General features: G+C 38.2%; 94 protein-coding genes and 1 pseudogene (2 of these 95 only partly in view). 63 read left to right on the top strand and 32 right to left on the bottom strand.

Annotated features, from left to right (window positions below):
- The 6 genes from FY049_RS04495 to FY049_RS04470 form a co-directional block, all read left to right on the top strand.
- Positions 1–1,464: the 3' portion of an ABC transporter substrate-binding protein gene (locus FY049_RS04495; RefSeq protein WP_412676244.1), read on the top strand. The gene continues 327 nt to the left of window position 1, outside the view; only the last 1,464 of its 1,791 coding nucleotides appear in the window; the start codon falls outside the window, past its left edge; its stop codon occupies positions 1,462–1,464.
- A 19-nt stretch (positions 1,465–1,483) separates the two neighbouring features.
- Positions 1,484–3,292 carry an ABC transporter substrate-binding protein gene (locus FY049_RS04490; protein WP_392389704.1) on the top strand — a complete coding sequence of 603 codons (1,809 nt, stop codon included), beginning with the start codon at positions 1,484–1,486 and terminating at the stop codon, positions 3,290–3,292.
- Between the two features lie 67 nt (positions 3,293–3,359).
- Complete coding sequence (locus tag FY049_RS04485) at positions 3,360–5,369, top strand: M3 family metallopeptidase (protein WP_446083253.1); 2,010 nt, start codon at positions 3,360–3,362, stop codon at positions 5,367–5,369.
- 14 nt (positions 5,370–5,383) lie between these two features.
- Positions 5,384–6,322, top strand: a complete 939-nt coding sequence (locus FY049_RS04480; protein ID WP_004722891.1) for an ABC transporter permease — start codon at positions 5,384–5,386, stop codon at positions 6,320–6,322.
- Positions 6,323–6,330: 8 nt separating this feature from the next.
- The gene (locus FY049_RS04475; protein WP_327858171.1) at positions 6,331–7,470 is read left to right on the top strand and encodes an ABC transporter permease; all 1,140 of its coding nucleotides are present in this window, start codon (positions 6,331–6,333) and stop codon (positions 7,468–7,470) included.
- An 11-nt stretch (positions 7,471–7,481) separates the two neighbouring features.
- Positions 7,482–9,218: an ABC transporter ATP-binding protein gene (locus FY049_RS04470; RefSeq protein ID WP_327858172.1), complete on the top strand. Its 1,737-nt coding sequence runs from the start codon at positions 7,482–7,484 to the stop codon at positions 9,216–9,218.
- Positions 9,219–10,376: 1,158 nt separating this feature from the next.
- On the opposite strand, the pseudogene rluB reads toward FY049_RS04470, so the two are convergent.
- The 3 genes and pseudogenes from rluB to FY049_RS04455 form a co-directional block, all read right to left on the bottom strand.
- Positions 10,377–11,264 (bottom strand): annotated as a pseudogene (rluB, locus tag FY049_RS04465) (23S rRNA pseudouridine(2605) synthase RluB); the annotation flags it as partial.
- 41 nt (positions 11,265–11,305) lie between these two features.
- The gene (scpB, locus tag FY049_RS04460) at positions 11,306–11,896 is read right to left on the bottom strand and encodes an SMC-Scp complex subunit ScpB (RefSeq protein ID WP_004722881.1); all 591 of its coding nucleotides are present in this window, start codon (positions 11,894–11,896) and stop codon (positions 11,306–11,308) included.
- Positions 11,893–12,684 (bottom strand): segregation and condensation protein A, encoded by a 792-nt coding sequence (locus tag FY049_RS04455; RefSeq protein ID WP_154130848.1) that lies wholly within the window; start codon positions 12,682–12,684, stop codon positions 11,893–11,895. Before FY049_RS04455 ends, scpB begins: the two co-directional genes overlap by 4 nt.
- Positions 12,685–13,760: 1,076 nt before the next feature.
- Here FY049_RS04455 and FY049_RS04450 point away from each other — a divergent pair.
- The 10 genes from FY049_RS04450 to relB (FY049_RS04405) all read left to right on the top strand — a co-directional run bounded on the left by FY049_RS04450 (position 13,761) and on the right by relB (FY049_RS04405) (position 22,425).
- Complete coding sequence (locus FY049_RS04450) at positions 13,761–14,738, top strand: DUF1852 domain-containing protein (protein ID WP_034610135.1); 978 nt, start codon at positions 13,761–13,763, stop codon at positions 14,736–14,738.
- A 28-nt stretch (positions 14,739–14,766) separates the two neighbouring features.
- A complete protein-coding gene (locus FY049_RS04445) occupies positions 14,767–15,795 on the top strand; it encodes a methionine synthase (protein WP_004819267.1) in 1,029 nt (342 codons plus the stop codon).
- Positions 15,796–15,990: 195 nt separating this feature from the next.
- The gene (locus tag FY049_RS04440) at positions 15,991–16,482 is read left to right on the top strand and encodes a flavin reductase (RefSeq protein WP_004722874.1); all 492 of its coding nucleotides are present in this window, start codon (positions 15,991–15,993) and stop codon (positions 16,480–16,482) included.
- A gap of 635 nt (positions 16,483–17,117) precedes the next feature.
- Positions 17,118–17,672 (top strand): TetR/AcrR family transcriptional regulator, encoded by a 555-nt coding sequence (locus FY049_RS04435; protein WP_034610096.1) that lies wholly within the window; start codon positions 17,118–17,120, stop codon positions 17,670–17,672.
- A 189-nt stretch (positions 17,673–17,861) separates the two neighbouring features.
- Complete coding sequence (locus tag FY049_RS04430) at positions 17,862–17,978, top strand: XRE family transcriptional regulator (protein ID WP_412676233.1); 117 nt, start codon at positions 17,862–17,864, stop codon at positions 17,976–17,978.
- Between the two features lie 302 nt (positions 17,979–18,280).
- Positions 18,281–18,553, top strand: coding sequence for a hypothetical protein (locus FY049_RS04425; RefSeq protein ID WP_327858173.1), 273 nt, complete (start codon positions 18,281–18,283; stop codon positions 18,551–18,553).
- A 1-nt stretch (position 18,554) separates the two neighbouring features.
- Positions 18,555–19,976 (top strand): His-Xaa-Ser system radical SAM maturase HxsB, encoded by a 1,422-nt coding sequence (gene hxsB / locus FY049_RS04420; RefSeq protein WP_327858174.1) that lies wholly within the window; start codon positions 18,555–18,557, stop codon positions 19,974–19,976.
- A 5-nt stretch (positions 19,977–19,981) separates the two neighbouring features.
- Complete coding sequence (gene hxsC / locus FY049_RS04415) at positions 19,982–21,166, top strand: His-Xaa-Ser system radical SAM maturase HxsC (RefSeq protein ID WP_446083252.1); 1,185 nt, start codon at positions 19,982–19,984, stop codon at positions 21,164–21,166.
- Between the two features lie 55 nt (positions 21,167–21,221).
- Entirely contained in the window at positions 21,222–21,857 is a 636-nt protein-coding gene (hxsA, locus tag FY049_RS04410) for a His-Xaa-Ser repeat protein HxsA (protein WP_327858176.1), read from the top strand.
- A 433-nt stretch (positions 21,858–22,290) separates the two neighbouring features.
- Positions 22,291–22,425 (top strand): type II toxin-antitoxin system RelB family antitoxin, encoded by a 135-nt coding sequence (gene relB / locus FY049_RS04405; protein WP_446083323.1) that lies wholly within the window; start codon positions 22,291–22,293, stop codon positions 22,423–22,425.
- A 264-nt stretch (positions 22,426–22,689) separates the two neighbouring features.
- Here relB (FY049_RS04405) and FY049_RS04400 read toward each other — a convergent pair whose 3' ends face one another.
- Positions 22,690–22,839, bottom strand: a complete 150-nt coding sequence (locus FY049_RS04400) for a hypothetical protein (RefSeq protein WP_446083251.1) — start codon at positions 22,837–22,839, stop codon at positions 22,690–22,692.
- A gap of 67 nt (positions 22,840–22,906) precedes the next feature.
- On the opposite strand from FY049_RS04400, the gene FY049_RS04395 reads away from it, so the two are divergent.
- From FY049_RS04395 to relB (FY049_RS04375), 5 genes are all read left to right on the top strand, one after another.
- The gene (locus FY049_RS04395; protein WP_446083250.1) at positions 22,907–24,016 is read left to right on the top strand and encodes an AcrVA2 family anti-CRISPR protein; all 1,110 of its coding nucleotides are present in this window, start codon (positions 22,907–22,909) and stop codon (positions 24,014–24,016) included.
- A gap of 206 nt (positions 24,017–24,222) precedes the next feature.
- The gene (locus FY049_RS04390) at positions 24,223–25,044 is read left to right on the top strand and encodes a hypothetical protein (protein WP_446083249.1); all 822 of its coding nucleotides are present in this window, start codon (positions 24,223–24,225) and stop codon (positions 25,042–25,044) included.
- Between the two features lie 1,284 nt (positions 25,045–26,328).
- On the top strand, positions 26,329–26,835 hold the full coding sequence (locus FY049_RS04385; RefSeq protein ID WP_446083248.1) for a hypothetical protein: 507 nt from the start codon (positions 26,329–26,331) through the stop codon (positions 26,833–26,835).
- A 32-nt stretch (positions 26,836–26,867) separates the two neighbouring features.
- On the top strand, positions 26,868–27,287 hold the full coding sequence (locus FY049_RS04380; protein WP_446083247.1) for a hypothetical protein: 420 nt from the start codon (positions 26,868–26,870) through the stop codon (positions 27,285–27,287).
- 162 nt (positions 27,288–27,449) lie between these two features.
- A complete protein-coding gene (relB, locus tag FY049_RS04375) occupies positions 27,450–27,629 on the top strand; it encodes a type II toxin-antitoxin system RelB family antitoxin (RefSeq protein ID WP_446083246.1) in 180 nt (59 codons plus the stop codon).
- Between the two features lie 78 nt (positions 27,630–27,707).
- Here the strand turns inward: relB (FY049_RS04375) and FY049_RS04370 are convergent, their stop codons facing one another.
- From FY049_RS04370 to FY049_RS04350, 5 genes are all read right to left on the bottom strand, one after another.
- Entirely contained in the window at positions 27,708–29,714 is a 2,007-nt protein-coding gene (locus tag FY049_RS04370) for a TniQ family protein (protein ID WP_446083245.1), read from the bottom strand.
- The gene (locus tag FY049_RS04365; RefSeq protein WP_446083244.1) at positions 29,714–30,664 is read right to left on the bottom strand and encodes a TniB family NTP-binding protein; all 951 of its coding nucleotides are present in this window, start codon (positions 30,662–30,664) and stop codon (positions 29,714–29,716) included. The genes FY049_RS04370 and FY049_RS04365 overlap by 1 nt, the downstream gene beginning before the upstream one ends.
- Positions 30,657–32,543 carry a Mu transposase C-terminal domain-containing protein gene (locus FY049_RS04360; protein WP_446083243.1) on the bottom strand — a complete coding sequence of 629 codons (1,887 nt, stop codon included), beginning with the start codon at positions 32,541–32,543 and terminating at the stop codon, positions 30,657–30,659. Before FY049_RS04360 ends, FY049_RS04365 begins: the two co-directional genes overlap by 8 nt.
- 1 nt (position 32,544) lies before the next feature.
- Positions 32,545–33,246, bottom strand: coding sequence for a TnsA endonuclease N-terminal domain-containing protein (locus tag FY049_RS04355; protein WP_446083242.1), 702 nt, complete (start codon positions 33,244–33,246; stop codon positions 32,545–32,547).
- A 208-nt stretch (positions 33,247–33,454) separates the two neighbouring features.
- Entirely contained in the window at positions 33,455–33,679 is a 225-nt protein-coding gene (locus FY049_RS04350) for a DNA-binding protein (RefSeq protein WP_446083241.1), read from the bottom strand.
- Between the two features lie 203 nt (positions 33,680–33,882).
- Here FY049_RS04350 and FY049_RS04345 point away from each other — a divergent pair, with 203 nt between their 5' ends.
- Both FY049_RS04345 and FY049_RS04340 read left to right on the top strand, forming a co-directional pair.
- Positions 33,883–36,117 (top strand): ATP-dependent nuclease, encoded by a 2,235-nt coding sequence (locus FY049_RS04345; protein ID WP_446083240.1) that lies wholly within the window; start codon positions 33,883–33,885, stop codon positions 36,115–36,117.
- Entirely contained in the window at positions 36,104–37,945 is a 1,842-nt protein-coding gene (locus tag FY049_RS04340; protein ID WP_446083239.1) for a UvrD-helicase domain-containing protein, read from the top strand. Before FY049_RS04345 ends, FY049_RS04340 begins: the two co-directional genes overlap by 14 nt.
- A gap of 123 nt (positions 37,946–38,068) precedes the next feature.
- Here FY049_RS04340 and FY049_RS04335 read toward each other — a convergent pair whose 3' ends face one another.
- From FY049_RS04335 to FY049_RS04325, 3 genes are all read right to left on the bottom strand, one after another.
- On the bottom strand, positions 38,069–39,352 hold the full coding sequence (locus FY049_RS04335) for a ribonucleotide-diphosphate reductase subunit beta (protein WP_004722861.1): 1,284 nt from the start codon (positions 39,350–39,352) through the stop codon (positions 38,069–38,071).
- 141 nt (positions 39,353–39,493) lie between these two features.
- Entirely contained in the window at positions 39,494–39,625 is a 132-nt protein-coding gene (locus tag FY049_RS04330; protein WP_004722859.1) for a preprotein translocase subunit YajC, read from the bottom strand.
- A gap of 98 nt (positions 39,626–39,723) precedes the next feature.
- Positions 39,724–42,594, bottom strand: a complete 2,871-nt coding sequence (locus FY049_RS04325; RefSeq protein WP_327858706.1) for a ribonucleoside-diphosphate reductase subunit alpha — start codon at positions 42,592–42,594, stop codon at positions 39,724–39,726.
- A gap of 555 nt (positions 42,595–43,149) precedes the next feature.
- Between FY049_RS04325 and bfmR the strand changes: the two genes are divergently transcribed.
- The 5 genes from bfmR (at position 43,150) to FY049_RS04300 (ending at position 46,841) form a co-directional block, all read left to right on the top strand.
- Positions 43,150–43,863, top strand: coding sequence for a response regulator transcription factor BfmR (gene bfmR, locus FY049_RS04320; protein WP_004722855.1), 714 nt, complete (start codon positions 43,150–43,152; stop codon positions 43,861–43,863).
- Between the two features lie 64 nt (positions 43,864–43,927).
- Positions 43,928–45,556, top strand: coding sequence for a sensor histidine kinase BfmS (gene bfmS / locus FY049_RS04315; protein ID WP_004722852.1), 1,629 nt, complete (start codon positions 43,928–43,930; stop codon positions 45,554–45,556).
- Positions 45,557–45,789: 233 nt separating this feature from the next.
- Positions 45,790–46,164: a DUF7668 domain-containing protein gene (locus tag FY049_RS04310; RefSeq protein ID WP_056514698.1), complete on the top strand. Its 375-nt coding sequence runs from the start codon at positions 45,790–45,792 to the stop codon at positions 46,162–46,164.
- Positions 46,165–46,287: 123 nt separating this feature from the next.
- Entirely contained in the window at positions 46,288–46,617 is a 330-nt protein-coding gene (locus FY049_RS04305) for a hypothetical protein (RefSeq protein WP_327858191.1), read from the top strand.
- A gap of 53 nt (positions 46,618–46,670) precedes the next feature.
- Positions 46,671–46,841 (top strand): hypothetical protein, encoded by a 171-nt coding sequence (locus tag FY049_RS04300; RefSeq protein WP_446083238.1) that lies wholly within the window; start codon positions 46,671–46,673, stop codon positions 46,839–46,841.
- Between the two features lie 101 nt (positions 46,842–46,942).
- Here the strand turns inward: FY049_RS04300 and FY049_RS04295 are convergent, their stop codons facing one another.
- The gene (locus tag FY049_RS04295; protein WP_004722847.1) at positions 46,943–47,293 is read right to left on the bottom strand and encodes a hypothetical protein; all 351 of its coding nucleotides are present in this window, start codon (positions 47,291–47,293) and stop codon (positions 46,943–46,945) included.
- 111 nt (positions 47,294–47,404) lie between these two features.
- On the opposite strand from FY049_RS04295, the gene FY049_RS04290 reads away from it, so the two are divergent.
- From FY049_RS04290 to FY049_RS04210, 17 genes are all read left to right on the top strand, one after another.
- Positions 47,405–47,617 (top strand): hypothetical protein, encoded by a 213-nt coding sequence (locus FY049_RS04290; protein ID WP_446083237.1) that lies wholly within the window; start codon positions 47,405–47,407, stop codon positions 47,615–47,617.
- A 574-nt stretch (positions 47,618–48,191) separates the two neighbouring features.
- Entirely contained in the window at positions 48,192–48,740 is a 549-nt protein-coding gene (locus FY049_RS04285; protein WP_004722844.1) for an NADH-quinone oxidoreductase subunit A, read from the top strand.
- Between the two features lie 7 nt (positions 48,741–48,747).
- The gene (locus FY049_RS04280) at positions 48,748–49,425 is read left to right on the top strand and encodes a NuoB/complex I 20 kDa subunit family protein (RefSeq protein ID WP_004722842.1); all 678 of its coding nucleotides are present in this window, start codon (positions 48,748–48,750) and stop codon (positions 49,423–49,425) included.
- A gap of 86 nt (positions 49,426–49,511) precedes the next feature.
- Positions 49,512–51,299, top strand: coding sequence for an NADH-quinone oxidoreductase subunit C/D (gene nuoC, locus FY049_RS04275; RefSeq protein WP_004722840.1), 1,788 nt, complete (start codon positions 49,512–49,514; stop codon positions 51,297–51,299).
- A 14-nt stretch (positions 51,300–51,313) separates the two neighbouring features.
- The gene (gene nuoE / locus FY049_RS04270; protein ID WP_004722839.1) at positions 51,314–51,823 is read left to right on the top strand and encodes an NADH-quinone oxidoreductase subunit NuoE; all 510 of its coding nucleotides are present in this window, start codon (positions 51,314–51,316) and stop codon (positions 51,821–51,823) included.
- Positions 51,820–53,151 (top strand): NADH-quinone oxidoreductase subunit NuoF, encoded by a 1,332-nt coding sequence (nuoF, locus tag FY049_RS04265; protein ID WP_004722838.1) that lies wholly within the window; start codon positions 51,820–51,822, stop codon positions 53,149–53,151. The genes nuoE and nuoF overlap by 4 nt, the downstream gene beginning before the upstream one ends.
- An 11-nt stretch (positions 53,152–53,162) precedes the next feature.
- Positions 53,163–55,847 (top strand): NADH-quinone oxidoreductase subunit NuoG, encoded by a 2,685-nt coding sequence (gene nuoG, locus FY049_RS04260; RefSeq protein WP_004819329.1) that lies wholly within the window; start codon positions 53,163–53,165, stop codon positions 55,845–55,847.
- 2 nt (positions 55,848–55,849) lie between these two features.
- Positions 55,850–56,863: an NADH-quinone oxidoreductase subunit NuoH gene (gene nuoH / locus FY049_RS04255; RefSeq protein WP_004819331.1), complete on the top strand. Its 1,014-nt coding sequence runs from the start codon at positions 55,850–55,852 to the stop codon at positions 56,861–56,863.
- Positions 56,864–56,881: 18 nt separating this feature from the next.
- Positions 56,882–57,424, top strand: a complete 543-nt coding sequence (gene nuoI, locus FY049_RS04250; protein ID WP_004722835.1) for an NADH-quinone oxidoreductase subunit NuoI — start codon at positions 56,882–56,884, stop codon at positions 57,422–57,424.
- Positions 57,424–57,942: an NADH-quinone oxidoreductase subunit J gene (gene nuoJ / locus FY049_RS04245; RefSeq protein ID WP_446083322.1), complete on the top strand. Its 519-nt coding sequence runs from the start codon at positions 57,424–57,426 to the stop codon at positions 57,940–57,942. Before nuoI ends, nuoJ begins: the two co-directional genes overlap by 1 nt.
- Positions 57,942–58,250 carry an NADH-quinone oxidoreductase subunit NuoK gene (gene nuoK, locus FY049_RS04240; RefSeq protein WP_004722831.1) on the top strand — a complete coding sequence of 103 codons (309 nt, stop codon included), beginning with the start codon at positions 57,942–57,944 and terminating at the stop codon, positions 58,248–58,250. Before nuoJ ends, nuoK begins: the two co-directional genes overlap by 1 nt.
- A complete protein-coding gene (gene nuoL, locus FY049_RS04235; RefSeq protein ID WP_004722828.1) occupies positions 58,247–60,136 on the top strand; it encodes an NADH-quinone oxidoreductase subunit L in 1,890 nt (629 codons plus the stop codon). Before nuoK ends, nuoL begins: the two co-directional genes overlap by 4 nt.
- Positions 60,137–60,143: 7 nt before the next feature.
- Entirely contained in the window at positions 60,144–61,748 is a 1,605-nt protein-coding gene (gene nuoM, locus FY049_RS04230) for an NADH-quinone oxidoreductase subunit M (protein WP_171066950.1), read from the top strand.
- Positions 61,749–61,750: 2 nt separating this feature from the next.
- Positions 61,751–63,307: an NADH-quinone oxidoreductase subunit NuoN gene (gene nuoN / locus FY049_RS04225; RefSeq protein ID WP_105713242.1), complete on the top strand. Its 1,557-nt coding sequence runs from the start codon at positions 61,751–61,753 to the stop codon at positions 63,305–63,307.
- A 121-nt stretch (positions 63,308–63,428) separates the two neighbouring features.
- Positions 63,429–64,064: a uracil phosphoribosyltransferase gene (upp, locus tag FY049_RS04220; RefSeq protein WP_004722821.1), complete on the top strand. Its 636-nt coding sequence runs from the start codon at positions 63,429–63,431 to the stop codon at positions 64,062–64,064.
- A gap of 59 nt (positions 64,065–64,123) precedes the next feature.
- Positions 64,124–65,197 carry a hypothetical protein gene (locus FY049_RS04215; RefSeq protein ID WP_446083236.1) on the top strand — a complete coding sequence of 358 codons (1,074 nt, stop codon included), beginning with the start codon at positions 64,124–64,126 and terminating at the stop codon, positions 65,195–65,197.
- 59 nt (positions 65,198–65,256) lie between these two features.
- Positions 65,257–65,997 (top strand): excalibur calcium-binding domain-containing protein, encoded by a 741-nt coding sequence (locus FY049_RS04210; RefSeq protein ID WP_446083235.1) that lies wholly within the window; start codon positions 65,257–65,259, stop codon positions 65,995–65,997.
- 50 nt (positions 65,998–66,047) lie between these two features.
- Here FY049_RS04210 and gigC read toward each other — a convergent pair whose 3' ends face one another.
- Positions 66,048–66,929, bottom strand: a complete 882-nt coding sequence (gene gigC, locus FY049_RS04205; protein ID WP_262780589.1) for a LysR family transcriptional regulator GigC — start codon at positions 66,927–66,929, stop codon at positions 66,048–66,050.
- An 82-nt stretch (positions 66,930–67,011) separates the two neighbouring features.
- Between gigC and FY049_RS04200 the strand changes: the two genes are divergently transcribed.
- Complete coding sequence (locus tag FY049_RS04200; protein ID WP_056514680.1) at positions 67,012–67,773, top strand: ferredoxin--NADP reductase; 762 nt, start codon at positions 67,012–67,014, stop codon at positions 67,771–67,773.
- Between the two features lie 99 nt (positions 67,774–67,872).
- Here FY049_RS04200 and thiO read toward each other — a convergent pair whose 3' ends face one another.
- Complete coding sequence (gene thiO, locus FY049_RS04195; protein WP_154129644.1) at positions 67,873–69,009, bottom strand: glycine oxidase ThiO; 1,137 nt, start codon at positions 69,007–69,009, stop codon at positions 67,873–67,875.
- Positions 69,010–69,167: 158 nt separating this feature from the next.
- Positions 69,168–70,181 carry a porphobilinogen synthase gene (hemB, locus tag FY049_RS04190; protein ID WP_016539219.1) on the bottom strand — a complete coding sequence of 338 codons (1,014 nt, stop codon included), beginning with the start codon at positions 70,179–70,181 and terminating at the stop codon, positions 69,168–69,170.
- Positions 70,182–70,280: 99 nt separating this feature from the next.
- On the opposite strand from hemB, the gene FY049_RS04185 reads away from it, so the two are divergent.
- The 4 genes from FY049_RS04185 (at position 70,281) to FY049_RS04170 (ending at position 74,269) form a co-directional block, all read left to right on the top strand.
- Entirely contained in the window at positions 70,281–70,814 is a 534-nt protein-coding gene (locus FY049_RS04185) for a thioesterase family protein (RefSeq protein ID WP_004722808.1), read from the top strand.
- Between the two features lie 326 nt (positions 70,815–71,140).
- Positions 71,141–72,298 carry an HlyD family secretion protein gene (locus FY049_RS04180; protein ID WP_004819348.1) on the top strand — a complete coding sequence of 386 codons (1,158 nt, stop codon included), beginning with the start codon at positions 71,141–71,143 and terminating at the stop codon, positions 72,296–72,298.
- Positions 72,299–72,304: 6 nt separating this feature from the next.
- Complete coding sequence (locus FY049_RS04175) at positions 72,305–73,831, top strand: DHA2 family efflux MFS transporter permease subunit (protein WP_056514674.1); 1,527 nt, start codon at positions 72,305–72,307, stop codon at positions 73,829–73,831.
- 144 nt (positions 73,832–73,975) lie between these two features.
- A complete protein-coding gene (locus tag FY049_RS04170) occupies positions 73,976–74,269 on the top strand; it encodes a cold-shock protein (protein WP_034611059.1) in 294 nt (97 codons plus the stop codon).
- 137 nt (positions 74,270–74,406) lie between these two features.
- On the opposite strand, the gene FY049_RS04165 is transcribed toward FY049_RS04170, so the two are convergent.
- The 4 genes from FY049_RS04165 to metH are packed head-to-tail and all read right to left on the bottom strand — an operon-like array spanning position 74,407 to position 80,514.
- Positions 74,407–75,342, bottom strand: coding sequence for a DUF4435 domain-containing protein (locus tag FY049_RS04165; RefSeq protein WP_446083234.1), 936 nt, complete (start codon positions 75,340–75,342; stop codon positions 74,407–74,409).
- A gap of 1 nt (position 75,343) precedes the next feature.
- Entirely contained in the window at positions 75,344–75,904 is a 561-nt protein-coding gene (locus FY049_RS04160) for an AAA family ATPase (RefSeq protein WP_446083321.1), read from the bottom strand.
- A 29-nt stretch (positions 75,905–75,933) separates the two neighbouring features.
- A complete protein-coding gene (locus FY049_RS04155; protein ID WP_446083233.1) occupies positions 75,934–76,770 on the bottom strand; it encodes an AAA family ATPase in 837 nt (278 codons plus the stop codon).
- A 54-nt stretch (positions 76,771–76,824) separates the two neighbouring features.
- Positions 76,825–80,514: a methionine synthase gene (gene metH, locus FY049_RS04150; protein ID WP_446083232.1), complete on the bottom strand. Its 3,690-nt coding sequence runs from the start codon at positions 80,512–80,514 to the stop codon at positions 76,825–76,827.
- Between the two features lie 259 nt (positions 80,515–80,773).
- On the opposite strand from metH, the gene FY049_RS04145 reads away from it, so the two are divergent.
- From FY049_RS04145 to FY049_RS04135, 3 genes are all read left to right on the top strand, one after another.
- A complete protein-coding gene (locus tag FY049_RS04145) occupies positions 80,774–85,612 on the top strand; it encodes a YadA-like family protein (protein ID WP_446083231.1) in 4,839 nt (1,612 codons plus the stop codon).
- Between the two features lie 653 nt (positions 85,613–86,265).
- Positions 86,266–87,888, top strand: a complete 1,623-nt coding sequence (locus FY049_RS04140) for an inorganic phosphate transporter (RefSeq protein WP_446083230.1) — start codon at positions 86,266–86,268, stop codon at positions 87,886–87,888.
- A 199-nt stretch (positions 87,889–88,087) separates the two neighbouring features.
- A complete protein-coding gene (locus FY049_RS04135; RefSeq protein WP_446083320.1) occupies positions 88,088–89,560 on the top strand; it encodes a capsule assembly Wzi family protein in 1,473 nt (490 codons plus the stop codon).
- 465 nt (positions 89,561–90,025) lie between these two features.
- Here the strand turns inward: FY049_RS04135 and FY049_RS04130 are convergent, their stop codons facing one another.
- A complete protein-coding gene (locus tag FY049_RS04130) occupies positions 90,026–90,472 on the bottom strand; it encodes an N-acetyltransferase family protein (RefSeq protein ID WP_446083229.1) in 447 nt (148 codons plus the stop codon).
- Between the two features lie 147 nt (positions 90,473–90,619).
- Between FY049_RS04130 and cysD the strand changes: the two genes are divergently transcribed.
- The 3 genes from cysD to FY049_RS04115 all read left to right on the top strand — a co-directional run bounded on the left by cysD (position 90,620) and on the right by FY049_RS04115 (position 93,824).
- Positions 90,620–91,528 carry a sulfate adenylyltransferase subunit CysD gene (cysD, locus tag FY049_RS04125; protein ID WP_171066897.1) on the top strand — a complete coding sequence of 303 codons (909 nt, stop codon included), beginning with the start codon at positions 90,620–90,622 and terminating at the stop codon, positions 91,526–91,528.
- Between the two features lie 129 nt (positions 91,529–91,657).
- Positions 91,658–93,271, top strand: a complete 1,614-nt coding sequence (gene cysN / locus FY049_RS04120; protein WP_446083228.1) for a sulfate adenylyltransferase subunit CysN — start codon at positions 91,658–91,660, stop codon at positions 93,269–93,271.
- Between the two features lie 370 nt (positions 93,272–93,641).
- Positions 93,642–93,824 (top strand): hypothetical protein, encoded by a 183-nt coding sequence (locus FY049_RS04115; protein WP_446083227.1) that lies wholly within the window; start codon positions 93,642–93,644, stop codon positions 93,822–93,824.
- Positions 93,825–93,916: 92 nt separating this feature from the next.
- Here the strand turns inward: FY049_RS04115 and FY049_RS04110 are convergent, their stop codons facing one another.
- Positions 93,917–94,465 carry a DUF2239 family protein gene (locus FY049_RS04110; RefSeq protein ID WP_105713230.1) on the bottom strand — a complete coding sequence of 183 codons (549 nt, stop codon included), beginning with the start codon at positions 94,463–94,465 and terminating at the stop codon, positions 93,917–93,919.
- A 432-nt stretch (positions 94,466–94,897) separates the two neighbouring features.
- Between FY049_RS04110 and FY049_RS04105 the strand changes: the two genes are divergently transcribed.
- Complete coding sequence (locus tag FY049_RS04105) at positions 94,898–95,890, top strand: NAD(P)H-quinone oxidoreductase (RefSeq protein ID WP_446083226.1); 993 nt, start codon at positions 94,898–94,900, stop codon at positions 95,888–95,890.
- A gap of 361 nt (positions 95,891–96,251) precedes the next feature.
- On the opposite strand, the gene FY049_RS04100 is transcribed toward FY049_RS04105, so the two are convergent.
- Positions 96,252–97,262: a zinc-binding alcohol dehydrogenase family protein gene (locus tag FY049_RS04100; RefSeq protein ID WP_446083225.1), complete on the bottom strand. Its 1,011-nt coding sequence runs from the start codon at positions 97,260–97,262 to the stop codon at positions 96,252–96,254.
- A 510-nt stretch (positions 97,263–97,772) separates the two neighbouring features.
- Between FY049_RS04100 and FY049_RS04095 the strand changes: the two genes are divergently transcribed.
- Complete coding sequence (locus tag FY049_RS04095; RefSeq protein ID WP_004819381.1) at positions 97,773–98,273, top strand: hypothetical protein; 501 nt, start codon at positions 97,773–97,775, stop codon at positions 98,271–98,273.
- 98 nt (positions 98,274–98,371) lie between these two features.
- Here FY049_RS04095 and FY049_RS04090 read toward each other — a convergent pair whose 3' ends face one another.
- The 3 genes from FY049_RS04090 to FY049_RS04080 form a co-directional block, all read right to left on the bottom strand.
- Entirely contained in the window at positions 98,372–99,712 is a 1,341-nt protein-coding gene (locus FY049_RS04090; protein ID WP_004722773.1) for a CitMHS family transporter, read from the bottom strand.
- Positions 99,713–100,107: 395 nt separating this feature from the next.
- Positions 100,108–101,436, bottom strand: coding sequence for a hemolysin family protein (locus FY049_RS04085; RefSeq protein ID WP_446083224.1), 1,329 nt, complete (start codon positions 101,434–101,436; stop codon positions 100,108–100,110).
- A gap of 128 nt (positions 101,437–101,564) precedes the next feature.
- The gene (locus FY049_RS04080) at positions 101,565–102,554 is read right to left on the bottom strand and encodes a LysR family transcriptional regulator (protein WP_004722769.1); all 990 of its coding nucleotides are present in this window, start codon (positions 102,552–102,554) and stop codon (positions 101,565–101,567) included.
- A 625-nt stretch (positions 102,555–103,179) separates the two neighbouring features.
- Between FY049_RS04080 and FY049_RS04075 the strand changes: the two genes are divergently transcribed.
- The gene (locus FY049_RS04075) at positions 103,180–104,784 is read left to right on the top strand and encodes an isocitrate lyase (protein ID WP_056514634.1); all 1,605 of its coding nucleotides are present in this window, start codon (positions 103,180–103,182) and stop codon (positions 104,782–104,784) included.
- A 440-nt stretch (positions 104,785–105,224) separates the two neighbouring features.
- Here FY049_RS04075 and FY049_RS04070 read toward each other — a convergent pair whose 3' ends face one another.
- The 6 genes from FY049_RS04070 to FY049_RS04045 all read right to left on the bottom strand — a co-directional run bounded on the left by FY049_RS04070 (position 105,225) and on the right by FY049_RS04045 (position 109,756).
- On the bottom strand, positions 105,225–105,512 hold the full coding sequence (locus FY049_RS04070; protein ID WP_004722766.1) for a PA4642 family protein: 288 nt from the start codon (positions 105,510–105,512) through the stop codon (positions 105,225–105,227).
- A gap of 222 nt (positions 105,513–105,734) precedes the next feature.
- Positions 105,735–106,007, bottom strand: coding sequence for a cell division topological specificity factor MinE (gene minE / locus FY049_RS04065; protein ID WP_004722763.1), 273 nt, complete (start codon positions 106,005–106,007; stop codon positions 105,735–105,737).
- Positions 106,008–106,009: 2 nt separating this feature from the next.
- Positions 106,010–106,822, bottom strand: coding sequence for a septum site-determining protein MinD (gene minD / locus FY049_RS04060; RefSeq protein ID WP_004722761.1), 813 nt, complete (start codon positions 106,820–106,822; stop codon positions 106,010–106,012).
- Between the two features lie 66 nt (positions 106,823–106,888).
- Entirely contained in the window at positions 106,889–107,608 is a 720-nt protein-coding gene (gene minC / locus FY049_RS04055) for a septum site-determining protein MinC (protein ID WP_004722759.1), read from the bottom strand.
- Between the two features lie 143 nt (positions 107,609–107,751).
- Positions 107,752–108,801 (bottom strand): hypothetical protein, encoded by a 1,050-nt coding sequence (locus tag FY049_RS04050; RefSeq protein WP_004722756.1) that lies wholly within the window; start codon positions 108,799–108,801, stop codon positions 107,752–107,754.
- Positions 108,802–108,838: 37 nt separating this feature from the next.
- Positions 108,839–109,756 carry an acyltransferase gene (locus FY049_RS04045; protein ID WP_105713225.1) on the bottom strand — a complete coding sequence of 306 codons (918 nt, stop codon included), beginning with the start codon at positions 109,754–109,756 and terminating at the stop codon, positions 108,839–108,841.
- Between the two features lie 378 nt (positions 109,757–110,134).
- Between FY049_RS04045 and FY049_RS04040 the strand changes: the two genes are divergently transcribed.
- The 4 genes from FY049_RS04040 to FY049_RS04025 all read left to right on the top strand — a co-directional run.
- The gene (locus FY049_RS04040) at positions 110,135–110,785 is read left to right on the top strand and encodes an OmpA family protein (protein WP_056514630.1); all 651 of its coding nucleotides are present in this window, start codon (positions 110,135–110,137) and stop codon (positions 110,783–110,785) included.
- A 451-nt stretch (positions 110,786–111,236) separates the two neighbouring features.
- The gene (locus tag FY049_RS04035; protein ID WP_004722749.1) at positions 111,237–113,276 is read left to right on the top strand and encodes a UvrD-helicase domain-containing protein; all 2,040 of its coding nucleotides are present in this window, start codon (positions 111,237–111,239) and stop codon (positions 113,274–113,276) included.
- A 101-nt stretch (positions 113,277–113,377) separates the two neighbouring features.
- Entirely contained in the window at positions 113,378–113,830 is a 453-nt protein-coding gene (gene dut / locus FY049_RS04030) for a dUTP diphosphatase (RefSeq protein ID WP_004722748.1), read from the top strand.
- Between the two features lie 229 nt (positions 113,831–114,059).
- A protein-coding gene (locus FY049_RS04025; protein WP_224964864.1) for a phosphomannomutase/phosphoglucomutase crosses the window boundary here: on the top strand, positions 114,060–115,343 show its 5' portion. Its footprint extends 156 nt past the window's final position; only the first 1,284 of its 1,440 coding nucleotides appear in the window; its start codon is at positions 114,060–114,062; its stop codon lies beyond the right edge, outside the window.

Here is a 115,343-nt window from a genome sequence, read left to right as displayed (position 1 = left end):
ACCGATGATCCTGCGTTCAAAGGCAAACGACGTGAGTTGACTGCCCAAGATTATATTTATTCAATTCAACGTGTGAGTGATCCGAAAAACCATTCGCCTACCTATTCTTTTATTGATGGCAAAATCCAAGGCTTAGAGCAAGTGGTTGCCAATGCGAAAAAGACAGGCAAGTTTAATTACGATGCGCCCATTGCAGGGCTTAAAGCTTTAGACAAATACACCCTACAATTCACCTTAACCCGTGCAGATTATAATTTTCCTTATATTTTGGCCTATGTCACTTTTAGCGGAACAACGCGTGAAGTTGTTGAGTTTTATGGTGATCGTATCGGGCAGCATCCTGTAGGTACAGGCGCTTATCAACTGAGTAAATACGTACCACGCAGTAAAATTGAGCTGGTGGCAAACCCTGATTATCGTGGCTTTATTTGGAATTATAAATCGACAGGTACGGTATGGGATAACCAACTTGTCAAAGAGATGTCGGGTAAAAAAATGCCCCAAGTCGGTAAGGTTGTCGTGAGTATTATTGAGGAAGAACAGTCAAGGTGGTTGGCATTTAAGTCAGGTCAATTGGATTTTGACAAATTAACTTCAAATGCGGTTCCACAGGCTTTAAACGGCACACAATTAAAACCAGAACTTAAACAGCAGAGCATTCAGCATTTTCCCAATAAAGACCCTGAAATCACCTATACCATGTTCAATATGAAAGATCCGATTGTGGGGGGGTATAGTCTAGACAAAATAGCACTACGCCGTGCCATTACATTGGCATATAACCAACAGGAAGCGATTAAGCAACTTTATAAAGGTCAAGCGGTTAGAGCTGAAATGCTGGTACCAGATGGGGTGCAAGGGCACAATGCTCAATATAGAAGTAGTGTTGCCTATAACCCGTTATTGGCCAATAAATTACTGGATCGATTTGGTTATAAGAAAGGTAAAGATGGTTATCGAACTTTACCCAACGGGCAGCCATTTACCCTGAAATATAATACTGAAAATAGCTCAAGCTCAGTCATTCATTCTGAGTTATGGAAGAAAAACTTAGATGCTATTGGGGTACGTGTTGAGTTTAAGGTCAGTAATTTTGCCGATAATTTAAAAGAAGCCATGCAATGTAAACATATGATTTGGGGTGGGGCATGGATTGCTGATTTTCCTGAAGGAGAAAATTTTGCCCAATTGCTTTATGGTCCAAACTCAGGCAAAGGAAATTTAAGTTGCTATCAATCCAAAGCTTATGATGCACTGTATCAGCAAGCGTTAACTTTACCGCCACAACAACGAACGCCTTTTTATGAAAAAATCAGTCGGCAGATAGAGGCAGATAACCCTTGGATTATTCATAGTACCCGTATTCGCAATTGGCTGTTGCAACCACAAGTTCAAGGCTATAAAGCACATCCAATGATCAATACCGTTTGGCAATACCTTGATGTTCAGCCAGTTAAAAAATAACCAGATGAAGTTGAATAAAATGATGAAGGATGATTTAAAGCAAAAGTTAAAGCAGATTGGGGGCAGTGCATTCTTGGGCGGTATGCTCCTGACAGGCACGATGAGTGTAATTGCCAAAAGCCCGGCAGATCCAAATAAAGTTTTACGTTATGTTTTCCCCGTTGCAGAAACGGGTTTTGATCCAGCAGGCACCCAAGATCTTTATTCTGCGCATGTGCATAATTCAATATTTGAAGGTTTATATACCTACGATTATTTAGCAACACCTGCCAAATTAGTACCCCGTACCGCGGTGAGCTTGCCTGAAGTCAGTGCTGATGGTTTAACCTATACTTTTAAAATTCAAAAAGGAATTTATTTTGCCAAAGATCCTGTATTTAAAGGCAAAGCCCGTGAATTAACCGCGCAAGACTATGTTTATTCTTATAAACGGTTGTTAGACCCAAGTTTGCATTCGCCCAATAGTTGGTTGTTTGATGACAAAATTCTAGGCATGGACAAAGTGCTTGAGCAAGCTAAAAAAACAGGCAAGTTTAATTATGATCTACCTGTTGCAGGGCTTCAGGCCACAGATCGTTATACCTTGGTGATTAAACTAAAACAAGTTGATCAAAACTTCCCAATGCTGTTGGCACATCAACCAGCTGGCGCAGTGGCACGAGAAGTGATTGAACACTATCGAGATCGGTCTGGTTTTGCCATGGCCCATCCTGTCGGAACAGGTCCCTATGTCTTGGCAAAATGGACACCTGGCTCACGGATTATCCTGAAAGCCAATCCAGATTATCGTGGTTATGTTTGGGATTTCAAAGCATCCACGCCAGAAGATCAAAAAATTGTCGATGCGATGAAAGGCAAAAAAATGCCGCAAATCGGTGTGGTCGATATTCAAGTGATGGAAGAATCACAATCACGCTGGTTATCATTTAGTAAAGATGAAACTGACTTATTTGTGTTGGATGGTGATCTCAGTGTTCAAGCCATCCAAGATGGTCAGCTTAAACCCGAACTTGCTAAAAAAGGTATTCAACTTTCCCGTATTGCCGATCCTTCAATTGATTATTATTACTGGAATATGCAAAACCCTGTTGTTGGTGGTTTGAGTAAAGAAAAAATTGCTTTACGCCGTGCCATGGCAATGGCCTTTTCACCTGATAATCAAATTAAGATTTTGATGAAGGGTGATGCACAACGCTTACAATACCCCATTCCTTATGGGGTGATTGGGCATGATCCAAACTATAAAACCAGTATTCCTTATTCCGTTAAAGCGGCCAATCTACTGTTAGATCGTTATCACTATAAGGTTGCTGCCGATGGCTGGCGTACCTTGCCGAATGGCAAACCCTTGCTGATTGAATTAACTGTTTATGGTAATAGTACACGTAGTCAGCAAAGTGCTGAATTTTGGAAAAAGACCTTAGACAATATCAAGGTCAAAATGACCACCAAATCCTTGCCTTTTGCGGAAGGTTTAAAAGCTGAAAAACAATGTAAAACCATGTTTAAGGGATCAGCTTGGATTGCAGATTATCCCGATGCAGATAACTTTATGCAGCTGTTTTATGGAAAGAATATCCATGCAACCAATAGTGCATGCATGAAAATTCCTGAATATGATCGCTTATATGAACAAACCCAAAAATTGAAACCGGGTCCTGAGCGTGATGCTTTATATCATAAGATGGCGCGTATATTAGAAGTGTATATGCCGGTACAAATGGCATCAACGCGTTATCGCAATGCTTTGGCGCAACCGCGTGTCATCGGCTTTAAAAAGCATCCGATTATTCCATCGGAATGGATGTATTTTGATATGAAAAAATAACCTCTATCAAAAGCTTAAAAATAAACAGATTGAAATTTGAAAATGAATAAATGAAAGATTGGAGAAAATGAAAATGAAGCGATTTAAATTAACCACCCTCTGTATGTTGTCAATGGGTATGGGGCAATGGACCTTTGCAGAAACTGAACGCAGTACTTTACCCAAGTTTCAGGCCAAAGATATCCCTGCCCAATGTGATGCAAAAATTGCAGATGTTAAAACCAAGTTGGCTGAATTTGCCAAAGTTAAACTCAAAAATAATGCGCCTGCTGGAGCAGTATTGGCAAAGTGGGATCAAATTTTTGCAGAGTTTGAAGATTTTTATGGGCCAATTAATTTAGCCAGTAATGTTGACCCAAGCGCAGATTTACGTAAAGCCGCAGAAGATTGCGAAGTTAAAATCAGTCAGTTCCAAACTGAAGTGTACCAAGACGGGAAACTTTATCAACAAATTAAAAAAACCAAAGCCAGTGATGAGATTGACCGTAAATATCGCCAAGATATTTTAGATGGTTTTGAAGATACAGGGGTACAACTTCCCGCAGAAAAACAAGCACGTTTAAAAGTGATTTTAGATGAATTGACCAAGATTCAACAAGAATATGCCCGCAACATTCGAGATAATCCTGAAAAATTAGAATTTACCCCAGCCGAGCTAAAAGGCTTACCAGAAAGTTATATTGCCAATCTAAAGAAAAATGAAAAAGGCAATTATCTATTGGGCTTTGACTACCCAGAATACCGTCCTTTTATGGAATTGGCAGACAGTGATGATGCACGTAAACGTTATCAAATTGCTTATACCCGCCGTGGTACTGAAAAGAATTTAGTGTTGCTTAAACAGGCGATTGATCTACGGCATGAACTTGCACAATTATTTGGTAAAGCCAGTTATGCCGATTGGGCATTGAAAAATCGTATGGCTAAGAATCCTGAAACGGTCAATAAATTCCTCAATGAGGTACATAGTACGGTTGCGCCATTAGAGAAAAAAGAAGTGCAAACACTGCGTGAATTTAAAGCCAAGACCTTAAATATCCCAGTGGAAAAAGCGGAAATTAACCGTTGGAGTGAGGGCTATTGGAGCGAAAAATTGCGTCAAGAAAAATACAAAATTGACCAAGAAAAAATGCGTGAATATTTCCCGACCCAAGCATCACAAGATTGGTTATTTGCAATTTCATCAAATCTATACGGGATTGAATTTAAGCCTGCCAAGGTTGATGTCTGGCAAGATGAAGTTGAATATTACGATGTCACAGATCGGAAAACAGGTCAGCTTTTAGGTGGTTTATATATCGATAAATTTCCACGTGAAGGAAAGTATGGTCATGCAGCGGTGTGGGGCGTTAAGGGTGGCAGTACCCTGACCCAGCGTAAACCGATTTCAGCCTTAGTCACCAACTTTAACCGCAAAGGTTTAAACAGTGATGAACTGGAAACTTTTGTGCATGAGTTTGGACATGCTTTACATGGAATTTTGTCAAACACCCGTTATGCCTCGCAATCTGGTACTTCAGTCGAGCGAGATTTTGTTGAAGCACCGTCACAGATGTATGAAGAATGGGCACGCCGTAAAGAAACGCTGTCGACCTTAGCCGATTATTGTAAACCAGCCTGTCCACGTGTCGATGATGAATTGATTGGCAAATTAAAAGCCGTTAAAAACTATGGTCGTGGCTTGTTCTATTCTCGTCAAACCTTATACGCACAATACGATATGGCACTGCATACCGCAGATGCTTTAAAAACTCAGCCTTTAGAGGTATGGAAAAAACTCGAAAACCAAACCGCCTTAGGGTATGTGCCGACCACAGAATTCCCGGGACAGTTTGGTCATATTATGGGCGGATATCAAGTCGGCTATTATGGCTATATGTGGTCTGAAGTGATGGCCTTAGACATGCTTTCTGCTTTTGGCGATAACTTAAATAATCCAGAGGTTGGAGCACGTTATCGTAAAGCGATTTTGTCACAAGGTGGACAAAAGAAAGCAGAGCAGCTGGTGGTTGATTTCTTGGGCAGAGAACCGGATAACAAGGCATTCTTTCAAGAAATTACCGGCCAACGTGATTAAAAGGAATTAGAACTATGCTGGCATATATCACGCGCCGTATATGGCAAATGATTCCGACCATGTTGGGAGTCGTGTTGCTGATTTTCTTTCTATTTAACTGGGTTGGCGGAGATCCTGCTTATATCCTTGCTGGAAAAATGGCAAACCCTGAACAGATTGAAAATATTCGTCAGCAACTTGGGGTAGATCAACCATATTATGTTCAATTGTGGATTTTTATTAAGCAAATCCTGACTTTTGATTATGGCAATAGCTGGAGTACCGGGGAATCAGTTTCAAACATTATCCTGACCCGTTTAGGTCCATCGCTGACCATCATCATTCCACTGACAATTTTACAAACCGTGATTTCAATCATTCTGGCTTTGGCTGTTGCTTCGGTACGTGGTTCGTTGACGGATCGTATGGTGATGTTGTTATGTACCATTGGGATGTCGATCAGTATTTTGGTCTATATCATCGTATTTCAGTACGGACTTGCCTATAAACTGGGATGGTTTCCTGTACAAGGTTGGAGCGATAGTCTCAGTGAAAATCTATTGCAATACGCACTATTGCCAATCTTAATCATGTTGGTGGTGAGTATTGCACCGACTTTACGTCTATACCGTAGCTTTGTCTTGGATGAAGTCAATCAGGACTATGTCCGTACTGCACGGGCAAAAGGAGTGGGTGAGGGGCGTATCTTAGGTGTACATGTACTGCGTAATGCATCTATTCCGATTATTACTGACGTGATGTCGAGCCTGCCAGCGTTGTTGATTGGGGCATTTTTAATTGAGCGATTTTTTGGTATTCCGGGGATTGGGCGAGAAGTCATTATTGCAGTAGAACGAAGCGACTTTCCAGTGATTAAGGCAATCACGGTCTATGTTGCAGCTGCGACCATGATTTTTAACCTGATCGCTGATTTGATTTATAAAGTGGTTGATCCACGCGTACAGTTGAAGTAGGTGGGATGATGCTCGGAATTTTATCGAAAAAAGTAGACGCCCAAGAACAACAGACTTCTCCCGGTTTATGGCGATTGGCGATGCGACGTTTAAAAGCAGATCGTATTGCTATGCTGTCGTTATTGGTGTTGCTGTGTTATTTCATCATATTGGTACTCTCCATGACAGGTGTGATTGCATCAAATTGGAATAAAGAAGTAGCCGTGAGTTATGCGCCACCTACATTTATCGGGGCAGATCAAAATACACAAGATTCTGCAAAGAAAGCCGCAACTGTAGAGGCCTTACCTGAAAATCCTGTTGATCCTTTAAAAGATGTGATCAAAGAGTTAAATACTGAAATTGCAACAGAACAAGCTTCAGGTGGCGCGATTGACTACTACGGTATTCAAGATCCGCTTGTAGAAGATATGAAAGCTATTGATCAGCAATTGGGTGGGCATTTACTTGATCAGCAAAGTGAACTCAAACAAACCTTGCCTTTCGGTGCAGATAAATGGGGACAGGATGTTGTACTCAAAACCATTAAAGGCGCAGAAACCTCAATTATTGTGGGCTTGGTCTCGGCGTTATTGGCCGTGGTAATCGGCACATTCTTAGGGGCAATTGCGGGTTACTTTGGTGGTTGGGTGGATGATGTTCTAAACTGGTTTTATAACATTTTTACCTCGATACCTTATCTATTGTTGGTATTGGCGATTGCCGCTGTATTGCAACAAAAAGGCATTCTTTCCATTGTTTTAATTCTTGGATTAACGGGTTGGACTGGGGTATTTCGTTTAATTCGTGCTGAATATATGAAACATAATTCACGTGAGTATGTGCTGGCAGCCAAAGCGATTGGTGTCAGTAATACCCGACGGATGTTTGTGCATATTTTCCCCAATGTAAGCCATATTGCTTTGGTTCAGATGTCGATCTTGGTGGTTGCATTTATTAAGTCTGAAGTGATTTTAAGCTTCTTGGGCTTTGGTGTACCTGTGGGTGTGGTGTCATGGGGCAGTATGTTGAATGAAGCGCAAAGTGAGCTGATTTTAGGTAAATGGTGGCAATTGGTGGCAGCCTCAGTAGCGATGGCCGTGCTTGTGACCGCATTTTCAATGTTTACAGATGCATTACGTGATGCATTAGACCCTAAACTAAAATAAGGAGCTTAAAGATGTCAGAACAACAAGCGACACCTCCTGTGCTACTCAGTGTTGAAAATCTGAGTGTGAGTTTTAAGGGTGAAAATAAGCAATTTATTGAAACCGTAAAAGGTATTTCATTTCAGATTCCTGCCAATACTACTGTGGCCTTGGTCGGCGAATCTGGCAGTGGTAAGTCTGTGACTTCATTGGCAACCATGGGTTTATTACCCAAAGGCCAATCCCGTATTGCTGAAAACAGTAAAATTATTTTTGAAGGTAAAGACTTACTCAGTTTAAGCAGCAAACAAATGCGTGCAATGTGTGGTAAAGACATTGCTATGATTTTTCAGGAGCCGATGTCTTCACTTAATCCTGTGTTTACGGTGGGTGATCAAATCGCTGAAATTATGCGTATTCATTTAAATATGGGGCGTAAACAAGCACGACAACGTACTTTAGAATTACTCACTGAAGTGGGGATTCCATCCCCTGAAAGCAAGATTGATGCTTACCCCAGTCAACTGTCTGGTGGTCAACAGCAACGGGTCATGATTGCCATGGCAATCGCCTGTGAACCGAAATTACTGATTGCCGATGAACCGACTACTGCATTAGATGTCACCATCCAAAAACAAATATTAGATTTGTTGGAGACTTTACGTAAGCGCCGTCAAATGTCGATGTTGTTTATTACCCATGACTTGGCATTGGTGAGTGAAATTGCCGATGAAGTGATTGTGATGCGTCATGGTGAAATTCGTGAACAAGGTTTTGCAAAGGCTGTTTTAGAACAGCCACAAGATGCCTATACCAAAGCATTATTATTATGCCGTCCGCAACTTTCGTATCGTCCATATCGCTTACCGGTCATTAGTGATTTTATGCAAGCTCAAGATGCACCTGTGACTGAGGCAGTGAGTTTGCCTAAGGTGGATTTTGCGGAGCGTAAGCGCGGCCTTGTTGGCGGTGAAGAAATTATTTTAGAGGTGCGTGATTTAAAAAAATCATTTTTTAGCCGTAAAGGGCTATTTGGCAAAGATGAATTTCAGGCAGTCAAAGGGGCATCTTTCCAACTGGCGAAAGGTAAAACTTTGGGGCTCGTTGGGGAGTCCGGCTCAGGTAAAACCACTATTGGTTTATTGTTGATGCGTTTGCAACAAGCTTCTGGCGGCCAAGCTTTATTTCAAGGTAAAGATATTTTGGCAATGTCTGAAAAAGAGTTTGCCCAGTATCAACGTAAGATTCAGATTATCTTTCAGAATCCCTATGCCTCACTTAATCCGCGTTTTACCGTAGGGCAGATTTTGATGGAGCCGATGCAAGTTCATAAAATTGGTGCAAATGATACTGAACGTAAAAAGATGGCTTTGGAATTACTGGAAAGAGTGAGCTTACCTGCGCAAGCCTTTGATCGTTATCCGCATGAGTTTTCTGGGGGACAACGTCAACGTATTGCAATCGCACGCTGTTTAACTTTAAAACCTGAAATTTTAATCTGTGATGAATCCGTCTCAGCACTCGATGTATCGGTTCAAGCACAAGTCCTGAACTTACTTCAAGATCTGCAAGATGAATTTGGCTTAAGTTATATTTTTATCTCACATGATTTGTCTGTGGTGAAATATATTTCGGATCAAATTATGGTGATGAACCATGGTGATATCGTTGAAATCGCCAATTCGGATGAGTTGTACCAGTCACCACAGCATGACTATACCAAACGCTTATTGAGTTCAATTCCACAAGGAACCAGACAGGTGATTTAGATTTTTGTTATGTGAGAGCTGCTGGATTCAGTTGCTGCCAGTCAGTGAAGGATTTTAAATCTTCCTCTTTGCGAAGTTGATACTTCTCACCTTTGAAAAAGGAGGAGTTTTACTAAAGTTAATTAATTTAGTCTCAGCTAGCTCTCCCTTTTTTTTCTAAGTGGGAGAGCTACTGTTGTAGTAGCGTAAGGAGTATTTTTATTGATATATAACACGATTAAGCTGATGCGTTTTGTTTAGGATAAATATACTTGCGATAGATAGGCATAAGAATAGGCAATAATAAAAAATGAAATAGGCTGGTTGCACAACTGATTAGAATAAAAGTGATTATATCAGGTGGTGAGTAAATCAGTATTATTACGCCATAGACTGGAATAACAATCGGTAAGATTGAACAGACTGTATAGCTAAGAAATGGTCTGCGAATGGCTGTTTCTGAGCAAAGTAAATAGGCATAGCTCCACATCCATAGGCCATAAATTGAGCATAAAATGACAACCTGAAAAAGTGGGTAACCATAATCCTGTGGTTTCTTTCTAAGAAAATTGATCAGATACTCTGAATAAAACAGCCCTTGATATGCTATCGATATAGACGCAATAAACCAGATAAGAAATAAGGGAATGAGGATCAGGTATTTTTTATTCATCCTGTTATTACCATATTAAGATCATATTGCTTAAAGGGTTTTGCACTGTTTTGTTTACAGCACAAGCTGAGGCATAGCCTACAGTAATATATTTAAACCTTAATGCATGATGTAGCGCATAGTTTAAACGAAAAAAAGCCACTATTTAAAAATAGTGGCTTTTGCTCTTTAAATCTATTCAGAACTTAGAACTTTTTAAAACCTTTTGTCACAACAAACGGTTTTTTCTTTTCAGGTTGTTCACTACGTTCTTGGCGATCTGAACGATCTAGACGCTCGTTTGGATTATAACGGCCTTCTGAACGATTACGGTTTTGTTGATTGCCATAACGGTTTTCAGAACGGTTGCTATTAAAACTATTACCACGGTTGTCAGCACGCTCATTGTTGTAGCTGTTGCCACCAGAACGTGCTTTATTAAAGCGGTTTTCTGAGCGTTCATTGCGATTGTCAGTACGATTTTCAGTGCGATTTTGACCATATTGGTTTGCACTTGGCTGAGCATCACGACGATCATTTTGATGGTTGTGAGCTTCTTCACCTTCGCTATCACGACGTTGTTGACGCAGGAATCCACCGCGACGCGCAGCCATAGGTTTGTCTTGCATACGTTCAGTACGACGTTTTGCCATACCAAATAAACCTGTGCCTTGACGTGGTTTCAGTTCAACAGCTTTGGTTAAATTATCGATATCAGTTTTATCAAGTTCCATCCAACGACCTGTACGAAGTTCACGAGGCAAAATCACAGTACCGTAACGAGTACGGAGCAAGCGACTTACTTTTAGACCTTGTGATTCAAAAATACGGCGAACCTCACGGTTACGACCTTCTTTTACAACGACTTGGTACCAGCGATTGATCCCTTCACCACCAATTTCAGAGAAAGATTCAAATTTTGCTGGACCATCATCTAAAACAACGCCATTTGTCATGTTGTTTTTGAGTTGAGGCGTTACTTCACCCATGACTCGAACTGCATATTCACGTTCGATTTCATTTGAGGGATGCATTAAACGATTGGCAAGTTCACCATCATTTGTAAAAAGTAATAAACCTGTTGAGTTGATATCTAGACGACCCACCATCACCCAACGGTCATTGGAAATCGGGGGTAAGTGATCAAACACAGTCGGGCGAGATTCTGGATCATTACGAGAACAGATTTCACCTTCAGGTTTGTAGTAAATCAATACACGACGACGAATTTCGTCTTCAATTTGGAACTGAACTTTACGACCATCGATGCGAAGCTCATCACCTGGTTCAATACGTTCGCCCACTTGAGCAACCTGCCCATTGACACTTACACGACCAGCGGCAATGACCTCTTCCATATAACGGCGAGAGCCCAAACCCACTCGTGCGAGTACCTTTTGCAATTTTTCACTCATGACAGCATAACCTTAGAAATAATCATCAACAGTGCACCTATTTAAGACTTGGCAGCTTGCGCATCCAAAATCATAAAAGCTTCCTTGGCATCCTGTAGGGGAGGCAATTGATCTAAAGACACTAGACCAAAAGCATTTAAAAATTGTGGCGTTGTCACTAACAACGCGGGTCTACCTGGGAGTTCTCGGTAACCAGATTCTTTAATCCAGTTCCAATCAAACAAAGTCCTGAGTATTTGACTATTATTTGTAACCCCTCGTATTTGCTCAATATCAGCACGGGTTACTGGCTGATGATAAGCGATCACTGCAACTGTTTCTAACAGTGACGGCGATAATCGAGTTGGTCGATCTGGCCAAACTTGCGCAATCACGTTGCGGTATTTTGCCCGCACTTGAAAACGATAACCTTGAGCTGTTTCGACAAGTTCGATTGAACGACCATGTTGTAACACAGACAATTGCTGTAAATACTGTTGCAACTGTTGTTTAGAATACTGATTTTGAAATGCTTCTTTTAAGCGAGCAAGCGATACAGGGGCATCACTTGCAAAGATAATCGCTTCAAGTTGCATCAGAACTTCGTGATGTAATTCATCAACATTAAAGGCATTATTTTGATCAATGGTCATGCCGTTGCTCCTTGAATTGCAAGCGGGGCCTCAACACCAGAAGAAATAATTTGGACTTTTTGCTGACGGGTCAGCTCCAAGATTGCCATAAATGTAACCACCATGCCCATTCGACCTTGGTTTGGCTTGAGTAATTCTTGGAAACTGAGAACTTCTCCAGATTCAATCATATATTCGATATAAGCAATGCGTTCTTCAAGTAATACAGGTTCTTGTTCAATCTTATGGGTTATGGGTTCAGGGCGGTTAAAAATGCAATACAAGGCATCTTTTAACATCTCAACCTCATAACCTTCATACACTTTTGGAATATGACCAATCGCAACATGGGTCGCAAAAGTATCTCGGTCTAAAACAGGCATCTGACCTAAACGTTCAGCTGCTTTTTTAATCCGTAAATAGGTTTCTAAGCGATCGATTAATTCCTGTTTTGGATCTTTTTCAATATGAATAGTTTTTGGTTTTGGCAATAACAAGCGAGATTTTAAATCTGCCAATAATGCTGCCATCACCATATAGTCAGCGGTTAACTCGATATTTAACGATTTCATACCGTCCATATAAGACAAGTATTGTGTTGCAATCGGGGCAATATCTAACTGTAAAAGATCGAAACCATTTTTTTGAATCAGATAAATTAAAAAGTCGAGTGGTCCTTCGAAATGTTCAAGCAGAATTTCGAATGCAGCAGGAGGAATATATAAATCCTCTGGAATTTCTTCTTGCCATTCATCCAATACACGGATGTTGGAAATGGATTCCATAGGATGCTGAGTTGCTTGAGTCATTACAGTTTATTAGCCACGCGAATTTTCAAAGGCATGTTTTATTCGTGTTACCACTCAATAGGTACAATAGGAGAGGGTGGTGACGAATTACAAAAAGATATTTGGCTTATTTTAATGGAAAAGTTAAGAGGAATACATTGTTTAATTATAAAAACCATAAAAAAACCTGAAAATAAATAGGGAATATTTCGTTCTGTGATGATTAAACTCAACTAAGCTACTCATTTTTATTGTAAATTTTTATATATTTTTAAGAAAAAATTTATCCAAATTTTAATCGCATAATGTGAAGTGGATCAACTTTATATACTGGGTGGGTTTGAATTGTTAGATTTTTTTACCCTCAATCTATTCTTTGCAAAATGATACTGGCTCTATTATTGCATGCTTAAAATTATAATTTTGCCCAAAATATTACAATGTTATTTAGTTGATTTTGGATATAACTGGATGGTGTATAAACATCTCAGCGAAATCGTTTAAGACTATAAATATGAAAAAAATTAGTGGTGAATGAGTAAATAATTTTGTTTTCAAATATATACGGATTTTAAGTTATTAAAATCTTTGAATAGGTGACTTTTACCCAACAGCCCCACAATAGAAAAGTTAAATGATCAATCAAAATAATACTTTCGATCTTCATTTCTTCTTAATTCACTAAGCCAAGAAAAAAGTCAAATAGCAACCAACACAATACGGCGCAACACATTAGCAATCACATCAGTTTGTTTATATACGCTTTTAACAGCATTTTTGGTTACTCATCTATTGAGTTTTGATTAAACACCAAGCCTCACAATCCATTTATTCATGTTACTCATCCCTAAACATGAATTTGGTTCACTTTTTTGTGAAATTATATCATTTTTATTCATGTGCGGATTGCGGTATAAATTACACCAAGCGCTTCACGATAGACAAGATTATCGTTGATTCTGAATTGAGCGACCAAGTACAAGTCAGAAAATACGGGAAATACTATTGGCTGGATAGATCCAAAGATAAATTGGATGGTTCAGAAAGAGCATGAAAAAAATTCAGGTTTATTTCAGAAATTAGGGTATCAGATCATCATGAGTAAAGATTTTACATTTACGATTAAGAGCATTAGTTTCGACGAAAACTATCATCCCTCTAATAATACGCGTATCACAACCAACTTTGCCAATTTAGCAAGAGGTGAGAGTCGCCATGACAATTTGCGCAATACCCTAACGATGATTGACAATCGTTTTAATGCCTTAGCGCATTGGGATAATCCTGAAGCAGATCGTTATTCTGTTGAGCTAGAAATCATTTCAGTTGATATTGATATCGAAGGCAACGGTGAGACTTTCCCTACGATTGAAATATTGAAAACCAATATTGTTGATCACAAAAATAATCAACGTATTGAAGGTATTGTGGGCAACAATTTTTCTTCTTATGTGCGTGATTATGATTTTAGTGTATTGCTGTTAGAACATAATAAAAATAAAGATCAATTTAGCCTGCCAGAAAACTATGGTGAGCTTCATGGGAAGATTTTCAACGCATTTGTAAATTCAAATGCGTATAAAGAAAACTTTAAAAAATCACCAGTGATTTGTCTTAGTGTTTCAAGTAGCAAGGTGTATCACCGTACTGCAAATGTGCATCCAGTATTGGGTGTGGAATATCTACAAGATGAATACTCATTAACAGATGAATACTTCGGAAAAATGGGTTTGCAGGTTCGCTATTTTATGCCGCCAAATAGTGTTGCGCCTTTGGCATTTTACTTCCGTGGTGATTTGCTGAGTGATTACACTAACCTTGAGTTGATCGGTACTATCAGCACCATGGAAACTTTCCAAAAGATTTACCGCCCTGAGATTTACAACGCGAATTCTGTGGCAGGTAAATCTTACCAACCAAGTTTAAAGCATCAGGATTATTCACTAACTCGTATTGTGTATGATCGAGAAGAGCGTGGTCAGTTGGCGATTAAGCAAGGGAAATTTACTGAAGAGCAGTTCATCAAGCCATACAAACATATCCTTGAGCAGTGGTCTGCAAATTACGTTGCTTAATTTACCTAAATAGACAAGATTATTGATTATGAAAATATTATTACCGACTTCAACTGCTGGCAGCCTACCAAAACCTTCTTGGCTTGCTGAGCCTGAAAAACTTTGGTCACCTTGGAAATTACAAGATGAGCAATTAATTGAAGGCAAACAAGATGCTTTACGCTTGTCATTGCAAGAGCAACAACACGCTGGGATCGATATTGTCAGTGATGGCGAACAAACTCGTCAGCATTTTGTCACCACGTTTATTGAACATCTGAATGGTGTTGATTTTGAGAAACGTGAGACTGTACGCATTCGTAATCGCTATGATGCAAGCGTACCAACTGTTGTCGGTGCGGTGTCTCGTCAAAAGCCTGTTTTTGTTGATGATGCCAAGTTTTTACGTCAACAAACCAATCAGCCAATTAAATGGGCGTTGCCTGGTCCAATGACCATGATTGATACGCTGTATGATGCGCATTATAAGAGTCGTGAAAAACTTGCTTGGGAATTTGCCAAAATCCTCAATGAAGAAGCCAAAGAGTTAGAAGCTGCGGGTGTGGATATTATCCAATTTGATGAGCCTGCATTTAATGTGTTTTTTGATGAAGTCAACGACTGGGGTGTTGCGACTTTAGAAAGAGCGCTTGAAGGGCTTAAATGTGAAACTGCGGTGCATATTTGTTATGGCTATGGTATCAAAGCCAATACAGATTGGAAAAAGACTTTAGGTTCAGAATGGCGTCAATATGAAGAAGCGTTCCCTAAACTTCAACAATCTAAAATTGATATCGTGTCTTTAGAATGCCAAAACTCTCGTGTGCCAATGGATCTGATCGAATTGATCCGTGGTAAGAAAGTAATGGTTGGTGCTATTGATGTGGCAACCAATACCATTGAGACAGCAGAAGAGGTTGCCAACACATTACGAAAAGCACTTCAGTTTGTAGATGCGGATAAGCTTTATCCATCGACCAACTGTGGTATGGCTCCTTTATCTCGTGAAGTTGCAAGAGGCAAACTTAATGCTTTAAGTGCTGGCGCAGAAATCGTTCGTAAAGAACTTAGCCGCTAGTATTCAACGATATTGTGGTGTAAAAAGGGTGACCTGTTTGGGTGAATGGATATCCAAGACCCAACGGGAAACCCTGATCACAATTTAGAGAACATCAGTTCTACTGAGAAACTCATCCAGATGCAGTGCCTACATGACGGAATAGCAGGGTAATGCTAAATCTAAAAAAGTACGGTTCAATTTAGGAATAATGAAATGATTGAAGCAACAGACTTTAGAAATGCAATGTCTTTGTTGACCAGTGCAGTCAGTGTCATTACCACGACAGGTTTGTCTGGTCGTTACGGATTTACTGCGTCTGCCGTATGTAGTGTGACGGATTCGCCTCCGACTTTATTGGTCTGTATGAATAAAGCGGCGAGTTCTCATGTGCATTTTGTTGAAAATAAAATTTTAACTGTAAATGTTTTAAGTGCACATCATCAGCATATTTCTAAAGCGTTTTCGTCTAAATTAAGCCCAGAAGAACGATTTAAACATGGTGTTTGGACAGAATTAGAAACTGGCGCACCGGTTTTAGATGATGCTTTGGTGAATTTCGATTGTGAGATTGAGCAAATTCAAGAAGTTGGAACACATACGATTTTTATTTGTCGTATTGTGGCGATTCAACAAAGCGAACATGATCAAAGCTTGGTTTATTTTAATCGTTCTTATCATCATGTTGGGCAGACTGAAGTTGCTTAAAGCCAGTTTGCTTTTGGCTTTGCGTCTTATGCCAGAGCTAAAAATAATAAGGCGTGTTGATCGATTGAATTGATCAAATACGCGGGTTTAATATAGTCATAATCAATTGTTTAATTGATTGAAAAATAATAATAATTTTAATGTTTTACAGAAAATCCAACATTGACACTCGAAAAATCTCCGATTATTCTTTGCTGGCTGGCCTACATTGCCAGTCGGTTTTAGCAGACCGTTGCCTAAGTGCATTGAAAAAACTTGTTTTTTTGATGTAGACTCGTTCGTCCCCCTTTTGTTGCGGTAGGACGGGAGGGGGACGCCTCAGGGCGTGCTGATTCTTAGGTTCAGTCTGCTAACCCTCTTTCGTTCTGCCACCATAATTTTTATACATTGGCAGAATTTTGAATTGTTCAGGAGTTGGCCATGTATTTTATTCGTACACCTTCAGATTAGCGTTTAGCGCGGTTTAACAGCCTTTGGGCTTTTAGGCATTGGCTGGTTATACCTAAAAAATATCAACAATAAAACTTGAGATCCACTCTGCTTACCTTTTGAAGCCGTTGCATGCTTCTTTGCTTATAACAAGATAGAGTGTGGTTTTATCTCATTAAAACAAAAAAATATTTATAGGGAAGATTATGTCAAATTTAGATATTTCATTTCGAGCTTTAAGGGTACTCGACACCTCTCGAAGACTCTTTAACCTATACGGTTTTCATCATGTTGGGGTAAACCGTATTATTGAGTCTGCCAGAATTCCAAAAGCCACGTTTTATAAATACTTTTATTCTAAAGAGTGTTTGATTGAAATGAGTTTAACCTTTCAAAAAGATGCACTGAAAGAAGAAGTATTTACGATGATTTATAAAAAGAAAGATTTTACTGTTTATGAAAAGCTTAAGCATATTTTCTTTTTACATGCCAATTTGGAAGGGTTTTATCATCTACCGTTTAAGGCTATTTTTGAAATTGAAAAGCGCTATCCCAATGCTTATCAAATCGTAGTTGAGTATCGACATTGGCTGATTGATGAAATTTATAAATTGCTTTTAACCAGCAATGTGAATGCTTCAAAACAAGATGCACATATGTTCTTGTTTGTGATTGATGGGGCAATGGTTCAGCTTCAGGGTGAAAACAGTGTGGATGATCGAGAACGGTTAGTGGGGTGTTTTTTGGATGGGTTGGGGTAGTGTTGTTTGGGGGGAGATATATCGTTGTTTATGGTTGATAGGGGGTATTTTGGAAGCTCAATTGAGCTTTTATCATTATTTTATTTGAGGCTATACCAAGAAAATTAAATGATTTAAATTCTAGTATTGCTCGGCTTTATTTTTAATAAAATTGTGGTATCAAGACTTTGAACTCCGCGAGTCAAAAATGTGACTCAGGTTGAGTTTGCAAGACGTTTGAATAAGTCACAATCTTATGTGTCTAAAGTGGGAGTTTTAGAAAGCCGTATAGATGTGATTGAAGTAATGGATTGGCTGGCAGGGTAATACCCCCATTTTAAATTGATTTAATAGGTAGGAAGCCAAAGTCCTTATAATTGTTTAAATTTAGGTGGATTACCAGAGAAAGCATTTGAGTATGATCATGATATGTATAGATTGTTTGTGAGTATTTTTTGGAGTAGCCATTTAAAAGAGCTTCTAAATGAGGGTAATTATCAGAGAACTTGTTCATGAGCACTTCTAATTAAATTAAGTTGTATAACTATCTAAATTTTTATTATATAAACTAGTATATTGATATTTAATGTATTATATCTAATGTACATTAAATTTTTATTGAGGATAATGTGGGTCAAAAATTAATTCAGTTTGGTTTTGATATTCATAGTGAAATGTCAATAGATGAAATCATACAGGCATTGAGATTCTGCCCAATTTCTTATGACGTGGAGCAATTAGATTCCCAACGTTTCTTTTTTAAAGTTGTAGATTTCCAACAAAAAAGCCTCATTCTTAATTTCTTAAATGATTTTAAATTACGTCAAGAGTTGGATAAGCAAATTAGTCCACAACAAAAGTCTTTTGTTGATGCAATTATTTTAGCAAGTATAAGTAAGTAAAATGATTTTTAAAAATGTGGAACTAATGCCATTTAATTTTAAACGAATGGCAGATGATAACTATCTCATAACAAGTGTTACAGGCGATTTTGAGTTTATTTCTCATGATAATTTAAAAAAAGTCATTGCTAAAGATGAATCATTAGATATGGATCTCTATCTCAAACTGAAATCCAAATTTTTTCTGATGAGTCAAAATGCTATTGGTTCAAAGAGAGCTCTAGCCTCAAGGTTACATGCAAAGAAATCAACAATTTTAGAAGGAACTTCATTACACATTATTGTTGTGACGATTCAATGTATGCACTCATGTTCCTACTGCCAGGTCAGTCGCCAACAGGCGGGAGATGAGTTCACAATTTCTAGAAAAGATTTACTCTTGGCTTGCGATACTATCTTTGAAAGTACATCAAAGACTTTAACCGTGGAGTTCCAAGGAGGAGATCCTTTAATCAAATATGATTTAGTGAAACTTGCAATTGAGTACATTACTGAAAAAAATAAAGAGCTTAATAGATCTATTCGTTTTGTAGTAACAACAACATTGCACCAGTTAACCTCTGAAATGTGTTTATTTTTCAAAGAACATCAAGTGGTATTGTCTACAAGTATCGACGGTCTTGCAGACTTACATAATAAAAATAGACCAATTGCTAATCGAGATGCTTATGAAAGAACTATTACAGGCTTAGAGCTAGCACGTCAAGAATTAGGTCAAGGCTCAGTTTCTGCTTTAATGACGACTACACGTAAAAGCTTGGATTATCCTAATGAGATTGTAGATGCATACGTTAAATTAGGTTTTAAGGATATTTTTATCCGAGGTTTAAGTGATTATGGATTTGCTAAGAGAAACTCAAAGCGACTTGCACCAACTCACGCTGAGTTCTTAGATTTTTATGAGAAGGCATTGGAGCGTGTTATTTATTGGAATGAAAGAGGATATGAATTAATAGAAGTTCATTCCGCAGTCTTATTAAACAAAATCCTTTCTCCATTTGATCAAGGTTATATTGATCTCCAAAGTCCATCAGGTGCTGGGCTGGGGTGCATTGTTTATAACTATGATGGATATGTATATCCAAGTGATGAATCACGCATGTTGAAAGAAACAGGTGATAGTTCTTTACGCTTAGGTAAAATTGGTGAACCTTTATCTCAATTGTTAAGCTCTAATCTACAAAGAATTATCATTACTTCAAGTTTAAATTTTAATGATCCGAGTTGCAGTCAATGTGCTTATCTACCGTATTGTGGGCCTGATCCTATCAGTGCTTATAACGAATTTAAAACGATGACTCCACCAACACATTTAACCAGTCATTGTAAGCGTTACATGGGGTTATTCGATTTAATCTTTAACAAATACCAAAATTCTGACAAGTTCAGAAAGTTAGCAAACCGATGGGCTTTTAGTAAGTAGATACGATGAGAAAAATAAAACTAGAGTCAATCACAGAGTATACACCACAAATCTTTAGGGTACTTTGTTTAGATAATTTAGATGCGGAATGGTTGCCTCATCAATCTATTCTAGTACCGATCAATTTTGTTCAAGAGGTTGAAATCTTAAACCGATATATTCAGATTGGGTTAGATAATCTTTATCCAATTTATAGTTCAGGCTTGATTAACCAAGTTGGTGAAAATAATCTCTTTATTCCAGAACAGGAATTATTAGAATCAAACGATGTAGTTGCTATTGATCCACAAAAAAAGAGTTTAAGTGTGCTTTTAAGAGCAAGTGATACTCACCATACTTTGTTCTTGACTAATAGATGCAATAACTACTGCATTATGTGCTCACAGCCACCTACAAAGCATGATGATTCGTGGTTAGTAACTCAAGCATTAGAAATTATTGATCATCTAAACTATGAGCCAATGAATATTGGCTTAACAGGTGGTGAACCATTATTTTTAGATAAAAATTTAAGGCTAATTATTGATACCATTCATAATAAATTTCCTTCAACCAAAATTGATGTATTAACGAATGGACGTTTGTTTAGTAATCCTAATATAGCTGAATTAGTGTTATCTAATCTTGGCATGAAAGTAAACTGGCTTGTTCCCTTATATGGTCATGCAGATCTATTGCATGATTTTGTAGTACAGCAACATTCAGCTTTTGAGGAAACATTAGAAGGTCTTTATATTCTTCAACATTACGAACAACCAATACAGTTAAGAATTGTCTTAGTTAAGCCAGTATTAGAGAGTTTGATTGATTTATGTGCTTATATACGTACAAATCTTCCATTTGTGAATGAAGTGGCTTTGATTGGTTGTGAACCTATCGGTTTTGCACTTGCTAATAAAGAACTTAGTCGAGTTGATATTAAAGATTGGTGGGAAGAACTTAATATCGCAGTTGATATATTGATAAACTCAAAAATTCGTTTAATTCTAATGAATGTTCCTTTATGTTGTTTACCAGAATCTTTATGGGAGTTTTCTGCAAAAAGCATCTCAGATTGGAAAAATACCTATGATAAGGTATGTGAAAGTTGTGACTTGAAGAAAAAATGCTGCGGTTTATTCACGTGGTATCAAAATGGCTGGACGCCATCTGTTCTGAATCCTATAAAACTAGTTGATAATCATTGTTAATCGCTTGCATAATGTGAATGTTCAATAATAAATAGATTTATTAGGGGGGGGATTTTTGAGTAAATTTATAAAATCACTGGCTGTTTTTGCTGCATCAGCGCCTGTTATTAATAACAAAGTAGCTGCAGCAATTAATACAAGTATAAACTCATATGAAAACTTAGAACCTGTATCTATACGACCACTAAATTATGAGTATGAGAATATGTTTGCTGGCCATAGAAGTCATTCTAGTCATAGAAGTCATTCTAGTCATTACTCAGGGTCAGGATACTCGGGTTACTCAAGCTCAAGGACTCCTGTATACTCTGTGCCAAATTACTCAAACTCTAGTTCAAGCAGATCTTCAACATCAACAAGAAATAATTCAAATATAACTGTTAAAACATACCCGAATGTTCCAACTAGAGTCGATACTCACGTTAATACTTATTATGGTAATAATTCTAATATAAGTAATATTGCAACAGAAGAAGATCCAGTTTTAATGCAAGTAATGCAGATAAAGAGAGTGCAAATGGCTCTTTTTCAATTAGGGTATTACTCTGGAAAAATTGATGGTGATTTAGGTAAGAATACACGTAAGGCTATTGCTAATTATCAAGTTGATAAGAATTTATCAATAAATGGCCGAATGACGACTGAACTTTTGAATAGTTTAGGAATTTCTGCCGTTAATTATTATGAATAGATTATTAGTTAAGGATACTTTTTCCCAACTAGCCTAAAAATTCCTGCTTTTATTCATCTACTTGAAATTTTAGACTATTAGAAAGTTATTTTAAAAACTTAAAATTTTCTTTTTCCCTCGATTTATAACAAGCTTAATATTTTGAAAAATAGAGCCAAAAGGCTCTATTTTTTATTCTGATAAATGACAATTTATATGTCCGTCACGCGACACATAAGTTGACATTCGTGTCTTATATAAAACAGATAGTTAGAAAGCTTAACGACAGCCAGTTTCATGAAAATACGACAGATAAGATAACATTTTTTGAGAAAAACGACACATAAGATGACATTTTGATGGGCGACATATTTTGACGCTTAGTTTTAAGTTGGATATTGAAATTCAGTATAGTCATACTAAAATGAAAACAATGATTAGATATTGAGAGAGCATCTCAAAAGAATTTAATTTTGACTTAACAGTATCCGAATTTGATAGCTCCTACCACCAAGAAAGATATAAAGCATGGTTTAAAGCGAAAGTTGAAAAGGCTTTGACCGATCCCCATCCTGCCATTCCACAGTAGCAAGTTGTAGCATGATGAAAAAAACGTCATGAGGAAAGAGTAGCAAAGCCAGTCGTTAATGTATGAGAGTAATAAGTTTCTTACTGAATTACTTAAATTTTATACACTTTGGGGCTTGCCTATACTTTCTAAAATTTCTTTTAGCTGTTCAGGATTGGTCTCTTTCAATTCTGAAAAAACTTGTTCCAATGCCACTTCATGTAAACTATTTAGTAACTTATTTCTTGTTGGATTTCCAATATGTCGCTTTAATGCTTCTAATCGCTAATAGTTCCATTGAAATATACGAAATGGTACTTGATGATCTACACCAAAAGTATCAGTGATTTTATGGTCTTTAGCCTTAATTTGAGCAATCAAAATATCTAGTTTAGTTGGATCACTAGAGTCTTTTTTATACATAGTTTTTTGCATAACATCACCATTGTTTTTGATATGTGAAATTGATATGTTTTTTTATACCATTTACAAGGCATTCGCTATGGGGCAAACAGAACTAAGAGGTACACCAAAGCAGCTTATGAAGGTTATTAAATCACAAGAAATATCACCAATTAAGGTTTTAAATGCCTTGTCTGCAAACTACCTAGAACTTTGGAAATATGTAAATACAGGTGTGTTAGAAAATGGTGAGTTTGGTCACAAAGGCAATAGCGATGGACAAGTATTATTGGCGTATATTGCATGGTGGTTCATCATATTGAGAATCAAACATCCTCGTTTGGCTGATAAAATGTTTCTCGCTCACAAAAAAATTCAGATCGAACAAAAGCCAGTCACACCTCTTGATATACCATTCAGCTTTATACCTGAAACAATGGCAATTGCCGATATAGGTACATGGAGATATACAAAAGGGATATATAAGATTAATGATGACATCGCGCCTTTCTTATTAAATTTGGATTTTAAAGGAAATATTCCACTTGATAGAATAAGTAGGCTTCCTGAATGGTCAATTTATGTGGATTGTAGCAATCTTGCTTTATCAACATTCGGAAGAAAAATTGTAGGTTTTTGGGCAAGTATTAATTATTTTCCGTCCTCACTATATAAAGGAAAAAAAATATTACATTTTACAATGCTTTTTGAGGATACATTCGGAACAGATTTTAGCACCTGTATAAGTCTTGATGCTAATAACAAGTCTTTAGAAGAAGATACAATAAAAATTAGTCAATGGTTTAAACAAGGGCTTACTAGTGTAAGTCTTAATGAACTTGTCATTTTTAAAAAGAAAGCCCTACAGATTATTTTATATATCTGTCAGGATGAGCCAGATATTAGTGAAAACGGTAATGAAATTCTTGAGCTGAATTTCAATCCAACTCCACAACGTATTAAGGGTAAAAATAAACTTTTTGAAGCCAAAAAGATTCGCTACTTTGATGTTGGAGAAAAAGATGGACGTTCGATTAAAGAAGCACTTAATGTCTATCATAATTCAGGAAAAACCCAAGCCCCTCACATAAGACGTGCTCATTGGCATGGCTTTTGGAAAGGCTCAAGAAAGAACAATGCACAAGAGTTTTTCTACAAGTGGGTTGCGCCTGTAATTGTAAATGGTGATTTGGCTCAAGATAAAAATTAGTATTAAAATTTATTAATTTCAAATGGTTAAAGCCGCTAATGTATTTTAACTATCAAAAATTACTAAATATAGGTCATGGCTTTGTGATTTCATATAACTTAGGCTTTCACAATCGACTTTTTAATTCTTAGTATTCTCACCTAGTTTTGGTAATATTTAATTGATTTTTTATAATTTCTCCTAATTTTCATTCGAGCTTAAGTAATATGGCAGAGCCTTTAACCTATGCAACAAGTTTTTTTATAAAAATAATATCTTTTATTTTTGGTATTTTGTTTAAAAAACCATTTGAGTTGATTGGTAAATTTTTGTACTTAGAAGCATATAATGTTTCAACAACATATAATTTGTATTTAGAAATAAATAGAATATTTCGTCTTAGTCTGGGTGAAATTGTAGATTATGATATAAATTGGAGTGAAATTTATCTTAATAAGAAGCAACCTAACTGTACACTTCGTGTAAAAGCAAGAAATAATCAATATTTTCATAAAATAACTTTTTGTATTACTGCCTCTTTGGATAATTTAAAGTATCAATCTGTTGTAGATATTTATGACGTATCTAACATGCCTTGTATAGTAGCTTTACCAAGTATTCCTCTTAGAAATATAGAAGTTAAAAATGACAGACTCTATGAACCCTTCAGTCGTGTTAAAATTGAAATAAAGGAAATATTTGATAAGGAAGGGAATGCTATTGATTTTAATTGGGATTTGAAGAATACGGTTTATCCTGTTGATAATTTAGATAAATTTTTTACAAAAAAAGAAAGTGATGTCTATAAATGGGGGCAGTGGTGGAATTTAGATTTCTTAGAATCGGAAAAAGATGAGATATCAAGATATTTCCATGCTCATGCTTTTAACGCAAGATTTAAAAAATCAAAAAAATTTTATTTTTGGAAGGCTCTAGCTTGGTTGGTAGATATACGATTTATTCTAAATATATGCTTCTGGAGTAGAAACATAATTTGGGCCAAACAAATAAAGAAAGCTTTTGAGAGATTTTTAAAAGAGTATCAATGAAGCGAATTATTTGGGCTCTAATTAATTGCTCTATATCCTAAACCCTTCAGATTTAATATATCTTCTCGTTTAAATAACTTAATTATTTTTGGCGTTCCTAAATATATAAGCTCAATTAAGCCTTGGTACTCTAATTTCTCACGTGAGATTTGTGCATGCCAAGAAGAGTGCTGGCTTCGGCGCCAGTAAGATACCTTTCTTTAATTTTAATACCTCATTGTGCTCATGTTTTACAATAAAATGCCAGCATTGAAAATCATGAAAATGAATAAAACCTGTACCAACCCAATATTGGTTAAACCAATCTTCTGGACAATTTAGCTGTTACTCTTATTTGGATAAATACATGGGATCAATAAAGATGTATCAAGTGAAATGAATTAATCTAAAACTGTAATTTTGCTAATTTTGATTATAAATAGATTACCCTAATGATTGAATAGTAGTTTTTAGAAACTAGTAGTACTGAAGCAGTCATAGTTATACTTAATTATATATAGCTTAAATAAAAGCTAATAAACAGCAGATTGATGATGCTGCGCGACAACATTTAACGCAGTTGTTAGGGAAAGAGGTAGCCATTTAGACATAACTCTTATAAAGTAAAACATAGAATCGAATAGGAATAATTTTCCTATACAACGTTGACCACCTACTTTACATAACAGATAGATTCAACATTTGATATGACTAAAAAAGTGCGATGAACGATATCTTTTCGAAGGTTGCTACTCCACTCGTCCTCGACCAAAAATTCGAGTGGAGTAGCTGAATATCAACAATGGCATTACTGACATTATTGCTTTTTGATTCACCTTAAAGGTTACTCTATCGTTAATGCGATAGCAATAAAATGTACATTTATACATATAGCTGAACGGCAAACTGTGACGCAAGAATGTATTATTGATTTAGACGTTACTTCAGTGATGCCCTCTAATTAAGAGGTTAATGACGGTGAACTATTTTCACTTGTTTGTTCAACTTGTCAGTTTTGTTGCTGATATGTTGCAGATAGTCAATGTATTTATAAGCTAAGATAATTGAACCGCTTGCTAGTGCAGGCGGTTTTTTTGTGTGTGATGATAGATACTTGTTTACGGATTGAAAATTGGTTTTCCTTTTATAATCAAGAACTCGTCTAGCCGCTGGTGGAAAAGCAAATACAACTTAAACATAATAAGACAAAAGATTTAAATGCCAAAGACTTACCTTAAGAAAAAAAATACAAAATTTGTTAATTGTGTTATAGCTATGATTTATATAATTTTAAAGGTGTAATAAATGGACATTTGTAGTTTTGATTTTAACCTAGCTTCTAAGTTTATACCACTGGTTACACCTATTGTTGCTATATGCATATTTAAAAAGTGGAAGAAACAGAAAGGAAGTGAAGTTATTGCTAATGAGTCTAAAGAAGCAATAAAAGACTTACTCGAGCTTTCTGTAATAAATTTGAATATAGTATATGAGGGTTCAAAAAGTAAGACAGAATTAGAGTTAAAGTTATCACGGTTTAAAGAAGTATCAGCAAAAGCTCATAGGGCTATGTTGTTTCTTAATACTGATCAGAATGTAGTTAAATTAGGTCAGTTATTACCTGAATATTTCATAAACAAAGAAAGTGTATATCATCCTATCAAAAATGTAGTTGGTTGTTCAGATGAGATGCAAATAGTGGAATTTATCCAATTAGAAGGAACAAAACAGAATACTTTACGGCTCAATAAATGTATAGATAAATTAATCAATATCTTATATCCATATTCAATCTATAAAAAAACCATTTAAAGTTTCATATTAGATTGCTTAAAGGAGGCTCTATGGCTTTAGCTAAGTACAATCTTGAATGGTGTCAAAATTATGCAAAGCAGCATGAAGGTGAATGTCTTTCAAAAGAATATCTAGGTAGGCGAGTTAAACATCTATATAGATGTGAAAAAGGTCATGAGTTTTATGCCACGCCTGCCGTTCACATATATAAAAAATCTTGGTGCAATGAATGTAGTAATAGGGATGTTGCACATACTCTTGAATTCATTAAGGAGTTTATAGAAAATAAAGGCGGATTATTATTTTCTACAGAGTATCTTAATGTACGTCAAAAGCTTGAGGTGCAATGTGAAAAGGGGCATAAATGGAATCCAACTTTTCAAAATTTGTTTCATAATAACTCATGGTGTCCAGTTTGTTCTGGTGCAGACAGACGTACCTATGGTAAACGTGTGAAAGTTAAAAGTTAATTTTAATCTTTGTTTTGTTGCTACTCCAAAAATCAAAGGTTTAAGAGTAAGCTTGTATAATAATTCTTCTATAATTGTACAATTTAAATAAATTATGCGTCCTCTTATTAAAATGGGCAAATTCTGCTAAAATTTTAATCATACATTGATCGGTAATCATACATGAACATTGATTTTGATCCTCTTGTTTCTGAGTTTGATAGCTCAGACCATGAAGCTAAATATAACGCATGGTTCAAAGCCAAAGTTAAGGCATCACAAGCAGATCAACGACCTGGAATTCCACATGATCAGGTGGTTGCACGTCTCAAAAAACGTCGTGAGGAACGTAATCAGCGCTAATTATTATGAAGAGAGCAACATTGTTTAATGAACTAACTGAGTAATGATATAAGAGATATAAAGCGAACTATTTGTAATTTAGTTGATTGCCCCATATCCAAACTTCTTCAATTTTAATACATGTTCTCGTTTAAATAACTTAATTGTTTTTGGCGTTCCGAAATAAACAGGTTCAATTAAACCTTGGGATTCTAAGTTTGTCACATGAGATTTGTGCATGCCGAGAAGAGTGCTTGCTTCGGTGCTAGTAAGATAACTTTTCTTTAACTTTAGTACTTTATTAAGCTCATGTCTTTCAACAAAATGCCAGTATAGAAAGTCATGAATATGAATAAAACCTGTTTCAACCCAATATTCATGAAACCAGTTTGCAGAACAATTTAATTTTATAAGTGCCAGTTTTACTGATATGAATTTAGGATTATGCAGGTTTGCGATTAGAATGTTTAAAGATTGAATACTGATTGAAATACTTAAATTATGTGATGTATTTTTTTCAAGGACGCCTTTTTCGACTAATCTAGCAGTTTTATTCGGACTGATATTGAGTTTAGTTGCAGCCTCATTCAAAGAAATATAAGTTGGCGGAGGTTTAGGAAGTTGCTCCTCAAAACTAGAATGGCGACCTGTAAGAGTCGGATAGTTAACTATTTTATCAACAATTTCTTGATTTAAATCTCTTACGGATTCTTGCAAAAAAATGTTGTTGAATTCTCCATCAATATGTGGCCCACTGATTGGATGAATATCAATACTAGCGAGCTTTTCAGTAAGATTTTGAGGGATAACTTTTAGCTTTTTTGCTAAGCTGCCAACCAAGATGTATTTTTCATTGAACTCCTCTAAGTCTTTAGAATTAATAAAATAAGCACATCTAAACCTGACCAACAGTTTTTCTGCTTTTAAATAGCGAGTCCTAATCAAGTAACGAATGTTTTCATAATTAACATTCAGTTTAGCAGCCACATTAGTAATAGTGAGCCTTTGCCCATCTTTTCTTGGTGGATGTTTCAGTTTTTTGGGAGAAGGGTGAAGTGCCTTCTGAACAAGGAAATACTCTATATCGCAGCTCGAAAGGAATTTACGGTTTTTAGGAATATCCTTTGATACTACATACTGTAACTTATTGTTTTCTATCCACCTTTGAATCGTCGAATAGCATATATCTAAGATTTGACAGCTTTCCTTAATAGTTAATAATTGGAATAAATGTTCTGGGGCCAATTCAGTGGATACAGGCAATTGCTCAAGAATCTTCTTAGTATATTGTCCAAAATACATGGTATCCATAATAAGGAATGGAACTAGCTGAATTCTTGGATGGACTTGATGGGACCTCTGAGATATCCAGTCAACCATCCTTTCTATAGAGGAATCACGATTCATAAAGAATAAATAGGTTATTTCAAGCAATAGTTCTATTGAAGGTGGGACTGGATCATGTGCTGAAAATTTTTTAAGTGTGGACCAGAAGATTTTTAATAAATTGAATTTTTCTTGTTCTTCAGTTTCTATAAACTCTAAAAACCATCGGATATGTTTAGTTTGTTCATCTGATACTGCCTTAATTTCGCAATTCCTTATATCACCTAGGCACTTTGAACAAATATAGATTTCGGAACGCAAACTACTGAGCGTTGATTGGCATCTAGGGCAAGTCGTGTGTAAGCGAATTTGGTGCTTCAAACATGCATAGTATGGTTTAACTAGCCAAACTTTTCTCCAATACGGTATTTCTTTTAAGCAAAGTGGACAAAATCGTTCGACATCGTTTGAAAAAAAATAATCTGATATTACTAGTTTATTTTTCCAGATTACATTCCCACGTAAGGTAGAACTATGCCTTTTGAGCGATAACTCTTTTAAATAATCAGGAAGCTGAAATTTCTTGAGTATGTTAAGGAAGAGATAATCATGTGTGATTATTGAGCTCAGTGTCTCTTTGTATTTGAGATCTATTCTAGATCGATAAAAAGTTGAGCTATGGATATGCCCATTCAGCTTGATGAGACGGATGAGAAAACTTCCAGCGGTTTCATCAGGAAATGGTATTGGGATTGCTGGTATTAAAGGCTTCTCTTGCATCAGTGATCACCCTTCATTCGTTGTACTAGTTTTGACGTGTCCATATGAAAAGGATTCTGTGTAGTCATATTGGTATATGAGGTAATGCCCTTATCCCACGCCAAGGAAAAATGCTGTTGAGTAATAACGTCACTATCTGCAAGAAGGGCGAATAGTAGTGCTTCTGTGATCAGTGAAATAATGTAGTGATGGTATCCCCTAGTTGAAGCGTAAATCTGTAGAACGAATAAGGGATTAATTAATCGCGGTAAAAATTTTAATGTGAGTCTTTTTTCAATATTCTGTTCTACTTGTGATAGGAACCCGTAAAGGGTTCCTGGTGATTGAGTTGAACCGATATTTAAACGAGATAACTTGAATATTAGTGGAAATCGTCGTGCAAGCTGGCTATCTATTTGCAATAAAGGTGCAAATTCAGGTAAGCCAATTAAGCAGGAACTTATGTTGGTTGAGTCTGTCACTGTTTTGATCCAATTACAGACATCAATATTCATCTTCCTCGATACCTTTTGCATATCAAATAAATGATGAAATTCATCCATAAGGATCAGTTCCGTTTCACAAAGCTTTAACAGATAGCACAAACGTTCTGTCATCTGTGCTGTTGTTCCAGAAAGAGGTGCTGGATCATTCAAGGCTTTTAGCATCATGCCAGCAACAGATTTAACTGTTGCTGGCGATGGGATTTGTATATAGAACACAGGAACTACTCTTTTGGTGTAGCCATCTTCTTGTTTTTCATAACAAGGATTTTTTTTCAGTATTGCTTGTGAAAGTGTCGTTTTGCCAAGCCCACCTTCTGCAATAAGTAAGCTACCTATTGGTTTCTGATAGGCTTTCGTCTGTTCTGCACAAGATGTAATACCGTTATAAGCTTTGGTAAACTCTGAGGAGGTAATGACCATGTTGCTAATTCTTTTAATTAATTCAACTGCATCTAACTTATTCATCATCAAACTCCAATGTCCCAAAACCATCATCGACGTTTGATTGATTTAGAAGCTCCATTTCGGAAGATGAGATAAATGTTGAAACTGATGGGTCTATTGGTTGAGACACTGTACGTATATCTTGCTCTAAGAGATTCTTGAGTGTTTCAGGAAGCTCTAGTTTCAACTGCTTTAACTTCTTGTTTTTAGAGCAAGCATCTTTTTGAATACGTTCGTATAACTTCCATCGAGCGTACCATACGCGATGCTTTCCTAATCTTTGCTTATCTGCTTGAGATACCAGTTTAAGTTCCTTGCGAATTTCAAGATGTTCTTGCAGAGAGAGATTCTTGGTGTAATCAGGCTCTGTTGAGTCCGCTCGTATTACTTCATCAATTGATGAGTGTTTGACATATACGTACTCTAAATTGAGCTCATCAATCATCACAATAACGTCAGTTAAGCCATTTGCTTCAAGGGTTGCTAACGCATGCGAAAAGTAGGTCAAATATTCAAATTTGACTTGTCCTTTATGAATTTTTCTACTGATTGGCCGACGCGCAATAATATCTACTTCATCAGTTGATATGGTTAATGGTGGACAACTTTGAGAAGCATCTTCCCAAAATAGCATTGGTGCTCTTCCCGTCATTGAGTGGATTGAGCAGTGATATATATTATGAATCCATTCATTAACATATGATTTCAAATTTTCTAGGGTAACACTTGCATGTTTTTTTGACTCATAGTCTCCCCGAGCTTTAGGATTTGAATATGTTGTACCTGGTAGTTGTTGAATTATGCCAAAAGTAAGCGTACCAAAAAAACGCTCAATATGGGCTTTATTATCTGGGTTCCTGTTTTGAGCTGGTTGAATTGTAATTTTCAAATGATTACAGATATGGCTTAGTGCAGAATTTTTAAACTCGACCCCATTATCTGGGATAATTAGGGAAGGAATGCCCCCAGGTAAATTCTGAGATGGTCGTAAAAGCATATTTTTTAATAGAGCTAAAGTTGTTGTCGCACTTGGAGGAAGCATACAAATGTAATAGCCAACAATAGCTCGGGTATGTACATCAATCGCACAACTTAGATAAGGGCGTCCAAGGGGAAGTTTAGTTGTCGAATCAATAATGATAATGTCTAGAATATGAGTATCAATTTCAACAAGCGATAGAATGAATGGGCTTTTTGTCTTTCGTCCTGCTGCTTTAAGAAGCTGTCTAGCTGTATGTGCTCCCTCGTTTCCTTTAACAAGTATATATGGATCATATAGCTTGAGCTTACGTTGGATTGTTCGAGTGCATGGTGGTTCCTCCTTTAAGTCTTGCTCTAAAATTTTTTGACTAATACTTACCTCAATATTTTGTACTGTTAGTGCAAGAGTTTCATCGTTGATGATTTCATCTATAGCACTGAAGATAATTTGCTCCATTTGTGCTGTAAATCTGAAGTATTTATTGCCAGGTTTTTCTTTATAAACATTAAGTAAATTATGGTCATTTTCTAGATATCTACGAACCCAACGTACTACTGTTGATGTACTAGGAGGGAAAGGGTCATTTATCTTTTTAGCAATTTCAGGAATTAAAGCTCCAATTTTTTTATGAGAAAAGTAGTCATCTAATGTGGTAACAATAACTTTTATATAATTTTCAGCTCGTCTAGTCTTATCAAGTAATTGATCATTGAGTAATAGCTTATGGGGAGCAGAGGTGCATTGAATCTCTCCAGTTTTATATCTTTCAGAAAAGCTATTAATGGGGATGTTACTTATTTTCCCACCATTCACTGCGGAAAAACGAACTACATTGTTGTGTACATAGGTCACTTCAAAATTTGTATCTTTAAAAGAAAAACGTAGACCTACTTGAGGAATAAAATCAGGAAGAGTCATCTTAGATTCCTCCTTGTTTATCATTTGGCGTATTAAGCTTTATATATTTATGAAAGATGAGAAACTCACCTAACTCCAAGGGCAAGCTATTGTTTTTTAATATGCTCATCAATTGTTTTTTAATCAGCAATGTACCAGGTGTCAGCAGGGATAGAGCAAATTGAATTTCAAAACTAGACCAGCTTCTTGCATGACTTCGCCGATTGTAATGCAGTAAGACTTTTACTTCCGCGTCAGAATACAATTCATGACGATCGACAATGTCAAAACTAATTCCGTTTGGAGCTAAGAAAGTTTTCAAACGTTGATAACGTTCGATATCTTCCTGATCTAGAAACCTTTTTGAAGGCTTAACTTCATGGAAAGCAATCTCTTCATTTGTATATTTGATGAGAAAGTCTGGAAAAAGAAATTGATCCTGGCTTATTGAAATTTTTAAGGCTTGGGTACGATAGCATTTAACAGACGGATTTCGCTCAAGTTGTATTGCATGGGCTAATTCTAGTTGGCTTTCGTACGGAATCATTCCATTATTCTTATAACTAGAAAATAATCCTGTTCTTTTTCCTACACTGCCTTGACTAATATGTCGTTGACCATGCAAGACACCATCAAGATCTGGTTTTTTATTGAATGCATCAACAATCTGCTGATGTAATAAGTCTGGGGAATTTCCCCATGGATCAGTTGTAAAAATATTCATGATATATCTTCCATATATGCTTCATTCGATGTGCACTTTTTTGTTTTTTAGGGACGAAAAAATTCGCTCTGTAAAAACAAAATACGAGTGCAACTCTTGACGAATGGCTCTACACAGAAGATACTTGGATTGTCAGGTCTCTATATCTAGGTGTAGAGCCAACGGATCCGAAAGGATCCGTTTCTATTTGTGCTTTATGAAATTCTTGTCACAGCGTCTCCTTAATTTTTTCGAAAGTAAAATCAGGTTCTATAATTCCATCCTTTAGACCAAGTTTGACTGCGATCTGGTGGCTTTTACCTCGGGTAGGCTTATGCTTGGCATTTAGAACTTGATATACCTGCTTTGGAGAGAAACCATTCTCTCTAGCCCATTCAGCAATTGATAATCCTCTGATTTGTAAAGTTTCTTTGACTTCACCAGGTGTTCTCATAAAAAATGCCTTACATAGAAATATGTCTATATAGGTTTATTTATATACAAGTTGAGAGAGGGTATCAAGTTTGATTTTAATTTAACTTATTGTTTTTTCAGCATTTTGTGTAATATATTGAATTTTATTTACAAAACTATAGAAGATTTCAAAATAATTTCGTAATGTTAAGATTATGTTTTATAAAATAATTAGGGGTAAAAATGAGATTAGTAAAAGCTGAAATAAAAAATTTCCGAAAACTAAAAAACTGTTCACTGAGTTTTTCATCAGATCAAACGATTCTTGTTGGTGCAAATAACAGTGGAAAAACCTCTGCGATGAAAGTTTTAAAATTATTTCTAAAACATGAATCTTCAAATGAAGGTTTTAAATACACAGATTTTACATTTGATAATTGGGGGCAATTGAATAAGAGGGCTCAATTTTGGCTTAATGAAACAGTTATAATGAATGCAGAGGAAGAATTACAAGAGTGGAAAAATTTGTGTCCTACTTTAGACCTCATCCTAAATGTGGAATCTTCTGAAATTCATCATGTAATAGAGTTTTTACCTTCTTTGGATTGGGATGGGGGGCTCATTGGCTTGAGATTAAGGTTAGAGCCTAAAAATATAGAAGAATTGCGAAATGATTTTGTTGAATTATGCCATGAGAATAAGAGAGTTATGTCGGAGAATGGACAAATTGAACTTAGTAATCTTTGGCCTAATGAAAATATACAAGAGTTTTTAAGTCGCCATCTAGATAAATATTTTAAGATAAAATCATATGTTATTGATCCATATGTTAAAGATACAGAAGAGCTTATATTGGATACTAGTGAGCCTCTGAAAGGCCTAATAAAAATAGACGTCATTGGTGAAGATGCAGGTTTTTTTAATAGTAATGGTGCAAAAAATTTATTATCGACAATTATCCAAAGTTTTTATAAATCACATTTTGATAATGATGATCGTAGGAAAACAGCTAATGATTTAGTAGCAATTAGAGCAGTTAATGACTCTAAAAGTGCTTTTGATACGACTCTAACGGAAACTTTCTCAGAAATATTAAGTGAAATAAGAGACTTAGGATATCCTGGAAGTAAAAATGATCCTAATATAAGTATTTCCAGTAAGATTGACCAAATAGAAACATTAGGTCATGAAAGTGCAATACGCTTTAAGATCAATAATGATGATGGTGAAGAGGAAATTAAAATCCCTGAAGGGTTAAATGGATTAGGTTTTCGTCGGTTAATTTCTATCACTTTAACATTAATAGATTTTCGTGAGTCTTGGTTAAGAAGTAATAGATTAGATCAAGAACCCATAGAACCTTTACATCTAGTTCTTATTGAAGAACCTGAAGCTCATTTACATGCACAGGTACAGCAAGTTTTTATAAAGAAAGCATATGAAACCTTGTGTCATGGTCAACCTAGTCATTGTAGAACACAATTATTGGTAAGTACTCATTCAAGCTATTTGGCACGGGAACTAGACTTTTCAAATCTACGTTACTTTAAAAGAAAAAATAGTGACTTGATACCACATGCAGAGGTAGTAGATCTTTCTAAAACTTTTGATGAAAATGCATCACAAAACGAGAAATTTGTTACTCGTTATATTAAAACTACTCACTGTGATTTATTTTTTGCGAATGGAATTATTCTGGTTGAAGGTGATGCAGAAAGGTTGTTAGTACCTCATTTTATTAAAAATCATTTTCCTAAACTTAATAGTAGTTATATCTCAATCCTTTCTGTCGGTGGAGCACACGCTCATAGATTGCAAAGTTTGATTGAAAAACTTGACTTACCCTGTTTGATTATTACTGATTTAGACTCAGTTATAAAAACAATCCAAATGGACGAAGAGGGGAATATTAAGATGAATAAAGATAATACTGAAAAAGTAAAGTATGAGAAATGCATTCCTCTTCTTAATAAAGGTCAATTAACGAATAATGATACACTAATAAAATGGTTACCTATGAAAGATCAAGTTGATGATCTATTAAAGCTGGGGTATGAAGAGAAAGCTAATGGAAATATAAGAGTTAGTTACCAAACTCAGGTCTCTTTTGGTTTTAAAGGTGAACAGAAAATAGCATTTCCTTATACATTTGAAGAGTCTGTTTATTTTGAAAATAGACCCTTGATTAATACCGTCTTTAAAAAAGATATAAATAAGGATGATAAGCGGATAAAGGCAACTGGGGTTCTATTAAAAATGATTAAGGCAGAGGAGTGTGAAGACATTGATCATTTTAGGCAGAATATTTTTTCTGCGTTAGACAGTAATAAGGTTGATATGGCTATGGATTTAATTTATGGCCTAGAACCCAAAGAATTAAAAACACCGCAATATATTGATGAAGGCCTAAGTTGGCTAGAAAATAAAATAATAGGTGTTGATGAGTTGGTAAAAGGGGAAATTAATGAAGTCTGTTGATGCTGTGGTTTTAGAGGATTTAATTTTTGATTATGTATCTTCATCACCCCCTCAAAGTTTCGTTTTATATGCAGGTGCTGGTGCAGGGAAAACACATACTTTGCATCAAACACTCAAGAAGATAAAAGAAAATATTCTTTTGTCTCTGAGTCGAGAAAATAAAAAGCTTGCAGTGATAACATATACAAATGCTGCCTGTGATGAAATTAAAGAACGGATAAACTTTGATAGTAATTTTTTTGTTAGCACGATACATAGTTTTGCTTGGAGTTTAATTTCACCTTTTACAAAAGAAATTAAAGAAATAATTAGAGAGAGGTTGAAAGAGACAATTAGCGATGAGGAGGAAGCCTTAAGTAAATCTAGAAATTTAAACAATAAAACTAGTTTAGGTCGACAAGAGAGGATTAAGAAGTCTTTAAAAAGATTATCTTCATTAGAGTCAACTAGACGTTTTTCTTATAATCCAAATTCTTCAAATGTTGAGGAAAGCTCATTAGAGCATTCAGAGGTTATAGATGTTTTTTCAAAATTATTAATTGAAAAGAAATCATTTAAAAAAATTTTAGTGAATAAGTATCCGATTCTCTTTTTAGATGAAGCTCAAGATACCTATGAAAAAGTAATTGATGCATTAGTTCAAACACAAATTGAATTTCATAATCAATTTGTGATTGGTTTGTTTGGCGACAATATGCAACGTATTTTTACTAATAATAAAAAAGACTTAGACACCTTTGCTCCTGAGAATTGGAGACGACCACAAAAGGTTGAAAATTGGAGGTGCCCAAAAAGAGTAGTAAAATTAATTAATAAAATCAGATTTGATGCTGATAAATTCCAACAAGAGTCTAAAGTTAGTTTTGATGGTGTCGTTCGTTGTTTAATTATTGATTCTAATAATCCGAGTTTGGATAAGTTGTTAGTAGAGGATGAAATATGTAAAATTATGGGAGGGGTAACTAATGATGATAAATGGAATTCACGTTCTGAAATAAAAACCTTAATTTTAGAGCATCATATGGCTGCAACTCGTTCTGGATTTCATATATTTTATAAGCCATTGTATGATTCTGCATTGCGTAATAAATTAAGTGCCGCAGATACCCAATCCTTAAGGTTTTTAGTTGGTACATTTTGTGAGTTTATTAACTCCATAATATCTAAAAATGATTTTAATATAATAAAAATTTTAAGAACTAGTTCCGATGTTTTTCGTAATTTTTCTATTATAGAGGACCAGTTATCTTATTTGAAAATTATAAGAGATAAAAAAAATGAACTATTTAATTTGTTAACGGATAGTAATAACTCTATAAAAATTATTCTTAATTATATTTATGAAAACAGTCTCTTAAACATTCCACCACTATTATTACAAGCATTAATTTTGGATAGCCACGCTCTCGATGAAGATAACATGTCTTCAGAACTTATTGCATATAGCCAAGCCTTGGATGCCAAAATAGATCAATTATTTAAATATGCATCGTATATTGATGGAAGTTCAGCTTTTGATACTCATCAAGGTGTTAAAGGTTTGCAATTTGAGAGAGTAATGGCGATTATAGATGATGATGAAGCAGGTGGTTTTTTGTTTGATTATGAGAAGTTTTTAGGTATTAAGGAATTAAGTGCATCAGATATAAAGAATGAGTCGTTAGGGCTTGATAGTGCTTTATCCCGTACCAGAAGGTTATTCTATGTAATTTGTAGTCGTGCTGAAAAAAGTCTGGCAGTAGTGTGTTATACAAAAAGTCCGATGTTCTTGAAAGATAGATTAATCGAAAAAGAATGGTTTCTTGAAAGTGAAATACATTTAGTTTAATTAAAAATAAAAAAATCCGATATTAAATCGGATTTTTTTATTTCAATGGCATTACATGTGTCGCGTAATGTCGTTACATGTGTCGTAAATGTCAACTCATGTGTCGCGTGACGATGTCACTTCTTACCAGCTCAACGCACCACCAGTTTGATAATCAGTTACACGCGTTTCAAAGAAGTTCTTCTCTTTACGCAAGTCCATCATTTCAGACATCCACTGGAATGGGTTATTTACACCAGCAAACTGTTCAGGTAAACCTAACTGTGCCAAACGACGGTTACAGATGAATTTCAAATATTCTTCCATCATCGCTGCGTTCATACCCAATACACCACGTGGCATTGTGTCACGCGCATATTCGATTTCAAGCATAGTACCTTCAAGAATCATTTGAATGATTTCTTCTTGGAATTCAGCAGTCCACAAGTTTGGATTTTCGATCTTGATTTGGTTAATCATGTCGATACCAAAGTTCAAGTGCATAGACTCATCACGTAAGATGTACTGGAATTGCTCAGCAACACCATTCATCTTGTTGCGACGACCCATAGACAAGATCTGACTGAAACCACAGTAGAAGAAGATCCCTTCAAGTACGCAATAGAATGCGATCAAGTTACGCAATAAGATTTGATCGTTTTCAGGTGTACCTGTTTGGAAGGTTGGATCACATAAAGACTGAGTATATTTCAAGCCCCAAGCAGCTTTACGAGCAACTGATGGAACTTCACGGTACATGTTGAAGACTTCGCCTTCATCCATACCTAAAGATTCGATACAGTATTGGTAAGCATGGGTGTGAATCGCTTCTTCAAATGCTTGACGCAAGATGTATTGACGGCATTCAGGGTTGGTAATGTGACGGTAAATCGCCAATACCAAGTTATTTGCAACCAAAGAATCCGCAGTAGAGAAGAAACCTAATGAACGCATCACGATGGTACGCTCATCTTCAGTTAAGCCATTTTCAGACTTCCAAAGTGCGATATCGTGGTTCATGTTAACTTCTTGTGGCATCCAGTGGTTTGCACACCCGTCTAGATACTTTTGCCAAGCCCATTCGTATTTGAACGGTACAAGCTGGTTTAAGTCAGCGCGACAGTTGATCATGGCTTTATCATCAACTTGTACACGTTGCGCACCCATTTCAAGCTCTTCTAAGCCAGGTGCAACGTCTAACTTTTCTAAGGCGTGAGATGCTCTTGCCAACGAATCGGTTGGATTTGTTGATCTTGCTGTATAGGTTCCAGCGGATTGTGTAGTTGCCACATTCTGCGATGACTGCTTTGTATCAGATACCACTTGCGAATCAGTCGTTTTTTTCTGTTCGACGGGCGCAGGCTGGTGAGCTTGTGCAGCTTGTTTCTGTTCATCATCTTCAAAATCGTCCCAACTTAGGATAGACATCGTTGTTCTCTCTTCGTTGTTAATATCTATGTTCGACATCTCACAAGGGAAGATGTCACTACTATACGCTTATTCTGTGCAAGCAAAATTAAGTTTTGCCGATAGTTGTTTTGTTCTTGTTCGAAAGAACAGATATCCACACTACTTATTTTGCTTACGCTTTTGCTGCTTACGGATCGCAAAGAATGCATAGACCGCAGGCACGTAAAAAACTAAAAAGGCTAAGATCAGCACGATTACGCCTAACTCATAGTTATGACTTAAATGGAACATTTCTTCGCCTTTTATAATTTCAGATTTTTTGAATCCCCCTAAACCCCCTTTTTTTTAAAGGGGGGACTTTATTCCCCTTGAGGATTGGGGAGGATTACTTACTGACAAGCTTCACAATCTGGATTGTCGATTGAACATGCTTGTGGTACTGGTGCTGCTTGAGCGAAACCATCTTCTTCAGCAGGTGCTTCAGGTTTAGTTTCTTGAGCAACCGCAGCCACTGGTGCAGCAACAGTTGTTGCTTTTACTGCGTTTAAAGCACCCGTGTTAATGGTTGATTTTTCCGCAGAGGTTGCACCTAATGCACGGAGGTAATAAGTGGTTTTAAGACCACGTAACCAAGCCATCTTATAAGTGATGTCTAGTTTCTTACCATTTGCACCAGCGATATAAAGGTTCAATGACTGTGCTTGGTCGATCCATTTTTGACGACGTGATGCAGCATCTACGATCCAACGTGTATCTACTTCAAATGCTGTCGCAAAAATTGCTTTTAACTCTTCAGGGATACGTGCAATTTTTTGTACTGAACCCTCGAAGTGTTTCAAGTCGTTAACCATCACAGAGTCCCAAAGACCACGATCTTTTAACGCACGTACCAAGTACGGGTTGATCACTGTAAATTCACCAGAAAGGTTAGATTTTACATAAAGGTTTTGGAACGTCGGTTCGATAGATTGTGAAACGCCACAAATATTTGAAATGGTTGCTGTAGGTGCAATCGCCATCACATTTGAGTTACGCATACCGTCTTTTTGAACTTTAGTACGTAATGTATCCCAGTCCAAACGTTGAGTACGGTCAACTTCAAACATACGCTCTGGACGTGATTTTGCAACGATATCTAAAGAGTCGATTGGCAGGATACCTTGATCCCACAATGAACCTTTGAATGTTGAATACACGCCACGTTCAACAGCAAGGTCGCTTGATGTTTGAATCGCGTAGTAGCTGATCACTTCCATTGATTCATCAGCAAAATCTACTGCTTCATCAGAACCATAACCCATACCCAATTCATATAAAGCATCTTGGAAGCCCATGATACCCATACCGACAGGGCGGTGTTTCATATTTGAATTACGTGCTTGTTCAACTGCGTAGTAGTTGATGTCAATTACGTTGTCGAGCATACGAACAGCAGTTTTAACTGTACGCGCTAATTTTTCACGGTCTAAAGCACCACCTTGAACATGTTGTACAAGGTTGATCGAACCTAAGTTACATACTGCGATTTCATCTTTATTGGTATTTAAAGTGATTTCAGTACATAAGTTAGATGAATGCACTACACCTACGTGTTGTTGTGGTGAGCGTAAGTTACATACGTCTTTGAATGTGATCCAAGGATGACCTGTTTCAAACAACATCGATAACATTTTGCGCCATAAGTCTTTCGCACGGATTTTCTTATGTAGCATGTTGTTTTCTTTTGCAATGCCTTCGTAGTAAGCATAGCGCTCAGCAAATTCACCGCCAGTTAAATCATGCAGATCAGGCGTTTCAGATGGTGTGAACAGTGTCCATTCAGCATCTTCAATCACACGTTGCATAAACAAATCTGGAACCCAGTTAGCCGTGTTCATGTCATGGGTACGACGACGGTCATCACCAGTGTTTTTACGAAGCTCTAGGAATTCTTCAATGTCCAAGTGCCAAGTTTCAAGGTATGCACATACAGCACCTTTACGTTTACCACCTTGGTTTACTGCAACCGCAGTATCGTTGGCAACTTTAAGGAAAGGTACAACACCTTGTGATTTACCGTTGGTACCTTTGATATATGAGTTCAAGGCACGTACTGGTGTCCAGTCATTGCCTAAACCACCTGCCCATTTAGAAAGAAGGGCATTGTCACGCATCGCACCATAGATGTCATAAAGATCATCTTGAATGGTGGTTAAGTAACAGCTCGACAGTTGTGGACGTAACGTACCTGAGTTAAACAGTGTCGGTGTAGACGCCATATAATCGAAGCTAGACAATAAGTCATAGAATTCGATTGCACGGTCTTCACGCTGTTCTTCATTTAATGCAAGTCCCATTGAAACACGCATAAAGAACAATTGCGGAAGTTCGAAACGTACATCATTTGAATGAATGAAGTAACGGTCAAATAAAGTCTGTAAACCTAAATAGGTAAATTGGTTTGAGCGTTCTGGTTTGATCGCTGCTGCCAATTTTGCAAGGTCAAAGTTTAAAAGCTCAGGAGAGAGAAGCTCAAGCTCGATACCTTTGTTTAAATAAGTTTCGAGTGCATCGCCTTCGATGGTATCTGTGGCTAAACCTAAGAATTTTAAACCGGTCGCAACCAAGTCATCACGTAATAAACGTGCAGTTACATATGTATAGTTTGGTTCTTGTTCGATACGGGTACGTGTCGCCATCATCATTGTGGTTGAGATGTCTGACTGTTTTACACCGTTATATAAGTTTTTAACTGTTTCATCGACAATGGCTTGAACATTGATGCCTTCTAAGCCTTCACTTGCTTTTTCAATCGTGGCTTGAAGTTTGCCCAAATCTAGAGGCTGAAGCTGACCGTTCGCATCTGTGATTTGTAAGGTTGGGTGATGATGAGCACCGGTTTGTTTACGTGCATCAGAACGTTGTTCACGATAGATCACATATGCACGTGCAACTTTTTGTTCGCCTGTACGCATAAGCGCCAATTCAACTTGGTCTTGAATTTCTTCAATGTGAATTGTTCCGCCAGAAGGTAAACGACGATTAAAAGTATTCATCACCATCTCTGTGAGCTGAGTGATGCGATCATGAATACGGCTTGAATCTGCACTTTGTTGACCTTCTACAGCCAAAAAAGCTTTACCAATTGCTACAGAGATTTTATCTGCATCAAAAGCGGCAACATCACCAGTGCGTTTAATCACTTGTAGTTGACCAGGGGTTGTAATGGCGTTCATTGTCAGCGTAGCTCCATTGTCATCATTGTTATGTTTATGGACCATTTGAATCGGACAAACTGCAAAATTTGTTGTCACGATGTTTGAGGACTAAACACAATACTTAGTGGTTTAATTTAATTTAGAACACAAGATACGGTAATTTTAAGGGTAGATCAATATTGACATTTCAAGAATATTTTATCCCTGAAAAGTAAATTTTTATTTGCATCTTTTTACCTCAAAGCGTCATTTTTGTTATATGCCTTATGAGACAAGCACATAGCATAGCAAAGACTCCGCAGAGTGCTTATAGATAAGTGTGTGGATAACTCAAAAAACGATAAACTGATGAGACAGAATATGAACAATGAAATATTTTGTATAAAAATTAGTCCAGCTATTGATTGTCTTGAAGAAATTTAAAAATGATGTGTATTGATTTTATAAAACTGCCTACAATTCAATAGTTAATAAAAATATAACAAATTGATACGCTCATGTATCAGTTTGGTGAATGAGGTCTTGTTTACATTGTAAACGTGTGTATATTGCAAAACATAGTGTGTTGAATCTGCGAGATTTGTAGCAGACTCCAAAATCAAATATAGGGGCAAATAGATGAGCCAAGAAGAAAAGTTACCAAAGATTCTGATTGTTGAAGATGACGAGCGCCTAGCTCGCTTAACTCAGGAATACTTAATTCGCAATGGATTGGAAGTTGGGGTAGAGCCAGATGGTAACCGTGCGATTCGCCGCATCATTGCTGAACAACCAGACTTGGTTGTGTTGGATGTGATGTTGCCGGGTGCAGATGGTTTAACCGTTTGTCGTGAAGTTCGTCCACATTATCATCAACCGATTTTGATGTTGACTGCACGTACTGAAGATATGGACCAAGTTCTTGGTCTAGAAATGGGTGCAGACGACTATGTCGCTAAACCTGTTCAACCGCGTGTCTTGCTTGCACGTATTCGTGCATTATTACGTCGTACAGACAAAGCGCCTGAAGATGAAGTTGCACAACGTATTGAATTTGACGATCTTGTGATCGACAATGGCGGTCGTTCAGTGACACTGAATGGTGAGTTGGTTGATTTCACCAGTGCTGAATATGATCTACTCTGGTTATTGGCATCGAATGCAGGCCGTATCTTATCGCGTGAAGACATCTTTGAACGTCTCCGTGGTATTGAATATGACGGTCAAGACCGTTCGATTGACGTACGTATTTCACGTATTCGTCCAAAAATTGGTGATGATCCTGAAAATCCGAAACGTATTAAAACTGTACGTAGTAAAGGTTATTTGTTTGTTAAAGAGACTGGTCTATAAACGATGGGTCAGTCATCTAAGATGCTTGTCCATCACAGGACAGGCATAAAGAAGGTTAGTTTGCGTGTCTAAACACAGTATATTTTTGCGCATCTATGCAGGATTAGTCATTCTTGTTGTGTTGGTTGCCTTGTTTGGATATTTACTTGTCCAAATAATTAATTATCAACGTGCGCAGGAATATCGTGAGTCTCTCACAGATGGAATTTCATTTGTGATCAGTGAAGGTGTGGCACGTCAGCAAACTGAACAGCAGCGCCTAGATTGGATTTCAGATGCGTCTGATCTATTAGAACTTCCCATTTATTATCTCGAAGCACGCAAAGTTGACTTATCTCGTACTGAAGAAAAACGTATAGAAAGTCAAAAAGCGGTAGTGCGTTATGATGCAGAACAAGGGATTGCCTATCTGGTTATAGGGATCAGAAATGACCCTAAACACTATTTATATATCAAAGTGGATCAAATTGGCGAACGCCAAATGAAGGCACTTCCAGTATTTATTCTGGATTACTTGGTCTATTATCCCGGTCAAGAACAAGAATATCTTAAGAAAATTCAACAACATTTCTCTTATCATGTTGGTGTGGAAAAGATTTCTCAGCTCAATCTCGATTCTGAGCAAATTGGTCGTTTAAGGTCAGATCAAAGTGTGATTTTATGGCGTGACAGTGCAACTGTACGTGGTACCACCATTTCGATTGTTTCACCTTTACCCAACTCACCTACAGATGTGTTGGTGCTTGGCCCCGTTCCAATGTTTAACTGGATGCCCGTCAAATTGGCAGCAGGAATTACATTGCTGAGTATGTTCTTACTCTGTTTGGGTGTGTATGGCTTGATTGTGCCGATGCAACGTAAGTTGAAACAGGTGAATGAAGCTTTAGATGTGATGAGAACAGGGGATATGTCGCAACGTGTACCTGTTGAGGGTTATGACGAAATGGCCAGTCTAGCCACCAGTTATAACAGCATGTCTGACCATATACAGCGTTTGATTGAAGCACAGCGTGAGTTAATGCGTGCGGTATCACATGAGTTACGTACACCTGTGGCGCGAATCCGTTTTGGTATGGAAATGCTGGCAGATGAAGATGACCATGAATATCGTTTGCAACAAGTCGAGATGATTGATAAAGACATCGAAGCGTTAAATACGCTGATTGATGAAATCATGACTTATGCGAAATTAGAGCAAGGTACACCATCATTAGATTTTGAAAAAATTGTATTGATTGATGTATTAAAGCAAGTTGCGGTAGAAACCGAAGCATTAAAAACGCAAAAGATTATCCACCTCAACCCACTTTCATCTGATGTGATTGTGGATGCAGAACGTCGTTATTTACATCGTGTTGTACAAAACTTGGTGGGAAATGCGATACGTTACTGTGATCATCAAGTCAATATCAGCGGTGGTGTTAATCACCAGACCAATATGGCTTATGTCTGTGTAGAAGATGATGGCCCCGGAATTCCAGAGGAAGACCGTAAACGTGTATTTGAAGCATTTGCACGTTTAGATGATAGCCGTACCCGTGCTTCAGGTGGTTATGGTTTAGGACTTTCAATTGTTAGTCGTATTGCGTATTGGTTTGGCGGGACGATTGAAGTCGATCAAAGCTCAGATTTGGGTGGTGCAAGATTTACCATGTCTTGGCCTGTAGAGCGTTTTAAAAAGAAAAAAGCTTAATTGTTAAATCATGCTGTTAAATATTATCAATTAAGCGCTATTTGACTTGGTTTATCAGTCATCTTTAAGGTTATTATTTAAGATAAAACAACCCTCATCCTAACCTTCTCCCAACGGGAGAAGGGACTTTCAATACAAAAAATCACTCAAAAATGTTGGATGCCTTTTGATCTATATTTTTAGAAGATTGGAATTGCTACATCCACGGCAATGCGAAAAGTTGGGACCAGAAAATGACAAATGAAAATATTTTTCTAAGAGAATTTCCAATATATAAAGAATCAATGATAAAAATATTGAATCTTATGATTTCTGATGACTATGAGGAATTGGTGAAAAATAAACTGGCCTATCCATCAACGGCAAATGAATATAGAGTTGCTGTAAATGAATTTGCGCATTTAAGTGGATTTGTGAAAATGACACAAATCCCTGACGATGTACTGGGGGATACAGAGGTTTTTTCTCTCAAAGGAGATCGTGTTAATAAACATATAATCGATGTCCAATTATGGTTTGATGATTCTAAATCAGATTTATATGCTGTTTTTTGTGCACCAATAAATGCAGATAAACTATTACATTTGTATGATATTCGCGTTATGTAAAAATAACGATATCTATCGGAACATCAAAACGTACTCTTTGTCAGACCTTTCTAAGCATAATTACGCAGACCAAACTGAATAGTTTGAGCATTGATATTGATAATATTTATTAAGGGAATTTGAATGGTGAACGCTAATTTTGATATTACTATTGATCATGCATTTAATGGGAATGGGCATCCTGCATTTATAATAAAAATTGCCAACCAATTTATTGAAATTAATATTTATATTTCAATTGACCAAGTGGAAGAATTGAAAAAAATAACAACTGATTCTGTTGCTTATATACAGGCAGGAGAATCTGCCAACAGCCCAGTTCATTGGAAAAAAGGTGATGATGGCGAGATTTATATTTTGATCGGCGAGGATTGTGAATCTTGGGATATCGTATTAACCATCAGTATTGATTTAATTGCAGAAATTATCACAGGTATTAATGATCTTGTATAAAATTGAGTTTTTCAGAAGATTTTGAAGTCACTATGAATGATCAAGGTTTATTTTTGTGTCTTCGGTTTCAAAGGCCATTGGCAGTGTTGGTCGATACTGTAGTCAGTAAACTGATCCATGCCATCAACCTAGTACGCGATACTGGGTTCAAGTCATCAGCTTCGAGCACGACACCATGGGGCAGCGATCCAGTTGGGCTTCGTGTAGTGTGGAATACTGGATGAATAAGAACAATGCTATTGTGGACTGAAGGCTTGGTTTCAAATAAAAAAACCACCGAAAATTTCGGTGGTTTTTTATGTCTGGATGTTGCTTAGTCTAGATATTATTGTTGAAGCGTTGCATCAGGCGCAATGATTGGCTTGCTGTCTCGCAATGCTTGTAATGCATCATGATTAAAGTCAATCAATAAGCTATTTTGTTCAGCGTCAATTTTATAACTGCTAATGATTTTTTGGTCACCTTGAATAGTATCAATACGATATTCATCTGCGATATTTAAAATCCCTTCTAGATTTGTCGTGGTTGCGGCAAGATCTTGGCGGAAAAGCTCATAAACATCTCTTAGATCAAAAATTGCATTTTGTGCATCAGCGTGTTTTTTGACGTAATTTTCAATATGACGAATCAGTAATTGTGCAAATAAAAAATAGTTTGGCTTGCTGCTGAATTCCATCTTGTTTTACCCCTAAATTATTGATTTAAAGTTGTTCATATTGAATAGCATATACATAAAAGTAGTTCAATGTGTATAGGCTCTGTAGACAATTCGTCTAAGTTTGCGACAATGAACACCTTTTACTGTAATTGGGTGTTAAATGTACAATTTGCTGATTTAAGTGGCGATAAGTTACTCATCTTTCAAACAGCTTTAGTTTGGGCCAGTTTGGGTGCGCTTAAGTGTGTGGTATGTGCGAAAAATGACATGATTGACAGTGCTGACTATTTTGAAAATTCAAATCAGAAAATCATAAGAGGGCACAAGGTAGGTCAAAAGTAGGCATTGAGCATTTGGCGCTGGATGGTTTAAAGCGGGTTATTTCATTGAAATAAGTTGGTTTTGATAATAGTAAAGTATAAAAAATTATAAATAACTTTGTAATATTTAAAAATTATCACAATAAGATAATTTTTATCACTTGATTGATCTAATGTGACTATTTTACCACATAGAATGTAACAAAATATTTTAGATGGTAAATCCTTATATTTGTAGAAATTAGCCAATTAAATCGCAGAAAAGCATGGATAAATCGAAGCTTTTACTTGGACTGAATCGGATTAAGCTACTGATTTGTCATTTTTAATTCATGATTAAAAAATAAACTTCGGAAAAACTAATAAGAATAGGGATAAAAATTTGATAAAACGATAAGTCAGCGCTGTATCGCTGTGAATCAGGAAAAATTATGGCTTTTGTCTAAAAAATCATCCGAAAGACTTAGAGCTATTAACTAGCAACAGATGACATCAATCGGGTACAATTGACCAGATTTATTTTGTGTTTGGTGTATTTGCAAGGCCAATACATACATTCTTTGTTAAATAATAGGCCTGCCAGGAGTTATCCCCGCATGAGTGCCATTACTCCATACGATTGGGCAATCATTGCCTTCGTGATCGGCGTGACATTTTTATGTGTCTTTATGCTCACCGTTCCTTTGCTCCTTGGGGGTAAATCATGGGGACGTGCGAAGCAAGAGCAATTTGAATCAGGTGTGGTTAGTGCTGGTGGTGCACGTATCCGCTTGTCTGCGAAGTTCTACCTTGTTGCAATCTTCTTTGTTGTATTCGATTTGGAAGCCCTCTATTTATATGCATGGGCGACATCTGTACGTGAAGTAGGTTGGGTTGGGTTTTCAGCTGCAGCTGTATTTATTTTAGTTTTACTCGTTGGTTTGATTTATGAATTATCTACAGGTGCATTGAACTGGTCACCTTCAGATAAACGTAAAATCGCAGGGATTAAACCTAAAATTGGTTCACCAAATATGGACCTTGCAGAAATTACTCGCTTCAATTCAATTGAAGAGTTGGTGATGGATCCTACTGGAACTATTCCAGCTCAATCTTCTGGTCGTGTGAAAGATAAAACACCGACCATGTCTCTGAACAAGGAGTAACTCGGGAATGAAATATACTTTAACCCGTGCGAATCCAGAAGCTGAACAATATCCGCTTCAAGATCGTCAAATTGTGACAGATCCACTTGAAGAAGAAGTGAATAAAAATGTGTTCATGACTCGCTTAGAGGATGTGGTACACACAGCTGTAAACTGGGGCCGTAAAAACTCAATATGGCCTTTTAACTTTGGTACATCTTGCTGTTACGTTGAATATGCAACCACGTTAACGGGTGTGCATGACTTGTCGCGCTTTGGTGCCGAGGTTATTCGTGCTTCGCCACGTCAGGCAGATTTGATGATCGTTGCAGGGACGTGCTTTGTTAAAATGGCACCTGTAATTCAACGTTTGTATGAACAAATGCTTGAGCCTAAATGGGTGATTTCAATGGGTGCTTGTGCAAACTCTGGTGGTATGTACGACATCTATTCTGTTGTACAAGGTGTGGATAAAATCATTCCTGTTGACGTGTACGTTCCAGGTTGCCCACCACGTCCAGAAGCATTGATTCAAGCCTTGATGTTATTGCAAGACCAAATTCAATTAGAACGTCGTCCGCTCTCTGCGGTAATCGGTGATGATCTTCAGCCAGTGTATAAGCCAAAGATGATGCCAGAACGCGACCGTAAGAACGCTGAACGTATTGCAGTGAAAAACTTACGCTCTATGGATGAAATTGAGTAATTTTTTCTGATGAGTATTTGACATATCTGATGGATATGGTCATCAGGGAATTTGACAGAATTTGTATTAAATAGGAAGCCAAGCCAATGGCTGAAACTGAAATTGCTATGCCAGAATCGACTCCAGTTGATTCCCGCCCAGCATTTGCAATTGTAGAAGATCTCAAAGCCAAATTTGGCGAGAACTTTTACGTGCAACCGACGTTTGAAGATTTTCCGACGGTCTGGGTTGAGCGCGCACGTGTACAAGAAGTTCTAATGTACTTGCGTACAGTACCACGTCCTTATGTGATGCTGTTTGACTTATCTGCAGTCGATGAACGTTTGCGTAACAACCGTGATGGTTTACCTGCATCTGATTTCACAGTGTTCTATCACTTACTTTCATTAGAACGTAATAGTGATATTCGTATCAAAGTGGCGTTGAGTGAGAACGATATTAATGTTCCAACAGCGACCAATATTTGGCCAAATGCCAATTGGTACGAACGTGAAGCTTACGATATGTTTGGGATCAATTTCGAAGGGCATCCAATGCTTCGTCGTATCTTGTTGCCAACTTATTGGGAAGGTCATCCACTACGTAAAGAATATTCTGCACGTGCGACTGAATATACACCGTACATGCAAGACAAGGCTAAACAAGATTTCGAACAAGAACATCTTCGTTTTGTTCCAGAAGATTGGGGTCTAACACGCGGTAACGCCGATGAAGACTTTATGTTCTTGAACTTAGGGCCTAACCATCCATCTGCGCATGGTGCATTCCGTGTAATTTTGCAGCTTGATGGCGAAGAAGTGAAAGATTGTGTACCTGATATTGGCTATCACCACCGTGGTGTGGAAAAGATGGCTGAACGTCAAACTTGGCATTCATTTATTCCGTATACAGACCGTGTCGACTACTTAGGTGGTTGTGCGCAAAACATGCCTTATGTCATGGGTGTGGAGCAACTTGCAGGGATTACTGTTCCTGATCGTGCACAATGTATCCGTGTCATGATGTCTGAATTATTCCGTATCAATAACCACTTGTTGTATATCGGTACTGCGATTCAGGATGCTGGTGGTATGACACCCGTATTCTATATGTTTGCGGATCGTCAAAAAATCTATGACGCAATTGAAGCGATCACTGGTTTCCGTATGCACCCAGCATGGTTCCGTATCGGCGGGACAGCACATGACCTTCCAAACAACTGGCAAAAACTGATTCGTGAAATTCTCGAATGGATGCCAAAACGTTTGAAGGAATATCATACTGCTGCACTGAAAAACTCAGTATTTGTGGGTCGTACCCGTAATGTTGCGCAATACGATGCTAAATCGGCATTGGCTTGGGGTGTAACAGGTACAGGTTTACGCGCGACAGGTATTGATTTCGATGTTCGTAAATATCGTCCATACAGTGGTTATGAAAATTACGACTTTGAAGTGCCGTTAGAGTACGAAGGCGATGCTTACGCTCGTGTGATGGTTCACTATCGCGAAATCGAAGAGTCGTTAAAAATCGTCAAACAGTGTTTGGATAATATGCCTTCTGGTCCTTATAAAGCGGATCATCCATTGGCAGTTCCACCACCAAAAGATAAGACTTTACAAGATATTGAAACTTTGATTACGCATTTCTTGAGCGTGTCATGGGGTCCTGTAATGCCAGCTGGCGAAGCGTCTGTGATGGCAGAAGTGGTCAAAGGTGCGTCTAACTATTATTTGACTTCAGATAAGTCAACCATGAGTTACCGTACCCGTATTCGTACACCTACTTTCACCCACTTGCAGCAAATTCCTTCCGTGATTAACGGCAGTCTTGTATCTGACTTGATCATTTATTTAGCGACAATTGACGTCGTTATGGCTGACGTGGATCGCTAAGGGGTAAACGCATTATGATGATTTTGACTGATAAAAAGCCACGTGTGAATGTTGAAGGGATTCTGACCAGCGAAGAAATCCATGAAATTGAACATCACATGGGTCACTACCCATACCCACGCGCAGCGTCTTTGGATGCTTTAAAGTGTGTACAACGCCGTAATGGTTGGGTGGATGACGCGCAGTTACATGCAATTGCTCAATTATTGACAATTACAACTGCGGATTTAGAAGGTGTTGCAACATTCTATAACCGTATATACCGTCAGCCTGTAGGTCGTCACGTAATTTTATTATGTGATTCGATTGCATGTTTCTTGATGGGTGCGGAAACTTTAGCAGAAGCTTTCCAACGTGAACTGGGTATCCAATTTGGTCAAACGACAGCTGATGGTCGTTTTACTTTATTGCCGATCTGCTGTTTAGGGAACTGTGACAAAGGTCCAACCTTAATGATTGATGAAGATACACACGGTTTGGTTGAAGTGACTTCTGTGAAACAGTTATTGGAGAAGTATGTATGAATACCGAACCAAGACCAATTTATGGCGAAGGAAACCCTGAAACTCACCCATTAACATGGCGTTTGAGTAAGCAGGAATTTGTTCGTAGTGCTGATGACTATGAAGCTTTAGAAGGCTATGCAGGCTTTAAAAAAGCGCTTTCTATGCCACCTAAAGACGTTCTTGAAGTCATCAAAGCAGCGACTGTAAAAGGTCGTGGTGGTGCAGGTTTCCCAGCAGGGATTAAATGGTCATTGATGGCACCCAATGATGGTGGTCCTCGTTACCTAATCTGTAATGCCGATGAAATGGAACCGGGAACATTCAAAGACCGTTTGTTGATGGAAAAACTTCCACATCAATTGATCGAAGGGATGTTGATTGCAGGTTATACCCTCGAAGCGACTCAGGGTTATATCTTCATTCGCGGTGAGTACATTGAAGCTGCACAATACTTAAATGAAGCTTTAGAACAAGTGCGTGCTAAAGGTTATTTGGGTGACAACATCTTAGGCACAGGTTGGAACTTTGACCTGCATGTGCATACTGGTGCGGGGCGTTATATCTGTGGTGAAGAAACTGCATTGATTAACTCACTTGAAGGTCGTCGTGCAAATCCACGTACTAAGCCGCCATTCCCGCAAGTTGCAGGTGCATGGGGTCGTCCGACCATCGTAAACAACGTAGAAACCTATAACAACTTGCCAGCAATTATGTTGCGTGGGCCTGAGTGGTATATCGGTTTGTCTGCGGGTAAATCTAAAGATCCAGGCACTAAAATTTATGGTGCATCAGGTAAAGTGACTTTCCCTGGTCTTTGGGAATTACCGTTTGGTACGACTGCACGTGAAGTGATTGAAGACTATGCTGGCGGTATGCGTGATGGTCTTAAACTGAAAGCATGGTTACCGGGTGGGGCATCGACTGACTTCTTGGCTGCTGAACACATTGATCTTCCAATGGATTCAGAAAGCATTATGAAAGCAGGTTCTCGTCTAGGTACATGTTTGTTAATGGTCGTTGATGAAACCCAGTGTATGGTTTCTGCAACGCGTAACTTAGAAGAATTCTTTGCACGTGAATCATGTGGATTCTGTACGCCATGCCGTGATGGTTTACCTTGGGCGGTCAAAGCACTTGTCGCAATTGAGAAAGGTGAAGGGAAGATGGAAGACATTCAACATCTTCAAGAACTGACTCGCAAATTGTGGATTGGTAAAACATTCTGTGCTCACGCACCAGGTGCGATGGAACCATTGATGGGTGCACTCAAATATTTCCGTAGCGAGTTTGAAGCTAAAGTGACAGATCGTCCTGTAGCCCAAGCCAGCCACGTAGAACAAGTTTAAGGAATTCGACTATGGCTACAATTCATGTCGATGGAAAATCGTATGAAGTCAATGGCTCGGAAAACTTGCTACAAGCATGTTTGAGTCTTGGCATCGACATCCCATATTTTTGTTGGCATCCAGCTTTAGGTTCTGTCGGTTCTTGCCGTCAATGTGCTGTTACTCAATATGCGAATCCAGAAGATACTCGTGGTCGCTTAGTAATGTCATGTATGACTCCTGCATCTGACAATACCTTTATTTCGATTGAAGACAAAGAAGCAAAAGATTTCCGTGAATCGATTGTGGAATTCTTAATGACCAACCACCCACACGACTGTCCAGTCTGTGAAGAGGGTGGTCACTGTCATTTACAAGATATGACAGTAATGACGCAACATGATCGTCGTCGTTATCGTTTTACCAAACGTACGCATCATAACCAAGAGTTGGGTTCTTTCATTGCACATGAGATGAACCGTTGTATCGCATGTTACCGTTGTGTTCGTTACTACAACGATTATGCCGGTGGTACAGACTTTGGTGTTTATGCCAATGCATCACGTGTCTACTTCGGTCGTCCAGAATCAGGCACTTTAGAGTCTGAGTTCTCTGGTAACTTGACTGAAGTGTGCCCAACAGGTGTATTTACCGATAAAACCCATTCGGCACGTTATAACCGTAAGTGGGACATGCAGTATGCGCCTAGCGTATGCCAAGGCTGTTCTTCAGGTTGTAACATCTCTCCGGGTGAGCGTTATGGCGAATTACGTCGTGTAGAAAACCGTTTCAATGGTGACGTTAACCAATATTTCCTTTGCGATAAAGGTCGTTTTGGTACGGGTTATGTGAACCGTGAAGATCGTCCACGTCAGCCGCAATTCCGTGCTGCAACAGAAGTTAAAACTGTTTCTGTTGATGTGGCACTGGATTCAGTGATTGAAAATGTTCAAGGCAAAAAAGTCTTGGGTATTGGTTCTCCACGTGCATCATTAGAATCAAACTATGCGTTGCGTGAGTTGGTTGGCCAAGAAAATTATTCAACTGGTCTTTCTCAAAAAGAACAGAACTTGGTTGAACTTGCTGCATCGATTATGCAAGCTGAGGGTGTTTATAACCCAAGTATGCGCGAAATCGAAAGCTATGATGCAGTCTTGATCTTGGGTGAAGATTTAACGCAAACTGCACCACGTATGGCACTGTCTGTTCGCCAAGCTGCGAAAAACAAAGCCAAACAAATGGCTGCAGACCGCCGTACCCAAGATTGGTTAGCTGAACCTGTAAAACGTATTGGTCAGGATGCAAATTCTCCAATCTATATCTTGGCTGCAACACAAACACGTTTGGCTGATATTGCTGAGGGTGAAGTTGTTGCTTCTCCAAACGATATTGCACGTTTAGGTTTTGCGATTGCTGCGGGTGTAAACGGTGATGCGATTCTTGGTTTAGATGATGATGCTAAAGCATTTGCACAAACCATTGCGGATACGTTAAAAGCTGCGAAAAAACCATTAATCATCTCGGGTACTAGCTTACAAGATGCTGCCATCATGGAAGCTGCTGCACAAGTTGCACAAAACCTAGGTGGAAATGCAGGCTTAACATTGACAGTTCCAGAAGTGAACTCAATGGGTATGGCTTTGTTTGGTGGTTTAAGCTTAGAACAAGCATTTGCTCAAGATTATGAGTCAATCATTATTGTTGAAAATGATTTGTTCCGCCGTTTACCTGCTGTACAAGTTCAGGCTGCTCTAGACAAAGCGCAAAGCGTGATTGTGCTTGATCACTCTGAAACTGAAACCGTAAAAGCAGCTGATGTTGTCTTGTCTGCTGCAAGCTTTGCAGAAGGCGATGGAACAGTGGTCAGCCAAGAAGGTCGTGCGCAACGCTTCTATCAAGTTTATGACCCAAGCTATTACAAACCAGAATATGCCATCAAAGAATCTTGGCGCTGGTTACATGCGATTGAAACGGGTGTGAAAGGTAAAGCGATCTCGTGGACATTGCTGGATGACGTAATTGAGTCTGTGGTCAAAAATGTTCCAGTTCTTGAAGCAATTCAAGATGTTGCACCTGATGCGGGTTACCGTGTTCATGGCTTGAAAATTGCCCGTGAACCACGTCGTTACTCTGGTCGTACTGCAATGCGTGCACCATTAAACGTACATGAGCCGAAACAACCTGTCGATGTCGATTCCGCATTAACATTCTCTATGGAAGGTTATGTTGGACCGCAAAATGCATCGTCATTGGTTCCATTTGCATGGGCACCGGGTTGGAACTCACCACAAGCTTGGAACAAATACCAAGATGAAGTGGGTGGTCATCTTAAAGGTGGTGATTCAGGCGTTCGTTTATTTGATCGCTTAGTAAAACGTCCTGCACGTAGCTATGTGGCGCCAACTGCGGTTGTGGCAAATCCAGAGAGTTTCCGTCTGGTTCCAATGCATCATATTTTCGCTTCAGGTGAATTTACGATTAAAACGCCGGTGATGGAATCGCGTATTCCAGAAGCGACTTTTGCTGTGGGCGAGCAAGATGCAGCACGTTTGAATGTTCAAGATGGGCAACAACTGACAGTTAAAGCAGGCGAAACGACGATTAGTCTTCCTGTGCATGTGATTGAATATTTACCAACAGGTTATATCGGTTATCCAGTCGGCCAAGCACCAACAGTTTCACTTGCTGAACCTGTATCTGTAACGGTAGGAGTGTAATCATGAATGAATCTTTACGCGCACTACCGACATGGGCACAAGACTGGCCAATCGCTTATTCAGTGATTCAAGCCATTGTGATTTTGTTGGTTGTGGTTTTACTGGCCGCTTTGATGTCATTTATTGAACGTCGTTTGCTGGGCTTATGGCAAGACCGTTATGGACCAAACCGTGTTGGTCCTGGCGGGATGTTCCAGATCGTTGCTGACATGCTGAAAATCATGTTCAAAGAAGACTGGACACCAAAGTTTGTAGATAAGTTAACCTTCCGTTTAGCACCAGCAGTGGCAATGGCGACTGCAGTACTGTCATTCATGGTTATTCCTGTTTCACCTTACTTAGGTGTTTCAGACATGAGTATCGGGCTATTGTTCTTTATGGCAATGGCAGGTATCGCAGTATATGCGGTGTTATTTGGTGGTTGGGCATCCAACAACAAATATGCGTTACTAGGTGGTCTACGTTCAGCAGCACAAACCATTTCTTATGAAGTCTTTTTAGGGATTTCATTGATGGGTGTGGTGGCAATTGCAGGTTCATTTAACTTGCGTGACATCGTAGAAGCACAACGTGATGTATGGTTTGTGATTCCGCAATTCATTGGTTTCATGATCTTCGTGGTTGCAGGTGTTGCGGTAACGCATCGTCATCCATTTGACCAACCAGAAGCTGAACAAGAATTGGCAGAAGGTTACCATGTCGAATATGGTGGTATGAAATGGGGGATGTTCTTCGTTGCTGAATACGTCAACATCATTCTAATTTCTGCACTGATCGTGACTTTATTCTTTGGCGGTTGGTTAGCACCATTTAATTTAAATATTCCATTCATTCCAGATGCGTTCTGGTTCATTGCGAAAACAGCATTCTTTGTAATGATGTTTGTCTTGGCACGTGGTTCTTTAATGCGTCCACGTTATGACCAAGTTATGAATTTTGGTTGGAAAGTGTGTTTACCACTTGCATTGGTCAACCTTTTGGTGACTGGTGCTGTGATTCTGATGAATCAGGCCTAGGACAGCAGGGAGTACAAAATGTATAAAATTCTAGCTGGCGTAGGATCAATTGTTCGTTCGTTGTGGATGGTGTTTAGCCATGTCACACGCAAACGCGATACGATTTTATATCCAGAAGTGCCAGCCGAACAAATCGTACCTCCACGCTACCGTGGTCGTATCGTATTAACACGTGACCCAGACGGTGAAGAGCGTTGTGTTGCGTGTAACTTATGTGCGGTTGCATGTCCTGTTGGTTGTATTTCATTGCAGAAAGCTGAAAAAGATGATGGACGTTGGTATCCAGAATTTTTCCGCATTAACTTCTCTCGCTGCATTTTCTGCGGTATGTGTGAAGAAGCATGTCCAACAACTGCCATTCAGTTAACACCAGATTTTGAGTTAGGCGAATATGTCCGTCAGGATCTTGTTTATGAGAAAGAAAACTTACTCATTTCAGGACCAGGTAAATACCCAGACTACAATTTCTACCGTGTAAGTGGTATGGCAATTGATGGTAAAGAAAAAGGTCAAGCGCAACGTGAAAGTGCGCCTGTAGATGTACGGAGCTTATTACCATGATGTGGCCATTTTATTTAATGGCTCTCGTGGCCATTGTTTCGACGATTCGTGTTGTGACCAACACCAATCCAGTACATGCTTTATTAAGTTTGATCGTTTCTCTACTTGCTGTTGCAGGGATCTTCTTGATCATTGGTGCACCATTTGCAGCTGCGCTTGAAGTGATTGTTTATGCGGGTGCGATCATGGTGTTGTTCGTATTCGTGGTCATGATGCTCAACCTTGGTCAACATACAGTTGACCAAGAACGTAAATGGTTGACTTCAGATGCTTGGGCTTATCCAGCACTCATGAGCTTCTTACTTGGCTTATGTTTGGTTTGGGTATTAGGTTCAGACTATACCCAACATGGTGCAGTACTTGGAACTCAAGTGATTGGACCTAAAGCAATTGGTCAAGCACTCTTTACCCACTATTTATTATTGGTTGAAGTTGCCGCAATGTTATTGCTTGCAGCATTGGTTGCAGCATTCCACTTAGGCAAACGTGAACCGAGTGCAGCAGAGGATAAACAGTAATGGGCAACATTCCTTTAGAACATGGTTTGATCGTCGCAACTATCCTTTTTGCACTGGGTTTTTACGGTGTAATGGTGCGACGCAACCTATTATTTATGTTAATGAGCCTTGAGATCATGATGAATGCAGCAGCATTGGCATTCGTTGTGGCAGGAAGTGCATGGGCACAACCTGATGGTCAAATTATGTTTATTTTGATCCTCACACTTGCTGCGGCAGAGGCTTGTATCGGTCTAGCGATCGTCCTCCAGTTCTATCATCGCTTCCATCATCTGGATGTAGATGCTGCTAGTGAGATGCGCGGATGAGTTATTTATATTTAACGATTTTATTTCCGCTGATTGGCTTTGTGCTTTTAGCGGCAGGACGTAATAAACTTCCTGAAAATGTAGCAGCAATTATTGGTGCGGGTTCTGTTGGCCTTTCTGCTTTATTTGCATTGATTGCAGGCATGGACTTTGTTAAGCAGGGTTCAGTTGCGCAAGCACAGCATTTATGGACTTGGTTCAATGTAGGCGGTTTTGCACCGGGTGTAAGTTTGCATCTTGACGGCTTGTCATTGTTAATGATGGGCATGGTGACAGGTGTAGGTTTCCTGATTCACATCTTTGCAACTTGGTACATGCGTGGTGAAGAAGACTTCGCACGTTTCTTCTCATACTTCAACTTATTCGTTGCAAGCATGTTGGTGCTTGTATTGGGTGACAACTTAGCGTTGTTATTCTTAGGTTGGGAAGGCGTAGGTCTGTGTTCTTACCTGTTGATTGGTTATTACTACCAAAACCCTGCAAATGGTTTTGCGGCAATTAAAGCATTTACAGTAACGCGTGTTGGTGATGTATTCTTACTGATCGCATTGTTCTTGCTTTACCAACAATTTGGTACTTTACACATCGGCACGATTGTTGCCAATGCTTCACAAGTTCTCGCACTTGATCATAACTTGGCATTGATCACGTCATTGATGTTGTTCTTGGGTGCAGCAGGTAAATCTGCGCAAATCCCATTACAAACATGGTTGGCAGATGCAATGGCTGGTCCGACACCAGTATCTGCATTGATCCATGCTGCAACAATGGTTACCGCTGGTATCTACTTATGTTGCCGTATGTTCTCTGTGTTTGAAATGACACCAGAAGTGATGCAGTTCATTTCGATTACGGGTGCTGTAACATTGTTGGTTGCTGGCTTTGCGGCTTTGGTTCAAACAGATATCAAACGTATTCTGGCTTACTCTACTATGAGTCAGCTCGGTTATATGTTTATGGCTGTGGGTGCAGAAGCGTATCAAGCAGGTCTGTTCCATATGCTTGCACATGCATTCTTTAAGGCATTATTGTTCTTGTCTTCTGGTGCGGTGATCTTGGCTTACCATCATGAACAAAACATCTTTAAAATGGGTGGCTTGTTCTACAAAAACAAATTCTTATTTGCTTGCTTCGCGATTGGTGGTGGTGCACTTGCTGCAATTCCATTTATCACGATCGGCTTCTTCTCAAAAGATGCAATCTTGGGTGCTGTTTGGGCGCAAGGTCAATCTGTCGCATTGTATAACTCATTGTATTGGGTTGGTGTTGCGGGTGCATTCTTAACTTCGATTTATACATTCCGTTTAATTTGGGTTGTATTCTTCGGTGAAGAAAAAACACATTATCACGAAATCAAAGGTGCAACGTATTGGGCGCCTTTAGGTATCTTGGCTGTTCTTTCAACAGGTTTGGCTTACTTCTTAAAAGCGCCAGTGATGAACATTTTAAATGCAGCACATATCCCTGCATTTGAGGTTTCTCAAGCGATTGAAGAAGGAATGCATGGTGCAGAACACCTTGCAGTCGGTATCGCATTGGTCGGTTTAGCTGTAGGCGTGGTGTTATTTGCTTTCGCTTATAAAGCGGTGCAAGGTTTTGCAGCCACTTCATTTGGTGCTGGACTTGCAAATATCTGCCGTAATGCATTTGGTTTCGATTCTTTATATAACCTTGTATTTGTTCAACCTTATTTACTCATTGCGAAAATTTTAGGTCGTGACCCAATTGATGGTTTATGGCTGGTATTACCTGCGATCGTAAATAGTGGGAATAAATTTACAAGTACCCGTCAAACAGGTTCATTACGTGAATATGCATCAAGTATGTCACTCGGTGTAGTGGTATTGCTGATGATCTTGATCGTGATTCAGGTAGTGGGGAAATAAGATGGAAATCACAAACAATTGGATTTTACCCGCACTGATTCTTGTACCTTTTATTGCAGGTTTCGCGTGTTGGTTGGTCGATAAACTTGATAAACATTTGCCACGTTATATCGCATTAGTCGGTATGCTCGTTACATTGGGCTTAACACTGATTTTGTGGAAACAAGGTGGCTTTAGCTATGAGTTGGGGGCAAAGACTCCAACTTGGGCAGCAGAATTTTATTTACCTTGGATTAAATCACTTGGTATTAACATTCATTTGGCTGTAGATGGTCTTTCATTGCTAATGGTGGGATTGACTGCATTACTGGGTGTACTTGCAGTGGGTTGTTCATGGGGTGAAATTCAAAAGAATGTCGGCTTCTTCCACTTAAACCTGTTATGGTCTTTGGGTGGGGTAATCGGGGTTTTCCTTGCAATTGATATGTTCTTGTTCTTCTTCTTCTGGGAGATGATGTTAGTCCCTATCTACTTCTTGATCGCACTTTGGGGTCATAAAGGCGCAGACGGTAAATCACGTGTTTATGCTGCAACCAAGTTCTTTATCTATACCCAAGTCGCAGGCTTGATCATGCTCATCGGGATCTTAGGCTTAGTGGTCTACGGTTCTCAGATGTCAGGTACGATTAGCTTTGACTATAACTACTTACTTGCTGTTGCAAACACTTTAGATGCTCAGGCACCACATATTGCCTATGCATTGATGATCTGTTTCTTTATTGGTTTTGCGGTCAAGCTTCCAGTATTTCCATTACACGGTTGGTTACCAGATGCCCATGCACAAGCACCTACAGCAGGTTCTGTAGACTTAGCGGGTATCTTGATTAAAACTGCTGCGTACGGTTTACTGCGCTTTGTATTGCCATTCTTCCCAGCAGCATCTGCACAATTTGCTGATATTGCGATTATTTTAGGTTTGATTGGTATTTTCTACGGCGCTTGGTGTGCTTTCCAGCAAACAGATATGAAACGCCTGCTTGCTTATACTTCTATTTCGCATATGGGTTTCGTATTACTTGCACTTTATGCCGGTAATATTCTGACATTCCAAGGCTTAATGATCATGATGTTGGCACATGGCTTGTCATCTGCTGCATTGTTCATTATGTGTGGTCAAGTGTATGAACGCTTACATACCCGTGACTTACGTTTGATGGGTGGTATTCGTGGTCAATTCCAGTATTTACCATTCTTCTTGATGTTCTTTGTCTCTGCGCTTGTGGGTATTCCAGGTCTAGGTAACTTTATTGGTGAATTCCTGATCTTGATGGGTTCATTCGCTAAGTTCCCAACATTTACCATCATTGCGGCGATTAGCTTGGTCTTTGCTGGTCTTTATGGTCTGATCCTGATCCACAAAGCTTTATTTGGTACGCCAAATGAAGAACAGAAAAAGCATTATGAAAGTCCATTAAAAGACTTGAATGTACGTGAAACAGTAATTCTATTGATCTGTGCATTTGGCTTATTATGGTTAGGTGTGTATCCACAAAGCTTCCTTGATATTTCTCACTCAAGTATGGCGTGGTTATCAAATAGCTATATTCCAGTTCAAGAAGTTGTTGATGCGGCACAACAAGTCGTATCTCAACAAAATGTGGAGATCCAATAGTCATGAACTTCACTATGTCATTTTCGGGTCTCATGCCTTTAGCACCAGTTTTTATTGTTGCTTTAACCGCTGTAGTGGTGATGATCCTAACCTCGATCAAGCGTAATCATAATTTGATTGCGACTGCATCGGTGGTGGGTCTAAACCTTGCTGCAATTGATATTTTATTCATGATGTTTGGTGGTTCATTTGCACCATCAAATGTGATGAACATGTTTGTGGTTGATCCATTTACATTGTTTTATCAATTTATTGCAGTAGTTGCTGCACTCGCATGCTGTACGTTATCTCACGCTTATATTGAAACGTATAAAGATAATCGTGAAGAGCTTTATATCTTGATGTTGATCTCTGTAACAGGAGCAATGTTAATGGTGGCAAGTTCTCATTATGCATCGTTCTTTATTAGCTTAGAGCTTTTGTCAATTCCTGTGTATGGCTTATTGGCATATACGCATCAGCGTGGAAAATCGCTAGAAGCAGGCGTAAAGTATTTGGTACTTTCTGCAACAGCTTCAGCAATCTTGTTGATGGGTATGGCATACGTCTATGCTTATACAGGGACATTGTCATTTACTGACTTCCCAGGTTTGTATGGAAATCAGTTAGCACAAGCGCAACAAATTGCGTCTTTGGCTGACTTTATTGAACAGTTAAAAGGTTTCCTTGCTCAACCGATGATTTTGTTGGGTTCAGGATTAATCGTGATTGCGATTGCGTTTAAATTATCGCTTGCGCCATTTCATAAATGGACTCCAGATGTTTATCAAGGTGCGCCTGCGCCAATCGCGACCTATCTTGCAACTGTTGCTAAAGTTGCAACCATTGGTTTATTGGTACGCTTTATTTTAAGTTCAGGTTTCATTCTTGTACCGTCTATCGTGACTGTATTAACTGTGATCGCTGTACTTTCGATTTTAGTCGGGAACTTCCTTGCATTACGTCAAGTCAACTTAAAACGAATTTTGGGTTATTCATCAATCGCCCATTTTGGTTATTTATTGATTGCTTTGATTAGTTTAGGTTATGCAAGTTTAGGTAGTGTAAGTGTCTATGTGGTGACTTATACCTTAACTACGATTGGTGCTTTTGGTGCTGTCGCGTTAATGTCAAGCCCATATAACAATGTTGATGAAGCCGAGTCGCTTGCGGATTACCGTGGTTTATTCTGGCGTCGTCCAGTACTGACTGCGACGTTAACAGTGATGATGCTTTCTCTTGCAGGGATTCCATTGACCGCTGGTTTCATTGGTAAGTTTATGGTGGTGATTGCTGCTGTAACCACAGAACATTGGTTCTTGGCGGCGATGGTTGTGGTGGGTAGTGGTATTGGTTTGTATTACTACTTACGTGTGATGATCGTGATGTATATGACTCCACCAGATAATCCTCGTATTGATGCAGTTGATCATTGGGGACAAAAAGTGGGTGGTTTGATGGTGCTCGGCGCTGCTGCTTTGGTATTGATCATTGGTGTTTATCCAGATCCAATCATCAACTTGGCGTTGAAATCAGAAATTTTATCTCCTTTACATTTCTTGATGAGCCAACAACACTAATCGCAATAAAATCCTGCTATTAACAAAAAAAGCCCTCATTCGTTGAGGGCTTTTCTTATCTCTGATATAAAAAACATTTATAATAATGGAAATTTACTTTTATCCTTTTAGGTGTCCTCCCGTGTCTATTCAAGAAATTCGTCATCCACTTATTCGTCATAAATTAGGTTTATTACGCCGTGCTGACATTAGTACTAAGAATTTCCGTGAACTCGCTCAAGAAGTAACCATGCTTTTAACTTATGAAGCAACCAAAGATTTACCTGTGTGTGATCATGAGATTGATGGCTGGAATGGTAAAGTCACAGTAGACAGAATTGCAGGTAAAAAAATCACTGTCGTGCCGATTTTACGTGCTGGTATTGGCATGTTAGAAGGTTTTTTAAATCTCATCCCAAGTGCTAAAGTTTCAGTTCTCGGTTTAGAACGTGATGAAGAAACATTGGAAGCGCGTACTTATTATAAAAAATTGGTTCCAGATGTACAAAATCGTTTAGCCATGATTATTGACCCGATGTTGGCGACAGGTTCATCTTTGGTTGCTGCGATTGACGTATTGAAAGCAAGTGGCTGTAAAGATATCCGTGTTATGGTTTTGGTTGCAGCGCCTGAAGGGATTAAACGTGTTGAAGCCGCGCACCCAGATGTGACGATTTTTACCGCTTCAATTGATCAAGGTTTAAATGAACAAGGTTATATCGTGCCAGGTTTAGGGGATGCTGGAGATAAAATTTTTGGTAGTGTGCAAAAAGATTAAAATTTAGTATGATCAAAGGAGGCTATAGGGGGCCTCCTTTTTAATGCTGAGAATAAAAAATGTTCAGAAAAGGGACTGTAACCTTTTTCGATAATGATCTAGGGAAAGGTCTAATTGAATTAAATGATCATCATCAACAAGTTGTTTTTAAATTAGAAGATTTTTCAAATCAATTGCTTCTTCCTCAAATTGGTGAGCGGATTAAATGTGTCGTTTTAGAGCAGAGTGATGGTTTATTTGCCAAATTTATCGTACGTTTAGATCATAAAAATTATGTGAGTGATCAAAAAAATTCCTCGATAGCACATCTTTATTCAGAAAACGCCTATGAGCATATTAGAAATGTTCGCAAAGCGCTTAAAAAGAGAAGGGTACTGGCTGATGAAGGCTTATTGCCCCCTCAAATGAAAACTCAGGCGAAGCAAGCCAGTTTACCTGATACTATTCTAGATATTGACTTGGTTGTAGCAGATCAAAAAGTAACAGTTATTGAACCCATTCAAACAATAATCAATGATCCTGCAATCGAAGAATGGGGCGGAAACTTAAATCAAGCCAAAGAGATTGAACCTGTAACGCAAACACAAGTTGACCTTTCTGTTAAAGTTATCCAGAATACTGAATTGAAAGACGAAACTCATACATTTGATAACATTAAACCCGTTGAAGAAATTCATGCAATTGCTGTTGTCGATGTGGGTGAGGCGAATCAAAACATTGAAATTGTGGAGGGGGATCAGAGCCCCGCGTTGCTGAGCTCACTAGATGTGGTGGAGAATGGTCAAAATTTTAAAGGGGATAATTTATATTTTAACAGCCAGATTGATCGGCAGTTGCTTGAAAAGCATATGGATTTAACTGCATTTCAACGTTTAATTCAAAAGTTGAAAGTTAAATTTTTATATTCCAAACGCAAACAAGCTGTAAAGAAAATTCGATCTGAAAAACGCAAGACTTTGAATCCTTGGGTGGCGATCGTCGCTGTGGTGATATTCATTGCGGTAAGTTCTGTGATGTATGCAATGGATCGTTATAAGCAGTACAAAGTTGAGGCTGAAATGAGACTTCAACAATATCAACAAGAACAAAAGGACAAGATTAAACAGCAGAAACGAAAGGCATATTCACACTAAACATCTGAAACGAGTTGAATATATTTTACGATTCATACTTATTTTAAAAGAGAAGTTATATGTTTTATTTGGGGCAAATCATTGAATATCATCGTGATAAAGGTTACGGACTTTTATTGGATCATAATTCAGCGCAATCTGTAATATTTTATATCGCTGATTTTCCAAAAGAAGGTGGTCAACCGAAAAAAGGCGAAACCATAAAATATGTAATCATCAATGCACATGGAACATTGAAAGCACATCAAATGATTCGTTTAGATGTTGCGATGAGTAATGACTTAAAAAATAAAAAGATCAATATTGATAAGCAAAAAAATATTTTAAGACGAAGCAAGAATGAAGGGCAGAAATTCGGTTTTATGTCTGTGGTGATTTTGGTGATTGTTTTTGGTTTCGTATATTTTAGCTTTGCCACATGGAATCAATACCAAACCTATCAGGAAGAACAACATGCTAAATTTGCGCTGTTAGAACAACAACAGAAGCAAATCGTTGAGCAACAGCGTAAAGACATTGGTTATGTCAAACCTGTAAAGTTTAGTGAAAAATCTCAAAATGCGTTAAATAGCCATCATCACTCAGCGCAAAAAGAGGATGAAGGAGTATCGGTACAAAGCAACACCACTGTATCGACAACAGCATCAACGGAAAAATCACCTTATCAATGCGATGGTCGTACCCATTGTAGCCAAATGACATCTTATGATGAGGCGGTATTTTTTATTAAAAATTGCCCCAATACGCAAATGGATGGTAACCATGATGGTCGACCATGTGAACGGCAATTTGGTAAATAGCTTTTAAGTTAAGCGTTATAAAAAAAGCTCCAAAAATAGGAGCTTTAGTTTTAACTATTTTCACAAAATTTTAGGAAGGCTCTTAAGCCCGGTCCTTGGTACTTTTGACGATGTACCAGCATATATAGCGGGCGAGCAAGTTGCCAGAATGGTGTATTTAAAATCACCAATTGTCCTTTGTCGAGCAAAGGCTGAATTGCCAATTTAGAAATACATGACATTCCTAGACCACCAGCAACGATTTTTAAAATCGCTTCATTATGACCTAGGGTTAAGCGGATATTGGCATCTTCAAGATCTTTTAGAATGGCATTGTCAAAGACTTCACGTGTTCCAGAACCTTCTTCACGTAAAATCCATTCAACATGCTGGAAGTCAGACTGTTTTAATTCACGATGTAAATTTGCCAGTGGATGATTAGGTGAACAGCATACCGCGAGTTCGTCATCGCGCCAGTGAATACATTGAAGTTGCGGTAAGAAGCATGACCCTTCAATCAATGCCAAATCGAGTTGGAATTGGTTGACTGCCTCAATCATTTGGCGGGTATTACCGACTTGGAGCTGTAAATGCGCTTGAGGTTGAACTTGTAAAAAGTTTGCCATTAAGTCGGGCATTAAATAATCACTGATGGTCAGTGTTGCACCAATCCGTAAATCAATACTTTGTAGTTCACCCTTGGCTGCTTGTTCAAAGGCTTCACAGCGACCTAAAATTTCTAAAGCTTGAGGAAGTAAGAAGCGACCAAGATCATTAAGCTGTAAGCGCTTACCTAGACGATCGAAAAGCGGAGCACCCAGTCCATCTTCTAAATCTGCCAAAGCCATACTTGCCGCACTTTGAGTCAACCGAACCGCATCACTTGCTTTGGTCACGGTGCCTTCTTGAGCGACAGCAACAAAAACCGCCAACTGGCGTAAAGTCATTCGCATAAGTAGAGCCTTAACATTTTAATATTCATAGATTATATAGTCATGCTACCATGAGGACTATGTTTCATGCCACGAAGAAATCATGTCAATTGAAAAATTTAGCATAGAAAAGGTTTTGTCTGTTCAGCGTTGGACCAATACACTTTTCAGTTTCACCATGACTCGACCTGCCCATTTTAAGTTTACCGCAGGGCAATTTGCTCGCATTGGTTTAAAAGTGGGTGATGATTTGGTGGTAAGGGCATATTCCGTAGTTTCATCCCCATTTGATGAAACACTCGAATTTTTTTCAATCGTTGTTCCTGATGGTGCATTTACCTCCAATTTACAGCATTTACAAGTTGGTGATGAGCTTTATTTGGAAAAAATCCCCTATGGATTCTTAACTTTAGCACGTTATCAATTGCCGCTGCCTAAAGATTTGTGGTTATTGGCAACAGGTACAGGTTTAGCGCCGTTTATTTCGATGCTACAAGATTTTGAAACTTGGTCAAAGTACGAAAAAATTAATCTGGTGTATAGCGTAAGAACTGAATCTGAATTGGCTTACGTCGATCGGATTCAAGAGATAGCCCAGCTTTTTGGTGAGGGGCATACAGGTTTTAAATTTATCCCGATTGTTACGCGTGATCCCAATGCAGCCTTGCATGATCGCTTACCAATTTTGATTGAAAATGGTGAATTGGAAAAAGCCGCTGATTTAAAATTCAATGCAGATACCACTCATGTCATGCTATGTGGAAATCCACAAATGGTAGATGACACCAAAGCCGCATTAAAAGCCCGTGGTTTGACGATGAATCGTCGCGGTGAAGGCAATATTGCTGTAGAGAATTATTGGTAAATCACTGGATCGGCATCAGCAATTGTATCAATCGTTTTAGATGAGAGACGCGGCTAAGCATCTTCTCTTTAATTCTTTCATGTCAGAACCAAATATTTTTTAGCTAAAAGAGGATTGCTGAGTGTGTGGTGTATATGCTGTTAATCGCTCGGTTGAATAAGCTTTTGCATCAACACGTGTATCTTGATTGAGCATCAATTGTCTTAATAACTGTGCTGAAGCAGGTCCCATACATAAGCCATTACGGTAATGTCCAAAATTTGCCCATAAATTATTCAGTTCAGGCATTTTTCCAATATATGGAATGCCTGTTGGTGAACTTGGACGCAATCCTGCCCATTGTTTGACGATGGGGAAGTTTGCTAATTCAGGGACCATCTCGATACAGGCTTTATAAATATTTTGTTGTGTTTGTACATTTGGACGCTTATCAAATCCGATATGGTCCATGCTTGAACCGCATACGATATGACCATCTAGGCGTGGGATCAAATACATCACATTGTTCATACACATGGTGGGTAACCAGTTTTCAGGGGTTTTAAATAACATCATTTGTCCCTGAACAGGCTCTACTGGGATCGAAAGCTGTAATTGATCTGCCCAGCAATTTGACCATGCACCCGTTGCAATCACAAATTGGTCTGCGACAAAATGTTGTCCATTGGCACTTTCAACAGACTGAATTTTTTGATTTTGAATATTAAATTTTTCGATCCATGTATTTTCATACACTTCAACTTGAGGGTGTTGTTTGAGGTAGCTAATCAGTGATTTAAGAAGTCGCGGATTTCTAACATTGGCTAGATGTGGAAAATAAATTGCATGTTGAAACTGTGCTGAAATATGGGGGTTGACGGTTTCAAGCTGCTCTCTTTGCAGGTATTCACAATGCTGCATGGGGTCTTGATACTGGTCTTTATAATTCAGTCCAAGTTCAAAATCTGCTTCGTCAAAAATTAACATTCCCGTGTCATGGATTTGAAAGTCTATCCCTGTTTTAGGTTGTAGTTTCTCATTCCATTGTTGGTAAAGTTGTTTGCCGTGTTGTGCCAGATGATTGACTTCATTGGGATATCTCCACGGATACATGGGTGACAGAATACCGCCACCCGCCCATGAAGCAGCATGTCCAGCATGTTGTTGATCGAACAGGGTGATGGTGCAGCCTTGTTCAACAAGCTCAAGCGCGCTGAGTAAGCCACTTACTCCAGCACCAATAATGGCGATATGCATTGTGTATTCTGTACCAATTTAGATTTTTAATCCCCACCTGCAAAAGCAATACTGCTTATCTTTTGAAAGAGGGGACTTTCCATTCACGACTGAATCAGTAATGGGCAGCTCCCTTTTTAAAAGGTGAGGAACCATGAGTTCAATAAGGGAGGGATGATTTACTTCATCTCTTTTAATTGACGTGCTGCATCTTCCGCATAATAGGTCCAAATACCATCTGCCCCTGCACGACGGAAGCACATCAATGATTCCATAATCACGCTTTCAGATAACCAACCATTTTGGATAGCTGCTGCAAGCATGGCATATTCACCACTGACTTGATAAACAAAGGTCGGGACACCAAAAGTATCTTTAACTTCACGTACTACATCCAAATATGGCATACCCGGTTTAACAATCACCATGTCCGCGCCTTCTTGAATATCGAGGGCGATTTCATGTAGTGCTTCAGCACGATTACCGACATCCATTTGGTAGTTATACTTATTACCACCTTTTAGGTTGGATGATGAGCCAACTGCATCGCGGAAAGGGCCGTAGAAACTAGATGCGTATTTTGCAGAGTACGCCATGATGCTGGTATAAATAAAATCGTTACTTTCTAAAGCTTGGCGGATTGCACCAATACGGCCGTCCATCATGTCACTTGGCGCGATCACATCTGCACCTGCTTCAGCATGGCTTAAGGCTTGTTTGATCAGGCATTGAACTGTTTCATCATTTAATACATAGCCTGTATCATCAATAATGCCGTCCTGACCATGTGTGGTATAAGGATCTAATGCACCATCCGTGATGAGTACCATCTCAGGTAGTTCTTTTTTTAACAAACGTAAAGTATTTTGAACTAAACCGTCTTCATGCCACGCAGCTTCAGCTGTTAAACTTTTGTCTTGTTGTGGTGTAACGGGGAATAAGGCAAGTTTTGATACACCAAGTTCTAATAGGGTTTCTGCTTTTTTCAACAATAAGTCTGCTGACAATCGTTGAACATTTGGCATACTTGGTACATCTTGGCTTTGGTTTTGTCCCGGAAGTACAAATACTGGATAAATGAGATGATCTGCTGTGAGTTGAGTCTCTCTTACCATTGCTCGAAGCTTATCGTTTTTACGGATACGGCGCATACGAGTAGCTGGAAAAGCAGGACGATTGAACGTATAAGTCATAACAATCTCGATGTTCAGTATTAAACTAGGCATATATTGTAGCCCTTTCATATATTTTTTGGGAAAAAGCTGAAAATTTTTCTCAATATTGGTTTCGAAATGATGATGAGTGATTCTTCTAAAACTGATTCTGCGCCTAGCGAATCGCAAAAAAAGTGGACTGGTAATTTACATTTAGGTGCGAAAGCAGATCTAAATGTGGTGCTTAACCAACTCACTAAAGCGTTTAATGGTTCGCCTTATTTTTCACATAACAATATGCAAATGCGTGTTGTTAATGATGAGATTGAAGGCTATATCGAAATGAAACCGTATTTGATTGGCAATGTCGCATTTCAAATTTTACATGGTGGTGTGGCCGCGACATTGCTGGATAGTATTGGTGGAATTGTGGCAATGGGGGAGCTGTATAAACGTGCAGAGCCAGACCAGTTGCCAGACACATTAAAGAAAGTATCTCGTTTAGCAACAGTTGATATGCGTGTGGATTATCTTGCACCTGGGCGCGGTGAATACTTTATTGCCAAAGCTGAAACCTTGAGAATGGGGCGTAAAGGTTGCACCATGCGTATGACCATGTTCAACAATGAAGGTAAGGCGATTGCAACAGCCATTGCTTCTTATGCCTATTGATCAAGCTGACTAAGTGTACTAATCAGTACACTTTTGTATTCATTGTGTCAATATAAGCCAGTAAAATACATATTTTGCTGGCTTATTTTTTTTCAAAAAAATATGAATATCAATAAGATTGACCTCTTTTATAAAGATAAACTATAGAGTAATATTTTTATTCTCATAATATGATTTTTACCTGTAAAATTGGGCACCACAATTTTAAGAAGTTGACTTATTCAACCATCAAGCAACGTCATATAGATATGATTAAGCAGTTTTTCAGTTTATATCTCCAAAATGCAAAGATGTTTTGACAAGTCCAAGTAAGCTAGGAACATGCGATGACTGACGCGCAAACGACGAATGCCTCTCCAAATGATGAAAATCAAGCGCAAGCGGATTTGGAAGCCAAACAAAAACGTAAAAAAATGCTGAAGATTTTTGCCATTATTGTTGTTGTAGCTGCAATTCTATATGCAATTTGGGCTTTTATTTTTGGCAATATTGTTGAAACGGATAATGCCTATGTCGGTGCTGAAACTGCTGAAATCACTTCGATGGTCAGCGGACAAGTTGCTGAGGTTTTGGTCAGTGATACTCAACAAGTGAAAAAAGGCGATGTACTTGCGATTATTGATAATCGTGATGCAAAAATCGCTGTTGCAGAAGCTGAAGCGGCGTTGACCAAAGCCAAGCGTCAATATACACAAAGCTCGGCAAATAGCAGTTCATTGTCCTCACAGATTTTAGTCAGTGCAGATGATATTAACAGTGCCAAAGCACAAGTGGCGCAGGCCGATGTGGCATATCAACAAGCACAGCAAGAATTTGCCCGCCGTCAGCAGTTAAGTGCCACAGGTGCAATCTCTAAAGAAGAATTTAGCAAAGCACAAAGTGCTTTAAACAATGCCAAAGCAAATGTTGATGTGGCAAAAGCAGCATTGGCGCAAACAGAATCTAAGCGTAAAGCTGCACAAAGTAATTTAGATGCCAATGAAGCTTTAATTCGGGGGACCTCACAAAGTTCAACCCCTGATGTATTGGTGGCTCAAGCTAAACTTGATCAAGCACTTTTAGATTTACAACGTACAGAAATTAAAGCGCCGTTAGATGGTGTGATTGCTCGTCGTAGTATTCAAGTGGGGCAGCGTATTGCACCTGGGACAAGTTTGATGAAAGTGGTGCCTTTGGCTGAACTTTATGTGGATGCAAACTTTAAAGAAAGTCAGTTGCAAAATGTGAAAGTTGGTCAGAAGGCAACCCTCACTTCAGACCTCTATGGCAAGAAAGTAGAGTATCACGGTACGGTGATCGGCTTTTCTGGTGGTACAGGTTCAGCATTTGCGTTGATTCCTGCACAAAATGCGACAGGTAACTGGATTAAAGTGGTTCAACGTCTACCTGTACGTATCAAACTTGATCCTAAAGAGTTGGCTGAGCATCCATTACGTGTGGGTTTATCCATGAATGCTGAGGTTGATACCTCTTCAGCGAAGTAATCACTTATGAATACAGCAACGTTTCAAAGTGAGCTTAAAGGTGGGCGCTTACTTCTTGCCGCCTTCTTTTTAGCACTTGCCAATTTTATGGTCGTATTGGATATGACCATTGCCAATGTTTCGGTGCCCCATATTACCGGAAGTTTAGCAGTATCAAGTTCTCAAGGGACTTGGGTGATCACCTCCTATGCCGTTGCTGAAGCCATCTGTGTACCTTTAACCGGTTGGCTTGCAGGACGTTTTGGCGCTGTTCGGGTATTTACCATCAGTCTGATTGGCTTTACCACATTTTCAATTCTTTGTGGCTTATCCAATAGCTTAGCGATGTTAGTGATCTGTCGTATCGGACAAGGTTTATTTGGTGGTCCAATCATGCCACTCAGTCAAACTTTGTTGATGCGTATTTTCCCACCCGAAAAGCATTCCCAAGCAATGGGGATGTGGGCAATGACGACGGTTGTTGGACCTATTCTAGGCCCTATTTTAGGCGGTACGATCAGTGATAACTGGTCATGGCATTGGATTTTCTTTATCAATATTCCAGTGGGTGTGATTTGTGCTGTTGGGGTGATGCGTCTATTAAAAGTTGCTGAAACACCAATTGCTAAACTCCCGATTGATACCATTGGCCTAACGCTGCTGATTGTTTGGATTGGCGCATTACAGTTAATGCTCGATTTGGGGCATGAGCGAGATTGGTTTAACAACAGCTTTATTTGTATTTTGGCTGTGATTTTGGTGGTTGGATTTATTGCCTTTTTCATCTGGGAATATTATGAAAAACATCCCATCGTCAATATACAAATTTTCCGATACCGTGGTTTTACCATCGCAACAATCTCATTGGCTTTTGCCTTTGCGGCATTCTTTGGCAGTATTGTACTTATTCCACAATGGTTACAGATTAACTTGGGCTATACCGCATCTTGGGCAGGTTATCTGACTGCGACAATGGGCTTTGGTAGCTTGATGATGTCGCCTGTGGTTGCCAAACTTGCGACTAAATATGACCCTAGAGCCTTGTCGAGTTTTGGGCTGATGATTTTGGGTGGCGTCACATTAATGCGTTCATTTTGGACCAGTGATGCTGACTTTATGGCGCTGGCATTACCACAGATTATTCAAGGTTTTGCGGTACCGTTCTTCTTTATCCCACTGTCTAATATTGCTTTAGGTGTGGTTCGTCCAGATGAGGTGGCTTCTGCTGCGGGTTTGATGAACTTTATGCGAACCATGGCAGGGGCAATTGGCGCATCTATTGCGGTGACCATTTGGGATGATCATACTAAGCTGGCACGCAGTGAAATCGTGTCGACCATGCATATTGAGGAAACTCAGCGTAACTTGGTCAACAGTGGCTTTAGTCCTGAAATGGCGTTGGGTACCATTTCCAACTTGGTGGATAAAGAGGCTTTAACGCTTTCGGTTAATCATGTGTTTTTGATTTTTGCGATGATCTTTATTTTCGCAGGATTGATTATTTGGTTATGTCCAAAACCGAAAGGGAATGTCGGCGCAGGGCATGCACATTAGAATTTAAGTTGTATAGAAGCCTACTGAAAAGTGGGCTTTTTTATCGCTGCAATGACAACAGATCAAGACAAATTTTTGCTATTTTATCTATTGATCAAGATCAGGGTATAATACAGCGATTGTGTACCGCGATGAGTAATATGTATGAAGCCTGAATTCCAGCAAGGAAAAATTAAACAATACGATGCCGATAGAGGCTTTGGCTTTATTGGTGGACTTGAGCAAGATATTTTCTTTCATATTTCGGATTTTCCGCTTGCAGAGGGTGAGCCAAAGCGAAATGAAAGAGTTAAATTTATCGTTGTTGAAAATAACGGAAAGTTAAAAGCAACCAGAATTGAGCGTGTTGAAGATCAATCAGCAAAGGCTAAAAAGACCAGAATTGTTGAAAACAATAAGTCGATTACCAATAATTTGTTGTCTAATTTTAGAAAGTAATAGGCGTATAGATTTAGGCCATTTTATTTTTGGATTATTGGATCGTAGTTTTTAGATAAATCCCTTTAATTGAAGGGATTTTTTAACTAAAATTTTACAAAAACTCTCGCAATTTCTTATGGATAATAAATTTTAATTTAACTGACATCTTCATAATAACCATTATTAATTGTTTCTTCTATAGCATGATAAAGCTCATTGAGATTAGGATGTTTAGTATAGCTTGCCAGCTTAACCTTTAGACTTGAGGAGTTGATTTGCATTATATGTGTACATTCCTTATCGAGAATTTTAGCAATATATTGAGCATAACCTTTTAATAATATTAAAAGTTCATTTTTCCCTGAGATAATTTTTTTATAATCCTTAATATTTAGAGTGTTAATATAATGATTAACTTTATTGAAATCACTATAAAATTGCTGATCGCCAATCTGGCTTATAATTAGGTTTTTTATTTCAGTAAAGTTTTTTGAAATGGTATCTGAATTAATTGTTGTGTAATAATTATTTTTGAATGTGTATATTGAGTTATCGAATCTCGTGATAGTAGTTATATTTAATTGGTGTTTATAAATGATTGCAAAAAGCTTATATATCTCAATAAAATGTAAGGAGTTAGTGTTTAAAAATAAATCTAGCTCTAATGTTTTTTTAATGAGCTCTATATCATCAATTTTGCCTGATTCATTTGAAATAAAATGTGAAACTGCATCCTCATCAAACAAATAATTTTCGATACAATATACATTATGTTGAAAAAGTGATTTAAATTTAACTTTTTGACAAAGGACAATATCTAAATCACCATCTATTATATATATTTCTTTTGATTTTTTAAATTTTTTTTCTTGACATGCTTTAATAACTTCAGTTTTTTTCCCTAAAGGTACAATATTGTCAATATTTATTGTTGGGAATTTTCTCTCCAATAGTTTTTTATAAAAATTTCGCATACCACTTGCTGTATCTTCTATATAAATAGTAACATCGCTTACTTCAAAAAATAAAGCACCCATGAGTTTTTTTTCATCATAATTATACAGATAGTCATTTATGTTAAAGTTTTTCATTTTATTCACCTGTAATATCTTGACTATCATTTGTAAGTGGAATTAAATTTTTATTTAAAAACATAATCTTATTTGTATATGATGAAATGATAGAAGGTGAGTGAGTTGCAACAATTAGCTGTATATTATTACCTGAATCAATGATGGATTCGATTAATAGTCTTTGCCATGAAATATGTAGAGAAAGCTCAGGTTCATCAATTATAAAGACCTTTCTACTAGTGATATTTTCATTAAATATTAGATTACCAATAATAATAATTAATTGTTTTTCTCCAGAAGAAAGAGCATTCGTTTCAAATTTTTTATTACTATCTTTTATATTTATTGATATTTTACCATTGAAGGCTATTTTTAATGTTTTCCCTGTTGGTTCAAAAAATTTATTTATTGTAGTATTGAAGTTTAATATTTTTTCAAAACTTTCACTTTGTTTTTTCTCATATTCAGATAGCGCATTTACAATTTTTTCTAATCTTATTAATTCATTTTTATTTTCATATATTTCTGAGGCAAATTGATCTTTTATTTCGTTGAATTTCTTGCTATTTAATAAGTCAATAGTTTTTTTGCTATAACCTGAATAAAAATCTAGTTTTTTTCAATTAAATTAATAATTTCTTCATTAAATTCTAGCAGTTTAAGAGAGTATTTGATTTTTTCAATTTTTTCAAAAGCTGAATATAAATCATGCATACTAAAATCTGAGTCAGAAGTATTGCTATCAAGAAGAATATGTAAAAGTTTATTTCTTAATTTCCTGTTGGCACCTGTCATTCTTAAGCGATGAGTACTTTGAGCATGATAAATTAAGCTTTCGACATTTTGTAAGGGATCTTCTTTATCTAAATTACCCGAAGGTTTATTTGCTAAAAATTTTTCCAATATACTATCGTATTCTTTTTGAGGTTGGTTAAATGTAAATCTTCTGTCTAAAGATAAAAACATTGGTAATTTAATAAAAGACATTTTTTCTTCACCAAATTTATTTTTCTCTATATCGAAGTCAAATAAATCAGAATTTCTGAAGAATATTTTGTAGTTAACGTTTTGTGCTTCACAAATTAATCTAAAAGATATTAGGTTATCTTTTTTATCATTTTTAATATTACTATACTCAGTAAGTATTATTTTAATTTGCTCATTTTCGTTTAGATGTGTAAATGATAGCTCAAGATAATCAAAATTTAAATCTTTAAGATAATTATAATTACAAGATAATATTGCTAATATACTTTTAAGAGCAGTAGTTTTGCCTTTTCCGTTTGGAGCTAATATGATATTTAAGTCATCGTTAAAATCTATATCAAAGTTTAAATAACCATACATATTTTTTGCTAAGAAGTGTTTTAAACGCATAGTTTTTCTACTTAATTTAATCGGTATATTTTTACAAATTTCTTCTTTTAATTCAATAAAAAATCCCATCTGTTGAAGGAATTTTTATCCCCTCCTTTGAAAAAGGAGGGGAGGATTTCTAACCTAAGAAACCGAATCATCCAAATTTGGTGCTAACCAACGTTTGGCTTCATCCAAAGTCCAATTCTTCCGCTTTGCATAATCTTCTAGCTGATCTAACGCAATTTTACCCACGTTAAAGTATTCAGACTGTGGGTTGGCATAGTAGAAACCACTGACACTTGATGGTGGCCACATTGCAAAACTGCTGGTCAATTGTGTACCAATCTTATCTGTGGTGCCTAACCAATCAAACAAAGACGCCTTTTCAGAATGCTCAGGGCAAGCAGGGTAGCCCGGCGCAGGGCGAATACCGACATACTTCTCTTTGATTAATTCTTCATTAGAGAGTTGTTCATCTGCCTGATACCCCCAGAACTCTTTACGAATACGTTCATGCAAGTGTTCTGCAAACGCTTCAGCAAAACGATCACCCAATGACTGAGCAAGAATGGCCGAGTAATCATCCCCTTTGGCTTTATACTCATGCGCCATTTCTTCCGCACCAAAAATTGAAACGGTAAAACCACCCAAGTAGTCTTCGGCTTGTGCTTTGGTTGCAACAAAATCAGCCAAAGACAAATTCGGTTTACCTGTGACTTTATCCGATTGCTGACGAATATGATGGAAGGTATGGGTTACAGATTGACCATCTTCATTAAAGACCTCAACAGAGTCTGCGGCTGAACGGTTTGCAGGATAAATCCCAAAAACGGCACGCGCATCGAAACGTTTATTGTCAATAATGTCTTTTAACATTGCCTGAGCCTGATTATATAAATCAGTTGCAGCTTCACCGACAATCTCATCTTGTAAAATTTTCGGGAATTTACCTGCCAAACTCCAAGAAATAAAGAATGGCGTCCAGTCAAAATATTCCACCAACCTATCAAGTGGATAATGGGTTAAGGTTTGCAAACCAATAAAGTTGGGTTTTACTGGTGGATTGGCAGCAAAGTCAATTTTTAGACCATTTTCAATGGATTCTGCATACGACAATTTAGCTGCTTTTGGTTGCTTATTGGCAATACGTTCACGTACTTTTTCATATTCAGCACGATGCTCATCGACAAATTTAGGCTTCATTTCAGGAGACAGCAGGGTGGTTGCAACACCCACCGCACGAGAAGCATCTGCAACATAGATCACCGCATCATTTGAGTATTGCGGATCAATTTTTACTGCCGTATGTGCTTTCGATGTGGTTGCACCACCAATCAACAGTGGGATTTTAAAACCCTTGCGTTGCATTTCTTTTGCAACAAATACCATTTCATCAAGCGATGGGGTAATCAAACCTGATAAGCCGATAATATCGACTTTCTCATCAATCGCAGTCTGTAAAATTTTCTCGCAAGACACCATGACACCAAGGTCAACAATGTCATAACCATTACACCCAAGCACAACACCAACAATGTTTTTACCAATATCGTGTACATCGCCTTTTACAGTCGCCATCAATACTTTACCTTTGGATTGGCTTCCTGTTTTTTCAGCTTCAATGTACGGGTTTAACCATGCTACGGCTTGTTTCATCACGCGTGCAGATTTGACCACTTGAGGTAAGAACATTTTACCTGAGCCGAATAAGTCACCGACCACATTCATACCGTCCATCAATGGACCTTCAATCACATCAAGTGGGCGTTTAGACTTTAAACGGGCTTCTTCAGTATCTTCATCGATAAAGCTAGTAATCCCTTTGACCAATGCATATTCAAGACGCTTTTCAACAGGTTCATTACGCCATTCAAGGTTTTCAACCTGTTTTTGAGCAGCACTTTGACCACGGTACTGTTCAGCAACTTCAAGCAATTTTTCTGTTGCATCTTGACCGCTGTTACCTTGATTCTGGTTGAGAATGACATCTTCAACAGCAGCTTTCAGTTCTTTAGGAATATCATCATAGATGGCCATCTGACCCGCATTGACAATCCCCATGGTCATGCCTTGTTTGATGGCATAGTAAAGAAATACAGAGTGAATGGCTTCACGAACAGGTTCATTGCCACGGAAAGAGAAAGACACGTTAGACACACCACCAGAAATCATGGCATGTGGTAAGTTTTGTTTAATCCAGCCTGTTGCTTCAATAAAGTCCACAGCATAGTTATTGTGTTCTTCAATCCCCGTTGCAACAGCAAAAACGTTCGGGTCAAAAATAATGTCTTCCGCAGGAAAACCGATTTCATTCACGAGCACATCATAAGAGCGCTTACAGATTTCACGTTTACGTGCAGCAGTATCTGCCTGACCGGTTTCATCAAATGCCATCACAATGACAGCTGCACCATATTGACGACACAAACGTGCTTTATGGACAAACTCGTCATAACCCTCTTTTAAGGAAATCGAGTTAACAACAGGTTTACCTTGTACACATTTTAAACCTGCTTCAATGATTTCCCATTTAGAGGAGTCAATCATGATTGGCACTTTAGAAATTTCAGGCTCTGATGCAACCAGATTTAAGAAATGTACCATCGCATTTTGCGAATCGAGCATTCCTTCATCCATATTGATGTCGATGATTTGCGCGCCTGAAACCACTTGTTGTAATGCAACATCAAGTGCTTCGGCAAAGTTTTCTTCACGGATTAAACGGAGGAATTTTTTAGAACCCGTGACATTGGTACGTTCACCGACATTGACGAACAATGAGTCGTCATAAATATTAAATGGCTCTAAACCACTGAGGCGACATGCAGGCTTGATGTCAGGAATTTTACGCGGTGGTATGTCTTTGACCGCATTATAAATGGCACGAATATGGTCAGGTGTTGTACCACAACATCCACCAGTGATATTGATCAAACCACTTTCAGCAAATTCTTTTAAGAAGGCTGCTGTTTCTTCTGGTGTTTCATCATAGCCACCAAATGCGTTCGGTAAGCCAGCGTTTGGATGCGCTGAAACAAAAACATCGGCAACATCTGATACAGTTTTGACATGTGGACGCATGGCATCTGCACCCAAGGCGCAGTTAAATCCAATCGACAATAAATCGCCGTGACGCACAGAGTTCCAGAATGCTTCTGCAGTTTGTCCTGTTAAGGTACGACCAGAAGCATCAGTAATTGTGCCGGAAATCATCAGTGGTAATTCACGACCAAGCTGTTTAAAGACTTCTTTTACCGCAAAAATTGCTGCTTTACAGTTTAAGGTGTCAAACACCGTTTCAATGAGAAGGATGTCTGCGCCACCTTCAATTAAAGCATGCGTGGCTTCAATATAATTTTCTTTGAGTTCATCAAAGGTAATGTTACGAAATGCTGGATCATTCACATTTGGTGAGATAGAACAGGTACGTGATGTTGGCCCCAATACTCCAGCAACAAAACGTGGTTTGTCAGGGGTTGAGTATTTTTCACAAGCAGCTTTGGCAAGACGGGCTGCTTCAAAGTTAATCTCATGGACTAAATCTTCCATGTGATAGTCAGACATTGAAACCCGTGTGCCGTTAAAGCTATTGGTTTCAATAATGTCAGCACCAGCATCTAGGTAAGCTTCATGGATGCCTTGAATAATTTGTGGCTGAGTTAACACCAAAAGGTCATTGTTGCCTTTTAAATCAGATGCCCAGTCAGCAAAACGCTCACCACGGTAATCAGCTTCTTCCAGTTTATGGCGTTGGATCATAGTTCCCATTGCACCATCAATAATTAGGATGCGTTTGGCAAGAAGCTCTTTTAACGTGGTAAGCGTGGACATTAAAACTCTCAATAAAATCGGATTTTAAAAATAGCCGATATGTTATCAGAATGTAGACTTTCAAGGTACCAATCTTGACACACTTCCTGATGACAGATTTTTGATCTAGACAATTTAAAAAAATTCAAATAATTCATTCTAAAAAATCATGCATTTAGGGTAATACATGATTTTTTTGCACAAGCGTAAAAAAATGTTGAAACTTCAAGCTCAAGTGTTAACTTAATCACATAATTTATTATAAATGTGAGATAAGAACATGAATAAAGTCTATAAAATCGTTTGGAATGAATCTTTAGGCATTTGGTGTGCGATTTCTGAGGTATCCAAGACACGGGGTAAACGATCTTCTGCTAAAACAACTGTTGCAGGTGTTTTATTGGGTATTTCAGCATTGACTATGTCGAGTATGGCTGGGGCGGCTGATCACTATGTCAGTATCAATGATGGTGGTACTCAAGGGGGGAATTATAATAATGATGGAGCAACAGGTCTAAATGCGATCGCTGTGGGTGTAGGTGCTAAGGCAGCCGGTGAGAATGCGATTGCTATTGGTAATGTTAGCGCTGACGCTATAAATAGTATTGCGATTGGTAACAATAATTCGCTAAGTAATAGCGCAAGTTCTAGTACTGCAATTGGTCACAATAATAATGTTACAGGCAATGACGCTTTAGCTTTAGGTGCTAACAATACTGTAAAAGATTTCTCTGGTGTTGCAGTAGGCAGTTATAACAATGCAGAGGGGTATCGTTCTATTGCGGTCGGTGCGGAGAATAAAACTAAGGGTCAATGGTCTTCTGCATTTGGTGTTTGGAATATAGCAGAGGGAGAGCGAGCTACAGTTTTAGGTGCCAATAATACAATCCAAGGTACTCGTGCTCTAGGTGTGGGTGTCGCCAACGAAATTTCAAGTGCAAGTGAATATAGTTCAGCTGTTGGCGCATTTAATAAAATCACTGATAACACGAAGTCTTTGACTGCGGGTTTTCGTAATACGGTTATTGGCGGTGAGAAAAATAGTGTTCTTGGGAACGAAAATACACTGAATAATGCTAAGAATACGACTGTATTAGGCAATAAAAATACAGTTGCTCAAGAGAATACTCAAGTCCTCGGTAATAATGTCACAACGACTCAAGCCAACAGTGTCGTTTTAGGAAATGAATCCACAGATCGTGTAGCAACGACAGTAAATCAAGTCGCCATTAACGGTGAAGACTACGCAGTTACAGGTGCTGGTTCTGCAGCAAATGGCGTAGTGAGTGTAGGTAACGTCGGTGGTGAACGTCAAATTATCAATGATGCTGCTGGTGAAGTCAGCGCAAGCAGTACAGATGCAGTGAACGGTTCGCAGTTATATGCAACCCATAAAGCCATTGCTGATAGTCAAACCCATTATGTCAGTATCAACGATAGTGGTACTCAAGGGGGGAATTATAATAATGATGGGGCGACTGGTAAAAATGCTTTAGCTGTAGGCGTAGGCGCTAAGGCTGTTGGAGAAAATGATATTGCCATTGGTTTAAAGGCAGGCACTAACAATGATGGTGGCTGGAATACCAGTGTTGGATCGAACAGTGGACAAAATATTAACGGCCAAAAAAATACAGCTTTAGGTGTTGGCGCTGGTCATGATGTCAGGGGAAATAACAACACAGTATTGGGTGTGGATGCGGGTATAACTGTTACTGGTGATAGCAATCTTGCTGTGGGTGATTTTGCTGGAGCGAAGGTAAGAGGAAGTGGTAACACCGCTTTGGGTAAGATGTCGGGTTTTATAGTAACTGGTACCGCAAATACTGCGACTGGCCAAGAGTCAGGCCGTAATGTCGAGGGGCATAATAATTCCGCTTTTGGTGTGAAGTCAGGTAATAATGTCCAAGGGGATAGCAATCTTGCTCTCGGTGATTCAGCAGGTGAAAACGTTACGGGTAATCGTAATGTCGCCTTGGGGCGAGCAGCGGGTCAGGGACTAAATAATGTAGATGATGCAACTAGTCTAGGAAGTGGGGCAAAGGCAGCTGTTCGTAACAGTGTTGCCTTAGGTGCAAATAGTGAGGCGATCCGTGATGTAAACAGTGAAGTTGCCTATGTACCCTTAGGTACAACGATTGTTGCAGCTAAGGCGGCAGGTGGTGAAGTATCAGTGGGTGCGGTTGGAAAAGAACGCCGTATTAGCAATGTTGCTGCGGCGAGCCAAGATACTGATGCAGTAAACCTATCACAACTTAAAGCAGTTCAGGCTGCAACAACTACCCATTATGTCAGTATCAACGATGGTGGTACTCAAGGGGGGAATTATAATAATGATGGAGCTGCTGCAAGTGGTTCAGTGGCAATTGGAGTAGATTCGAGTAGCTTTGGTACTTCGGGTGTTGCAATAGGTCACAATGCAGATGTAAGCGGTTTACAAGGTATCGCTATTGGTAACAATGCTCAGGCTGGTTACCAAAGTATAGCATTAGGTTTTGATACTGTAGCTACAGCTTTTAATAGTATGGCACTCGGTAATCGAGCAATTGCCTATACTGATGGTACAACTTTGGGGCAAGGTACTTATGCTAATAAATTAGCCACAGCAATGGGCAATGGTGCATTGGCAGTCGGTCAGGAAAGTTCAGCTTATGGTTATAGTGCCCTAGCAGGTACAGACTCATTCAATCAGCCTTCAGCAGGCACAGATCCAGACACAATTGGTAAAGCATATGCCACAGCTATGGGATCCAGAGCCAAAGCTAGTGCTCAAGGTTCTACAGCAGTAGGCGCTGGAAGTGTGGCTGAAGTTGATAATGGCATTGCTCTTGGAACAAATTCAGTAGCAAATACAGGAGCTGGTGTTGCAGGTTATGTGCCGATCAGTGCAAATCAGCCACAAAAAGATGCAATAAATGCAACTCAATCTACATTGGGTGCAGTCAGCGTAGGTAGTGTGGGTAATACACGTCAAATCACAAATGTAGCCGCTGGTACGATAGATAGTGATGCTGTAAATGTAGCACAACTTAAAGCAGTTCAGGCTGCGACAACTACACATTATTTCAGTGTTAATGATGAGGGTATTCAAGGTAACAATTATAACAATGATGGGGCGACTGGTAAAAATGCTTTAGCTGCAGGCCGCGCTTTAGCAGGTGGTGAATCCTCAGTTGCTATTGGAGATGGTACATCTGCGAAAGCCGATTTTTCTACCGCAGTGGGCTTTTTGAATACTGTAACTGGTAAAAACTCTATAGCGATTGGTGCAAGTAATAACGTTGCTCAAGAGAATACTCAAGTCCTCGGTAATAATGTCACAACGACTCAAGCCAACAGTGTGGTCTTAGGTAACGCATCCACAGATCGTGCAGCAACTGCTGTAGATAAAGTCAGCATTAATGGCGAGGACTATAACTTTGCTGGTGTAGGATCAACAGCCAATGGCGTTGTCAGTGTCGGTAAAGTCGGTGGTGAACGTCAAATCATCAATGTAGCTGCAGGTGAAATTAGTGCAAGCAGTACAGATGCCATTAACGGTTCACAATTACATGCGACAAACCAAGCGGTTGAAAAGCTATATGCAGGTGCCGGGGATACGACCCACTATGTAAGTGTCAATGATAAGGGTATAAAACAAGGTAATTATAACAATGATGGTGCAAGTGGTGCGCTTGCTGTAGCCGTAGGTGTTAGTGCAAGTGCAAAAGGAGATGGTGCTACTGCGCTTGGCCTTAATTCATCAGCCAAGAGTAAAGATGCAGTTGCGATTGGAACGGATACGCGTGCCGAGCTGGAAGGTAGTGTTGCTCTTGGTAAAGGCTCAGTTGCAAATACTGAGGCGGGTATCGCTGGCTTTGATCCATTGACAGGGTTTGGTTCTACCAATACTGGTAGTACATGGCGAAGTAGTGCAGCGGCATTTTCCGTGGGAGATGTTTCAAGGGGTATCACTCGTCAAATTACTGGTGTAGCAGCGGGTACAGCAGATACAGATGCGGTCAATGTTGCACAATTAAAGGCTGCAATATCTAAAACCAATGAAGCTAAAGGTTCTACAGAAACTGTAAGTGCAGGTAAAAATACTGAAGTAACAAAAACCACTCAGGCTGATGGCTCAACTGATTATCAAGTTGCAACCAAAGATGATGTAAGTTTTGATTCGGTAACAGTGGGCAATATTAAAGCTGATTCACAAAGCAATACCATCAGTGGTTTGGCTGATGGTAAGGTGAGTGCTGATTCTGATCAAGCCATTAATGGTAGTCAATTGCATGACACCGCTGAAAGTGTTGCAAATGCATTGGGTGGAAATGCAAAAGTTAATCCAGATGGAACGATCAAAACCAGTAATATTGGAAATACAGGTAAAGACAATGTGCATGATGCAATTGCTTCAATACATGGACAGGTTGCTGGTGCCAAAACCAGCGTGTCTGCAGGTAAGAACACTGTTGTAAACAGTAGTACCAATGCGGATGGTTCAAATAACTATCAAGTGGCTTTGGCAGAGGATATTCAGTTAAATTCTGTTACTGCGAATCAAGTCACAGCAAAGCAAGTTACAGCGAATAAGGTAAATGTGGGTAAAGTCACGATTGATGGGACAACAAATAAAGTTAGCGGTTTAGCAAATGGTGAAATTACCTCAAGCTCTACTGATGCCATTAACGGTTCACAATTACACCAAACCAATAGCAGTGTGGCGCAACATCTAGGTGGCGGTTCCACACTGAACAAAGATGGTTCGATTGGTGCACCTACCTACAATGTCGCAGGCGGAACCTTCCATAATGTAGGGGATGCCTTGGGCGCTATAGATACTCGGGTAAGTAATCTGGAACAAGCTTTCTATGACACCAATAAAAACATGGATGACTTGCGTAACGATACTTTTGCAGGTATCGCAGGTGCGATGGCGGTAGGTAACTTACCACAACCTACTGAAGCGGGTATGAGTATGGTTAGTGCAGGTGTCTCGGGTTACCGAGGGGAAACTGCAGTGGCGATCGGGGTGAGTGCGATTACAGACAGTAATAAGATCGTTTGGAAAATGGGTGCTTCTGCTGACAGCCGTAGCAATATTGGTGGTGCAGTGTCTATGGGCTATCAGTGGAAATAGTTTTAATTAAACATAAGTATTAACTTTATATTCAAGATCGACTTTCAGGATGATCTTCAACAAAAAACTCAGTGTTTGCAGAATGCTGAGTTTTTTATGCACATTAGAAATTGAAAAGTAAACGATTGCTTGATCTGTTAGAGCAAGCTGTTAAAAAGTGTGTAAAACATTGCTTGGATGATCTCTTTATTTTTTGCACATTATTTGTCTAACATATGCAATTCAAGATGATTTGTTGATGAGGCAGAGTACTTTAGTGAAAGGAAAATTGTTGGCCTTAAACTTGCATAGATTCGGTAAACGGAATTTATTGGAACATATATAAAAATAAACTTAAAAGCATGTTTGTTTTTTCATCAATTTGTCATAAATTTCATGAAAAATAGGCATACCAAATGATAAATAGTTCAAATTGGTCTGAAATATTACAAATATTATTTCAGCCTGAAATATAATATTTTGCTCAAGTTGTATTGATTTTATTGGTGTAAGATACTAATTATAAATAATAAAAATATTAATTTTGTCGCTTGTGTAGCGAAACACTGAGGTGAAATAATTATAAATTTCACTTCATATGACCTCTATTTGTCATATAATTGTCACAATTTAATTGAACAATAAGCGCATTCTAATATTCGCTAACTTTCTGCATGAATTCGAATTTACCTCCCGTCTCAGATTCTGCACAATCGTCTCAAGCTGCTAAATCGACGAATGTCCATGTACCTACACCGAAATTTTTTATGCCGGTGTTTCTGACGATCATTATTGCTACCTTGATTTATATTGGGGTGCAAGTTAGTGCAGATTTAGCACATGTTCCACCGTTAAGTCTTTATTCAGTGATCCTTTTAGCGACAGCGTTATTTATCGCTTTGGGTTTTGAGTTTGTAAATGGTTTTCATGATACAGCCAATGCTGTAGCAACCGTGATCTATACCAATGCATTGCCTGCACCTGTAGCTGTCATGTGGGCAGGCTTTTGTAACTTCCTTGGGGTAATGGTTGCCAGTGGTGCAGTTGCGTATGGAATTATTGCATTACTTCCTGTTGAACTGATCATGAATGTAGGCAGTGGCGCTGGTTTTGCTATGGTTTTTGCCATGCTGATTGCGGCGATTCTATGGAATTTAGGCACGTGGTTCTTAGGGATTCCAGCATCGAGCTCTCACACCTTGATTGGCTCAATTTTGGGTGTAGGCATCATGAACTACATTTTGAACGCTTCAACGGGTGCAAGTGGTGTAGACATGGATCAAGTGCTTAAAGTGGGTAAAGCATTACTGTTTTCTCCTTTGATTGGTTTTGCATTTGCAGCAATTGTATTTTTGATTGTTAAAAAAATATTTAAAAAACAACTTGAGTTGTTCCAACCCCCTGAAGGCAATAAACCACCACCACCTTTGATTCGTGCGATTCTGATTTTCACCTGTACAGGTGTAAGCTTTGCGCATGGTTCAAATGACGGTCAAAAAGGTATGGGCTTAATCATGCTGATTTTGATTGGTATTGTGCCTTTGGCTTATTCGTTGAATAGAGGATTAGACCAACAGCATTTACAGTCATTCTCACAATTGTCTGGTCAAACTGCGACGGCAATTTATGCACAGCATGCCGATATTCCAGATGAACAAGCGCGTGTAACCATTACTAAATTTATCCAAACCAAAGAAATGAATCCAGAAGTTGTTCCTGCATTGGCCAGTTTGACTGATCATTTGGGCGAGCGTGTTGGAAAATTTGGTGATCTAAAAGATATTCCAGAAGCAGAAGTATCTTCATTGCGTAATGATATGTACTTAAGCACCACTGCTTTTAAACGCTTGGATAAAGCGGATCAACTTCCAAAAATGGATGAAGCTCAGGGCAAAATAGTAAAAGAGTATCGCAAAAACTTAGACTCTTTCCTTCAATATATTCCAAACTGGGTAAAAGTTGCTGTGGCATTGGCACTGGGTTTAGGAACAATGGTGGGATGGAAACGTATTGTTGTAACAGTAGGTGAGCGTATTGGTAAACATCATATGACCTATGGTCAAGGGATGTCAGCTGAACTTGTGGCGATGACTACAATTGCTGCCGCAGATGGTTTTGGTTTACCAGTTTCAACCACACATGTACTCAACAGTGCAGTAGCGGGAACCATGGTTGCCAATAAAACTGGATTGAATTTTGCAACAGTCAAAACCATTCTTTCTGCATGGATTTTTACCTTACCTGCAACGATTTGTTTATCAGGCGGTTTGTTCTGGTTATTTTTAAAAGTATTTTAATTTAAAAGCTAGAGATGGCGATTGTTTTAAAAGTTGAATGATCGCTGTTGCTTGAATTTAAAAGAAAATGAGTGCACTTCGGTGCACTTTTTCATTTGCAGAATGAAATTTTAAAATATGAATAACACAATTTCACCATTGAAAAAAACTTATAAAAAAATTAAGGTGTGGCAGTAAATCAAACTTGAGAAAAATGAGCATGTATTTAAGAAAATCACTTTGTGCTGCTGTATTACTTGGAATGTCTTTACCTGTATTTGCACAGGGAATTGTATTAAATAATGAAGATCTTCGGACAGATTTAAACTGGTTAAATCAGCAAGGTGTGATTCAAATCAGTACATCGACTTGGCCAATGAGTGGGGATGAAATTCAACGTGCCTTATCTCAAGCAAAAGTTTTAAACAATACACAACAAAAAGTTATTGATTCAATTCAAAATGCACTAAAAGCAGATAATCAAACCGCAAAATTAGGTTTATTTGCAGAAACTGATCAAAAAAATATTCCTCAAGCTTTTGGGGATAGTGCAAAAGCACAATATGTGGGTTCCTTAGAATTCAATGCGGGTGGCGAAAATTGGGATGCAAAGCTTCGTGTCAATGGTGAAAAAGATCCGCAAATTGACAATGGTCAAGATGTCAATGTAGAGGGCTCGTACATCGCAGGGAAGTTATGGAATCAGTGGGTTATTGCGGGTCAAATCCCAACATATTGGGGGCCGGGACATGATGGTAGTTTGATTCGTGGTGATGCCAGCCGTCCTGTTTATGGTTTTACGGCGCAACGTGCTGAACAAAAAGCTTTTGAATCTAAATGGTTGTCTTGGATTGGCCCTTGGCAATATCAAGCATTTGCTGGGCAGTTAAATGATTATACGGCTGTGCCTGATACACGTTTAATGGGATTGCGCTTAACTGCACAACCATTGCCATATTTAGAAATCGGGGCATCACGGGCTTTCCAAATTGATGGAGAAGGTCAACCAGGAAGTGCAAAAGCTTACTGGAATGCTTTTATTGGAAAAGACAATGAGTGTGCGGATAGCACTTGTACGGGGGTGGGCAATCCATCCAACCAGCTTGCTGGATTTGATGCGCGTTTAAATCTTCAATCTTTGTTGAATGTTCCTATGAGTTTCTATGGGCAATATATTGGGGAAGATGAAGCGGGTTTACTACCCTCTAAAAAAATGTATTTAGCTGGTGCTGACTATTCCTCAAGTTTTAAAAATTTGCCGTACCAGCTTTATGTTGAATGGGCGAATACAGAAACAAATGGTGATCCATTAGGTGTTTCTTATAGTCATCATGTTTATAAAGATGGTTATTACCAACAAGGTTTCCCATTGGGGCATGCAATGGGTGGTGATGGTGAAATGATTTCTGTGGGTGGTGATATTCGTTTTGATGTGATGAATCGTTTATCTGGTCGTGCACTGTATGCCAAAGTCAACCAATCTGCTGCTCTCTTTGGTGATAAGCAAATCAACTTAGCCTTCCCAGAAAAAGACAAAATTAAAGCATTAGATTTAACTTGGACACATTATATTAAACCGACCATACCATTAAAAATTAATGGTTGGGTCAGTGATTCTGATCTACATGGCAATGATGCAGGTGCTTCTGTAGGGATTGAAATTCCTTTAGATAAAGCATTGTTCGGTCATTAAGTCCATAGTTTTCGGCTGTATATATTCAAGTTTCGGCATATACAGTTTGATAAGCTGGGACTAAGCTAAAATCGCTTTTTTAAATTTTAGAAGCGATTTTTAGTTTTAAGTTGTTGATTGAATTATTTGATATGCAGATCTTCAGTTTTTTTAAAGGCTGACTTGAAAAATGGGTGAGCTTTTTTATGTTTAGACTTGAATTTTCTCAAGTGTAAGCGTTTAACGGTCATTATTAAATGAATTACATCTATTAGGGTCTGTTGACATTTCATAAATGGCTTGCGTTGTAGGCTAAAATTGAGCAGGCAAGGCGAAGCTAAGTTTTTTACTGTTTTTTTATTGCGTGTTACCTTGCGAAACGATGTTTCTCATCATTTAGAATGACTAAATTTCATATTTCGTGCCTTGTATCATCTAAAAATCACTCGTAGTCGCAAACGTAGACGAATTGTCAACAGACCCTAGTTATGCTAATGCTTTTTTATATTGGATAAATCCTGTTTTACTCGCAATACGATCATATAGATGTTGGGCAGTAATATTGGATTCTTGAGTGAGCCAATAAACACGGTTAAACTTTGTTGCGCAGACCTGATAACAATGCTCAATTAATTGTCGTGCTAAACCTTGATTCCTAAAAGCTTCATCCACAAATAAATCTTGTAGATAACAATAGAGTAAATCTGTCCACATGCTCATATGTGCAATCAAATGTACAAAGCCAACCACTTGACCATTTACTTTGATGGTAAAACCAAACATATCAGCTTGTTCAGGATTTGTGATTCGCTTCCAAGATAATCTTATTTGTTCATCACTGAGTTGTGATTTATAAAATGTTAAATAGCCGCGCCAAAGTGGAAGCCATTGCTCAAAATCAATCTGTTCTAGTGCAATAATTTGTGTGGTCATGCCGATCTCTTGTTGTTGCTTATGATGTTTTTATATATGAATATAAAAAAACAAGCAAAAGGGTTGAGGTGTAAATCACTATAATGAATATAAATTTTAATATGTGTAATAAGTACACGTTTTTGTGAGCTGGTGCTGTCAATGCCTATATCTGAGGAAAGACTTACTCATCTAAAACAGCTTGAAGCTGAGAGTATTCATATCATCCGTGAAGTTGCTGCTGAGTTTGAAAATCCAGTGATGCTTTACTCAATCGGGAAAGACTCAGCTGTCATGCTGCATCTTGCTTTAAAAGCATTTTATCCTGCTAAACTTCCTTTCCCACTGTTGCATGTCGACACAGGCTGGAAGTTTAAGGACATGATTAAATTCCGTGACAACATGGCAAAAGAACACGGTTTTGATCTGATCGTGCATCAAAACAAAGAAGGTAAAGATGCTGGTGTAAACCCATTTGATTATGGTAGCTCAAAATATACCGATATTATGAAAACCCAAGGCTTAAAACAGGCATTGGATAAGTATCAGTTTGATGCTGCATTTGGTGGCGCACGCCGTGATGAAGAAAAGTCACGTGCAAAAGAACGTGTTTATTCTTTCCGTGATGCTAAACATCGTTGGGATCCTAAAAACCAACGTCCAGAGCTTTGGAATCTTTATAACGGTAAAGTCAATAAAGGCGAGAGTATCCGTGTATTTCCATTGTCAAACTGGACTGAGTTAGACATTTGGCAATATATCTACCAAGAAAGTATTCCTTTGGTACCTTTGTATTTAGCAGCTGAACGTCCAGTTGTTGAGCGTAGTGGTACGTTGATCATGGTGGATGATGAACGTATGCGTTTAAAAGAAGGTGAAGTTCCACAAATGAAATCGGTACGTTTCCGTACTTTGGGCTGTTACCCGTTGACAGGTGCGGTTGAATCAACGGCAACAACACTGCCTGAAATTATCCAAGAAATGCTTTTAGCCACAAGCTCTGAACGTCAAGGTCGTATGATTGACCATGATGAAGCAGGTTCGATGGAAAAGAAAAAGCAAGAAGGCTATTTCTAAGTATTTTTTATATGAATCTCCCCCTAACCCCTCTTTATAAAAGAGGGGGAACTCCAGCAAGAAAACGGAGGACTTAGGAGGATTTAAAGATATAGCAACCGATTTCAAAATATTGTGGAGCTTTGAGCAATGTCTCATCAATCAGAATTAATTAGCCAAGATATCTTGGCATATTTAAAACAGCACGAAAATAAAGACCTGTTACGTTTTTTGACTTGCGGTAATGTGGATGATGGTAAATCAACGTTAATTGGTCGTTTACTTTACGATTCAAAATTGATTTATGAAGATCAATTACAAGCAGTAACTCGTGATTCTAAAAAAGTGGGTACCACAGGCGACGCACCTGACTTGGCCTTGCTTGTCGATGGTTTACAAGCTGAGCGTGAGCAAGGTATTACCATTGATGTGGCTTATCGTTATTTTTCTACTGAAAAGCGTAAGTTTATCATTGCTGATACACCAGGGCATGAGCAATATACCCGTAACATGGCCACAGGTGCATCTACCGCAGATCTTGCAATCATCTTGATTGATGCTCGTTATGGCGTACAAACACAAACTCGTCGTCATACCTTTATTGCGAGTCTATTGGGTATTCGTAATATCGTAGTTGCGATTAACAAAATGGACTTGGTTGAATTCTCTGAAGCGCGTTTCAATGAAATTCAAGTTGAGTACAATAATTTTGTCAATCAATTGGGTGAGCGTAAACCTGCCAATATCATCTTCTCGCCAATTTCTGCATTGAATGGCGATAACGTTGTAAATAAATCTGAAAATACACCGTGGTATCAGGGTAAAACCTTGATGGAAACATTGGAAACTGTTGAAATTACACATGATGTAAGCAAACATGAGTTCCGTTTCCCAGTGCAATATGTGAACCGTCCTAACCTTGATTTCCGTGGTTTCTGCGGAACGATTGCTTTAGGAGAAATCAAAGTTGGCGATGAAATTGTGGCTTTACCGTCTGGTAAGAAGTCAACAGTTAAAGAAATTGTCACTTTTGATGGTAACTTAGTGCATGCTATTGCAGGTCAGGCTGTAACGCTAACGTTAAATGATGAAATCGATATTTCGCGTGGCAACGTGCTGGTTAAAGCGGGTGAACAACCACTGATTTCCCGTTCAGCTCGTGCAACAGTCGTATGGATGACTGATCAGCCTTTAGTGTTGGGCAAACTTTATAATGTGAAGTTTGGTACACAAACCATTCCGGCTAAGGTTGCGAAGATTAACTATCGTACCAATGTCAACACATTGGAAAAAATGCAAGTTGAACAGCTTGATTTAAATGCGATTGCAGATGTAACGATTGAGTTTGATGCACCAGTGGTATTTGACCGTTATCATGACAGTCGTTATACGGGTTCTTTTATCTTCATTGACCGTTTAAGTAATGTGACTGTTGGTGCGGGTATGGTTGAAGCTGCGGTTGAATGGACTGCGCACAATGAACCTGTCACTGCTGAAGCTCGTGCTGCACGTTTAGGTCAAAAACCGGCTGTAGTTGCTGTATCTGCTCAAGTACTTAAACATGCACAATCTCTTGAAAGCTTGTTGATTCAACAAGGTGTTGTTGCGATTGCAAAAGCAGGTTTATCAAACGATCAAGTTGCATTGCTTCGTCAAACAGGTGTTGTGGTGGTGACGGATGTTGAACAGGGTGCTGATGTAGCATTTGCTCAAGAAGCGGTTGAAGAATTGGCTGAAAAAATTGTGGAATTGGTTCGTCTTTAATAAATTGGATTGGTTGAGAGAAACCCACCATAAGGTGGGTTTTTTCATGCAAAAAATTTAATATATACAAGATAATACTAATCAACATCATATAGATTAAAGCATTTTTAATTTTGCATTGTTTAATACTTGGAGTGTATATCTCATTATAAATAAAGGATTTTTAAATTTCTATTCTAAGTAAAAGTCCAGTAGTACTTTTTGTAGTGCTCAGCTAAATCTATTTAGAACTTCAATGAACTGTACGACTGTGCAAGCTTTAAAATAAGAAGAATTAACATTGATGGAATGCGATCAAAACAGACTTGCAACAGTACAAGCAATAAAATTTAGCTTTAATTTAAGTTAAGATTTAATGGTAGGTCATGTAATGAAAACATTTTTCCTGATTGGTATTGCAAGCATATTGACAGCTTGTGTCTCAAACCAACCAAAAATACAGGAACCAACCAAAGAATGCCGAAACTATCATGCAATGATGACGGCACCTATGGATCCGATGGCAATGCAACGTTTAAAACAAGCTTGTGATGAGTCCGAACAACAAAAATAATTAATGATCAATCGTGTGCCGAAGATTATGAAAAATGCGCTAATCCCAAAGGCTTAGCGCATTTTATTTTTATATTGTTGCGAATATTGTAGTTAAAAAGCATGTTGGGTTTTTAAAGTCAAATACGCTCGTAAATCTTTTGGATAGTCTTGAATTAGTGCTAAAAACAGCGCTTGATTACCTTGATATAAAGCACGCGTGGCTTCCTCATAATTTGGCATATTGCCTGACATTGCTGACATAAAACGATCAGTTGCCTGTTTTGCCAACATTTTATTGCTTGCTGAATCGGGGTTCTTTAACTCTTGGTCAATCAATTTTCGAATCACAGCAGATGCACTAGAACTTTGTTGATCTAACCAATCCCAATGCTTTTGCTGCAAAGTGATTTCACGAGAAATCACCCCCAATTTAGGACGTCCAACTTTTTTAACCGCTTCAGGTTCAGCATAACGTTGTTGAATATCGGCGGCAGAGTCCATGATATTGACATCAATAGCTTGACCCGTTTGATCATTAAAAATCAACACAGGTGTGGAGGTGTTTTGTTGAGTCTTGATGGTTAATGCTACGTTTAACAGAGAATCAGTGATTAAACGCTCATTGCCAATAAAAGCAGTGTAGGTGTTTTCAGTATTCATTTTAAAACCTTTGGATATTTTTATCTGGGTAAAACTAATTTGTGTTTGAATATTATCAGGGTAAAATTAAATTAGCAAACAAAAAATGATCAATATGGTCTTTGATGCTTAAAAAAAGCAATAAAAAAGCATGTAAATCTTTAAAAATTAAATGCTTACTTGCAAAAAATATAATGAGTTAAAGGCGATGACCTATTTTTAAACCATAAGTGAGCGCATGGTTATGTGTAATTAACAAATAGTTGGTTTTTTGATATTTGTTCTTACGTCTTTATCCGTTTGGTGCAATTTGTATAAACAATTGAAAACTATATTTTTGTAAGGATACTCACTCTATTTTGTAGACATTGGTGGCGAAATATTTGCACATGCACTGGTTTATGTTCAAATACAGAAAACATGAAAAGTAATGAATGGAATAGGAAAGAAAGTATGTCTACAAATAACATGCAACAGGTCATTATTACAGAACCTGGTGGTATAGAAAAACTGGCTTATGAAACGGTAGAAATTCCTCAACCCAAAGCAGATGAAGTTTTGGTTAAAGTCCATGCATTTGGGATTAATCGGCCCGATATTTTACAGCGTCAAGGCTTATATCCTATGCCAAAAGGGGTGACACCTGTTCCTGGTTTGGAAGTTGCTGGAGAAGTCATTGCCGTGGGGGGGAATGTCACTTTATTCGCTGTCGGGGATAAGGTTTGTGGACTGACCAATGGTGGCGGTTATGCAGAATATTGTGTCGTGCCAGAATCTCAAACTATTAATATTCCAGAAGCGGTAAGTTTTGTTCAAGCTGCAGCAATACCTGAAACCTTCTTTACCGTATGGGCCAATGTTTTCCAAATGGCGCATGCCAAAGCAGGTGAAACACTATTGGTACATGGGGGTACAAGTGGTATTGGTACAACCGCGTTGATGTTAGCGCAATCACTTGGTTTGAAAAGCTTTGCAACTGTAGGTTCTGATGAGAAGATTCAAGCCATTCGTCATTTGACTGATGCGATTAATTATAAAACTCAAGACTTTGAACAGGTCATTTTTGAAAAGACCCAAAATGAGGGTGTCGATATTATTCTTGACATGGTTGGGGCGCCTTATCTAGATCAAAATCTAAACCTACTCCGTAGAGATGGGCGTTTGGTCTATATCGCATTTTTGGGTGGTGCAAAGGCCAAAGAAGTAAAATTAGGTCAGATTATGATGAAACGCCTCACTATTACTGGTTCAACTATGCGTGCGCGTACAACTGCTGAAAAAGCTGAAATTGCCAAAGGTTTGATGGAACATGTCGTTCCATTGTGGGCAAAAGGTGAATGTTTACCCATGATTTATAAAACATTTATGTTTGATCAGATCCAAGCTGCACATGCATGTATGGACACAGGTGAGCATATTGGTAAAGTTGTGGTGGAAGTGATTTAAGATAAGTTTTTTCTATTTAACTTTGTAATTATACTATTTCTCTAAAACTTGATTCATATTATTAAAGGATTAGCACTGCCTCATCTTAGGTCGAAAAGTTTAAATTAATTTGTGTAGGCAATGCCTCACTTTTCAAGGATGAAAAGTGACAAAAATCCTTTGTTGAGCGAGGGGTACGTCCTGTACCCCCGCTCAACCGCGACATCCATGTCGCCACGCGATAGATACACCATGTATGATTGAATGATACAAAAAGGTTCAATTTATATTTAGTTCATTACATTGATTAGTATTCACAGGGCCGTTTAAATCCTGTTATAAAAATTTAAGCGACTTCTAAAATTAAATTTTATTCGGGTGGTTAAAAGCCCGCTAATACGATCTTACCAATGCTTTTACCTGACTCAATTAGTGTATGAGCTTGGGTTATATGCTCAACATTGATTTGACCGAGATTTTGTCCCAAAGTAGTTTTGATTCTTTGGTCATCAACTAATTTTGAAACTTTATTTAAAATATCACCTTGTCGGCTGAGATCTTTGGTTTGGAATGTAGAGCGGGTAAACATCGATTCCCAATGAACAGATACAGACTTAACTTTAAACGGGTTAATGATAAAGTTTTCAGGATCATCAATTAAACCAAAATGACCTTGAGGTGCAATCAAATTGGCAATGGCTTGTGTATATCGCCCTGTACCATTAATTGAAAAAATATAATGAGGTAGCCCAATATTCAAGTCTAGGATTTGCTGTTCTAAAGGTTGGCTATGATCCACAATATAATCTGCGCCAATTTCAGTCAGCCATGCTTTAGATTCTGGGCGGGAAGCTGTGGCAATAACAGTAAATCCAGTCAATACTTTTAACAATTGAACTGTAATAGAACCTACACCACCTGCAGCGCCGATGACTAAAATCACAGGCTTTTCAACTTTGGTGTCTTGAATTTTTAAACGGTCAAATAACATTTCATAAGCGGTGAGTGACGTTAAAGGCAAGGCTGCGGCTTCAGCATCACTCAATGATTTAGGTTTTAGCCCAACAATACGTTCATCGACCAATTGGAATTCAGCATAAGAGCCTTGTCTTTGGTTTGAACCCGCATAAAAAACTTCATCACCCACTTTAAAATTTTGAACTTTTTCTCCGACTGCTTTCACGGTCCCAACCGCATCATGACCCAAAATTTTCCAAGTATCATTGTCTGGCGAAGTACGCTGTCGCATTTTGATATCGACTGGATTGATTGAAATGGCTTTGACCTCAATCAGTAAGTCATGACCTGTTGCAACTGGCTGTTCGATTTCGATTTCGGAAAAAACATTGGCTTCTGAAATTGCGAATGGTTTTTTATAAGCAACAGCTTTCATACGGTTTCACTTTTTATTGGCATATCAAATCAATAGCAAAAAAATCTCAATTAAGAAAGCAAAAAATTGTCAGTCTATACTTATTGATAACATTTTATCGAATGGTCTTAATCAAAAAATTTAGACAGCAACAAGCGTATAGGTAAGATAAACAATTGCCAGCATGTGTAAAGCGGCAAAATCAGCCAATTTTCATGATTCAAGGTGTGGTTAAATGGTTGTCGTCCCTTTTGATAAGACGCTGGAGTAATTAGGTAAGCAAATATGAGTAAACTCACTGCCAATATAAGGAAAAGAGGTCGTGGTTGTTGAGCAAAATAAAAATAGATAAGATACAAGGCAGAATAATAATTGGTACAGGCGAGTAGGGCTAAAACAGACATTAAAATATCATCCTTTATTGTTATTTGATTAGGTCGAGATACATCGCAGCAGATTAACATTATCTCTGACTTAATTTTAAAATTGTGCGAAAATAGAGTTTCTATTTATTTTTGTTTTAGGACTCCCATGACAGATTCTTCTGCTTCATTAAGTGATATTGAAATTTTAGACATTCTTCAGTCGATGAAATCGGATGAACTGAATGTTGAAGCACAAAAAATCATTCGTGATGGTGGAAAAGCAGGGCGTCAAGAAGCACATAAACAGGCACTGGTTGCTTTACATCAAAGCTTTGAAGACAAACTTGTTGAAGCAGTGACTTTGGCTTTAAATTTAAATGAAGCACAAGCTAAAAAAATTCGTTACAAGAAAGATCGTGTCCGTATTTTAAAAGCAAAAGGTATCGATTATTTAGCCATTGATGGTGCAGAAACCGCTCAAGTGCTATCGCAAGTTGCTCAAGCGATTATTCGTGAAGATGCCACCGTGACGCGTGACCTGCATAATATTTTCCCTTTCTGGAAAGAAGGCTGGCCAATGGTGCAGTTCGATAGTGCCTATAAAATTTTAGAAGATGACATTTCAATTCATTATCAAGCATTGCTCGATGTCTTGATTCATCCTTAATTGGATTTGATTCTAAATAAATCATTGTTTTAAATAGATGATGAAAATAAACTATTTAAGATGAAAAAAAAGCCGATATAAATATCGGCTTTTGTCTATTAGTGTAGTGTTGAATAGAGTGGGAATACACCGAGTAGCATGGCTGCAACCAGCATTACCAAACAGGTCAGAATCGCCCATTTAATGGTGAACTTTTGATGCTGTCCAAATTCGATACCAGCCAATCCACATAATAAATAGGTAGAAGGAACCAATGGTGAGAGTAAGTGTACAGGTTGGCCGACAATTGAAGCACGCGCCATTTCTACAGGTGTAATACCATAATGACTCGCCGCTTCTGAAAGAATCGGTAACACCCCGTAGTAGAAAGCATCATTCGACATAAAGAAAGTCAAAGGCATACTAATCACAGCAGTAATTGGCGCTAAGAAAGGCCCCATACTTTGTGGAATAATCGCCACCAATTCTTTAGACATCGCATCAACCATGCCTGTCCCTGAAAGAATCCCAGTAAAAATCCCTGCAGCAAAAATAATACCCACAACGTTTAAGGCACTACCTGCATGATGAGCAACCAAAGATTTTTGCATATCGACGTCTTTATAGTTCACCACCAATGCTATACAAAGTGCGATCATAAATAAGATCGGTAAAGGCAACACACCTTTCACCAAACAGATCATCAGTACAACGGTTAATAAACCATTGAACCATCTTAAATGTGCACGATTCGCTTCTGGGTTACTTGAAATTTGAATGTCATCACCATGACTAACATCAAGTTCAATAATACCTAAGCGTTTACGTTCCATACGGCCATACATAAAACCGACAAAGTAGAGCCAAAGAATAGCAGCCAGCATTGGTAAAACCATAGGCACAAAGATTTCACTTGCCTCTACATGCAGCGCACTTGCAGCACGTGCCGTTGGTCCACCCCACGGGGTAAGGTTCATGATTCCGCTTGCCAGCATCATTAAACATGCCATGATCAACGGGCTCATACCTAATTTTTTATAGAGTGGGAGCATCGCTGCCACACAAATCATGTAGGTGGTTGAACCATCACCATCAAGAGAGACGATGAGTGTCAGGGTAATGGTACCAATAACGACTTTAAGTGGATCACCTTTGACCAGCTTTAAGATAAATTTTACAGAAGGATCAAACAATCCCGTGTCAATCATGATGGCAAAATAGAGAATTGCAAAAAGTAGCATTACGCCTGTTGGTGCAAGTTTTTTCACACCATCAAGCATCATTTCACCGAGCTGTTTGATTTCTAAATGCCCAAGGCTATCGAAATAGAAGCTAAGACCGTAAGCGATTAATGCAAATAAAATTGGAATAAGTGTGAGTGCTGCAAGTGCAGTCATTCGTCTAGACATGATTAAGTACATAAAGCACAAAATCATGCCCAAACCTAATACGGTTAGCATAGTTCGATCCTTGAATGAGACTTTGTTAACAGAAGTCTTTTAGTTTTTTAAGCAAAAGCATGCTAATAGTTATTTGATTAAATTAAAATATCCTTGTAGAAATACTGAATTCAGTACTATTTTTTAAATAAATAGAGTATTCAAAACAGATATTTAAAAATGAATATTATTTTTGCACCAAAATGGTTATAAAATATAAATCATTGATTTTTAAGTTTATTATTTTTTTTGATTTTATAAATTATGTTCATGTTAATTTTCATATTTTTAAAATTTATAAATCAAATGCCCATAATCTAATCAATGACCTTGTGAATCTCTCGATATTGAAGCACCACTTTTCATAAAAAAAGCTTAGCAAGGTAATTGCTAAGCTTTAAATACGCTAAAGAAACTTATTGTGAAGAATCTTCTGATGTTGATGGTTCTGCTTTTTCAAGTAATCGTGTGACAAGTAGCTGGTCAATTTTAAAATGATCAACATCGACCACTTCAAATTTATAACCACCAAAAATCACTGTGTCAGCTGGTTTAGGAATTTTTCTTAACTGATACATCATAAAGCCTGCCAGTGTTTCGTAGTTCTCTTCATCTGGCATCTCATCAATGGCTAAAGCATGCTTCATGTCTTCAATTGGGGTACTCCCATCAATCAACCATGAGTTGTTATCTCGTTTAATGATTTGTAGCTCTTCATCCATTGGTGTAACCCAGTCGCCCATCACTGTGATCATGATATCTGACAGGGTAATAACACCAACCACAAGTGCATATTCATTAAATACCACCGCAAATTTTTCTTTGCTTGAGCGGAAGCGGTCAAGAAGTTCAGAAAGGGTCAATGAGTCAGGAATGGTTAATACTGTACGAATAGTTGATTCATGTAATTGATTAATTTTCTGGTTATTCAGAATACGCACCAAAATATCTTTGGCATCTACATAGCCAATCACTTGATCAATGGTTTCGTTACAAACCAAGAACTTAGAATAAGGGTATTCAGCTAGCTTTTGGCGGATACTTTCTTCAGGCTCTTTTAAAGTGAAAAACACCACATTTTCACGTGGGGTCATACTGGATGGAACATTACGTTCTTCAAGCTCAAATACATTTTCAATAAAGTGATGTTCTTGCTTTTGTAAAACACCTGCCTGAGCACCAGCATCCATTACCGCTGAAATATCATCAAAGGTAATGTTGTCTTCACGTGTTGTATTGATTTTAAACAAGCGGAACAACAAATTAGCAACCGCATTGATAAACCATGCTAAGGGTTTACAGACCACGATAAAGATCTGGATGGGATTAATAACTGAAACCGCAATTTTTTCCGGTGCAATCATTGCCATACGTTTTGGCATTAAATCGGCAAAAAGAATAAACAGTGAAGTGACTAAAGTAAATGAGAGGACAAAGCTAATGGTTTCCGTCCAATTTCCGACATAGAAACGTGAGACAAATTCAAGAAAATAAGGGCGAAAGGCACCTTCACCTAAAATACCGCCAAGAATAGCAACAGCATTTAAACCGATTTGGGATGCGGCAAAGAAATCGGCAGAGTTTTGCTGTAAGTCTAGGACTTTTTGTGCTCGCTCATCGCCAGATTCGGCAAGAATTTTGAGTTTAACTTTACGCGCACCTGCAAGGGCGATTTCAGTTAAAGATAAAAAACCAGCTCCTGCGATGAGGACAGCGATGATTAGGATATTCTGGAACAGGCTCACGAATCCACCTATGGATCATCATTATTATGAGATATTTTTAACACATAAAAGGGGGTGGTAGTGAGTAACACACTACCGATCTGGAATTAGTATAAGCTTGAAATGATAAGAATTTAAGAAAATTCCTATTAATATTGAGAAAAATGCGAATTATTTTGCATAAATTCACGATTTTCTTCTTCAATCATTTGACGTGCAACATAAAGAATCAATTGGCGTAACCAACGATGTGCAGGATGATGATGAAGTAACGGGCACCATGCCATTTTTAATTCAAATTCTGGAATATAAAAAGGCGGATCTTTAATGAGTAAATTTTGGCTTTTGGCTTGTAAACGGGCGATACGGGTTGGTAATGTTGCAATCAAATCGACATTTGAAGCCAACAATGCTGGCATTTGATAATGACGAGTAAAGACTGAAATTTTACGCTTTTGACCAATTCGCTCTAAAGCTTGATCAATCCAACCCAATCCTGCTTGTTTCTCAGGATTCACACCAAAACCGACCCCCATACCTGTTTTAGATACCCAGATATGTTGCGCATCTAAATAACTTTTAAGATTTAAATTACTCGAAGCGGGATGTTTGTTATTGAGTAGACAAGAGAAACTGTCACGCCACACTAAAACTTGGTGAAAGCTTTGTGGGATTTCATTAAAACGGTTGATGGCTAAATCAACTTTACCTTGTTCCATGTCACGATATGACACGTCACTTGGTGTTAAAAAGTCGAGTACAACATTCGGTGCTTCTGAGCGCAACGCTTTGACTAGGCGAGGAACAAGTGTCGCTTCGGCATAATCAGAGGTCATAATACGGAATACACGGTTTGAAGTATAAGGTCGGAACTCAGTACGAGGTTCCAAAATCATCGATAAATCAGACAGTGCGTCACGGATGCGAGGTTGTAATTCTAAAGCACGTTCTGTTGGTGTCATACCTTCAGAAGAACGAATTAAAAGAGGGTCATTAAATAAATTACGAAGACGACGTAAAATATTACTCATTGCGGGTTGGGTAACACCAAGCTGTTCAGCAGCACGAGTCACATTTTTTTCACGTAAAAGAACGTCAAGGTAAATTAAGAGGTTGAGATCGACCCGCTCCAGATTCATAAAAAAAATACCGAAAATAAAATTTAGAAATCACAGGGGATTATGCCATAAGGAAATGCTTTTGTGTAAAAAGTAGATAAAAAAACAGCAGGCGATTTATTGTTGTAGAAGGATCAATATTTATTGTCTTAGTTTTGAATAGAGATGCATGCTTGAATAAATCTTAATCTCCTCATTATACCTCAAGACCAGCAGATTTTTGAGCAGTAACACCATTTATCGATGAATGAATTAGATTATTATGCTTTGTATAATTATTGATCATTCAGGGTATTTTTATATCAAAAAAAACCAGTTCTGGTTTTTTTGTTACAAGCTCAGACTTAAGTCTAATAGTGATAAAATGAATAAATTGCCTTATATTTAAGCAAAACATGGGTGATCGCTATTAAAATAAAATTTTATAAATTAAAGGTTTATTGGTTTTTAATATAATTATAATACGACTTTGATCTACATATTTTTTAAATAAATACTGAAAATTAACTCAGAATATTGGATTAATTTGAGGAGTCAATCTAAGCTAAGACCATAACAACGAAGTGTTCTAAATCTGAACAAACAAATACCGAGTGGATTTAGCTCTTCGATTGATGAAATCCTAATATTATTACAGGAACATATCATGACTACATACCAAACAGCGATTGATGCAATCCGTGAATTAAAAGCAAAATTCGGAAGCACATGGCGCGATATTAGCCCAGAAGATGCTGCGCGTATGCAACTGCAAAACCAATTCAAAACTGGTTTAGATATCGCTAAATATACAGCTGCGATCATGCGTCGTGATATGGCTGAATATGATGCTGATTCTAGCAAATACACTCAATCTTTAGGTTGCTGGCATGGTTTTATTGCGCAACAAAAAATGATTGCGAACAAAAAATATTTCGGTACTACAAGCAAACGTTATATCTACCTTTCTGGTTGGATGGTTGCTGCACTTCGTTCAGAATTCGGTCCACTTCCTGACCAATCTATGCACGAAAAAACTTCTGTACCTGCTTTAATCGCTGAAATCTATACATTCTTACGTCAAGCTGATGCGAAAGAACTTAACGATTTATTCCGTGCGCTTAAAAAAGCAAACGAAGCTGGTGATACTGCTAAAGCTGCTGAAATCACAGCTCAAATCGACGGTTTCCAAACTCACGTTGTGCCAATTATTGCGGACATCGATGCTGGTTTCGGTAACGAAGAAGCGACTTATTTACTTGCACGTAAGATGATTGAAGCTGGTGCTTGTGCACTACAAATCGAAAACCAAGTATCTGATGCTAAACAATGTGGTCACCAAGCTGGTAAAGTAACAGTTCCACATGAAGACTTTATCTCTAAAATCCATGCATTACGTTATGCATTCTTAGAAATGGGTCTTGATGACGGTATCATCGTTGCGCGTACTGACTCTGAAGGCGCTGACTTGACTCAAAAAATCCCAGTGGTTAAAGAGCCAGGTGATATTGCTTCTCAATATATCAGCTACTTAGACACGACTGAAATTGATATTGCTGATGCTCAAGAAGATGAAATCTTAATTAAACGTGATGGTAAATTACACCGTCCTAAGCGTTTAGCTTCTGGCTTATATCAGTTCCGTGAAGGTACTCAAATTGACCGTGTTGTACTTGACTGTGTGTCTAGCTTACAAAACGGTGCAGATCTTCTTTGGATCGAAACTGCGACTCCAAACGTTGAAGAAATTGCACACATGGTTAACCGTGTACGTGAAACAGTTCCAAATGCGAAGCTTGTTTATAACAACAGCCCATCATTCAACTGGACTTTAAACTTCCGTCAACAAGCTTACGATCGTTGGGTTGCTGAAGGTAAAGACGTTTCTGCTTATGACCGTGCTAAATTAATGAGCGCTGAGTATGATGCTTCTGAATTGGCTGCTGATGCTGACTCGAAAATCCGTACATTCCAAGCAGATGCTTCTCGTGAAGCTGGTGTATTCCATCACTTGATTACACTTCCGACTTACCATACTGCTGCGCTTTCTACTCATGAGCTTGCACAAGGTTACTTCGGTACTGAAGGTATGTTGGCTTATGTTGCTGGCGTACAACGTAAAGAAATCCGTGGAGGTATTGCTTGTGTTAAACACCAAGCAATGGCGGGTTCTGACATCGGTGATGATCACAAAGAAATCTTCTCTGGTGACAATGCACTTAAAGCGCATGACGATGCTAAAAACACAATGAACCAATTCGCTGCTCACTAAGCACTGATTTGATTCTAAGAACCCAGCGTAAGCTGGGTTTTTTTATGGCAGAAGATAAGCAATTGTAGGGTTTGAGATTGCTAGCTTTAAATGATATCAACCAACAAGATGTACACTTTAGCTGGTAAATAGGGGGGATATTGAATAATAATTATAAAAGTAAGCATACTGCTATTTGAAGTAAATCAAGATTGGGTGAAATTAAAATATGGTTAAAGACTGAATGAAATAGTGTGACTCTAAAAAAGTTCATTTATTCATGTTGATGTGTATAAGTATTTAAATCATTGTATTCAATAGTGATGAGGATACGTTTGAGAATTTTGAGATATACATTGAGAAAAAGAGGGCTATATAAAATAAAAATGCCCAATGAAATTCATCAGGCATTTATTGATTAACAATATTGAGTTGTATCGTGTTATTCGCGTATTTAGTTGTTAAGCAAACTTTGCCAATACGTCTAAGAAACCTTCTTTTTGACGCGGATATTCTGCGATCACATCATGAATACGTTGACCTTCAGGATTAGTTGCATTGATGTCTCGACCATCAGCAACAAATTTGGTCAACAAACGTTCATAGTCAAACGGGCGCATATGTTTAAATGCGTGATAAAGTACATGAAAATCTGTATTGGTACCTTCAGGAGGAAGTTGATCTAAGTAGGCAAATACACGCTCGTCTGACCATTCTTCATTGAACGTTGCTGGCTGTGAAAGTGCCATAACAGCATCTCCTCAAAATAAAATAATTCTAAATCTAATGATTGATTTGCAGCATTATATAAACCTTATTGATCTTTCGTTTAATAAGGATAAATACAATATTTAGCTGAAAAAAATCTAAAATAAAAAGGGCAAAATATATTGCATGAGTAAAAGCAATGCTTTTTGACTCTGCCCTATATTTTGCCCTGAATCAATTCACTTGACTAATCAATAATGAAATTATCGTTCTTCAGGTAAATTGATATTCATTTCCAACATTTCAATGTTGGCTTCAGAACGAACTTGCATTTGAATATGCTGTTCATCCACACCACGGACATAACGATTAACCACTTGCATGATTTCTTTCTTCATTTGGTCAATCTTGTCTTGGCTTAAACGTTTGCCCAAACCGTTTTCAGAAGCAACAATAACTTTTAAGCGGTCTTTAGCAGTTTGGGCGCTAGATGGTTTGTCATCATTGCTAAAAAGTTTACTCCAAAATCCTGCCATTTCTACGCTCCAAATAACCGTGCTAACCAACCCTTAGGTTTCACTGTAATATGTCGATAAGGACGTTCCTCACCCAAGAAACGCGCAACTAAATCATCATATGCTTGCCCAGCAGATGCTTCTTGGTAAAGAATGACAGGTTTACCTTCATTCGATGCCTGAAGCACGCTAGGGCACTCTGGAATGACGCCTAAAGTTGGTACACGTAAGATATCTTTTGAGATATCATCAATGGTCAACATTTCTTGTTTATCGGCACGTTCAGGGTTAAAACGCGTAATACATAAATGCTTACGAACACGCCCTTCGTTGTTTTCTACTTTTTTCGTCTTACTGTCGAGCATACCGATAATACGGTCTGAATCTCGAACAGAAGAAATTTCTGGGTTTGTTACAATAATTGCTTCATCTGCATGATACATGGCTAAAATCGCGCCACGCTCAATCCCCGCAGGTGAGTCACAAATAATATAATCGAACTCTTGCGAAAGCTCATCGATTACACGAGCAACACCATCATCGCTCAACGCATCTTTATCACGGGTTTGTGATGCAGGTAAAATATATAGATTTTCAATATCTTTATCACGAATCAATGCTTGTTGTAAGCGTGCTTCGTTATTGATGACATTAACAAAATCATACACCACGCGGCGTTCACAGCCCATGATCAAATCTAAATTACGCAAACCCACATCGAAATCAATCACAACAGTTTTATGACCACGTAGGGCTAATCCTGTTGCAAAAGATGCACTCGTCGTAGTTTTACCTACGCCACCTTTGCCTGATGTAACGACAACAATTTTGGCCACCGAATCCACTCCTGTTATGGTCATTTTACCCGATTAAACGAGTTTTATATGGTGTTAATTTATACCTTAAAATTGCAAAGCTTCAAACACTAGCTCTTGCTGGTCATTCAAGTAAATATGTACAGCCTTTTTAATGACATCTTGAGGAATGTCATCTGCCACACAATATGTTCCTGCAATAGAAACCAATTCGGCTTCTAGTGAATGACAAAAAATTCTTGCAATGGTGTTACCACCTGCGCCTGCAATGACTCTACCACGAACACTGCCATAGATATGTATATTTCCTGAAGCAATCACTTCCGAACCACTGTTAATACCAGCATTCAGTATGATGTCCCCATGATCTTGAACTAGGCATTGACCAGTTCTTAAAATTTCATCATGGTATGAGGTTATATGACTCAATGTTTTAGGTGTATCAACGCTTGCATTTGGGGTCGCCACAGTTGGAGCTTTTACTGGTGTTTCAACCACTTGCTCTTTCGTCGGTTTAATCCGTTGCAATGGACGATCGGCAGGCAAGACTGGAAATTGAATTGCACGTGCTTGATCACCCAATAAACCATCAATCACAGCCATAGGCTGTAAATCTAGACTGATAATGAGTTGAATCAGGGCAATAAGCTCTTGTTCAACTGTGCTATCAATAATGACTAAAGCCCCTTGATAAGAGGTTTCACTCATCATTGAAGTTAATTGCTGGCGGATGGCATCATGATCATTAGTATCGAAGGTTAATCGGGTAAAATTAACCATTCTGCCTGTAATCCGTATATCAGCCATAATTATTCCTTAAAAGGCGTGTGACCTAAATTTTCTATCTAAGCGTCAAAAATTGTGAAATAGGGCAAATGCTAGAACATATTGAATGATTTCTCTAGCAAAGATACAAATATTTTCAATGAATTGCTTATTCTTTGAATCACTTAATCTTTTACTTGATCATTTTTTTCTAATTCAAGCTGCCATTGTTTTACTTTCACTTGTTTCCTTAACGATTCTAAACTTTCATAGACCACAGATTCAACCAGTTCTTCAAGCTTCTGATTTTCAATATTTAACTGGCTTAATTTGGTTGAGATCAGTTGATAGGTCGCGTTTGGATTGTGTAGATTGCCTTCTGTAAAAGGTTCAACCAATCCTTGGGTAATGTTCTCACCTAACTGTTGCCCAATATTTTGAATCTGATTTTCAATCATACTGCCTGCAATTGGGATCATGCGCAATAACTGGGTCAATTGCGGGGTGTCCTCAATCGCTTGACGTACAATCTGTCCGACATTATGGGTAATCACATGACTTTGTGCTTTTAGTTCAGTGGCCAAAGACTCTTGTAAGACTTCAGCTAAAGTTTGTGCAAAACGATCTCTATGATGATCAATTAAATCATGAATGATTTTTTTATGACTTGAGCTGGTGTCTAATTCTTGTTTAATTCCATCAATGACTGTAATCACAACACGATCAGATAATTCTTCCATCAGCACTCGATAATAAAACAGCACACGTTTTAGAATGTTATCAGGAATAACCTTATAACCTAACTCATGAAAATGATAAGCAATAATACCGACCCGAATTAAACGTAAAAAACGTAAATAAGGAATAATCGCTAAAATTTCATACCAATGAATAAATGGAAAGAAAAACCAACGCGCATGATGTTTGTTGATAATTGCGATGAGCCAGCGAATGCCTAATTCAACAATCAAAAAGGTGATAAACCAGCTTTCCGTTTTAATCACCCATGGATGCAGATCTGTTTTGTAATACTGTAAAACTTGCGGTAAATGAATTTCATTGAAAAGCCAGTCACCAAAATTACTCATTAAAAAAGCATTGGCACATAAACAGAATAGGTTGAAGACGATGATAAACATCATAAAGATGTCATAACCAAAAGCGATCCACCATCCTCGTGACATATCGTTTTTCGTTTCTGTACTGTTTTCGAGTGGTGGAACTTGCTCTGTCATATCCATCCTATTCTGTGATTTTTTCTTCAATTGAACGTTAGTGGTTATATTTTTGTTTTATGGCGCTAATCAGTTGATCTTTTTCAGTCCATAAATCATCAACCCAGTTTTGAAAGCGTTCGCGATATTCTGCATCATCTTCATAATTGCCACCCAATACCCATTCAGGAATCTCAATTTTACGCATATTGACCACAATTCGTGGTACTTCACCTAACCAAAATTCTCCATAACCGGGTGCACCATCTGGATAAACAATGGTCATGTCCACCAGTGCGTCAATCTTATCACCTAAGATATTTAAAGCGAGTGCGAGTCCACCTGCCTTAGCTTTAAGTAAATTGGTAAAAGGGGATTGTTGTTGAGCATGTTTTTCTGGGGTAAAGCGTGTTCCTTCAAGATAATTGAGCAATGTGAAAGGCTGGCTTAATAACTGTTCACAGGCTTTACGTGCTTCTTCCATATCACGTGTTTTGAGTTCAGGATTCTTTGCAATCTGCTCTTTTGTATGGCGTTTCATCATCGGAAAGCCAAGAATTTTAAATGCTTGCCCGACAAACGGTATAAAGATCAGTTCCCATTTGGTGAAAAAACGGGTGAGTGGCATACGGGTTAGACCAAAATACTGGTTTACTGTGGTATCGACCCAACTTTGGTGGTTACAGGTCATTAAATAACGACCTTGCATATTTAAATCCAAGTTTTCATCAACGGTAATGTCCCATTGTGTTTCGGGAAGAACATGATCAATCAACCAATTATTGACACTTAACCAACTATTGGTGATATTGATATTGGTTTCATCCACCTTTTTTGACTTTTTAAATAATTTGGTCAAGCCTAAAGCTAAAACAGGTGGGCCGTGAAAAAAAGTACTGCCAGTAATCACTGAGCCAACGGTTAAACCTTTCGTAATTTTTTTTAAAATAGGTTGCTTCTGCTGTTGAGATGACATAGAACAGTCCTAATGATTTATTGTGAGTGCCAGTTCAAGCGACTAGATATTTTTTACTGCTACGTTGCGACATTGGAAACCATGTTTATCATTATTTAGAATGAATAAATTTCGTATTTGTTGCCTCGTATCACCAGAAATATACATAATCGCAAACATAGACGAATTGTCCACAGCCCTTAAATATAATCGTTACAATGCAATTTAAAAAGACACATTTAATGACTATGTATAAATTATGATGATCACTTTTGTAAATTTCATTGTAAATATTACAAAATGTAAAAAAATACGTGATTGTTAACAAAATGCCTATAGTGGCACTTTGTTTTTTATACCAAAATTAAGTTAACAAAAAACACAACTTGGAGGCATGCAATGCGTGCACTATTAATTACAACACTTACAGCAGGGGCTTTAGTACTTTCTGGCTGTCAATCAACTGGTAATAACATCGGTGGTATGGAGTACGACAAATCTGCTATTGGTGGTTTGATCGGTGCAGCAGCGGGCTATGGTTTGTCTCGTGGTAATGCAAACTCATCTGCACAAAACAATCGTGCAGCAGCAATTGGTGCGCTTTTAGGTGCGGGTACTGGTCTTTATTTAGACAATAAAGAAAAGAAATTACGCCAACAAATGCAGGGTACTGGTGTAGAAGTTAACCGTAATCCAGATGGTTCTGTAGCTTTAGTTATGCCAGGTAGCATTACATTTGATACCAACAAGTCATCAATTAAGCCGAACTTCTACGGTACTTTAAATAAAGTTGCTCAAACTTTAATGGAAGACAACAAGAGTGTAATTCTTGTTACGGGTTATACCGATAATACAGGTAATGATTCAATCAATATTCCATTGTCTCAAAACCGTGCATACTCAGTTGCAAACTACCTTAAAGGTAAAGGCGTGCAAAGCCGTATTGATACTCAAGGTTATGGTTCACAAAACCCAATCGCAGATAACTCAACTGCAGCGGGTCGAGAACAGAACCGTCGTGTAGAAATCAGCATTTATGCGGCAAACTAATATGCAACAAACCAAGAAATCGCAATAAAAGTAACGTATTTTTTGGTTGAAGGCATTGAGTTGAAAGCATTGAAAAGGAGTCATGGTTCGCTATGATTCCTTTTTTTATTTTCCAAATTTTTGCTTAAATCTCATCAATCTGTTTAAGGTTGCGATTCAGATTTTTTATTATTAAAACCAGCGTTGATGCTATAAAGGTCTTTCTTCTTGCTGCTATTTGCTAGCCGTTATGATGGTTTTTGGTTATGCTTTCGCCACTTGATCACCAGTCAACTGAATAACAACAACTCATAATAAAATAGAGTATTGAAATAAGAAGGTTTGAAACTAAAGCAGAATTTAACTGAAATGATTTTTATCTGGTTTTTATATTGGAAAAATTCAAATTAAGCATTTTGCAACTCTACTTTAGATGACTATAATCGAGCTCGAAGTTTTTAGAGGATGAACAATGTCGAAAGCAAGTCAACTGAATGACAAGCAACTTGAAGCCATGAAATATACTCAAGGACCCTTGTTAGTACTTGCAGGGGCGGGTTCAGGTAAAACCTCAGTAATTACAAGAAAAATTGCGTATTTGGTCCAGCAGTGTGGGATTCCTGCGCATCGAATTACCGCAATGACCTTTACCAATAAAGCTGCACGTGAAATGAAAGAACGTGTGGGTAAGTTGTTGGGTAAAGAAGAAGGGAAAGGGCTTTCAGTTTCGACCTTCCATACCTTTGGTTTAAATTTATTACGAATTGAGCTGAAAAATACCCCACTTAAAAATAATTTCTCAATCCTTGATGCAGATGACTGTAAGCGTATTCTTATGGACTTGATGCATCGTGATAATTTATCGGGTGCTGAAAGCAAAGAATTGATTGCTAAAGCCATGAAGAAAATTTCTGATTGGAAAAATGATTTGATTGTGCCTGAGCAAGCACATACGACTTGTGAAACACCAGAAGATGTGCAGTTTGCCCACTTGTATCAATTATATGAACGAAATTTACGTGCTTATAACGCTGTAGATTTTGATGATCTGATCGTGATGCCAACACGTCTCTTACAAGACAATGCAGAAGTTCGTGATCGTTGGCAAAACCGGGTTCGCTATCTACTCGTGGATGAGTATCAAGATACCAATACCGCGCAATATATTTTGGTAAAATTATTGGTCGGTGTGATGGGGCAGTTCACCGCTGTAGGTGATGATGACCAATCCATTTATGCATGGCGTGGCGCAAAGCCTGAAAATATGGCATTGCTAAAAGAAGATTTCCGCAATTTAAAAGTGATTAAACTGGAGCAAAATTACCGTTCTACCAGTCGTATTTTAAAAGCCGCGAACCATGTCATTGAAAATAATCCACATATCTTTGATAAAAAGTTGTGGAGTGATAAAGGTCATGGTGAAGTCATTCGAATCATCACCTGTCGTAATGATGATGATGAATCTGAACGTGTGGTAAAAGACCTGCTCACGCATAAATTGATGAATGGTAAAAACTGGAAAGATTATGCGGTGTTGTATCGCGGAAATTTCCAAGCACGTGTATTGGAAACTCAGCTACGTCAAATGCAGATTCCATACAAGCTCTCTGGTGGTCAATCTTTCTTTGGTCGTGCAGAAATTAAAGATGTGATGAGCTACTTACGCATCATCATTAACCCTGAAGATGACAGTGCTTTCCTTCGTATTATCAATACGCCTAAACGTGCAATTGGCCCAGTAACACTTGAGAAGTTAGGTCTTTTTGCCCAAGAAAATCATTTATCACTGTTGGCTGCGGCAAGTGATCAACGCTTAACTATGGTGATGCCGAAAAAGGCCACCACACAATTGGCTGAGTTTGCTGGCTTTATCAATGATTTCACTCGTGAATTGTTAGATGACGATGAACCTGTTCCTAAAATTCGTCAAATGATGAATGATGCAGGCTATATCGATTATTTACGTGAAACGGCTGCAACGCCTGCACAAGAAAAAACCAAGATTGATAATGTGGAGATGCTCTATACCAGTATTCAAAGCTTAATCAATCGTGCTGAAGATGTAGATGAAAAGAACATTGAAAGTGTGATTCGTAAAATGGTGTTGCTGGATATGCTTGAGCAGCAGCAGGAAGATGAAGACACTGATAAGGTCAACCTGCTGACATTACATGCATCTAAAGGTCTGGAATTTCCATTTGTTTATATTATGGGCTTAGAAGAAGAGCTTCTGCCACATAAGAACTCCATTGCCGCTGAAACGATCGAAGAAGAACGACGTTTGATGTATGTAGGCATTACCCGTGCACAACAAGGTTTGACCTTAACTTTGGCTGAGCAGCGTAAAAATGGTGGGCAAATGAAACAAATGACCCCAAGCCGCTTCTTAGATGAATTACCACAAGATGAGTTGGATTGGTTAGGTCGTAAGAAAAAATTAGCTGAAAATGTTGATCCTAAGCAACAGGCACAGCAATATTTACAAAACTTAAAAGCGTTATTAAAACGTTAATTTTTTAAATCAGTTCTTTTATTTTTCTTTCGATTTGCTTTTAAACAGATCGGAAGAAATAAAAGCACCTTTAACAGCTTTATTTAACCAAGGATTTCAATATGAAAGTTCAAGTAAAAGTACTTGATCAACGTTTAGGTCAAGAATGGCCAATGCCAACATATGCAACAACAGGTTCAGCGGGTTTGGACTTACGTGCATGTGTAGAAGAAGCGATTCAAATTGAACCTGGTCAAACTGTGTTGGTTAAAACAGGTATGGCCATTTATATTGAAGATACTAATTTTGCTGGTCTGGTTTTACCACGTTCGGGCTTGGGCCATAAGCATGGGATCGTATTGGGCAACTTGGTTGGCTTAATTGATTCAGATTATCAAGGCGAATTGATGGTTTCTGTTTGGAATCGTGGTCAAACCACCTTTACTTTAGAACCAGGTGAGCGTTTAGCACAGTATGTTTTAGTGCCTGTAGTTCAAGCGCAATTTGATATTGTAAGTGAATTTGAAGCGACTGAACGTGGTGCAGGTGGTTTTGGTCACACTGGGAAGAACTAGATTTCTCTCATTATTTTAAAGCCTGATTTATCAGGCTTTTTTAGTATTATGTTTATTTGTAACAAAAAGTATGTATAACGCTGTATATAAAATTGAATATATTATCAAGAGTTTTTTAGTATATTGCATTTGACCCGATATAAATATTCTCATATAAATGAATTGCTTGCTTATCATTAGAGAGATTAAGCTGACGAAATAAAGGGTTAAGCAAATAGAAGTTTTGCTTATGAAAAAGATGAATGATTTTCCTTTTCAGATTTTCCGCGCCTATGATATTCGTGGAAAAGTTGAAATGATGCCACCTGAATTGATTCAGGCAATCGCATATGCTTTAGTTGATCAACTGATTGAAAAGGGTCAATCAAAAATCACCTTAGGATACGATGCACGATTAAGTAGTCCTGCGTATGCTCAAATTATCAAACAGGTATTTCAAAATAAAGATATTGAAGTCACTGAAATAGGTTGTTGTGCTACGCCACAATTGTACTTTGCTGCAAGAAATACGCAGGGCAATGGCATTATGGTGACAGCGAGTCATAATCCAAAAACCGACAATGGTATTAAATGGATTATGCAGTTTGAGCCACCGTCTCCTGAAATGATTCAAAACATAGGCACTCAAGCAAAAAGTTATCTGCAAAGTGAGCAGTTTCCATTGCTTGATACAGGATCGTTTGTTCAAACAGCGGCTCATCAAATTAAATCTGAATTTTGTTTATCCTATAAATCTGCATTATTAAAAGATATTCACTTAACCCGACCGCTCAAAGTCGTGATTGATGGCTTAAATGGTTCAGCAGGCTTTTGTGCCAATCTTGTTTTAAAAAAATTGGGCTGTGAGGTGATTGCATTACGCTGTAATGCTGATGGAAACTTCCCTGACCATGCACCAGATCCTTCACAAGCCACACATTTAGAATTATTACGACAAAATGTACTCAATCATCAGGCAGACATTGGTATCGCTTTAGATGGTGATGGCGATCGCGTGGTTTTATTGGATGAAAATGCCCATATTATTTCAGCGGATCGGCTTTTAGCATTGTTTGCCCAAATGTGTTTAAAAGATCATCCACAGCATGAAATTGTGTTTGATGTGAAATGTTCATCTATGGTACGTCAAGTGGTTGAACGTTTGGGCGGTCAAGCCAAGATGATTCGAACTGGTAGCAGTTTTTTACGCAAATACATGTCGCAATCAAAAGGCCAGGCTGTCTTTGGTGGTGAGTACGCAGGTCATTATGTATTTAATGATGGGCGTGGACTTGGTTATGACGATGGTCTATATGCTGCCTTACGTGTGATGGAATACTTATGTGGTTTCCCTCAAGCAACATTGTCTGAAATCTTAGCTTGTTATCCAGATCGTTTTTATACTGAAGATACTTATATTAGTACCCACCGTACTGATCCGAAAATTGTTTTGAATGAGATTGAACATCTCAGTCAACAATTTGGTGCTGAACTGAGCAAAATTGATGGTGTTCGCCTTGATTTTGAACATGGT

It is taken from the genome of Acinetobacter sp. 1125_18A, from assembly GCF_052824985.1.
The sequence above is the reverse complement of the archived record's forward strand: the minus strand, read 5'-3'. Positions and strand labels throughout refer to the sequence as shown.

Coding starts and splice junctions, on each gene's coding strand:
- FY049_RS04490 (WP_392389704.1), top strand. CDS start 1,484: ATGATGAAGGATGATTTAAAGCAAAAGTTAAAGCAGATTGGGGGCAGT.
- FY049_RS04485 (WP_446083253.1), top strand. CDS start 3,360: ATGAAAATGAAGCGATTTAAATTAACCACCCTCTGTATGTTGTCAATG.
- FY049_RS04480 (WP_004722891.1), top strand. CDS start 5,384: ATGCTGGCATATATCACGCGCCGTATATGGCAAATGATTCCGACCATG.
- FY049_RS04475 (WP_327858171.1), top strand. CDS start 6,331: ATGCTCGGAATTTTATCGAAAAAAGTAGACGCCCAAGAACAACAGACT.
- FY049_RS04470 (WP_327858172.1), top strand. CDS start 7,482: ATGTCAGAACAACAAGCGACACCTCCTGTGCTACTCAGTGTTGAAAAT.
- scpB (WP_004722881.1), bottom strand. CDS start 11,896: ATGACCATTGATCAAAATAATGCCTTTAATGTTGATGAATTACATCAC.
- FY049_RS04455 (WP_154130848.1), bottom strand. CDS start 12,684: ATGACTCAAGCAACTCAGCATCCTATGGAATCCATTTCCAACATCCGT.
- FY049_RS04450 (WP_034610135.1), top strand. CDS start 13,761: ATGAGTAAAGATTTTACATTTACGATTAAGAGCATTAGTTTCGACGAA.
- FY049_RS04445 (WP_004819267.1), top strand. CDS start 14,767: ATGAAAATATTATTACCGACTTCAACTGCTGGCAGCCTACCAAAACCT.
- FY049_RS04440 (WP_004722874.1), top strand. CDS start 15,991: ATGATTGAAGCAACAGACTTTAGAAATGCAATGTCTTTGTTGACCAGT.
- FY049_RS04435 (WP_034610096.1), top strand. CDS start 17,118: ATGTCAAATTTAGATATTTCATTTCGAGCTTTAAGGGTACTCGACACC.
- hxsB (WP_327858174.1), top strand. CDS start 18,555: ATGATTTTTAAAAATGTGGAACTAATGCCATTTAATTTTAAACGAATG.
- hxsC (WP_446083252.1), top strand. CDS start 19,982: ATGAGAAAAATAAAACTAGAGTCAATCACAGAGTATACACCACAAATC.
- FY049_RS04400 (WP_446083251.1), bottom strand. CDS start 22,839: ATGCAAAAAACTATGTATAAAAAAGACTCTAGTGATCCAACTAAACTA.
- FY049_RS04395 (WP_446083250.1), top strand. CDS start 22,907: ATGGGGCAAACAGAACTAAGAGGTACACCAAAGCAGCTTATGAAGGTT.
- FY049_RS04390 (WP_446083249.1), top strand. CDS start 24,223: ATGGCAGAGCCTTTAACCTATGCAACAAGTTTTTTTATAAAAATAATA.
- FY049_RS04385 (WP_446083248.1), top strand. CDS start 26,329: ATGGACATTTGTAGTTTTGATTTTAACCTAGCTTCTAAGTTTATACCA.
- FY049_RS04380 (WP_446083247.1), top strand. CDS start 26,868: ATGGCTTTAGCTAAGTACAATCTTGAATGGTGTCAAAATTATGCAAAG.
- relB (WP_446083246.1), top strand. CDS start 27,450: ATGAACATTGATTTTGATCCTCTTGTTTCTGAGTTTGATAGCTCAGAC.
- FY049_RS04370 (WP_446083245.1), bottom strand. CDS start 29,714: ATGCAAGAGAAGCCTTTAATACCAGCAATCCCAATACCATTTCCTGAT.
- FY049_RS04365 (WP_446083244.1), bottom strand. CDS start 30,664: ATGAATAAGTTAGATGCAGTTGAATTAATTAAAAGAATTAGCAACATG.
- FY049_RS04360 (WP_446083243.1), bottom strand. CDS start 32,543: ATGACTCTTCCTGATTTTATTCCTCAAGTAGGTCTACGTTTTTCTTTT.
- FY049_RS04355 (WP_446083242.1), bottom strand. CDS start 33,246: ATGAATATTTTTACAACTGATCCATGGGGAAATTCCCCAGACTTATTA.
- FY049_RS04350 (WP_446083241.1), bottom strand. CDS start 33,679: ATGAGAACACCTGGTGAAGTCAAAGAAACTTTACAAATCAGAGGATTA.
- FY049_RS04345 (WP_446083240.1), top strand. CDS start 33,883: ATGAGATTAGTAAAAGCTGAAATAAAAAATTTCCGAAAACTAAAAAAC.
- FY049_RS04340 (WP_446083239.1), top strand. CDS start 36,104: ATGAAGTCTGTTGATGCTGTGGTTTTAGAGGATTTAATTTTTGATTAT.
- FY049_RS04335 (WP_004722861.1), bottom strand. CDS start 39,352: ATGTCTATCCTAAGTTGGGACGATTTTGAAGATGATGAACAGAAACAA.
- FY049_RS04330 (WP_004722859.1), bottom strand. CDS start 39,625: ATGTTCCATTTAAGTCATAACTATGAGTTAGGCGTAATCGTGCTGATC.
- FY049_RS04325 (WP_327858706.1), bottom strand. CDS start 42,594: ATGGTCCATAAACATAACAATGATGACAATGGAGCTACGCTGACAATG.
- bfmR (WP_004722855.1), top strand. CDS start 43,150: ATGAGCCAAGAAGAAAAGTTACCAAAGATTCTGATTGTTGAAGATGAC.
- FY049_RS04310 (WP_056514698.1), top strand. CDS start 45,790: ATGACAAATGAAAATATTTTTCTAAGAGAATTTCCAATATATAAAGAA.
- FY049_RS04305 (WP_327858191.1), top strand. CDS start 46,288: ATGGTGAACGCTAATTTTGATATTACTATTGATCATGCATTTAATGGG.
- FY049_RS04295 (WP_004722847.1), bottom strand. CDS start 47,293: ATGGAATTCAGCAGCAAGCCAAACTATTTTTTATTTGCACAATTACTG.
- FY049_RS04290 (WP_446083237.1), top strand. CDS start 47,405: ATGAACACCTTTTACTGTAATTGGGTGTTAAATGTACAATTTGCTGAT.
- FY049_RS04285 (WP_004722844.1), top strand. CDS start 48,192: ATGAGTGCCATTACTCCATACGATTGGGCAATCATTGCCTTCGTGATC.
- FY049_RS04280 (WP_004722842.1), top strand. CDS start 48,748: ATGAAATATACTTTAACCCGTGCGAATCCAGAAGCTGAACAATATCCG.
- nuoC (WP_004722840.1), top strand. CDS start 49,512: ATGGCTGAAACTGAAATTGCTATGCCAGAATCGACTCCAGTTGATTCC.
- nuoE (WP_004722839.1), top strand. CDS start 51,314: ATGATGATTTTGACTGATAAAAAGCCACGTGTGAATGTTGAAGGGATT.
- nuoF (WP_004722838.1), top strand. CDS start 51,820: ATGAATACCGAACCAAGACCAATTTATGGCGAAGGAAACCCTGAAACT.
- nuoG (WP_004819329.1), top strand. CDS start 53,163: ATGGCTACAATTCATGTCGATGGAAAATCGTATGAAGTCAATGGCTCG.
- nuoH (WP_004819331.1), top strand. CDS start 55,850: ATGAATGAATCTTTACGCGCACTACCGACATGGGCACAAGACTGGCCA.
- nuoI (WP_004722835.1), top strand. CDS start 56,882: ATGTATAAAATTCTAGCTGGCGTAGGATCAATTGTTCGTTCGTTGTGG.
- nuoJ (WP_446083322.1), top strand. CDS start 57,424: ATGTGGCCATTTTATTTAATGGCTCTCGTGGCCATTGTTTCGACGATT.
- nuoK (WP_004722831.1), top strand. CDS start 57,942: ATGGGCAACATTCCTTTAGAACATGGTTTGATCGTCGCAACTATCCTT.
- nuoL (WP_004722828.1), top strand. CDS start 58,247: ATGAGTTATTTATATTTAACGATTTTATTTCCGCTGATTGGCTTTGTG.
- nuoN (WP_105713242.1), top strand. CDS start 61,751: ATGAACTTCACTATGTCATTTTCGGGTCTCATGCCTTTAGCACCAGTT.
- FY049_RS04215 (WP_446083236.1), top strand. CDS start 64,124: ATGTTCAGAAAAGGGACTGTAACCTTTTTCGATAATGATCTAGGGAAA.
- FY049_RS04210 (WP_446083235.1), top strand. CDS start 65,257: ATGTTTTATTTGGGGCAAATCATTGAATATCATCGTGATAAAGGTTAC.
- gigC (WP_262780589.1), bottom strand. CDS start 66,929: ATGCGAATGACTTTACGCCAGTTGGCGGTTTTTGTTGCTGTCGCTCAA.
- FY049_RS04200 (WP_056514680.1), top strand. CDS start 67,012: ATGTCAATTGAAAAATTTAGCATAGAAAAGGTTTTGTCTGTTCAGCGT.
- thiO (WP_154129644.1), bottom strand. CDS start 69,009: ATGCATATCGCCATTATTGGTGCTGGAGTAAGTGGCTTACTCAGCGCG.
- hemB (WP_016539219.1), bottom strand. CDS start 70,181: ATGACTTATACGTTCAATCGTCCTGCTTTTCCAGCTACTCGTATGCGC.
- FY049_RS04185 (WP_004722808.1), top strand. CDS start 70,281: ATGATGATGAGTGATTCTTCTAAAACTGATTCTGCGCCTAGCGAATCG.
- FY049_RS04180 (WP_004819348.1), top strand. CDS start 71,141: ATGACTGACGCGCAAACGACGAATGCCTCTCCAAATGATGAAAATCAA.
- FY049_RS04175 (WP_056514674.1), top strand. CDS start 72,305: ATGAATACAGCAACGTTTCAAAGTGAGCTTAAAGGTGGGCGCTTACTT.
- FY049_RS04170 (WP_034611059.1), top strand. CDS start 73,976: ATGAAGCCTGAATTCCAGCAAGGAAAAATTAAACAATACGATGCCGAT.
- FY049_RS04165 (WP_446083234.1), bottom strand. CDS start 75,342: ATGAAAAACTTTAACATAAATGACTATCTGTATAATTATGATGAAAAA.
- FY049_RS04155 (WP_446083233.1), bottom strand. CDS start 76,770: ATGGGATTTTTTATTGAATTAAAAGAAGAAATTTGTAAAAATATACCG.
- metH (WP_446083232.1), bottom strand. CDS start 80,514: ATGTCCACGCTTACCACGTTAAAAGAGCTTCTTGCCAAACGCATCCTA.
- FY049_RS04145 (WP_446083231.1), top strand. CDS start 80,774: ATGAATAAAGTCTATAAAATCGTTTGGAATGAATCTTTAGGCATTTGG.
- FY049_RS04140 (WP_446083230.1), top strand. CDS start 86,266: ATGAATTCGAATTTACCTCCCGTCTCAGATTCTGCACAATCGTCTCAA.
- FY049_RS04135 (WP_446083320.1), top strand. CDS start 88,088: ATGTATTTAAGAAAATCACTTTGTGCTGCTGTATTACTTGGAATGTCT.
- FY049_RS04130 (WP_446083229.1), bottom strand. CDS start 90,472: ATGACCACACAAATTATTGCACTAGAACAGATTGATTTTGAGCAATGG.
- cysN (WP_446083228.1), top strand. CDS start 91,658: ATGTCTCATCAATCAGAATTAATTAGCCAAGATATCTTGGCATATTTA.
- FY049_RS04115 (WP_446083227.1), top strand. CDS start 93,642: ATGAAAACATTTTTCCTGATTGGTATTGCAAGCATATTGACAGCTTGT.
- FY049_RS04110 (WP_105713230.1), bottom strand. CDS start 94,465: ATGAATACTGAAAACACCTACACTGCTTTTATTGGCAATGAGCGTTTA.
- FY049_RS04105 (WP_446083226.1), top strand. CDS start 94,898: ATGTCTACAAATAACATGCAACAGGTCATTATTACAGAACCTGGTGGT.
- FY049_RS04100 (WP_446083225.1), bottom strand. CDS start 97,262: ATGAAAGCTGTTGCTTATAAAAAACCATTCGCAATTTCAGAAGCCAAT.
- FY049_RS04095 (WP_004819381.1), top strand. CDS start 97,773: ATGACAGATTCTTCTGCTTCATTAAGTGATATTGAAATTTTAGACATT.
- FY049_RS04090 (WP_004722773.1), bottom strand. CDS start 99,712: ATGCTAACCGTATTAGGTTTGGGCATGATTTTGTGCTTTATGTACTTA.
- FY049_RS04080 (WP_004722769.1), bottom strand. CDS start 102,554: ATGAATCTGGAGCGGGTCGATCTCAACCTCTTAATTTACCTTGACGTT.
- FY049_RS04075 (WP_056514634.1), top strand. CDS start 103,180: ATGACTACATACCAAACAGCGATTGATGCAATCCGTGAATTAAAAGCA.
- FY049_RS04070 (WP_004722766.1), bottom strand. CDS start 105,512: ATGGCACTTTCACAGCCAGCAACGTTCAATGAAGAATGGTCAGACGAG.
- minE (WP_004722763.1), bottom strand. CDS start 106,007: ATGGCAGGATTTTGGAGTAAACTTTTTAGCAATGATGACAAACCATCT.
- minC (WP_004722759.1), bottom strand. CDS start 107,608: ATGGCTGATATACGGATTACAGGCAGAATGGTTAATTTTACCCGATTA.
- FY049_RS04050 (WP_004722756.1), bottom strand. CDS start 108,801: ATGACAGAGCAAGTTCCACCACTCGAAAACAGTACAGAAACGAAAAAC.
- FY049_RS04045 (WP_105713225.1), bottom strand. CDS start 109,756: ATGTCATCTCAACAGCAGAAGCAACCTATTTTAAAAAAAATTACGAAA.
- FY049_RS04040 (WP_056514630.1), top strand. CDS start 110,135: ATGCGTGCACTATTAATTACAACACTTACAGCAGGGGCTTTAGTACTT.
- FY049_RS04035 (WP_004722749.1), top strand. CDS start 111,237: ATGTCGAAAGCAAGTCAACTGAATGACAAGCAACTTGAAGCCATGAAA.
- dut (WP_004722748.1), top strand. CDS start 113,378: ATGAAAGTTCAAGTAAAAGTACTTGATCAACGTTTAGGTCAAGAATGG.